General features: G+C 73.7%; 90 protein-coding genes, 1 tRNA gene and 1 pseudogene (2 of these 92 only partly in view). 58 read left to right on the top strand and 34 right to left on the bottom strand.

Going from position 1 to position 115,343, the window contains the following annotated elements:
- The 4 genes from O7609_RS04275 to O7609_RS04290 all read left to right on the top strand — a co-directional run.
- On the top strand, nucleotides 1–342 hold the 3' end of the coding sequence (locus O7609_RS04275) for a phosphatidylinositol-specific phospholipase C domain-containing protein (protein WP_269733564.1). Its footprint begins 708 nt before the window's first position; only the last 342 of its 1,050 coding nucleotides appear in the window; the start codon falls outside the window, past its left edge; it ends in the stop codon at nucleotides 340–342.
- 70 nt (nucleotides 343–412) lie between these two features.
- Nucleotides 413–1,318, top strand: coding sequence for a LysR family transcriptional regulator (locus tag O7609_RS04280; protein ID WP_269733565.1), 906 nt, complete (start codon nucleotides 413–415; stop codon nucleotides 1,316–1,318).
- Nucleotides 1,319–1,402: 84 nt separating this feature from the next.
- On the top strand, nucleotides 1,403–1,978 hold the full coding sequence (locus tag O7609_RS04285) for a cysteine dioxygenase family protein (protein WP_269733566.1): 576 nt from the start codon (nucleotides 1,403–1,405) through the stop codon (nucleotides 1,976–1,978).
- Nucleotides 1,978–3,087: a YeiH family protein gene (locus O7609_RS04290; RefSeq protein WP_269733567.1), complete on the top strand. Its 1,110-nt coding sequence runs from the start codon at nucleotides 1,978–1,980 to the stop codon at nucleotides 3,085–3,087. Before O7609_RS04285 ends, O7609_RS04290 begins: the two co-directional genes overlap by 1 nt.
- On the opposite strand, the gene O7609_RS04295 is transcribed toward O7609_RS04290, so the two are convergent.
- Entirely contained in the window at nucleotides 3,077–3,460 is a 384-nt protein-coding gene (locus tag O7609_RS04295; protein ID WP_269733568.1) for an arsenate reductase family protein, read from the bottom strand. The two genes, O7609_RS04290 and O7609_RS04295, sit on opposite strands and share 11 nt — an antisense overlap.
- A 205-nt stretch (nucleotides 3,461–3,665) precedes the next feature.
- Between O7609_RS04295 and O7609_RS04300 the strand changes: the two genes are divergently transcribed.
- Entirely contained in the window at nucleotides 3,666–4,109 is a 444-nt protein-coding gene (locus O7609_RS04300; RefSeq protein WP_269733569.1) for an SPW repeat protein, read from the top strand.
- A 170-nt stretch (nucleotides 4,110–4,279) separates the two neighbouring features.
- Nucleotides 4,280–4,999 carry a CPBP family intramembrane glutamic endopeptidase gene (locus O7609_RS04305; RefSeq protein WP_269733570.1) on the top strand — a complete coding sequence of 240 codons (720 nt, stop codon included), beginning with the start codon at nucleotides 4,280–4,282 and terminating at the stop codon, nucleotides 4,997–4,999.
- Here O7609_RS04305 and O7609_RS04310 read toward each other — a convergent pair.
- Entirely contained in the window at nucleotides 4,996–5,913 is a 918-nt protein-coding gene (locus O7609_RS04310; protein ID WP_269733571.1) for a LysR family transcriptional regulator, read from the bottom strand. The two genes, O7609_RS04305 and O7609_RS04310, sit on opposite strands and share 4 nt — an antisense overlap.
- Nucleotides 5,914–6,007: 94 nt before the next feature.
- On the opposite strand from O7609_RS04310, the gene O7609_RS04315 reads away from it, so the two are divergent.
- From O7609_RS04315 to O7609_RS04325, 3 genes are read left to right on the top strand one after another with little or no spacing between them, the layout of a single operon-like run.
- Nucleotides 6,008–6,712, top strand: coding sequence for a succinate dehydrogenase cytochrome b subunit (locus tag O7609_RS04315; RefSeq protein WP_269733572.1), 705 nt, complete (start codon nucleotides 6,008–6,010; stop codon nucleotides 6,710–6,712).
- Between the two features lies 1 nt (nucleotide 6,713).
- Nucleotides 6,714–8,738 (top strand): fumarate reductase/succinate dehydrogenase flavoprotein subunit, encoded by a 2,025-nt coding sequence (locus O7609_RS04320; protein ID WP_269733573.1) that lies wholly within the window; start codon nucleotides 6,714–6,716, stop codon nucleotides 8,736–8,738.
- Nucleotides 8,735–9,475, top strand: a complete 741-nt coding sequence (locus O7609_RS04325; RefSeq protein ID WP_269733574.1) for a succinate dehydrogenase/fumarate reductase iron-sulfur subunit — start codon at nucleotides 8,735–8,737, stop codon at nucleotides 9,473–9,475. The genes O7609_RS04320 and O7609_RS04325 overlap by 4 nt, the downstream gene beginning before the upstream one ends.
- On the opposite strand, the gene O7609_RS04330 is transcribed toward O7609_RS04325, so the two are convergent.
- Entirely contained in the window at nucleotides 9,453–10,280 is an 828-nt protein-coding gene (locus tag O7609_RS04330; protein ID WP_269733575.1) for a serine aminopeptidase domain-containing protein, read from the bottom strand. The genes O7609_RS04325 and O7609_RS04330 overlap by 23 nt on opposite strands.
- A complete protein-coding gene (locus O7609_RS04335) occupies nucleotides 10,277–11,284 on the bottom strand; it encodes a sigma-70 family RNA polymerase sigma factor (protein ID WP_269733576.1) in 1,008 nt (335 codons plus the stop codon). Before O7609_RS04335 ends, O7609_RS04330 begins: the two co-directional genes overlap by 4 nt.
- A 274-nt stretch (nucleotides 11,285–11,558) precedes the next feature.
- On the opposite strand from O7609_RS04335, the gene O7609_RS04340 reads away from it, so the two are divergent.
- The 7 genes from O7609_RS04340 to O7609_RS04370 all read left to right on the top strand — a co-directional run bounded on the left by O7609_RS04340 (nucleotide 11,559) and on the right by O7609_RS04370 (nucleotide 22,764).
- Nucleotides 11,559–13,733 carry a molybdopterin oxidoreductase family protein gene (locus O7609_RS04340; RefSeq protein WP_269733577.1) on the top strand — a complete coding sequence of 725 codons (2,175 nt, stop codon included), beginning with the start codon at nucleotides 11,559–11,561 and terminating at the stop codon, nucleotides 13,731–13,733.
- Entirely contained in the window at nucleotides 13,730–15,211 is a 1,482-nt protein-coding gene (locus O7609_RS04345) for an FAD-dependent oxidoreductase (protein ID WP_269733578.1), read from the top strand. The genes O7609_RS04340 and O7609_RS04345 overlap by 4 nt, the downstream gene beginning before the upstream one ends.
- The gene (locus O7609_RS04350; RefSeq protein WP_269733579.1) at nucleotides 15,208–16,422 is read left to right on the top strand and encodes an NAD(P)/FAD-dependent oxidoreductase; all 1,215 of its coding nucleotides are present in this window, start codon (nucleotides 15,208–15,210) and stop codon (nucleotides 16,420–16,422) included. The genes O7609_RS04345 and O7609_RS04350 overlap by 4 nt, the downstream gene beginning before the upstream one ends.
- A gap of 181 nt (nucleotides 16,423–16,603) precedes the next feature.
- Nucleotides 16,604–18,985: a glycoside hydrolase family 3 N-terminal domain-containing protein gene (locus O7609_RS04355; RefSeq protein WP_269733580.1), complete on the top strand. Its 2,382-nt coding sequence runs from the start codon at nucleotides 16,604–16,606 to the stop codon at nucleotides 18,983–18,985.
- Between the two features lie 207 nt (nucleotides 18,986–19,192).
- Nucleotides 19,193–20,065, top strand: a complete 873-nt coding sequence (locus tag O7609_RS04360; RefSeq protein WP_269733581.1) for a HalD/BesD family halogenase — start codon at nucleotides 19,193–19,195, stop codon at nucleotides 20,063–20,065.
- Nucleotides 20,066–20,098: 33 nt separating this feature from the next.
- The gene (locus O7609_RS04365; RefSeq protein ID WP_269733582.1) at nucleotides 20,099–20,938 is read left to right on the top strand and encodes a class I SAM-dependent methyltransferase; all 840 of its coding nucleotides are present in this window, start codon (nucleotides 20,099–20,101) and stop codon (nucleotides 20,936–20,938) included.
- Nucleotides 20,935–22,764, top strand: coding sequence for a choline/carnitine O-acyltransferase (locus tag O7609_RS04370; protein WP_269733583.1), 1,830 nt, complete (start codon nucleotides 20,935–20,937; stop codon nucleotides 22,762–22,764). Before O7609_RS04365 ends, O7609_RS04370 begins: the two co-directional genes overlap by 4 nt.
- 114 nt (nucleotides 22,765–22,878) lie before the next feature.
- On the opposite strand, the gene O7609_RS04375 is transcribed toward O7609_RS04370, so the two are convergent.
- Nucleotides 22,879–24,333 carry a glyceraldehyde-3-phosphate dehydrogenase gene (locus O7609_RS04375; RefSeq protein WP_269733584.1) on the bottom strand — a complete coding sequence of 485 codons (1,455 nt, stop codon included), beginning with the start codon at nucleotides 24,331–24,333 and terminating at the stop codon, nucleotides 22,879–22,881.
- 279 nt (nucleotides 24,334–24,612) lie between these two features.
- Here O7609_RS04375 and O7609_RS04380 point away from each other — a divergent pair, with 279 nt between their 5' ends.
- From O7609_RS04380 to O7609_RS04390, 3 genes are all read left to right on the top strand, one after another.
- Nucleotides 24,613–25,047: a DUF7144 family membrane protein gene (locus tag O7609_RS04380; protein ID WP_269733585.1), complete on the top strand. Its 435-nt coding sequence runs from the start codon at nucleotides 24,613–24,615 to the stop codon at nucleotides 25,045–25,047.
- Nucleotides 25,048–25,132: 85 nt separating this feature from the next.
- The gene (locus O7609_RS04385) at nucleotides 25,133–25,255 is read left to right on the top strand and encodes a hypothetical protein (protein WP_269733586.1); all 123 of its coding nucleotides are present in this window, start codon (nucleotides 25,133–25,135) and stop codon (nucleotides 25,253–25,255) included.
- On the top strand, nucleotides 25,252–25,803 hold the full coding sequence (locus O7609_RS04390; protein WP_269733587.1) for a potassium channel family protein: 552 nt from the start codon (nucleotides 25,252–25,254) through the stop codon (nucleotides 25,801–25,803). The genes O7609_RS04385 and O7609_RS04390 overlap by 4 nt, the downstream gene beginning before the upstream one ends.
- 20 nt (nucleotides 25,804–25,823) lie before the next feature.
- On the opposite strand, the pseudogene O7609_RS04395 reads toward O7609_RS04390, so the two are convergent.
- A pseudogene (locus O7609_RS04395) lies at nucleotides 25,824–26,666 on the bottom strand (cation:proton antiporter); the annotation flags it as partial.
- Nucleotides 26,667–26,765: 99 nt separating this feature from the next.
- Here O7609_RS04395 and O7609_RS04400 point away from each other — a divergent pair.
- On the top strand, nucleotides 26,766–27,443 hold the full coding sequence (locus O7609_RS04400) for a hypothetical protein (protein ID WP_269733588.1): 678 nt from the start codon (nucleotides 26,766–26,768) through the stop codon (nucleotides 27,441–27,443).
- Nucleotides 27,444–27,600: 157 nt separating this feature from the next.
- Here the strand turns inward: O7609_RS04400 and O7609_RS04405 are convergent, their stop codons facing one another.
- Nucleotides 27,601–28,935, bottom strand: coding sequence for an SPFH domain-containing protein (locus tag O7609_RS04405; RefSeq protein WP_269743100.1), 1,335 nt, complete (start codon nucleotides 28,933–28,935; stop codon nucleotides 27,601–27,603).
- Entirely contained in the window at nucleotides 28,932–30,674 is a 1,743-nt protein-coding gene (locus tag O7609_RS04410) for an SPFH domain-containing protein (RefSeq protein WP_269743101.1), read from the bottom strand. The genes O7609_RS04405 and O7609_RS04410 overlap by 4 nt, the downstream gene beginning before the upstream one ends.
- Before the next feature lie 368 nt (nucleotides 30,675–31,042).
- Between O7609_RS04410 and O7609_RS04415 the strand changes: the two genes are divergently transcribed.
- The 6 genes from O7609_RS04415 to O7609_RS04440 all read left to right on the top strand — a co-directional run bounded on the left by O7609_RS04415 (nucleotide 31,043) and on the right by O7609_RS04440 (nucleotide 35,097).
- On the top strand, nucleotides 31,043–31,399 hold the full coding sequence (locus O7609_RS04415; protein WP_269733591.1) for a rhodanese-like domain-containing protein: 357 nt from the start codon (nucleotides 31,043–31,045) through the stop codon (nucleotides 31,397–31,399).
- On the top strand, nucleotides 31,396–32,814 hold the full coding sequence (locus tag O7609_RS04420) for an MBL fold metallo-hydrolase (RefSeq protein ID WP_269733592.1): 1,419 nt from the start codon (nucleotides 31,396–31,398) through the stop codon (nucleotides 32,812–32,814). The genes O7609_RS04415 and O7609_RS04420 overlap by 4 nt, the downstream gene beginning before the upstream one ends.
- Nucleotides 32,811–33,392: a rhodanese-like domain-containing protein gene (locus tag O7609_RS04425; RefSeq protein ID WP_269743102.1), complete on the top strand. Its 582-nt coding sequence runs from the start codon at nucleotides 32,811–32,813 to the stop codon at nucleotides 33,390–33,392. The genes O7609_RS04420 and O7609_RS04425 overlap by 4 nt, the downstream gene beginning before the upstream one ends.
- A gap of 5 nt (nucleotides 33,393–33,397) precedes the next feature.
- A complete protein-coding gene (locus O7609_RS04430) occupies nucleotides 33,398–34,258 on the top strand; it encodes a sulfite exporter TauE/SafE family protein (RefSeq protein ID WP_269743103.1) in 861 nt (286 codons plus the stop codon).
- Between the two features lie 160 nt (nucleotides 34,259–34,418).
- A complete protein-coding gene (gene trxA, locus O7609_RS04435) occupies nucleotides 34,419–34,787 on the top strand; it encodes a thioredoxin (RefSeq protein ID WP_269733595.1) in 369 nt (122 codons plus the stop codon).
- A 43-nt stretch (nucleotides 34,788–34,830) separates the two neighbouring features.
- Nucleotides 34,831–35,097: a metal-sensitive transcriptional regulator gene (locus O7609_RS04440; protein WP_269733596.1), complete on the top strand. Its 267-nt coding sequence runs from the start codon at nucleotides 34,831–34,833 to the stop codon at nucleotides 35,095–35,097.
- A gap of 17 nt (nucleotides 35,098–35,114) precedes the next feature.
- Here the strand turns inward: O7609_RS04440 and O7609_RS04445 are convergent, their stop codons facing one another.
- Nucleotides 35,115–35,510: a DUF302 domain-containing protein gene (locus tag O7609_RS04445; RefSeq protein ID WP_269733597.1), complete on the bottom strand. Its 396-nt coding sequence runs from the start codon at nucleotides 35,508–35,510 to the stop codon at nucleotides 35,115–35,117.
- Between the two features lie 590 nt (nucleotides 35,511–36,100).
- On the opposite strand from O7609_RS04445, the gene O7609_RS04450 reads away from it, so the two are divergent.
- The 5 genes from O7609_RS04450 (at nucleotide 36,101) to O7609_RS04470 (ending at nucleotide 49,135) form a co-directional block, all read left to right on the top strand.
- Nucleotides 36,101–37,498, top strand: a complete 1,398-nt coding sequence (locus tag O7609_RS04450; RefSeq protein ID WP_269743104.1) for an MFS transporter — start codon at nucleotides 36,101–36,103, stop codon at nucleotides 37,496–37,498.
- Nucleotides 37,495–40,932, top strand: a complete 3,438-nt coding sequence (locus tag O7609_RS04455) for a type I polyketide synthase (RefSeq protein ID WP_269733599.1) — start codon at nucleotides 37,495–37,497, stop codon at nucleotides 40,930–40,932. The genes O7609_RS04450 and O7609_RS04455 overlap by 4 nt, the downstream gene beginning before the upstream one ends.
- Nucleotides 40,929–46,937, top strand: a complete 6,009-nt coding sequence (locus O7609_RS04460) for a MupA/Atu3671 family FMN-dependent luciferase-like monooxygenase (RefSeq protein WP_269743105.1) — start codon at nucleotides 40,929–40,931, stop codon at nucleotides 46,935–46,937. The genes O7609_RS04455 and O7609_RS04460 overlap by 4 nt, the downstream gene beginning before the upstream one ends.
- Nucleotides 46,934–48,427, top strand: a complete 1,494-nt coding sequence (locus tag O7609_RS04465; protein ID WP_269733601.1) for a condensation domain-containing protein — start codon at nucleotides 46,934–46,936, stop codon at nucleotides 48,425–48,427. The genes O7609_RS04460 and O7609_RS04465 overlap by 4 nt, the downstream gene beginning before the upstream one ends.
- 144 nt (nucleotides 48,428–48,571) lie before the next feature.
- The gene (locus O7609_RS04470; protein WP_269733602.1) at nucleotides 48,572–49,135 is read left to right on the top strand and encodes a dihydrofolate reductase family protein; all 564 of its coding nucleotides are present in this window, start codon (nucleotides 48,572–48,574) and stop codon (nucleotides 49,133–49,135) included.
- Nucleotides 49,136–49,388: 253 nt separating this feature from the next.
- On the opposite strand, the gene glnA (O7609_RS04475) is transcribed toward O7609_RS04470, so the two are convergent.
- Nucleotides 49,389–50,804 carry a type I glutamate--ammonia ligase gene (glnA, locus tag O7609_RS04475; RefSeq protein ID WP_269733603.1) on the bottom strand — a complete coding sequence of 472 codons (1,416 nt, stop codon included), beginning with the start codon at nucleotides 50,802–50,804 and terminating at the stop codon, nucleotides 49,389–49,391.
- 257 nt (nucleotides 50,805–51,061) lie between these two features.
- Here glnA (O7609_RS04475) and O7609_RS04480 point away from each other — a divergent pair, with 257 nt between their 5' ends.
- Entirely contained in the window at nucleotides 51,062–51,532 is a 471-nt protein-coding gene (locus O7609_RS04480; RefSeq protein WP_269743106.1) for an RDD family protein, read from the top strand.
- Nucleotides 51,533–51,775: 243 nt separating this feature from the next.
- Here the strand turns inward: O7609_RS04480 and O7609_RS04485 are convergent, their stop codons facing one another.
- The 4 genes from O7609_RS04485 to lipB form a co-directional block, all read right to left on the bottom strand.
- Complete coding sequence (locus tag O7609_RS04485) at nucleotides 51,776–52,468, bottom strand: DUF4191 domain-containing protein (RefSeq protein ID WP_269733605.1); 693 nt, start codon at nucleotides 52,466–52,468, stop codon at nucleotides 51,776–51,778.
- Nucleotides 52,469–52,478: 10 nt separating this feature from the next.
- Nucleotides 52,479–52,703, bottom strand: a complete 225-nt coding sequence (locus O7609_RS04490; protein WP_269733606.1) for a hypothetical protein — start codon at nucleotides 52,701–52,703, stop codon at nucleotides 52,479–52,481.
- 134 nt (nucleotides 52,704–52,837) lie between these two features.
- Nucleotides 52,838–53,785: a lipoyl synthase gene (lipA, locus tag O7609_RS04495; RefSeq protein WP_219089736.1), complete on the bottom strand. Its 948-nt coding sequence runs from the start codon at nucleotides 53,783–53,785 to the stop codon at nucleotides 52,838–52,840.
- A gap of 127 nt (nucleotides 53,786–53,912) precedes the next feature.
- Nucleotides 53,913–54,755, bottom strand: coding sequence for a lipoyl(octanoyl) transferase LipB (gene lipB / locus O7609_RS04500; protein WP_269743107.1), 843 nt, complete (start codon nucleotides 54,753–54,755; stop codon nucleotides 53,913–53,915).
- Between the two features lie 222 nt (nucleotides 54,756–54,977).
- Here lipB and O7609_RS04505 point away from each other — a divergent pair, with 222 nt between their 5' ends.
- Nucleotides 54,978–56,531, top strand: a complete 1,554-nt coding sequence (locus tag O7609_RS04505) for a regulator (protein WP_269733608.1) — start codon at nucleotides 54,978–54,980, stop codon at nucleotides 56,529–56,531.
- Nucleotides 56,532–56,577: 46 nt separating this feature from the next.
- On the opposite strand, the gene O7609_RS04510 is transcribed toward O7609_RS04505, so the two are convergent.
- Together O7609_RS04510 and O7609_RS04515 are read right to left on the bottom strand one after the other, a co-directional pair.
- A complete protein-coding gene (locus O7609_RS04510; RefSeq protein ID WP_269733609.1) occupies nucleotides 56,578–57,477 on the bottom strand; it encodes a Gfo/Idh/MocA family protein in 900 nt (299 codons plus the stop codon).
- On the bottom strand, nucleotides 57,474–57,860 hold the full coding sequence (locus O7609_RS04515) for a 5-carboxymethyl-2-hydroxymuconate Delta-isomerase (protein ID WP_269733610.1): 387 nt from the start codon (nucleotides 57,858–57,860) through the stop codon (nucleotides 57,474–57,476). Before O7609_RS04515 ends, O7609_RS04510 begins: the two co-directional genes overlap by 4 nt.
- Nucleotides 57,861–58,087: 227 nt before the next feature.
- Here O7609_RS04515 and glnII point away from each other — a divergent pair, with 227 nt between their 5' ends.
- The 3 genes from glnII (at nucleotide 58,088) to O7609_RS04530 (ending at nucleotide 62,148) form a co-directional block, all read left to right on the top strand.
- The gene (glnII, locus tag O7609_RS04520; RefSeq protein WP_269737012.1) at nucleotides 58,088–59,107 is read left to right on the top strand and encodes a glutamine synthetase; all 1,020 of its coding nucleotides are present in this window, start codon (nucleotides 58,088–58,090) and stop codon (nucleotides 59,105–59,107) included.
- 175 nt (nucleotides 59,108–59,282) lie between these two features.
- Nucleotides 59,283–61,283 carry a hypothetical protein gene (locus O7609_RS04525; RefSeq protein WP_269733611.1) on the top strand — a complete coding sequence of 667 codons (2,001 nt, stop codon included), beginning with the start codon at nucleotides 59,283–59,285 and terminating at the stop codon, nucleotides 61,281–61,283.
- A 148-nt stretch (nucleotides 61,284–61,431) separates the two neighbouring features.
- Nucleotides 61,432–62,148 (top strand): TetR/AcrR family transcriptional regulator, encoded by a 717-nt coding sequence (locus O7609_RS04530; RefSeq protein WP_269733612.1) that lies wholly within the window; start codon nucleotides 61,432–61,434, stop codon nucleotides 62,146–62,148.
- Between the two features lie 93 nt (nucleotides 62,149–62,241).
- On the opposite strand, the gene O7609_RS04535 is transcribed toward O7609_RS04530, so the two are convergent.
- The 3 genes from O7609_RS04535 to O7609_RS04545 all read right to left on the bottom strand — a co-directional run bounded on the left by O7609_RS04535 (nucleotide 62,242) and on the right by O7609_RS04545 (nucleotide 70,289).
- Nucleotides 62,242–62,748, bottom strand: coding sequence for an ArsI/CadI family heavy metal resistance metalloenzyme (locus O7609_RS04535; RefSeq protein ID WP_269733613.1), 507 nt, complete (start codon nucleotides 62,746–62,748; stop codon nucleotides 62,242–62,244).
- A gap of 220 nt (nucleotides 62,749–62,968) precedes the next feature.
- Nucleotides 62,969–68,362: a pullulanase-type alpha-1,6-glucosidase gene (pulA, locus tag O7609_RS04540; protein WP_269733614.1), complete on the bottom strand. Its 5,394-nt coding sequence runs from the start codon at nucleotides 68,360–68,362 to the stop codon at nucleotides 62,969–62,971.
- A gap of 226 nt (nucleotides 68,363–68,588) precedes the next feature.
- Nucleotides 68,589–70,289 carry a carbohydrate-binding module family 20 domain-containing protein gene (locus O7609_RS04545; protein WP_269733615.1) on the bottom strand — a complete coding sequence of 567 codons (1,701 nt, stop codon included), beginning with the start codon at nucleotides 70,287–70,289 and terminating at the stop codon, nucleotides 68,589–68,591.
- Between the two features lie 616 nt (nucleotides 70,290–70,905).
- Here O7609_RS04545 and O7609_RS04550 point away from each other — a divergent pair.
- From O7609_RS04550 to O7609_RS04610, 13 genes are all read left to right on the top strand, one after another.
- Nucleotides 70,906–72,207 carry a choice-of-anchor B family protein gene (locus O7609_RS04550; protein ID WP_269733616.1) on the top strand — a complete coding sequence of 434 codons (1,302 nt, stop codon included), beginning with the start codon at nucleotides 70,906–70,908 and terminating at the stop codon, nucleotides 72,205–72,207.
- 546 nt (nucleotides 72,208–72,753) lie between these two features.
- Nucleotides 72,754–72,839, top strand: a tRNA-Lys gene (locus O7609_RS04555).
- Nucleotides 72,840–72,904: 65 nt separating this feature from the next.
- Nucleotides 72,905–73,585, top strand: a complete 681-nt coding sequence (locus O7609_RS04560; protein ID WP_269743108.1) for an iron-containing redox enzyme family protein — start codon at nucleotides 72,905–72,907, stop codon at nucleotides 73,583–73,585.
- 30 nt (nucleotides 73,586–73,615) lie between these two features.
- The gene (locus O7609_RS04565) at nucleotides 73,616–74,944 is read left to right on the top strand and encodes a hypothetical protein (protein WP_269733618.1); all 1,329 of its coding nucleotides are present in this window, start codon (nucleotides 73,616–73,618) and stop codon (nucleotides 74,942–74,944) included.
- The gene (locus O7609_RS04570) at nucleotides 74,941–75,339 is read left to right on the top strand and encodes a Rieske (2Fe-2S) protein (RefSeq protein WP_269733619.1); all 399 of its coding nucleotides are present in this window, start codon (nucleotides 74,941–74,943) and stop codon (nucleotides 75,337–75,339) included. The genes O7609_RS04565 and O7609_RS04570 overlap by 4 nt, the downstream gene beginning before the upstream one ends.
- Nucleotides 75,336–75,602: a 4Fe-4S dicluster domain-containing protein gene (locus tag O7609_RS04575; protein WP_269733620.1), complete on the top strand. Its 267-nt coding sequence runs from the start codon at nucleotides 75,336–75,338 to the stop codon at nucleotides 75,600–75,602. Before O7609_RS04570 ends, O7609_RS04575 begins: the two co-directional genes overlap by 4 nt.
- A complete protein-coding gene (locus tag O7609_RS04580) occupies nucleotides 75,592–78,150 on the top strand; it encodes a C25 family cysteine peptidase (protein WP_269743109.1) in 2,559 nt (852 codons plus the stop codon). Before O7609_RS04575 ends, O7609_RS04580 begins: the two co-directional genes overlap by 11 nt.
- 29 nt (nucleotides 78,151–78,179) lie before the next feature.
- Nucleotides 78,180–80,669 carry a class I tRNA ligase family protein gene (locus O7609_RS04585; protein ID WP_269743110.1) on the top strand — a complete coding sequence of 830 codons (2,490 nt, stop codon included), beginning with the start codon at nucleotides 78,180–78,182 and terminating at the stop codon, nucleotides 80,667–80,669.
- A 74-nt stretch (nucleotides 80,670–80,743) separates the two neighbouring features.
- Nucleotides 80,744–81,343 carry a nitroreductase family protein gene (locus tag O7609_RS04590; RefSeq protein WP_269733623.1) on the top strand — a complete coding sequence of 200 codons (600 nt, stop codon included), beginning with the start codon at nucleotides 80,744–80,746 and terminating at the stop codon, nucleotides 81,341–81,343.
- A complete protein-coding gene (locus O7609_RS04595; RefSeq protein ID WP_269733624.1) occupies nucleotides 81,330–81,869 on the top strand; it encodes a pyridoxamine 5'-phosphate oxidase family protein in 540 nt (179 codons plus the stop codon). The genes O7609_RS04590 and O7609_RS04595 overlap by 14 nt, the downstream gene beginning before the upstream one ends.
- The gene (locus O7609_RS04600; protein WP_269733625.1) at nucleotides 81,866–83,182 is read left to right on the top strand and encodes an MFS transporter; all 1,317 of its coding nucleotides are present in this window, start codon (nucleotides 81,866–81,868) and stop codon (nucleotides 83,180–83,182) included. Before O7609_RS04595 ends, O7609_RS04600 begins: the two co-directional genes overlap by 4 nt.
- A gap of 186 nt (nucleotides 83,183–83,368) precedes the next feature.
- Nucleotides 83,369–84,031, top strand: coding sequence for a response regulator transcription factor (locus tag O7609_RS04605; protein ID WP_269733626.1), 663 nt, complete (start codon nucleotides 83,369–83,371; stop codon nucleotides 84,029–84,031).
- 141 nt (nucleotides 84,032–84,172) lie between these two features.
- A complete protein-coding gene (locus O7609_RS04610; RefSeq protein ID WP_269733627.1) occupies nucleotides 84,173–87,340 on the top strand; it encodes an NACHT domain-containing protein in 3,168 nt (1,055 codons plus the stop codon).
- Nucleotides 87,341–87,600: 260 nt separating this feature from the next.
- Here the strand turns inward: O7609_RS04610 and O7609_RS04615 are convergent, their stop codons facing one another.
- Nucleotides 87,601–88,938, bottom strand: a complete 1,338-nt coding sequence (locus O7609_RS04615; protein ID WP_269733628.1) for an ATP-grasp domain-containing protein — start codon at nucleotides 88,936–88,938, stop codon at nucleotides 87,601–87,603.
- Between the two features lie 242 nt (nucleotides 88,939–89,180).
- Between O7609_RS04615 and O7609_RS04620 the strand changes: the two genes are divergently transcribed.
- Nucleotides 89,181–89,636: a GNAT family N-acetyltransferase gene (locus O7609_RS04620; RefSeq protein WP_269733629.1), complete on the top strand. Its 456-nt coding sequence runs from the start codon at nucleotides 89,181–89,183 to the stop codon at nucleotides 89,634–89,636.
- 25 nt (nucleotides 89,637–89,661) lie between these two features.
- Here O7609_RS04620 and O7609_RS24555 read toward each other — a convergent pair whose 3' ends face one another.
- The 6 genes from O7609_RS24555 to O7609_RS04650 form a co-directional block, all read right to left on the bottom strand.
- Nucleotides 89,662–89,829, bottom strand: coding sequence for a DUF397 domain-containing protein (locus tag O7609_RS24555; protein ID WP_332330035.1), 168 nt, complete (start codon nucleotides 89,827–89,829; stop codon nucleotides 89,662–89,664).
- A gap of 274 nt (nucleotides 89,830–90,103) precedes the next feature.
- Nucleotides 90,104–91,144, bottom strand: a complete 1,041-nt coding sequence (locus tag O7609_RS04630) for a LacI family DNA-binding transcriptional regulator (protein WP_269733630.1) — start codon at nucleotides 91,142–91,144, stop codon at nucleotides 90,104–90,106.
- Nucleotides 91,141–92,781, bottom strand: a complete 1,641-nt coding sequence (locus O7609_RS04635; RefSeq protein WP_269743111.1) for a glycoside hydrolase family 13 protein — start codon at nucleotides 92,779–92,781, stop codon at nucleotides 91,141–91,143. The genes O7609_RS04630 and O7609_RS04635 overlap by 4 nt, the downstream gene beginning before the upstream one ends.
- 63 nt (nucleotides 92,782–92,844) lie before the next feature.
- Nucleotides 92,845–93,789 (bottom strand): sugar ABC transporter permease, encoded by a 945-nt coding sequence (locus tag O7609_RS04640; protein WP_269733632.1) that lies wholly within the window; start codon nucleotides 93,787–93,789, stop codon nucleotides 92,845–92,847.
- A 5-nt stretch (nucleotides 93,790–93,794) separates the two neighbouring features.
- Nucleotides 93,795–94,808 carry a carbohydrate ABC transporter permease gene (locus tag O7609_RS04645; RefSeq protein ID WP_269733633.1) on the bottom strand — a complete coding sequence of 338 codons (1,014 nt, stop codon included), beginning with the start codon at nucleotides 94,806–94,808 and terminating at the stop codon, nucleotides 93,795–93,797.
- 41 nt (nucleotides 94,809–94,849) lie between these two features.
- Nucleotides 94,850–96,130, bottom strand: coding sequence for an extracellular solute-binding protein (locus O7609_RS04650; protein ID WP_269733634.1), 1,281 nt, complete (start codon nucleotides 96,128–96,130; stop codon nucleotides 94,850–94,852).
- 228 nt (nucleotides 96,131–96,358) lie between these two features.
- On the opposite strand from O7609_RS04650, the gene O7609_RS04655 reads away from it, so the two are divergent.
- The 3 genes from O7609_RS04655 to O7609_RS04665 all read left to right on the top strand — a co-directional run bounded on the left by O7609_RS04655 (nucleotide 96,359) and on the right by O7609_RS04665 (nucleotide 100,041).
- Nucleotides 96,359–97,657 carry an extracellular solute-binding protein gene (locus O7609_RS04655; protein WP_269733635.1) on the top strand — a complete coding sequence of 433 codons (1,299 nt, stop codon included), beginning with the start codon at nucleotides 96,359–96,361 and terminating at the stop codon, nucleotides 97,655–97,657.
- Between the two features lie 107 nt (nucleotides 97,658–97,764).
- The gene (locus tag O7609_RS04660) at nucleotides 97,765–98,802 is read left to right on the top strand and encodes a LacI family DNA-binding transcriptional regulator (RefSeq protein WP_269733636.1); all 1,038 of its coding nucleotides are present in this window, start codon (nucleotides 97,765–97,767) and stop codon (nucleotides 98,800–98,802) included.
- 159 nt (nucleotides 98,803–98,961) lie between these two features.
- Nucleotides 98,962–100,041, top strand: coding sequence for a phosphatase PAP2 family protein (locus O7609_RS04665; protein ID WP_269733637.1), 1,080 nt, complete (start codon nucleotides 98,962–98,964; stop codon nucleotides 100,039–100,041).
- Here O7609_RS04665 and O7609_RS04670 read toward each other — a convergent pair.
- Together O7609_RS04670 and glnA (O7609_RS04675) are read right to left on the bottom strand one after the other, a co-directional pair.
- Nucleotides 100,008–103,046: a bifunctional [glutamine synthetase] adenylyltransferase/[glutamine synthetase]-adenylyl-L-tyrosine phosphorylase gene (locus O7609_RS04670; RefSeq protein ID WP_269733638.1), complete on the bottom strand. Its 3,039-nt coding sequence runs from the start codon at nucleotides 103,044–103,046 to the stop codon at nucleotides 100,008–100,010. The genes O7609_RS04665 and O7609_RS04670 overlap by 34 nt on opposite strands.
- The gene (gene glnA / locus O7609_RS04675; protein ID WP_269733639.1) at nucleotides 103,043–104,404 is read right to left on the bottom strand and encodes a type I glutamate--ammonia ligase; all 1,362 of its coding nucleotides are present in this window, start codon (nucleotides 104,402–104,404) and stop codon (nucleotides 103,043–103,045) included. The genes O7609_RS04670 and glnA (O7609_RS04675) overlap by 4 nt, the downstream gene beginning before the upstream one ends.
- Before the next feature lie 275 nt (nucleotides 104,405–104,679).
- On the opposite strand from glnA (O7609_RS04675), the gene O7609_RS04680 reads away from it, so the two are divergent.
- On the top strand, nucleotides 104,680–106,125 hold the full coding sequence (locus tag O7609_RS04680; RefSeq protein ID WP_269733640.1) for an FAD-binding oxidoreductase: 1,446 nt from the start codon (nucleotides 104,680–104,682) through the stop codon (nucleotides 106,123–106,125).
- Here O7609_RS04680 and O7609_RS04685 read toward each other — a convergent pair.
- On the bottom strand, nucleotides 106,098–106,532 hold the full coding sequence (locus O7609_RS04685; protein ID WP_269733641.1) for a PRC-barrel domain-containing protein: 435 nt from the start codon (nucleotides 106,530–106,532) through the stop codon (nucleotides 106,098–106,100). The two genes, O7609_RS04680 and O7609_RS04685, sit on opposite strands and share 28 nt — an antisense overlap.
- The gene (locus tag O7609_RS04690) at nucleotides 106,532–107,200 is read right to left on the bottom strand and encodes a PRC-barrel domain-containing protein (RefSeq protein WP_269733642.1); all 669 of its coding nucleotides are present in this window, start codon (nucleotides 107,198–107,200) and stop codon (nucleotides 106,532–106,534) included. The genes O7609_RS04685 and O7609_RS04690 overlap by 1 nt, the downstream gene beginning before the upstream one ends.
- A 315-nt stretch (nucleotides 107,201–107,515) precedes the next feature.
- Between O7609_RS04690 and O7609_RS04695 the strand changes: the two genes are divergently transcribed.
- Nucleotides 107,516–109,309: an NAD+ synthase gene (locus tag O7609_RS04695; protein WP_269733644.1), complete on the top strand. Its 1,794-nt coding sequence runs from the start codon at nucleotides 107,516–107,518 to the stop codon at nucleotides 109,307–109,309.
- 91 nt (nucleotides 109,310–109,400) lie between these two features.
- On the opposite strand, the gene O7609_RS04700 is transcribed toward O7609_RS04695, so the two are convergent.
- Nucleotides 109,401–110,462, bottom strand: a complete 1,062-nt coding sequence (locus O7609_RS04700; protein ID WP_269733645.1) for an endonuclease/exonuclease/phosphatase family protein — start codon at nucleotides 110,460–110,462, stop codon at nucleotides 109,401–109,403.
- A gap of 340 nt (nucleotides 110,463–110,802) precedes the next feature.
- On the opposite strand from O7609_RS04700, the gene panB reads away from it, so the two are divergent.
- Nucleotides 110,803–111,666, top strand: a complete 864-nt coding sequence (gene panB / locus O7609_RS04705; protein ID WP_269733646.1) for a 3-methyl-2-oxobutanoate hydroxymethyltransferase — start codon at nucleotides 110,803–110,805, stop codon at nucleotides 111,664–111,666.
- A 153-nt stretch (nucleotides 111,667–111,819) separates the two neighbouring features.
- Here the strand turns inward: panB and O7609_RS04710 are convergent, their stop codons facing one another.
- Together O7609_RS04710 and npdG are read right to left on the bottom strand one after the other, a co-directional pair.
- Nucleotides 111,820–112,008 (bottom strand): hypothetical protein, encoded by a 189-nt coding sequence (locus O7609_RS04710; protein WP_332328030.1) that lies wholly within the window; start codon nucleotides 112,006–112,008, stop codon nucleotides 111,820–111,822.
- A gap of 72 nt (nucleotides 112,009–112,080) precedes the next feature.
- Complete coding sequence (gene npdG / locus O7609_RS04715; RefSeq protein WP_269733648.1) at nucleotides 112,081–112,806, bottom strand: NADPH-dependent F420 reductase; 726 nt, start codon at nucleotides 112,804–112,806, stop codon at nucleotides 112,081–112,083.
- A gap of 117 nt (nucleotides 112,807–112,923) precedes the next feature.
- Between npdG and O7609_RS04720 the strand changes: the two genes are divergently transcribed.
- Nucleotides 112,924–114,234 carry an MFS transporter gene (locus tag O7609_RS04720; RefSeq protein ID WP_269733649.1) on the top strand — a complete coding sequence of 437 codons (1,311 nt, stop codon included), beginning with the start codon at nucleotides 112,924–112,926 and terminating at the stop codon, nucleotides 114,232–114,234.
- 54 nt (nucleotides 114,235–114,288) lie between these two features.
- Here the strand turns inward: O7609_RS04720 and O7609_RS04725 are convergent, their stop codons facing one another.
- Nucleotides 114,289–114,564 (bottom strand): hypothetical protein, encoded by a 276-nt coding sequence (locus O7609_RS04725; protein ID WP_269733650.1) that lies wholly within the window; start codon nucleotides 114,562–114,564, stop codon nucleotides 114,289–114,291.
- A 61-nt stretch (nucleotides 114,565–114,625) separates the two neighbouring features.
- On the opposite strand from O7609_RS04725, the gene map reads away from it, so the two are divergent.
- Nucleotides 114,626–115,343: the 5' portion of a type I methionyl aminopeptidase gene (gene map / locus O7609_RS04730; protein WP_269733651.1), read on the top strand. Its footprint extends 140 nt past the window's final position; only the first 718 of its 858 coding nucleotides appear in the window; it begins with the start codon at nucleotides 114,626–114,628; the stop codon falls past the right edge of the window.

Raw genomic sequence — 115,343 nt, forward strand, 5'->3', positions numbered from 1 at the left:
ATCGAGCGGGCCGTCGCGTTCCCGGCGGTCCACCACGCCGTGTCCGGCGACCCCAGAGACCGCTACGAGGACGCCGGGCTGCGGCCGTGGTTCGTCGTCTTCGACGGCGACGCCGCCACCTACGCCGCGGGCGCCGTCGACACCGGCTGGTACGCCCGCAACGGCTATCTCCTCGTCATGACGGACGCCCACGCCGTCCCGCCCGCCATCGACGCCGTGAACCCCACCGAGGCGGAAGCCCGGGCCCGGGCCGAGCGGCTCGCGGGGACGCACGCCAGCATCGTCAGCAGCGACTGGACGTCCTTGCCTCAAGTGCTCTCCACCGTCCTCCCGCGCGGTTGACGCCGTGGGGCGCTCCGGAGGGCACGCAGCCCCTTTGGGGCGCCCCCGGAATTCCGCTTATCGTTCGGCCATGTTCGAATCGCGGCACATCAGGACCTTCCACGAGGTGGTCCGCACCGGGTCCTACACGGCGGCGGCGCGGTCCCTCGGCTACACGCAGCCCGCGATCACCCAGCAGATCAAGGCGCTGGAACGGGAGGTCGGGGCGCCGCTGTTCCTGCGGGTGGGACGGCGGATGCGGCTCACCGAGGCCGGGGAGACCCTGGCCCGGCACGCGGGCGCGATCCTGGACAGCATGGCCGTCGCCCAGGAGCAGGTGCGGGCGCTCAGCCGGCTGCACACCGGCCGTGTGCGCATCTGCGCCTTTCCCAGCGCCTCCGCGACGCTCGTCCCGGAGGCGCTGGCGCGGCTGGGTGCCCGGCATCCGGGCGTGCGCGCCGAGCTGCAGGAGAGCGAGCCGCCGCAGTCGCTGCACCGGGTCGTGCGCGGCGAGTGCGACATCTCGCTGGCCTTCACCTACCCCGGGCTGGACGAGCAGGTGCCGCCGGAGCTGGTGGAGATACCGCTGCTGGAGGACCAGCTCACCGTCCTGCTCCCGGCCGGGCATCCGATGGCGCGCCGCCGGGCGGTGCGGCTCGTGGAGCTGTCCGAGGAGCGCTGGATCGCCGGCTGTCTGCGCTGCCGTTCCAACTTCCTCCACGAGTGCGCGGAGTTGGGCTTCGCCCCGGACGTCGTCTTCACCACGGACGACAACCTGGTGGTGCAGAGCCTGGTCGCCGAGGGGCTGGGCATCGCGATGATGCCGGGGCTCGTGCTGTCGTTCCTCGTCCACCGCAAGGTGGTCGGGCGGGCGCTGGACCCGGCTTCGCGGCGCCGTATCTCCGCTTATGTTTTGCGCGAGCACCTCGACATACCGGCGACGGCGCTCGTGGTCGACGAACTACGGGCCGTGGCCGAGAACCGGACGGGGTGCTGACCCCGCTCATCCATAAGCAATGCTTGAGGCTTCCCGAAGAAACCCTCGTTGGACCTGATGGCCGGGCGGCGGGAACCTGCGAGCATGCAGCCGTCAACCGAATCCCCCGCGACCGGCCCGCACACCACCGACCGGCTCAGCGCCCTCGTCAGCGAGATCCGCGACGTCGTCGGCCGGGGCCTGCCTCCTGACATCACCGCCTACCTGGTGGGCGAACGGCTGGCCCCGCACCTGGGCGCCGAGGACCTGCTGACGCCGCGGCAGCGCGAGGGCGACCCCGACCGCTACCGCCAGCACCTGCTGCACGCCGAGCCGGACGGCTCGTTCTCCGCGGTCGCGCTGGTGTGGCTGCCGGGCCAGGGCACGTCCGTGCACGACCACGTCTCCTGGTGCGTCACCGGGGTGCACGAGGGCGAGGAGCACGAGCGCCGCTACCGGCTGGTCCCGGCCACCGCGACGGGCGACCGGGCCCGGCTCGTGGCCACCGAGGAGGTCGTGAACCCGCGGGGTGCCGTGTGCGGGTTCGCCCCGCCCGGCGACATCCACCGCGTCTGGAACGGCTGCACCGGGACGGCCATATCCCTGCACGTCTACGGGGCCGACGTCTCCCGGCTGGGCAGCAGCGTCCGCCGCGTCTACGACGTGCCCGCCGACCGCTGATGGCGATATCCCTCACCCGCGCCGCCCGCGGGCCGAGCGCGGCGCCCGGGCCGCGGCGCACCGCAGCGCCGTGGCCCGGGCTGGCCCTGGTGGCCGGCGGCGTGACCGCCGCCTGGGGCGTCCACCGGCTCCTCCCCGCCGTCCCCCTGCTGACGGCGGCCATCGTGCTCGGGCTCCTCGTCGCCCACCTGCCGCACGCGGGAGGGTTCGCCCGGGGCCGGGGGCGGCCCGGACTCTCCCTCGCGGGCCGCCGGTTCATGCGGCTCGGCGTCGTCCTGCTCGGGCTGGAACTGAGCCTGACCGAGGTGCTGGACCTGGGATGGGCGACGGCCGCGATGGTGCTCGGCGTCGTCGTCGCCACGTTCTTCGGCACGATCTGGCTCGGGCGCCGGGTCGGACTGACGGGGGACCAGCCGCTCCTCGTGGCCACCGGCTACTCGATCTGCGGGGCGTCCGCGATCGGCGCGGTGAGCGAGGTCCGGCGCAGCGACGAGCGTGATGTGGCGGCCTCCGTGGCGCTGGTGACGCTGTGCGGGACGCTGGCGATCGCCGTCCTGCCGCTGCTGCACCAGCCGCTGGGCCTTGGCGACGCGGAGTTCGGCCGGTGGGTGGGCGCCGGGGTGCACGACGTGGGCCAGGTCGTGGCGACGGCGCAGACCGCCGGTCAGGAGGCGCTCGGCGAGGCCGTCCTCGTGAAGCTCATGCGGGTCGTGCTGCTGGCGCCGCTCGTCGCCGTCCTGGCCGCCGCCGTGGCCCGGCGCCGGCTCACCGCGGCCGCGCCTCCCGGCGGGGCGACCGACGGGGGAGCGGAGAGCGGGGACCCGGCGGGCGGGGGCCCGGCGACGAAACGGCCGCCGCTCGTCCCGCTCTTCGTCGCCGGGTTCCTCGCGTCCGCAGCCCTGCGCACGACCGGCGTCCTGCCCGACGGCCTGCTGGAGGGCGCCGCGACGCTGCGTGAGGCGCTCCTGGCCGCCGCCCTGTTCGGACTGGGCAGCGGGGTGTTCCTGCCCTCCCTGGCCCGGACCGGCTGGCGCATGGCGGCGGTCGGCTCCGGCTCCTGGGTGGTGATCGCCGGGCTGTCCTACGCCGGCGTGCTCCTCACGGCGTGACCGGGCCCGGGGCGCGGCGGCCGAGGGCATCCCGCACGGCCTCCGGGGAGCGGGCCACGACGGCGGTACCGTCGTCCGCCGTGATGATCGGGCGCTGGATCAGCTTCGGGTGGGCGGCCAGGGCGGCCGTCCACCGGGGCCTGGCCGCCTCGTCCCGGGGCCAGTCCTTCAGGCCCAGTTCCCGGGCCTGCGGCTCCTGGGTGCGGGCGATGTCCCAGGGCTCCAGCCCCAGCCGGGTCAGGAGCTCGCGCAGCTCCTCCTCGCCGGGCGGGTCCTCCAGGTAGCGCCGCACGGTGTAGCCCGCGCCCGCGGCGTCCAGCTCCGTGAGGGCGCTGCGGCACTTGGAGCAGGCGGGGTTGATCCAGATCTCCATGGCGCCCAATGTACGGGGGCGGGGTGGCGCCGCGCCGCCCCCGGGACGGGCCCGGACAGCATCTCGCATGGTTTCGCCCCTTGATGTCGATTACCTACCGGTACATCACGATCCGGTCGGAAAAGTATCGTTCCGCGGTTGTCAGGCGCACAATGAGAGTGCGGCCAAGGCTTGCGTATATGAGTCCTGAAGGGGGCGAGTCGCAATGGCCTCTGTCTCACATCAAAGGGGCGACCTGGCAGGTCACCCCGACGCCACCGAAATGCGGGAACGCTATGACCGCGTGCTCGGCGGCAAGGACGTGGCGCTCGTTGACGGACCGGTGTTCCTGGTCGGTCTGTACTGCGCCGTGTCCCCGTGGGTCGTGCACTTCTCGGGCAACCAGGCATCGCTGGCGACCCACAACCTGATCATCGGAATCGCTCTGGGGCTCATGGCACTCGGTTTCACCATGGCGCCCGCCCGGATGTACGGGCTGAGCTGGGCCATCTGCGCCGTCGGCGCATGGCTGGTCATCTCGCCCTGGGTCGTCGGTGACAGTCCGGACGCAGGCGTCATCCTGAACCAGGTCATCGTCGGCGGCGTCGCCTTCGTCCTGGGCCTCGCCTGCGCGGCGACGGCACTGCGCGTGACACGCGCGGAACGTTGACCCCCGTCAGAGGGTCAACCCGAGTCCGTGAAGTACCGGCACTGCAGTGAGGAGGCGTGACACCGGCAAGCGCCGCTCCTACCTCTCCAGCCCGTGAGGAGCGGCGCTTCCGGCTGCCCGGACCCCGCACTCCCGCCGCCTGACACCGTGCCGCCGTACCCTCTGCTGCTGTGACCTGTGTGCGGCTCGGCAGACCAACCGCCTGCGTGGCGGCCCTCGGCGTGCTCGGCGCCGCCCAGTTCCTCCGGGAGCGGCTCCCCCGCGCCGCCGCCGTCCCGGTGTCCGTCGCGGCGTCGGGGGCGCTCGTCGGGCTCGCCCGCCGGGCGGGGACGGGCTGGGACGAACTCGGGCTCGCCCGGGGCCGGCTCGGCCGCGGGGCGCGGTACGGGGCGCCGCCGGCGCTCGTCGTGGCCGCGGTGTACGCGGCCGGGGCGGCGCTGCCCGCGACCCGGCCCCTCTTCGCGGACGCCCGGGCCGCCCGGACGCTCCCCGGGGCACTGCGGCAGGCGCTCGTGGACGTGCCGCTGGGCACCGTTCTGCTGGAGGAGACCGGCTTCCGGGCCGTGTTGCCCGCCCTGCTGCGGGAACGGTACGGGGCCCGGGGCGCGGACGTCCTCACGGCGGCGCTCTTCGGGCTGTGGCACGTGCTGCCCTCCGGCGCTCTCCGCGCGGCCAACCCGGCACTGGCCAGGGCCTCCGCAGGCGGTTCCGAGCCGTCCCGGGCCGCGACGGCGGCCGGCAACGTCCTGGTCACCGCGGCGGGCGGGCTGCTGTTCGGGCTGCTGCGGCGGCGCGGCGACAGCGTGCTGGCCCCCGCCCTGGCGCACGGCGCGCTCAACTCCTTCGGGTATCTGGCCGCTTACACCGTGCGTCGGCCCGCTGAGGGCTAGGCGGGCGCCTCGTGCCCGGGGCCCGTCGTCGCCTGCCCGAGGTGTCCGACGAGGATGCGGCGCAGTTCGCGGGCCGCCCGGGGCGGGGAGACGTCGGAGCGGTGCGCCACCGAGACGGTGCGGTGCAGCCCCGGCGGGGCGAGGGGGGTGGTGCGCAGGCCGGAACGGTCGGCCACCATGCGCGGGACGACGGCGGGCCCCAGCCCGGCCCGGACGCAGCCGAGCACCGCGTCCATCTCGCCGCCCTCCACGCTGAACCGGGGCTCGAACCCGGCGGCCCGGCAGGCGGAGACGGTCAGCTCGCGCAGGTCGTAGCCGTGCCGGAACATCACCAGCGGACGGTCCCGCAGCTCGGCGATCCGCAGCCGTGCCGCCCGGGTCGGCGGGGGCTCCGCCGGGGCCGAGACGACGACCAGCTCCTCCCGCAGCAGCTCGGCCGTGACCAGCGCGGGGGCCTGGCCGGGCAGCGGCGTGATGACGAGGGCGAGGTCGAGTTCCCCGGCCGCCAGCACCCCCACCAGATCGCGTGAGCCGCCCTCGTGCACCGCCAGCTCCACGCCCGGATAGCGGTCGTGGAAGATCCGCAGCACGTCGGGGACCACGCTGGCGCACAGGCTCGGCGGCGCCCCGAGCCGCACCCGGCCACGGGCGAGCCGGGCCACCTCCTGGACCTCCCGCCGCGCGGTGTCGGTGTCGGCCAGGATGCGGCGGGCCAGCGGCAGCAGCGCCTCCCCCGCGTCGGTGAGGCCGACCGCGCCGCGCGCCCGGTGGAACAGCTCGGTGCCCAGTTCCTTCTCCAGCGCCCGGATCTGCTGGGACAGGGAGGGCTGCGCCACGTGTTCGCGCCGGGCGGCCCGGGTGAAGTGGCGGGTCTCGGCCACGGCGGCGAAGTAGCGGAGCTGCTGGAGCTGCATGGGCCCAGTCTACGGTCGTCGATAGACATGCTCTATCGTACTGACGCATTTCATGTCTTGGACGGATCGGTGGGCGGCTCCTAGCGTCGAGGGCATGGCACTGGCGACGAAGACGGAGAGACGACCGTCCACCGCGGCGGTGGTGTGGCGCTCGACGGTCGGCAAGAAGGCGGTCATGGCCGTCACCGGCGCGGTCATGCTGCTCTACCTGGTGGTGCACATGCTGGCCAACCTGAAGATCTTCTTCGGCCCGGAGGAGTTCAACGGCTACGCCCACTGGCTGCGCACGATCGGCGAACCCTTCCTGCGGTACGAGTGGTTCCTGTGGTTCGCGCGAGCGGGGCTGCTCGCCTCGGTCGTGCTCCACGGCGTGGCCGCCTACCAGCTCACCCGGCGCGACCGGGCCGCCCGGCCGGTCGCCTACGCCCACCGGCGCGCCCGCACCGACTACGCGACGCGCACGATGCGCTGGGGCGGGGTGATCCTCGCGCTGTTCATCGTCTGGCACGTGCTGGACCTGACGACGGGCACCGTGAACCCGAACGGCGAGGCCGGCCGCCCCTACGAGAACGTCGTCGCGACGTTCGGCACCTGGTACGGCAACGTCATCTACTGCGTGGCCATGCTCGCCGTCGGGCTGCACGTGCGGCACGGGCTGCTCAGCGCCGGACGCACGCTGGGCGCCGTCGGCGCGCGGAGCGCCCGGGCCGTTCGCGGCGCCTCCGAAGCCCTGGCGCTCGTCCTGACCGCCGGCTTCCTCTCCGTCCCCCTCGCCGTCATGACCGGAGTGGTGAACTGACATGAGCCCGACCCCCGCGCAGGCCCCCGAGACCCCCGAACCGCGCCCCCGGCCGCCGGCGCCCGCGAACGGCGGCGGCTACGCCGACTACCGCGTGGGCGCGCCCCTGCGGGACACGGCGGCGCCGGACGGCCCCCTCGCCGAGCGCTGGGACCGCCGCCGGCTGGAGGCCCGGCTCGTGAACCCGGCGGGCCGGCGCAGGCTCCGCGTCATCGTCGTCGGCACCGGGCTGGCCGGGGCGGCGGCGGGCGCCACGCTGGCCGAACAGGGTTATCACGTCGAGCAGTTCTGCTACCAGGACTCGCCGCGCCGGGCCCACTCCATCGCCGCGCAGGGCGGCATCAACGCGGCCAAGAACTACCGCAACGACGGCGACTCCGTCCGCCGGCTGTTCCACGACACCGTCAAGGGCGGCGACTTCCGGGCGCGCGAGTCCAACGTGTACCGGCTGGCCCAGGTGTCGGTCGAGATCATCGACCAGTGCGTCGCCCAGGGGGTGCCGTTCGCCCGCGAGTACGGCGGGCTGCTGGACACCCGGTCCTTCGGCGGCGTGCAGGTCTCGCGCACCTTCTACGCCCGTGGCCAGACCGGCCAGCAGCTGCTGCTCGGCGCCTACCAGGCCCTGTCCCGGCAGATCGCCGCGGGCACGGTGAGCATGCACCCGCGCACCGAGATGCTGGACCTCGTCGTCATCGACGGCCGGGCCCGCGGCATCGTCACCCGCGACCTCGTCACGGGGCGGATCGACACCCACCTCGCGGACGCCGTCGTGCTGGCCACCGGCGGCTACGGCAACGTCTTCTACCTCTCGACCAACGCCAAGAACTCCAACGCCACCGCGATCTGGCGGGCCCACCGGCGCGGCGCCCACTTCGCCAACCCCTGCTTCACCCAGATCCATCCCACCTGCATCCCCCGCTCGGGCGAGCACCAGGGGAAGCTCACGCTGATGAGCGAGTCCCTGCGCAACGACGGCCGCATCTGGGTGCCCGCGAACGCCGGCGACCGGCGGCCCCCGCACGAGATCCCCGAGGCGGAGCGCGACTACTACCTGGAGCGGCTCTACCCCGCCTTCGGCAACCTCGTCCCCCGCGACATCGCCTCGCGGGCCGCGAAGAACGTCTGCGACGAGGGCCGCGGCGTCGGCCCCGGCGGCCAGGGCGTCTACCTGGACTTCGCCGAGGCCGTCGGCCGCCTCGGCCGCGGCGCCGTGGCCGAGCGCTACGGGAACCTCTTCGAGATGTACGAGCGCATCACCGCCGAGGACCCGTACCAGGTGCCGATGCGCATCTATCCGGCCGTCCACTACACGATGGGCGGGCTGTGGGTGGACTACGACCTCCAGACCACCGTCCCGGGACTGTTCGCCATCGGGGAGGCCAACTTCTCCGACCACGGCGCCAACCGGCTCGGGGCCTCCGCCCTCATGCAGGGCCTGGCCGACGGCTACTTCGTCCTGCCGCCCGCCCTCGGCGACTATCTCGCCCGGCTGCCGCGCGGCGCTTCCTGGGAGGTGGACGCCGACCACCCGGCTATCCACGAGGCCGTCTTCGACGTCACCGACCGGCAGTACGCGCTGCTGTCCAACAACGGGGACTGCACGGCCGACTCCTTCCACCGCGAGCTGGGCGCGCTGCTGTGGGACAAGTGCGGCATGGCCCGGGACGCGGAGGGGCTGCGCCGCGCGCTCGACCGCATCCCGGCCCTGCGCGAGGAGTTCTGGCGGCGGGTGCGGGTGCCCGGCGACGGCCGGGACGTCAACCAGGCGCTGGAGCGCGCCGGACGCATCGCCGACCACCTGGAGCTGGCCGAGCTGATGTGCCTGGACGCGCTGCACCGCGCCGAGTCCTGCGGCGGCCACTTCCGACTGGAGAGCCAGACCGCGGGCGGCGAGGCGGCTCGCCGGGACGAGGAGTTCTCCTACGTCGCGGCCTGGGAGTTCACCGGGCCCGGCCGGCCACCCGTGCTGCACCGCGAGCAGCTCGCCTTCGAACACGTCCACCCCACCCAGCGGAGCTACGCATGAGGCTCACCCTGCGCGTCTGGCGGCAGTCCGGCCCCGACGCACCCGGCCGGATGACCGCCTACGAGGTCGCCGACGTCTCCCCCGACATGTCGTTCCTGGAGGTCCTCGACGCGCTCAACGAGGATCTCGTCCTGCGGGGCGAGGAGCCCGTCGCCTTCGACCACGACTGCCGGGAGGGCATCTGCGGCGCCTGCGGCATGGTGATCGACGGGCAGGCGCACGGCCCCGAGCGCACCACCGCGTGCCAGCTGCACATGCGGCACTTCGCGGACGGCGACACCATCGACGTCGAGCCGTGGCGGGCGGCGGCCTTCCCCGTGGTCAAGGACCTGATGGTGGACCGCTCGGCCCTCGACCGGATCATCGGCTCCGGCGGCTACATCACCGCGCCCACCGGCAGCGCCCCGGAGGCCCACGCCGTGCCGGTGCCCAAGGACGACGCGGAGCGGTCCTTCGAGAACGCGGCGTGCATCGGCTGCGGAGCCTGCGTGGCGGCCTGCCCCAACGGCTCGGCCATGCTCTTCACCGCGGCCAAGGTCGCCCATCTGAACGCCCTCCCGCAGGGCGAGCCGGAGAGCGACCGGCGGGTGCTGTCCATGGTCGGGACGATGGACGCGGAGGGCTTCGGCGGCTGCACCAACACCGGGGCGTGCGCGACGGCCTGCCCCAAGGGCGTCCCGCTGCCGTCCATCGCCGCGATGAACCGCGGCTTCCTCAGGGCGGCCCGTCGCCGTTGACCCGCTCGACGGCACGGCGCGCCCGGCCGCGCTCGACGGCACGGCGCGCCCGGCCCTCCCCCAGCACGTCGGCCGGGGTGAGCAGCCCGCCCGGCCCGTCGGCGCCCGGCGGGGGCGCCCCCGGGCCGGGCGCGGCCAGGGCGGCGGCCACCGGCTCGGGCAGGGCTTCGGGCCGCAGCACGCCCTGGGTGAGGACGCCGGCCAGGGCGTGCCAGACACCGGCCCGGCGCAGCATGGCGTGGTCGCTGCCGGACAGGACGACGCCGCAGGCCCTGGCCCCGGCGGCCCGGGCCCGGGCGGCCAGGCTCCAGGTGGCCTCGGCGCGGGTCGTGGCGTCCGCCGCGTCGTGCACGAGGGCCAGGGTGCGGCCGCTCAGATGCGCGACGGGCTCCTCCTTTGGGCACCAGGGGGCGAGCCCCACGACGCCGCGCACCTGGGGGTGCCCGGCGACGTGCAGGGCGGCCCGGCCGCCCATGGAGTGCCCGACGAGGACGACGGGCAGCTCGCCGAGCACCGCCAGCAGGGCCGTCAGCGCGCTCTCGGCGTCCCGTGCGGCGTCGGCCCGCGGGCCGTTCCAGCCGCGGTGCCGGTAGCGCACCTGCGCCACGACGGGCCGCTCGGCGGCGCAGGAGCGGGCGACGGCCCGGGCGAACGGGCGCATGCGCAGGCCCGGCAGGTTCCACCGCGTCGGGGGCTCCAGCGCGTCCGCCCGGCCCCCGTGCAGGAGCAGGATCAGCGCGCCCGGCTCGGCCGGGCGCTGGAGGACCGTGACGCGGGGGTGCTCCACCGGCGGGCCCGCGCTCACTGCCCGGTCTCGGCGGGGAGGAACTCCGGCAGACCGAAGGTGGGGAACAGCCCGGTGTCGAAGAAGGCGGCCACGTGGGCGACCTCGGCCCCCTTGAGCGTGAGTACCTGGAGGTGGAAGGGCTGGTAGGTGCCGTCCCCGGCGCGCATGTACAGACCGAAGGCGGGCTGCCCGTTGGCCGGCGCGGGGACGAGCCTCATGTCGCCGGGGCCGCTGGGGCACCGGGTCTCGATCAGCTCGCCGATCACGGCGGGGCCCTGGTACCAACCGGTGAACGGCGGCATCTCCCAGACGGCGTCCTGCGTGAACAGCTTGACGATCTCGCTCATGTCCTTGACCTCGAAAGCCGCGACGTAGCGGTTCAGCAGCTCCTGCTTCTCCTGCTCGTCGGGCTCGGCCACCGTGGCCTCCTCGGGCGCCGCCTTCCTGAGCTGGGCGCGGGCCCGCTGGAGGGCGCTGTTCACCGAGGCCGTGGACGTCTCCAGCAGCTCGGCGACCTCGGCCGCGCGCCACTTCAGCACGTCCCGCAGGAGCAGGACGGCGCGCTGCCGGGCGGGCAGGTGCTGGAGGGCGGCCACGAAGGCCAGCCGGATGCTCTCGCGTGAGGTGACGACGGCCGCCGGGTCCGCCCCGTCGGCCCCGACCAGGGCGTCGGGCACGGGCTCCAGCCACGGCACCTCGCCCTGCTCGACCAGCTCGTCGGCCGGGTCGGCACTGGGGGCGCCCAGGCCGGTGGGCAGGGGCCGCCTGCCGCGGCTCTCCAGGGCGTCGAGACAGGTGTTCGTGGCGATCCGGTGCAGCCAGGTGCGCATGGACGAGCGCCCCTCGAACTTCTCGTACGCGCGCCAGGCCCGCAGATACGTCTCCTGGACGAGGTCCTCGGCGTCGTGCACGGAGCCCAGCATCCGGTAACAGTGGGCCAGCAGCTCCCGCCGGAACGGGTCCGCCAGCCTCGGGAACTCGTCCGCCGGGTCCTTCACGTTGCTGACCTGCTCGTTTGCCATGGCGCATCCCTCTCATCGCCCGTACGCCTGCCGTCGTACCGCGTGCTTCGCCATCCTCGCAGAAGCCTCTGACAGCGACCTCCTGGACGACGGAGGAATCGGAACGGGCAGACCTGGGGAACGTATAGTCGATCACGGTTCACGGGTTCGGGTGAAAGACCAGTGACCACAGACGGCCGCGGGTGAGGGTGCCGGGTCCGGGTGCGTGCGCCCGACCACCGGTTTCCGCGCTCACCCGCCGGACGGGCTGCGGCATCCCGGGGGGAGAGGCGGCATGGCAGGAGACGGACGGAGAAGCGACGTGAGCGGGCCGCGGGAGGTGGCCACCCACTGCCCCTACTGCGCGCTCCAGTGCGGCACACGGCTCAGCCACGATCCCGGCCACGCCCCGGGCGCGGCCCGGGGCGCCGACCAGGGCGCCGACTCCGGTCCCGGGGCCGGGCGCGTGCGGGTGCGGCCCTCGGACTTCCCCGTCAACCGGGGCGGGCTGTGCCAGAAGGGCTGGTCCGCCGCCGCCGTTCTCGACACTCCCGACCGGCTGCGCACCCCGCTGCTGCGCGGAGCCGACGGAGAGCTGGCCCCCGTGGACTGGGAGACGGCGCTCGACGCCGTCGCGGCCGGGCTGCGCCGGGCGGCGGACGAGCACGGGGCCGACGCCGTGGGCGTCTACGGCAGCGGCGCGCTGACCAACGAGAAGGCGTACCTCCTGGGCAAGTTCGCCCGCGTCGCCCTCGGCACCGGCCAGATCGACTACAACGGCCGGTTCTGCATGTCCTCGGCCGCCGCCGCGGGCAACGCCGCGTTCGGGCTCGACCGGGGCCTGCCCTTCCCCGTCACCGACCTGGGCCGGGCCGACGCCGTGCTGCTCGCCGGGGCCAACCCGGCCGAGACCATGCCCCCGCTGCTGCGGCACCTGGACCAGGCGGCCCTCGTCGTCATCGACCCGCGGCCCACCCGTACCGCGCGGGCCGCGAAGCTGCACCTCCAGCCCACGCCCGGCACCGATCTGGCCCTCGCCCTCGGCCTGCTCCACATCGCCCGGGCCGAGGGCCACTGGGACGCCGCGTACGTGGCCGAGCGCACCACGGGCTTCGAGGCGGCGTGGCGGCACGCGGCCGGCTGGTGGCCGGAGCGGGTGGAACAGTTCACCGGCGTACCGGCCGGGCTGCAGCGCGAGGCCGTGCGCCTGCTGGCCGAGGCGCGCTCCGCCTACGTCCTGACCGGCCGGGGCGTGGAGCAGCACAGCAAGGGCGCCGACACGGCGGCCGCCTTCGTCAACCTCGCCCTCGCCCTCGGGCTCCCGGGCCGGGAGGGCAGCGGCTACGGCTGTCTGACCGGCCAGGGCAACGGCCAGGGCGGCCGGGAGCACGGGCAGAAGACGGACCAGCTCCCCGGCTACCGCTCGCTGACGGACCCACTGGCCCGCGAGCGGATCGCCGAGGTGTGGGGCGTCGAACCGGACGAGCTGCCGGGGCCCGGGCGCAGCGCCTACCGCCTGCTGGACGCGCTCGGCCGCCCGGACGGCCCGCGGGCGCTGCTGGTCTTCGGGGCCAACCCGGCGGTCTCCGCGCCGCACGCGGGCCACGTCACCGAGCGGCTGGCCGCGCTGGACCTCCTCGTCGTGGCGGACTTCGTGCCCTCCGAGACGGCCGAACTGGCCGACGTCGTGCTGCCGGTCGCGCAGTGGGCCGAGGAGGAGGGCACGATGACGAGCCTGGAGGGCCGGGTCCTGCGCCGCCGCAGGCTGCTGCCTCCGCCGCCCGGGGTGCGCACGGACCTGGAGGTGCTGCGGGAGCTCGCGGTGCGGCTCGGCCGCCGCGCGGAGGCGTTCCCGGCCGAGCCCCGCGCCGTCTTCGACGAGCTGCGCCGGGCCTCGTCCGGGGGCCGGGCCGACTACGCGGGCATCGACTACGAGCGGCTCGACGCCGGTGAGGCGCTGCACTGGCCCTGCCCCGCCGCCCCGCCGGGCGGGCCCCCGCACCCGGGCACGCCGCGCCTGTTCCTGGACGGCTTCGCCCACCCGGACGGCCGGGCCCGCTTCGCCGCCGTCGAGCACCGCCCGGCGGGCGAGGACGTCAGCCGGGAGTACCCGCTGTTCGCGACGACGGGCCGGGCCCTGGCCCACTACCAGTCCGGGGCCCAGACGCGCCGCACCCCCGAACTCCTCGACGCCGTACCGGAGGTGTACGTCGAAATGCATCCGGACACCGCCGAGCGGGCCGGGCTCGCCGAGGGCGCGCTGGCCCGGGTCAGCTCCGCCCGGGGCAGCATGACGGCCCGGGTGCGGGTGGTCCCCGGCCTGCGCGCCGACACCGTCTTCGTGCCGTTCCACTTCGCCGGGCGGGGCCGCGCCAACCTGCTGACCAACCCGGAGCTGGACCCGCGCAGCGAGATGCCCGAGTTCAAGGTGTGCGCCGTCCGTGTGGGCCCGTGCCCGGAGCCGGCGTGAGCGGCGGGGCGGCGCACGGCGGCACGGACGGCGCGGTCGTCGTCGTCGGGAACGGACCGGCCGGGCACCGGCTGGCCGAGCGGCTGGCCCGGCTCGGGCACCGCGGCCCGGTCACCGTGCTGGGCGCCGAGCCGCGCCCGGCCTACCACCGGCCGCTGCTGTCACTCGTCCTCGCCGGGCGGCTCCCGGCCGAGGCGCTGGAGCCGCCGCCCGCGCCCGGGCGGGAGGACGGGGGCGCGACCGTCCGGACCGGCGTGCGGGCCGTCTCCCTGGACCGCCGGCGCCGGACCGTGCGCACCGAGGACGGCGAGGGGTTCCGCTACGACACGCTGGTGCTGGCCACGGGGGCGCGGCCGCGGCTGCCGGAGCTGCCCGGGCTGCGCGGCCCGGACGGCATGCCGGCGCCCGGGGTCGCCGTCCTGCGCACTCCGCGGGACTGCGCGGAGATCGCGGCCGGTGCCGCGGCGGGGCCCGTCTGCCTCCTCGGCGGCGGGGTGCTCGGCGTGGAGGCCGCCGTCGCGCTGCGCGGGCGGGGGCACGACGTCACCCTCGTCCACCAGGGCCCGCATCCGCTGCACGAGCGCCTGGACGCCCGGGCGGGCGAGCTGCTCGTCGGGCACCTGGAGGGGCTCGGGGTGCGGCTGCTGACCTCCCGCCGGGCCGTGCGACGGCTGCCGGCCGGGCTGCTGCTGGCCGACGGCGAGGAGGTGCCGGCCGGGACGCTGGTGGTGTGCGCCGGGGTACTGCCGGAGACGGCGCTCGCCCGGCGGGCCGGGCTCGCGGTCCGCTCCGGGGTGCTCGTCGACGACCGGCTGTGCACCACCGACCCGCGCGTCCGCGCCATCGGGGACTGCGCGGAGCACGGCGTCGGCGTCCCCGGCTCCGTGCACACCGCCTGGGCCCAGGCCGACGCCCTCGCCGCGCTCCTCACCGGCCGTGCCGAGCGCTACCGGGGCGACCGTCCGGCGCTGCGGCCACGCGTGGGCGGTCTGGAGCTGGCCGTGTTCGGCCCGCCCGAGGACGCCCGCGGCGAACGCGACGTGGAGCGGGTGACGTTCTCGGACCCGGCACGCGGCGGCTACGCGCGCCTGGAGCTGGCCTCGGGCCGCGTGCGGCGGGCCGTCCTCGTCGGCCTGCCGGCCGCCGCCGCCGGCGTCGGCCAGCTCTACGAGCGCGGCCTTCCCCTCCCCTCCGACCGGCTGGCGCTGCTGCGCGGCACCCCGCCGCGCGGGGGCGAGGTGCCGCGGCCCGACGGCGAGAGCGTGGTCTGCCACTGCAACAACGTCACCCGCTCGACGGTGTCGCGGGCCTGGCGCTCCGGCGTCCGCGACGTGCCGGGCCTGTCCGACTCGACCAGGGCGGGCACCGGTTGCGGCTCGTGCGTGGCGGAGCTGCGCTCGCTGTGCGCGGCGCTGGCCGCGTCCGACGGCACGCGTCCGGCCGTGGCGCAGGCGGCGGGCGGACGGGGGGCGCGGTGAGCGGCACCCTCGTCGTCGTCGGGCACGGCATGGTCGCGCACCGGCTGGTGGCCGAACTGCGCCGACGGGACCCGGGGCGGCGCTGGCGGATCGTGGTGCTCGGCGAGGAGAACCGGCCCGCCTACGACCGCGTGGCCCTGTCCTCGTACCTGAACGGCCGCCGCGAGGAGGAGCTGCGGCTGCGGGACGTCCCGGGCGAGGACGGCCCCGCCCTCGCGGTGCGTCAGGGCGTGCGCGTGGTCGGCCTGGACCGCGGGCGGCGGACGGTGGCCTGCTCGGACGGCACCGAGGTCCGCTACGACGCGCTCGTCCTGGCCACCGGCTCCCGCTCGTTCGTGCCGCCCGTCCCGGGGCACGACCTGCCCGGGTGCTTCGTGCACCGCACCCTCGACGACCTGGACGCGATCCGGGCCGCGGCCCGTACCGGACGCCCCGGGGTCGTGGTCGGCGGCGGTCTGCTCGGGCTGGAGGCGGCGGGCAGCCTGCGGGGGCTCGGGCTGAGCCCCCACGTCGTGGAGTTCGCGCCCTGGCCGATGCCCGCCCAGCTCGACGCGGACGGCGGTGCGCTCCTCGCCGCGCGGCTGCGCTCGCTGGGTCTCGCGCCGCACTGCGAGGTGACCGTCCGCGAGGTGACGGCGGGTCCGGACGGCCGGGCCCGGGCGGTCGTGCTGTCGGACGGGCGCGTCCTCGAGACGTCCGTCGTGGTGTTCGCCGCCGGCATCCGCCCGCGTGACGAACTGGCCGAGGCCGCGGGCCTGGAGCGCGGACCGCGCGGCGGCTTCCGGGTGGACGGCCACTGCCGCACAGCCGATCCACGGGTGTGGGCCGTCGGCGAGTGCGCGGCACTGCGAGGCCGCTGCCACGGACTGGTCGGCCCGGGCTACCGGATGGCCGAGTCCGTCGCCGCCCAGCTCACGGACGAGGTCCCCGACCCGCTGCCCGAACCGGATCTCGCCACCCGGCTCAAGCTGCTGGAGCTGGAGGTGGCCAGCTTCGGGGACGCCCACGGGACGACGGAGGGCTCGCTGGCCTTCAGCGTCGGGAACCCGGGCGCCGGAACCTACGCCCGGCTCACCCTCGGCCCGGACGGCGACACGCTGCTGGGCGGCGTCCTGGTGGGCGACACCCGCGCCTACGCGCTGCTGCACTCCCTGCGCGGCCACCCGCTCCCCACCGCTCCGGACACCCTCCTGCGACCCGCGCCGTCCTGAACGGGCCCGGTGTACCGGTGCGTCGACGCGCCGGTACACCGATGAGCCGACGATCCCACCGATCCGCCGATCGGGTCGGCCCGCGCCGCCCTCCCGCGTGACGCGTTGACCCCGTGCCGCGGCGCGCAGTTGACTCCACGCCGTCGGATCACCTGAAGCCCTCAGCCTTGGGGAGTGGGTCATGCACAAGACCGGCAGACGGGGCGCCGGGGGCGCCCTGCTCGCCTCCGCCACCACCCTCGCCGCCCTGCTCCCGGCCGGCGCGGCGGATTCCGTCGCGCGGGCCGCGGAGCCGGACGCGCGTTCCCGGGTCGTCGTCGATACCGTCGTCCAGCCCGTCCGGGAGGGCGAGACCGCCCGGGTGCGGCTGCGCGTCGTCACGCCCGGGTCCGCGCCGCTGGCCGGGCCGGTGACCGTCCGGTACTCCCCGGCGAAGGGCAGCGCGACGCCGGGCGAGGACCTCCAAGCGCCACGGGGCACGCTGTCCTTCCCGGCCGGGGCCCGCTCGGGCACCACGCGCTCCATCGCCGTCCGCACGGACGACGACGGCCGGGCCGAGACCGCCGAGACGCTGCCGCTGAAGCTGGAGGTCACGGGCGCGCGGGCACCGCGGCAGCGGCCGACGGTGGTGATCGACGCGCACGGCCTGCCCTACCTCGACGCCCGGCGCCCGGTGCACGAGCGCGTCGCCGACCTGCTCGCGCGCATGACCCCGGCCGAGAAGGCGGGGCAGATGACGCAGATCGAGCACAACGCGCTGAAGGCCCCGGGCGACCTCGCGGCCCGGCACATCGGCTCGCTGATCTACGGCGGCAGCCACCCGCCCCGGCCCAACACCCCGGCGGCCTGGGCCGCGCTGACGGACTGGTACCAGCTCCGGGCGCGGACGGACCGGCTCCAGATCCCGGTCCTGCACGCCATCGACGCGGTGCACGGCCACAACACCGTCGTCGGCGCGACGATCATGCCGCACAACATCGGGCTCGGGGCGTCCCGCGACCCCTCCCTCGTCGCCCGGGCCGCCGCGGTGACGGCCGTCGAGACGCGGGCCACCGGCATCCCCTGGACCTTCGCGCCCTGCCTGTGCGTCTCGCGGGACGAGCGCTGGGGGCGCGCCTACGAGTCCTTCGGCGAGGACCCGGAGCTGGTGAAGGCCATGACCACGGCCGTCCAGGGCCTCCAGGGCGCCCCCGACGGGAGTGAACTCCACCGCCGCGACCGGGTCATGGCCACGGCCAAGCACTTCGTGGCCGACGGGGCCACCGCGTTCGGCTCCTCCACCCACGGGGACGGCTACACGGTCGACCAGGGCATCGCCCGGATCACCCGCGAGGAGCTGGAGAGCGTCCACCTCCCGCCCTTCGCCGAGGCGGTGCGGCGCGGCGTCGGCACCGTCATGCCGTCCTTCTCCTCCCTCGACCTCGCCGGGGACGGGCAGGGTCCGGTGCGCATGCACGCGTACGGCGAGTTGATCAACGGCGTGCTGAAGGACGGGATGGGCTTCGACGGGTTCGTCGTCAGCGACTGGAAGGCCATCGACCAGATCCCCGGCGACTACGCCACCGACGTGCGCACCGCCGTCAACGCCGGGGTGGACATGAACATGGTCCCGCACGCCTACCGGGAGTTCCAGGACACGCTGCTCGCTCAGGTGCGGGCGGGCCGGGTGCCGCAGTCCCGGATCGACGACGCCGTCGCCCGCATTCTGACCCGCAAGTTCCAGCTCGGGCTGTTCGAGCGGCCCTTCGCCGACACCACCCACCTCGACCGGGTCGGCTCGGCCGAGCACCGGGCGGTGGCCCGCGAGGCCGTCGCCAAGTCCCAGGTCCTGCTGAAGAACGACGGCGTCCTGCCGCTCTCCCCCGGCCAGAAGGTGTACCTCGCCGGGTCCAACGCGGACGACCTGGGCCACCAGACGGGGGGCTGGACCATCACCTGGCAGGGCTCCTCGGGGGACATCACCGAAGGCACGACGATCCGGGAGGCGCTGCGCGCGGCGGCGCCCGGGGCCCGGATGACGTACTCCGAGGACGCCTCGGCCCCCACGGACGGTCATGACGTCGGTGTGGTCGTCGTGGGCGAGACGCCCTACGCCGAGGGCAGGGGCGACGTCGGCAACGGCGGCCACGACCTGCTGCTCCCGGCCGCCGACCGCAAGGCCGTGGACGCCGTATGCGGCGCGATGCGGTGCGTCGTCCTCGTCGTCTCCGGGCGGCCGCAGATCGTCACCGGGCAGCTCGACGCCATGGACGCCCTCGTCGCCTCCTGGCTGCCCGGCACGGAGGGTGCGGGCGTCGCCGACGTGCTGTACGGCAAGCGGCCGTTCACCGGCCGCCTCCCGGTGAGCTGGCCGCGCTCGGCCGAGCAGGTCCCGGTCAACGTCGGGGACACCGACTACGACCCGCTGTTCCCCTACGGCTGGGGTCTGACGACGGACGTCCCGGCGGCCGGGGCCGGCTGGCTCGCGGTCTCCGGCCCCGCCGCGGCCGGAGACCGCTTCCGCGCCGGCGAGCCGACGCGGGCCGTCCGCGCGTTCTCCCGGGCGGCCCGCCCCGCCCGCTGAGCCCCGCGCGCCCGGCGCCGCCGTCCCCCTCGGGGGCGGCGGCGCCTTCGCGTGTTTCCGGCCGGTGTGCGCGCGGCGTGTGACGTGTCACAGACAACAAGGCGACACTGTGGGAACTTCAACTGCATTACTCGCCAGTAGAGTTATGCCCCGGCAGCGACGGCCCGCGACGGCCCCGCATCCCGCCGGAAGGTCGGAGAGGAACGCATGAGCACCGTGAACGGCATGACGCTCGACCACGCCGTCGACACGGCCCGGTACCCCCTGGCCGAGCTCGACGGCCCGACGGGAGCGGCCGTCGTCGCCCGCGCCCGCCGGGACCTCGACACCCTCGGCTGCACCGTGCTGCCCGACTTCGTGCGCCCCGGACTGCTCGACGCGCTGCGGCGCGAGTGCGCCGACATCGCCCCGCAGGCCCACTACGACGTCGAGACCGTCAACGTCTACAACATCCCCGTCGACTCCGAGCTGCCCGAGGGCCACCCCGGCCGGCGGACCTTCCAGCGGGGCAACGCCTTCGTGCCCCGGGACCGCGTCCCGCACGGCTCGCTCATCGACCTGCTCTACCGCGACCCCGCCTTCCAGCGCTTCCTCGCCCGCTGCTTCGGGCTGCCCCGGCTCCACGAGCTCGCCGACCCGCTCTCGGGCCTCGTGCTCAACGTCGTGGGGCCCGGCATGGAGCACCCCTGGCACTTCGACACCAACGAGTTCACCGTCAGCATGCTCACCCAGGAACCCGAGGCCGGCGGGGTCTTCGAGTACTGCCCGGGCATCAGGACCGCCGACGACGAACGGTTCGACGACGTGCGCGCCGTGCTCGCCGGGGAAGGTGAACACCTGGTACGCCGTCTTCCGCTTCACCCCGGTGATCTGCAACTGTTCAAGGGCCGCTTCTCGCTGCACCGTGTCAGCCCCGTGCGGGGCACGATCGCACGCCACTCCGCGATCTTCGCGTACAGCGAGCGCCCCGGGGTCGTCGGCAGCGTGGCCCGCACCCGGCAGCTCTTCGGCCGCGTCCTGCCGGAACACCTGGCGGCGGCCCGGGGCCAGGCCGTCCGGGGCGACCGGCTGCTCGACTGACGAACCGACGGTTACCGACGGAGGCCCGTACCTGTGCGTCTCGACGCGAACGGCAAAGTCTCGCTCGACCACGTCTACAACCAGCCCGACCCACGCCCGTACTTCCGGGCCTTCCACCCCCTGGGCTACGCCATCCCGCAGCACGCCAAGCCCTACTTCGCCAAACTCGTGCGCGAGTACCGCGACGCCCGGGGCGTGGCGGTACCGCAGGTCCTCGACATCGGCTGCTCGTACGGCATCAACGCCGCACTGCTGAAGTACGACATGACGCTGGACGAGCTGTACACGCGTTACTGCCCACGGAACCCGGACACCCGCACCCGCGAGGCGCTCCTCGCCCAGGACCGCGAACTGGCCGCCCGCCCGGCGGGCCCCGCCGTGCGGGTCGTCGGGCTCGACGCCTCCGCCGAGGCCCTCGCCTACGCCCACGAGGCCGGGTTCCTCGACGACGCCGTCCGCGCCGACCTGGAGCGCGACGAGCTCACGCTCCCGCAGCGCGACGCCCTCGCCGGCACGGACCTGATCGTCTCCACCGGTGCGCTCGGCTACGTCTCCGAGCGCACCCTCGTCCGCGTCCTGCGGGCCCAGGGCGAGCGGCGCCCGTGGATGGCCCACTTCATGCTGCGCATGTTCCCCTTCGACCCCATCGACGCCGCTCTCGCCGACCTCGGCTACGAGACCACCCGCGTCGACGGATTCTTCCGGCAGCGCCGGTTCGCCTCGCCCGAGGAGCAGGCCCGTCTGCTGGAGGGCATGGCGGCCGCGGGTGTGGACCCGAGCGGCCTGGAGGCGGAAGGCTGGATGTACGCGCACCTCTACCTGTCCCGCCCCACCGCGTCCCGTTCCGACCACGTGAATCGAGAGCCCCGTTGAACAGCACCTTCGGACATGAAGCCGAGCTGCCGCGCGTTCCCCTGCCCACACTGGAGGGCAGCTGCGAGCGCTTCCTCACCTGGTGCGCGCCGCTGCTGACGGCCGAGGAGCTGGCGGCCACCGAGGCCGAGGTCGCCGCCTTCCTCGCCCCCGACGGCCCCGGCCGCGCCCTGCACGCCGCGCTGGCCGAGTACGACACCGCCGAAGGCGTGCACAGCTGGCTCGACACCTTCTGGCCGTACCGCTACCTGGGCCGCCGCGACCGGATCGCCCTCAACGCGAACTTCTTCTTCCTCTTCGCGGACCCCGCGGACCCCGCGGACGGCGAGGACGGCGAGGACCGCGCGGACGCCGGCGGGGCCCAGATCCCCCGGGCGGCCGGGCTCGTCGCGGGCGCGCTGGACTACAAGCGCGCGATCGACCGCGGGCAGCTGCCGCCCGTGACGCAGCGCGGGGTGCCGCAGTCCATGGTGCAGAACCGGTACCTGTTCTCCACGACCCGCATCCCCGGCGCCGAGCAGGACACCGTCCGCGCCCCCTACACCGAGGCGTGGCCCGGGCCCTCGGAGGCCCGGCACATCGTCGTCTTCCACCGCGGCACCATGTACCGCATGGACGTGCTCGGCCCCGACGGCGTCCCGTACTCCCTGGAGGACCTCGAAGCCGGGCTGTGCCACGTCACGAAGGCGGCCACCGAGCGGGAACCCGCGCCCGTCGGCCACCTCACCACGATGGCCAGGGCCGAGTGGGCCGCCGCCCGCTCCTCGCTCCTGGCCCTCGACCCGCGCAACGCCGAGGCCCTGGAGGACGTCGAGACCGCGCTCTTCTGCCTCTCCCTGGAGGACTTCGCGCCTGCGGACGAGCAGGCCGCCTGCGACGAGCTCCTCCACGGCGACCGCGGGAACCGCTGGTTCGACAAGGCCGTGACCCTCGTCGTCTTCGCCGACGGCCGGGCGGGCGTCAACGTCGAGCACTGCGAGCTGGACGGCACGACGATCCTCGGCTTCGTCGACCATCTGCTCGGCGCCTCCGCCCAGGAGCACGCCGAGCGCTCGGGGGCCACCGCCCAGGGCCTTCCCGCCCTGGAGCCGGTCAGCTTCGTCCTGGACGAGGAGCTGCGCGCCCTGGTGCGCTCGGCCGCCGAGTCCTTCGCCGCCTACGGCGAGGCCACGGCCACCGCCACGGTGGCGTTCCCGGACTTCGGCAGCGGCACGGCCAAGGCCCTCGGCGTCTCTCCCGACGCCTTCGTCCAGTGCGCCTACCAGCTCGCCCACCAGCGGGCCAAGGGACGGCTGGGCGCGACCTACGAGTCCATCGCCACCCGCCAGTACCGGCACGGCCGTACCGAGGCCATGCGGGTCGTCACCCCGCAAGTGCAGGGCTTCGTGGCCGCGATGGAGAACGACACGGCCTCCCCCGAGACCCGTCGCGCCGCTTTTCGGGCCGCCGCGACGGCCCACGTCGAGCGGGCCAGGGAGTGCCAGACGGGCCGGGCCCCCGAACAGCACCTGTGGGAGCTGGAGCTGATCGAGCGCCGCCGCGGCGGACCGCAGCCGGCCCTCTACCGCTCCCCGGGCTGGCGGATCATGCGCGACGACTTCCTGAGCACCAGCTCCGCCCCGTCCACGCACATCCGGTACTTCGGCTTCGGCTCCACCAGCACGCAGTGCATCGGAGTCGCCTACGTCCTGCTCCCCGACCGCTTCCACGTCTACCTGAGCACCCCGGCTCCGGTCGCGGCGCAGATGCACAGCTTCGCCGCGGAGCTGCGCACCGCCGTGGCCGAGCTGCGGGAGCTCCTCGAGAGCGAGCGGCCCGCCGGCTGATCCCGGCCGCCGCCCGGCACGCGACGCGCGACGCCCCTCGGACGGACCGAGGGGCGTCGCGCGTGGTGCCCGGCGACCGCCCTGGGCCGGGCGGCCGGGTGCCGGCCTTTCTCGTCAGGCCACGGGGGCCGGATACGTCGGGTACTCGGCGCCGGAGACGTACTGGACGACGCGGACGACCTGGCAGGAGTAGCCGAACTCGTTGTCGTACCAGAGGTAGAGGATCGCGTTGTCGCCGTCGACCTTGGTGGCGCCGGCGTCGACGATCGAGGCGTGGCGCGAACCGATGAAGTCGTTGGAGACGGCGTCGGGGGCGCTGATGAAGTCGATCTGACGCTTCAGCGGCGAGGTGAGCGAGACGTTGCGGAGGTAGTCGAGCACCTCGTCGCGGTCGGTCTCGCGCGCGAGCTGGAGGTTGAGGATCGCAATCGAGACGTCCGGGACCGGCACGCGGATCGAGCTGCCGGTGATCTTGGCCTGGAGGTCGGGCAGGGCCTTCGCCACGGCGGAGGCGGCACCCGTCTCGGTGATGACCATGTTCAGCGGCGCCGAACGGCCACGGCGGTCCGACTTGTGGTAATTGTCCAGCAGGTTCTGGTCGTTCGTGAACGAGTGGACGGTCTCCACGTGGCCCCGCAGGACGCCGTACTCGTCCGCCATCGCCTTGAGCGGCGGCACGATCGCGTTCGTGGTGCAGGACGCGCAGGAGATGATCTGCTCGTCCTGCTTGATCGTGTCGTGGTTGACGCCGTGCACGATGTTGGGCACGTCGCCCTTGCCGGGCGCGGTCAGGATGACCTTGTCGATGCCGGGGCGCAGGTGCTTCGAGAGCCCCTCGCGGTCGCGCCACCTGCCGGTGTTGTCGATGAGGACGGCGTCCCTGATGCCGTAGGCCGTGTAGTCCACCGACGTCGGGTCGTCGGAGTAGATCACCTTGATCTCGTTGCCGTTGGCGATGATCTTGCTGCTCGCCTCGTCGACGGTGATCGTGCCCTGGAACTGGCCGTGGATCGAGTCGCGGCGCAGCAGGGAGGCGCGCTTGACGAGGTCCGCGCCGTCCGTCGCCCCGCTCCTGCGCACGACGATGGCACGCAGCCGCAGGCCGTTGCCGGAGCCCGCCTTCTCGATGAGCAGCCGGGCGACCAGCCGGCCGATGCGGCCGAACCCGTAGAGGACGACGTCGCGCGACTCGCGGCGGTCGATCTTGTTGGCACCCGTGGCTCCGGCGACGGCCTCGGCGGTGAACTCCTCCACCGACAGGCCGCGGTCGTCGGCCCGGTAGGTCGCCGCGAGCATGCCGATGTCGATCTGGGACGGGCCGAGATCGAGCGTGGTCAGGGCGTTCAGGAACGGCAGCGTCTCGGTGACCGACAGTTCCTCACCGGCGATCTGCCGGGCGAAACGGTGGGTCTTCAGGATGCTGACGACCGATTTGTTCACCAGGGAGCGGCTGTGCAGCAGGACCGTGACGTCCCGCTCGCGGTGCAGCTTGCCGATGATCGGAATCATCGACTCCGCGATCTCCTCGCGGTGCTTCCAGTTGGTGAACGTGTCCTCGTTGACAGTCACTGTTCATCTTTCGAGCTAGGCGGCGCTCAGATGATGCTACCGGGCGCCGTCCCGGCCGTGAAACGGGACCACCGCGAACGCGGCCACCACCGCTCTCACCAGCGGAAACCCGCTTCCGGGCAGGCGTCGGCGCCGCCACCGCCGCTGACCCCTCTCCCTCTCCCCCTCACCCGGACGGGTCAGCACGGCTCGCCGCGGCCCGGCCGGTCACCCAGGATCGGGTCCTGCCGCCGAGTGCGGCGGCGACGGCTCGGGGGCCGAAGGACGGAGAGGACGATCATGGCCGACACCCCTCACAACACGGCAGGCTCCACCCGGCACGCGAGCCCGGACGCCTCCGGCCTCTCCGGCGGGGTGATCTTCGCCGGTGTGCTGATGCTCGTGGTCGGCACCATGAGCATCCTCGTCGGGATCGGGGGCATCGCCGAGGACGACGTGTACGCCCGCGTCGGCGACTACGTCTACGAGTTCGACCTGACCACCTGGGGCTGGATCCACCTGGTCCTCGGCGCGCTCGTGGCCCTCACCGGCCTGGGTGTGCTCGCGGGTGCGCCCGTGGCGCGCGGCGTCGGCGTGGCGCTGGCGGTCCTCGTCGCCATCGCGCAGTTCATGTGGCTGCCCTACCAGCCGATCTGGTCCGTGGTGGTCATCGCAATCGCCGTGTTCATCATCTGGGCCCTGACCACCGACACCGGACGGAAGAAGGCCTTCTGATCCGCCGCCCGCCCCGCCCGCGCGACCCCGGCCCGGCACCCCCGCCGGCGCCGGGTCACGCGAGCCCGGGGGAGCGACGGCCCCGATGACCACCGCCGACGCGGCCCCGGACCCCGCCGGGCCCCTGCTCGTCGTCGCGGCCGTCGTCGCCGTCCTCGTCACGCAGTGGCCCCGGCGCCGGGAGGCCCGGACGGGCGGTGCGCCATGAGGTGGGCCCGGCCCGACCGCGCCACGGCCCGGACCCGACTCGCGCCATGGCGCTGGCCCCTGCTGGCCGTGGGCACCGCCGTGCTGGTCGCGGCGTACTTCGAGCTACCCCTCGGCCACCTCGGGCCCGACCGCCCGGCCCTGAGCTGGACCGTCTTCTCGGTCGCGCTGGTCCTGATCGCGGCCCTGCTGCTGCGGCAGATCCGCAACGTCCTCACCGAGCGCGGCGACACCCGCTCCGGGCTGGCCATCGCGGGGCTGATGTCTGTGACCGTCCTCGTGTTCGCCACCGCCTACTCCGCGCTCGCCCGGCAACCCGGCGAGTTCGACGGGCTGGAGACCCGGGTCGACGCGCTGTACTTCACCGTGGTCACGCTGGCCACCGTCGGCTACGGCGACATCAGCCCCAGCGGGCAGAGCGCACGCGTCGTCGCCATGGTGCAGATCGTCTACACCTTCGCCTTCCTCACCTCGGCCGCGACCGCCCTGTCGCGCCACGTGCGCAGCCGGCTCGAACACTCCCGGCAGGACGGCGAGCCCGAGGACTGAGCCCGCGCCCGCACGTCGGCTCACCAGGACTCCGAGGCCTCCCGCACGGCCGGCGCCCGCTCCGGACGGGCGGCCGTCCGGCGGACCCGCAGGGCGAGCAGCGGGAAGAGCAGCACCGAGGCCATCGCCGCACCAACGAGCGCCGCGGCCTCGTCGGCGTCGAGCACGTCGCCGTCGAGCCCGATGGCGGTGATGGCGACGACCAGCGGCAGACAGGTGGAGGAGTACAGAGCCAGCGCACCGCGGTCCGCGCGGCCCAGCCCCGGCGGCGCCAGGGCGAAGGCGGGCAGCCCCCGGACGACGAGGAAGAGCAGCAGGAAGACGGGCAGGAGCGCCAGCGCCCGCCCGCCGGACAGGAGCGAGTCGAGGTCGAACTCGATGCCGGTGACGACGAAGAACAGCGGGACGAGAAAACCGAAGCCCATGGCCTCGATCCGGCTCAGGACCGCCGCACCGCTCTCGGGCGCCGCGCCGGTGAGGACGAGACGCGTGAGCATGCCCGCGGCGAAGGCACCGAGCAGGACGTCGAGGCCGAACGCGGCCGACAGGCCGAACATGCAGACCAGCAGCAGCATGACGAATCGCATGGCGAACTGTCCGCTGCTGTGCAGCGTCCGGGTGACGATGTCCGCGAACCACGGCGGCCGGGGACGCAGCGCCCACACCACGGCGGCCGCCGTGAGCAGCGCGAAGGCGGCGAGGACCGCCGCGGACTCCCGTGGCCGCCGCCCGCCGAGCAGCAGTGCCATGGCGATGATCGGCCCGAACTCGCCCACCGCGCCGAACGCGAGGACGACGGTCCCGAACGGCCCGTCGAGGTCCCCCGCGTCCCGGAGGATCGGCAGCACGGTGGAACACGGGGTTCACCGCACCGTCGGGGGTGATCCGCCGGACCGGTCCGCCTCCCCTGAGAGGCCGTACAAAACTCGCGCCGCGCGGCGGGCCGGGCCCACGATCCAAAGGTGGCGGAGAGAGAGACCCTGGACGGGTGGCACGAGCTGATCCTGACGGCCGTCATCGCGCTGGCGGCCGTGGGCACGGCCTGGGCCGGCTTCCAGAGCGCCAAGTGGGGCGGCGTCCAGGCGAACTCCTACGCGCAGGCCTCGGCGTCCCGCACGGAGTCGACGCGTCAGTCCACCACGGCCGGACAGTTCGTCACCATCGACGTGATCACCTTCACGGACTGGCTCGCGGCCCTGCAGGAAGAACGGGACGCGGAGGGCAGGGAGTCCTCCCTCGACGGCTACGAGCCCGATCCCGACACACTCTCGGGCGAGTTGTTCAACCGGTTCCGCACCGAGTTCAAGCCCGCGGTACGAGCCTGGCTGGACACCAGACCGCTGAGCGACCCGGACGCACCGTCGACGCCGTTCGCCATGCCCGAGTACCGCCCAGCCACCCTGGACGAGGCCGAGACGCTGCTGAAGGAGGCCGAGAGCCTCTCCGCCAAGGCGAGGCAGGCGAACCAGCGCTCCGACAACTACGTCCTCACGGCCGTCCTCTTCGCGCTGGTCCTGTTCTTCGCCACCCTGACCCAACGGGCTTCGCGGGGCCGCAGCAGGGTCCTCCTGCTCTCCCTCACGATCGTCACCCTGCTCTCGGCGGTGACCCTCCTGGTCACGTTCCCGATCCAGATCTGAGGCCGCGGGCGGAACGGAGACGGTGCACCGCGAACCGCCCTCTTCCCCCCTCTCCCGACCGGCGCACGGGGCGGCGCGCGCGACCGACGGAGGGCGTGTCACCCGCGCGGCGCACGGGTGACACGCCCTCGGCCGGACGGTCAGGCCGGTACCGGCGTCACCGGGTGCCGTCCTCCGGCGCCTCGTCCCAGGCGGCGTCGTCGCCGGCGGGCAGGGACCCACCGGACGGCAGGGCCGTCATCCTCGGCAGCAGCTGCGCGGCGAGCAGCGTCGACAGAGCGGAGCTGTCCCCGCCGCCGTCGGTGCGGACGACCACCGGGCGCGGCGCCTTCGCCGCCAGCTCGGCGCCCACCTCCAGCCGCCGGCGGGCCAGCTCGTACTGGAGCACCGCGCGGTTGTCGCGGTACGCCTTGGCGAGGGCACGCTGCGCGCGGGCCTCGTTCTCGGCGGCGATGAGGCCGCTGCGGCCCCGCGTCTCGATCTCGAACCGCACCCGCTGCGCGTTGGTCTCCTGCTCCTCCAGCAGCTGGGCGACCTCCTCGCGGGCCCGGTTGAGCGCGGCCCGCACCTCGACGATGCGCGCGTCGCGCACCTTCTTGGCCCGCTCGATGTCCATGCCCAGGCTGTCGATCCGGCGCTTGCGGGTGAGGCCCCACTCCTGGTCGTAGGCCGTGCGCTCCTTGGCGACCCGCTCCCGGGTGGCCAGGTGCTGCTGGTACTGGGCCGGCAGCTGGACGTCCGGGATGTTGGAGCCGGTGATGCGCACGCCGTAGCGGGAGAGCAGGTGGTTGAGGAGCTCCTGCATGTCCGCAACGTCCGAGCCGCGCAGGTCGTAGGCGCGCTCGGTCTGCACCTGCCGGGCCCGCTGCCGGATGGCGTCCTGGACGGCGCTGGACAGCACCAGGTCGAAGTTGCCCGCGCCGATCGTCCGGACGAAGAGCACCGCGTCGGTGATGCGGAACTTCAGGAAGAACTCGATCGACCTCAGCGGCACGTTCTCCCGCGTGGGGCAGGCCATCACGGGGGCCGAGTACGGGATCTCGGTGGCCGTGTCGACCACGAAGTCGACCCGCGACCAGGGGTGCCACAGGTAGTGGCGGCCCGCGTCCAGCGTGCGGGTGACGGCGCCGTACCGGGTCAGGACGCCGTGGGTGCCCTGCTCGATCTCGACGATCGAGGAGCGCCACCACCACAGCAGGCCGAGCACGAGCAGCAGCACGCCGACCGTGTAGGAGAACCCGGCGAGGGCGCCGTAGGCGGTGTCGGACACCCCGTCGGACCCCGACTCACGCACCGTCAGCATGACGCTGGCCAGCAGTGCGAACAGGCCGAGCCACAGCGGCAGCATCCACCACAGCCGACGCCGGTGGCGCGGGATGATGACCGGGATCAGCGTCCCCGCCTCGCCGCCGCGCAGCAGTTGGGCGACCTCGCTCCAGGGCGCCACGGCCTCGGAGATGACCGACCTTCGGTTCACATGGGTGCTGCTCACTTGTCGGCCTCCTCGGAGAAGTCGGTGACGTCGGTGAGGTCAGGGACGCCGGGGTCGTCGGTGGCGGCCGGGGAGGCCGGGGAAGCCCCGACGGGGTCGGCGGGGCCTCCGCTCTCGGGGTCGGCGGGCGTCGCGGCGGCCTTTGCCGGCACCGTCGGCCGGTCGGCGGCCAGCAGTGCCTGCACCTCGCTCTCCCGCGCGGCGATCCGCTCGCCCACCTCGGCGAGCCGCTCGCGCACGGCCGCCATGTCGCCCTCGGAGAACAGCTCGTCCCCGTGCTCGCCCACCAGCTCGCGGGCCAGCCGCAGGAAGTCGACCCCGGCGGCGTCGCCGTCCCCGGTACCGCCGATGCGGACCAGGCGTGGCAGGTGCTCGGCGACCCGCTCCAGGGCGTCCAGGACCTGCTGCTGGTAGCGGTACTCCAGGATCTCCGGGGCCTCGGCCGCCGTCACCGCCCGGATGTCGAGGGCCTGGGCCTCCAGCAGCGCCGCGTTGGCCTTCGCCTCGGACTCCGCCTGCACGTACCGCTGACGGGCCAGCGCCTCGGCCCGGTTGGTCTCGCGCTCCACGGCGGTGTCCATCTGCGCCTGGTACTGCGCGATCTCCGCCTTGATCGCGGAGAGCGTCTCGTGGCTGGCCGCCAGCTCCTTGGTCAGGTCGCCCTCGTCCTGCTCCTTGCGCAGCATCAGCGCGTACTCGTGCGTGTAGGCCTCCTTGGCCATCCGGACCATCTCCGGAGCGGCCAGGTCCATGCGGTAGCCGCGGTCGGCCGGCTCGGCGTGCGTGATGTTCGCGTTCGTCAGCTCGACCGCCGGCCGGAACTGCTGGTTGAGCTGCTCCAGCAGCCGCCCGGTGTCCTCGCCGACCATGTCGTAGATTCCGGCCGCCTCCTGCTCGTAGATGAGGCTGCGGATCGTCTCGCTGACGGCGTTGCCGAGCTTCTCCTCGAAGCCGCGCACCGCGCCGAGCGTGTAGACGAACTCGGTCGGGTCGCTGATGCGGAACTGGATGAAGAGGTCGATCGACGCCTTGACCCCGCCCTTGGTGGGCGCCTCGCGCACCGGCGCGTTGAACGGGTACTCACGGGTGGTGTTGACGATGTACGACACCCGTTTCCACGGGCTGATCAGAACGACCCGTCCGGGCCCGACGACCTTCTCCAGCTTCCCGAACCGGGTGATCAGGGCCTGGCACCCGTCCGGGACCATCACCATGCCCTGCCGCCACCAGACGAAGGCGACCGCGGCCACGGCGACGAACCAGTAGTGGAGCCCGAACAACGGGTTCGTCAGCGGGGAGTCGTCCACGGTCGCCACCACGGCGGTCCCGATCGCCCCCAGGACCAGCAGGCACAGCACCGGGAGCATGCTCAGGAACGAGCGCCCCTTCGGCAGCACCATCGGGCAGATCACATGTGTCTGCTCGCCGCGCGTGCCCTCCTGCCCGCTCTGGTTGAGCGCCTCCCCCGCCTCGTCGAGCGGCACGGTCCGCTGCGCCATCACGGTCGCGATCGAGCCGCCCTGCTCCCGGGCCGCCGGGAAGTCCGCCGGGTCCATCCCCTCGGACCGCGGCTCCCGTGCCTCCTCACCGGCTCCGCCCTGCTCCTGCGGGCTCCGCTGCCCGCCGTGTGAGCCCCCGGCGCGCCGTCGGAGCTCCTCCTCGGCCACCTGTCGCGGATCGGCGCCGGAAGCCACCGCCGAGGCGACCCTTCGAAGGTTCTGCGCCCGTGATTGCGCCACGGTTCCCCCTCTGTCGTGTCGTACGTCCCCGCCATCTCACACCACGGACGCCACATCGCGAACCACCGGGCCCCGACTGTTACCGCACGGCAAGACCCTGTTGCCTCCGGGCACGGGCGGGGACTCCGTATCCGGCCGACGGGCGGCAGAGGGGTTGCCGGAACGGACGGCGCCCCCACCGCCAGCGCACGGGGAGAGCCGAAACCGGTGAAAGCGGTGGGGCGGTTACCGGATCCGACGGGACCCCCGACGTGTGAGGCACATCACTCTCAGATACCCCCCGGGGCATAAACGAAGTCTTGTTACGGTTGAGCCGTGCATACCCCCCCCCGGGTATCAATCACGACAAGCAGGCAGGAGTTCCCCGCATGGTTCCCGAGATCGACCAGCAGAGGTTCGCCGAGGCGCACGCCGCAGGTGCCCTCGTCGTCGACGTCCGCAACAGCGGCGAGTACCGCGCCGGCCACGTCCCCGGCGCCCGGTCGGCGCCGCTGGCCGTCCTCACCCTGGACCTCGCCGCACTGCCCAAGGACCGGCCGGTCCACGTGATCTGCCAGAGCGGCGGCCGCAGCGCGCAGGCGACCTCCCTGCTCCGCGACCTGGGCTACGACGCCCACAGCGTCAGCGGCGGCACCGCCGCCTGGATCGACGAGGGCCGCCCCGTGGTGACGGGTGACGAGCCCGGCACGCCCGCCGCCCCCGCCGGCTCCGAGGAGACGCGATGATCACCGTTCTGCCTGTCGAGACCCCCGGCCTGGGCGACCGCACCTACCTCGCCCACGACGGCTCCGTGGCACTGGTGGTCGATCCTCAGCGTGACTACGACCGCGTGACCGCGCTGGCCGACGCCGCCGGAGTGCGGATCACGCACGTGTTCGAGACGCACATCCACAACGACTACGTCACCGGCGGCCTGGCCCTGGCCCGCGAGGTCGGCGCGCAGTACCTGGTCAACGCCGACGACGAGGTGTCCTACGAGCGGACCGCGGTGTGCGACGGCCAGCTGATCGAGGTCGGCGACGGCATGCGGGTGCGGGTGATCCACACCCCGGGCCACACTCACACGCACCTCTCCTACGCCCTGGAGGCCGACGGGGAGCAGGTCGCGGTGTTCACCGGCGGCTCCCTGCTGTACGGCTCCACCGGACGCCCCGACCTGCTGGGCCCTGACCACACCGACACCCTGGTACGCGCCCAGTGGCGCTCGGCGCGACGGCTGGCGGACGAACTGCCCGACGAGACGGCCGTCTACCCCACCCACGGGTTCGGCTCCTTCTGCTCCGCGACCCAGGCCACCGGCCTGGCCAGCACCATCGGGCAGGAGAAGCGGACCAACACCGCGCTGACCGCCGACGAGGAGGCCTACGTCGCCCAGCTTCTGGCCGGCCTGGACGCCTACCCCGCCTATTACGCCCACATGGGCCCGGCCAACTCCGCAGGCCCCGGCGCGCCGGACCTGTCCCCGCCGTCCGTGGCGGATCCGGCCGAGCTGCGCCGCAGGATCGAGGCCGGCGAGTGGGTGGTGGACCTGCGCGACCGTACGGCCTTCGCCGCCGGACATCTGGCCGGCAGTCTCAACTTCGGCCTGGACGGCCCGTTCGTCACCTATCTGGGCTGGCTGATTCCGTGGGGCACCCCGCTCACCCTGCTCGGGCAGAGCGCCGGGGACGTGGCCGAGGCCCAGCGCGAGCTGGTCCGCATCGGCATCGACCGCCCGGCCGCGATGGCCACCGGCGGCCCCGAGGACTGGGCCGGCGGCGAGCCCCCGGCCGCCTACGAGCGCGCCACCTTCGGCGCTCTGAAGGCCGCCCTGACCGGCGATGACGTCGTCGTCCTGGACGTACGCCGGGACCAGGAGCGCTCAGAGGCGCACATCCCCGGCACGGTGCACATCCCCGTCCACGAGGTGCCGGACCGTCTCGGGGAGATCCCCGCGGGCCGCGTCTGGGTGCACTGCGCCGGAGGCTACCGCGCCGGAGTGGTCGCCGCACTGCTCCACGCCCGCGGCCGCGACGTCGTCGCCGTCGACGACAGCTTCGACCACGCCCTCGACCTGGGGCTGTGCGCCCTCCCCTCCGAGACGCCCGCGACCTCCGCGACCTCCGCAACCTCCGACAACCGACAGGAGACCAACGCGTGACCACCCCCACCACACCCCGCGGCCTGACCGCCGACGCACTGCGCGCCAAGCTCGACTCGCCCCACCCGCCGCGCCTGCTCGACGTCCGCTCCCCGGCCGAGTTCGAGGGAGCGCACATTCCCGGCGCCTACAACGTCCCTCTGGACACCCTCCGTGAGCACCGTGAGGAGCTGACCAGGCACCTGGACACCGACGTGGTGCTGGTGTGCCGCTCCGGCCAGCGCGCCGACCAGGCCGAACGCGCGCTCGCCGAGGCGGGACTGCCCGGTCTGGCGGTCCTGTCGGGCGGCATGACCGCGTGGGAGAAGTCCGGGGCACCGACCAACTACGGCCAGGAGCGCTGGGACATGGAGCGCCAGGTCCGCCTGGCCGCCGGGGCCCTGGTGCTGCTCGGTGCCGTCGGCAGCTTCTTCCTCCCCGGCCTCCAGGCGCTGTCCGCGTTCGTCGGCGGCGGACTGGCCTTCGCCGCGATCAGCAACACCTGCGCCATGGGCGTGCTGCTGTCGAGGATGCCGTGGAACCGCACACCGTCCTTCGACCCGCGCAAGGCCGTAGCCCAGCTCGCCCACGGCAGGTGAACGTCATGACGCTGACGCTCGTCCTGGCCCTCGCCCTGCTGGTCGGCGTATCCCTCGGCCTGCTCGGGGGAGGCGGGTCGATCCTCACCGTGCCGCTGCTGGTCTACGTCGCGGGCATGGACGCCAAGGAGGCCATCGCCACCTCCCTGTTCGTCGTCGGCGTCACCTCCGCCGTGGGCCTGGTCAACCACGCCCGCGGCGGACGGGTCCGCTGGCGCACCGGCGTCCTGTTCGGAGCGGCCGGCATGGCCGGCGCCTACACCGGCGGACTCATCGGCGGCCACATCCCCGACGCGGTCCTCCTGATCGCCTTCGCGGTCATGATGATCGTCACGGCCGCCGCCATGCTCCGCGGCCGCCGCGATGTCGACCCGCACCGAGCCCACCGGCAGCTCCCGGTAGGACGGGTCCTGCTGGACGGCGCGGCGGTCGGCCTGGCCACCGGCCTGGTCGGCGCGGGCGGCGGCTTCCTCGTCGTCCCCGCCCTGGCCCTGCTCGGCGGCCTGCCCATCCCGGTGGCCATCGGCACGTCGCTGCTGGTCATCGCGATGAAGTCCGCCGCGGGCTTCGCCGGCTACCTGTCAAGCGTCCCGATCGACTGGACCCTGGCCCTGGCCGTCACCGCCTTCGCGGTCGCCGGCAGCCTCGCCGGGGCCCGGCTGGCCGGACGCGTGCCCGCCCACGTCCTCTCCCGGCTCTTCGCCTGGTTCGTGCTGGCCATGGGCATCTTCGTCCTGGCCCAGCAGGTCCCCGCGCACATAGCGGTCCCGGTCCTGGCGGCCATCGCCGCGCTGGGCGCCGGAGCGGGGGTCTGCTACGGCTTCGTCGCCCGCTGCCCGCTGCGCCGGGCCGTCCACCCAACCTGACCCCCGTCCCGGCACTACACCGCTGCCCCGGCGTACCACCCTCGGCGCGCCGGGGCAGCGGTATGCCGTGCCGTCTGGGGAATGAACGGCCACGTTCCGGTGTTCTTTACCCCAAGGGGTATTAATGCCACCGCTCTCACACAACGGAAGGAACGATCCCGTGAGCACCGTCGCCCTCACCGCCGCGGACTTCGAGAAGACCGTCACCGGCAACGACATCGTCCTGGTCGACTTCTGGGCCACCTGGTGCGGACCGTGCCGGATGTTCGCCCCCGTCTACGAGAAGGCCTCCGAGGCCCACTCCGACATCCTCTTCGGCAAGGTCGACACCGAGGCGGAACGGGCGCTCGCCGCCGCCGCGGACATCACCTCGATCCCCACTCTGATGGCCTTCCGCGAAGGCATCCTGGTCTTCTCCCAGCCCGGCGCCCTGCCGCCGCAGGCCCTGGACCAGCTGATCACCGCCGTCCGCGGACTCGACATGAACGAGGTCCGCGCCTCCCTCGCCACTCAGAGCCCCGGCCGGTGACGGCGGCCGGGGCCCGGACCGGCCCGGTGAAAGGAAGAAACCCATGGTCCAGCTCCCCGCCGACGAGGCGCGATCGGCCGCCAACCGCCTCAAGCGTGCCCAGGGCCAGCTCGTCGGCGTCGTACGCATGCTGGAGGAAGGGCGCGACTGCGAGGAGGTCATCACCCAACTCGCCGCGGCCAACCGCGCGCTGGACCGGGCCGGCTTCGCCATCGTCGCCAGCGGCCTCAAGGAGTGCCTGAGCCGGGAGGGCGGCGCCGACAGCCTCGACACCCGGAAGATGGAGAAGCTCTTCCTCTCCCTCTCCTGATCCTCTCACCCGGGCGGTCAGCCGGGGGACAGGGCGTGCAGGGCGGCGTCCAGGCGGGCGGTGGCCTCCTCGGCGACAGGTCCGAGGGCGTCGAGACCCGTGAGGGTGACCATGGTGCCCGGGTCGAGGGCCTGGACGAGCACGTGGTCGCCGTCCCGCCGGACGACGACGTTGCACGGCAGGAGCAAGCCGATGGAACGGTCGGCTTCCAGGGCGCGGTGGGCCAGGGGCGGGTTGCAGGCACCCAGGATCAGGTAGTCCTCCATGTCATGGTCGAGCTTGGTCTTCAGGGTGGCCGTCACGTCGATTTCGGTGAGCACACCGAATCCCTGGTCGGCCAGGGCCTGCCGGACGGCGGCGACGGCGGCGTCGAAGTCGGTGGTGGCCAGGCGGACGGTGCGGTGGTAGGACACGGTGCGCGGCTCCTTCGGTCGGAAGACCTGGTTCCCTGACAGCCCGACGGGTACCCGTCGGGGCGGACGCGATACCGGGCGATATCCGGGTCAGGCCACGAAATGCCTCCTGACTCTACGGAGAGGCCAGACCGCGGGCGTCGTCGGGCGGGAAATGCGCGTCGCCGCCGCAGCCTCCGTTCCGATTCTTCTCCGGATTCGCATCGGCTCCGGGGAATCCGGCGCGCTGACGCGCACCCCGGTGGCGGAGAACGCCACGGCACGGACGACACGATCCGGGATACACGGAAGGTCCGGTTCCCGACTTTCCACACGGTACGTCCCAGTGTGCGACCCGCCGGTGCCCCGCTGAGCGAACGCGATGTCCGGCACTCCGGATGACCACGCTGCGGGACCGCCACCCCGCGCAGGCCCGTCCGCACCTCAGACGTTCACGGACCGTCACGGAACTCCGTTGCGACAGCGGCTACTTGGGGTCCTGAGCACCATTGACGCGCGTAGCCTGCTCCGGGCATATTCTCCCTCGAGCTCTCCCATGGGGAAATCGTCCGGATTCAGTGACCGCTTTTTCAGCGCAGGGAATTCACATAGTGCGATACTTCCGTTTCCTCGTGGCCGGACACGCGGTGTCCGCGTACGGCGTCTTCCTCAATCTCATCGCACTGAACCTGTTCGCCTACGAGACGACCGGCAGCGCCCTGCAGACCGGGTTACTCATGGCGCTCCGGCTGTTCGCCGGGGTGGCCGGCGGCGCGCTCATGGGCTCCCTGTCCCATCGATTCGATCTGAAGCGGGTCCTGGTCCTGGCCGAATTCGCCCAGGGAACAGCGCTGCTCAGCCTGGCCGTGTTCCAGGACACCACCGGAAACGCGCTCCTGTACGGGGTGGTGTGCGTGGCGGGGCTGTGTTCGACGTCCTCCACCGTCGCCCTGCGGACCGCGATCCCGGCCATGGTCGGCGCCGACCAGCGCGTCTGGGCCAACGGGCTGCTGGCGAGCTGCCGTTCGGTGGCGATGGTGGCCGGGTTCGCCTCGGCCGGCGTCGTCGTCTCGCTGCTCGGCTACACCGCGGCCTTCGTCCTGGTCGCCGGAACCTTCCTGCTGGCCGCGCTCAACCTCGCCTGGCTGCCGTTGCGCACCCGCACGGGCGACGAGGAGGACGAGGGTGAGGGCGGGGAGGCGGCCCCGGGCCGGGCCGCGGCGCGGGGCGCGGGACGGGTCTCCGGATGGCTCGGCCGCTGGGCGCTCCTCGGCTTCCTGCGGCTCTACCCGCTGGTGCTGATGCTGCTCATGGTCCGGGCCGTGGACGGCTTCGGCTCGTCCGCGCACAACGTGGGCCTGCCGATCCAGTCCCGCGCGCTGGACCCGGCGCACCCGGCCGTGTTCATCAGCCAGTTCTGGGCCATCTGGGCGGTGGGCAACATCCTCGCCCAGCGGCTGGTCACCCGGTACGCCAAGCGGCACGGGGCACCCTCGGAGCGCGCCTTCGCGGTGGGCGTCATGGTGATGTCGGCCGCCTTCATCCTGGCCTTCACCGGCCTGCCGCTGTGGCTGGCCGTCCCGGTGACGCTGCTCGCGGGCATGGCCGACGGCTTCACCGAGAACACCTACATCTCGCGGCTCCAGGCCCTTCCGGAGAAGCGGCGGGGCGCGGTGTTCGGGCTGTGCGTGACGGTGGAGAACACCAGCTTCGGCGTGGGCATGCTCGTCAGCGCCGCGCTGATGGAGCGGTACACGCCGCTGACGGTGGTCGGCGTCATGCACGGCGCGGCCCTGGTCTGCGGTCTCGCCCTGCTCCTGGCACACCGGCGGCTGGCGGCCGCCACCGGCCACGCCGACGGCGCCGAGGGTGATGACGGTGCCGAGGGTGATCGGACCGCCGCCGCGCGGGGGCCCGCCCCGAAGCCCGGCGCCGCGGTGCCGGGCGCCCGGACGACGCCGTCCGGGCGCCCCGAAGCAGCCCGCGCCGACGACGGAGCCACACCGTGAGCGCCGGCGCCACGCGGCGGCGGATCGCCCTGGTCGGCATGGCTCTGCGGCTGCCGGGCGCCGACTCCCCCGAGGCGTTCTGGCACACCATCCGCTCCGGCACCAGCCACATCCGGCGGTACACCCCCGAGGAGCTCGTCAGGGCCGGGGTGCCCCGCGAGACGGCCGAGGCGGAGGGCTTCGTCGGGGCGACCGCCACCATCCCCGGCATCGACCGCTTCGACGCGCCGTTCTTCTCCATGAGCGGCACCGAGGCGGAACTGACGGACCCCCAGCAACGGCTGTTCCTGGAGTGCGCCCACCACGCGCTCGAACACGCCGGGTACGCGGGCGGCCAGCGCGGCCTGCGCACCGCCGTGTACGCCAGCACCGGATACCACCTCTACGGGCTGCGCTCCTACCTGCACCAGCAGTCGCTGGCCGGGCCCGACGACGGTGGCTGGATGTACGGGTTGCACCGAACGGTCGGCGGCTACGCGGACTTCACCGCGAGCCGGACGGCCTTCCGGCTCGGGCTGACCGGCCCGGCGGTGGGCGTGCAGACCGCGTGCTCCAGCTCGCTGGCCGCCGTCCACCTCGCCCGGCAGGCCCTGCTGACCGGAGACGCCGACCTGGCGCTGGTGGGCGCCGCCGCGCTGCACGTGCCCCAGGTGCTGGGCTACCCGCACGTCAAGGGAAGCATCCTCTCCCGCACCGGCCGCTGCCTGCCGTTCAGCGCCGAGGCCGACGGCACGGTGGGCGGCAACGGGGTGGCCGCGGTGGTGCTCAAACGCCTCGACCGCGCCCTGGCCGACGGCGACACCGTGCACGCGGTGCTGCGCGGTACCGCCCTGAACAACGACGGCGGGGCGAAACGACACTTCACCGAGCCCTCCGCACGAGGTCAACGCGCCGTCATCCGGGCCGCGCTGGCCGCCGCCGAGACCACGGCGGACCGGCTCGGCTACGTCGAGACCCACGGCACCGGCACCTACAAGGGCGACCCGATCGAGTACGCGGCGCTGGCCCGGGTGCACCGGGAGCAGAGCGCGCGGACCGGCTACTGCGCCCTGGGCTCGGTGAAGGCCAACATCGGCCATCTGGACGTGTGCTCGGGCCTGGCCGGGCTGATCAAGGCCGCGCTGGTCGTCCGGTACGGCACCATCCCGCCGCTGGCCGGACTCACCGCGCCCAACCCGCTGCTGACGCTGGAGGGCGGCCCCTTCCGTCTGCCCGCCCGCGCCCACCGCTGGCCGGAGGGCGACGGCCCGCGGCTGGCCGGGCTGACCTCACTCGGGGTGGGCGGCACCAACGCGCACGCGATCGTCGAGCAGCCCCCGAGCCGCGCCGCGGCCCCGGGCACGGCGCTGCCGACCGGCACGGCACGGCCCACCGCCCGCACGCCCGCCCCACCGGCCCCCGCGGCCCCGGCTCCTCCCGCTGCCCCCGCGGTTTCGGCCACCCGCGCCGTGCCGGCCGTTCCCGCTGTCCCGGCGCCCGGCGTCGTGCCGCTCTCGGGGCGGGATCACGCGGCGCTGGTCGCGGGGGCACGGCGGCTGCGGCGGCATCTCGCCCTGCACCCCGACGTCCGGCAGGCGGACCTGGCGACCACGCTGGGGCTCGGCCGCCGCGCACTGCGGCACCGGCTGGCCCTGACCGGCGAGGACCCGGCCGGTGTCGCCCGGTCGCTGGACGCCTTCCTCGCCGCCGGGGCGCGGGACGAAGATCCGGCCTCACCGGCCCCCGCGAGCGGCGACGGCTGGTCCAGCGGGGTGACGCCGCGGGCGGAGCAGGCCCCGCTGGCCTGGGTGTTCAGCGGTCAGGGCGGGGCACGGCGCGGTATGGCGAGGGAGCTGTACGCCCGTTTCGCCCCCGTGCGCGAGGTGCTGGACGCCTGCGAGGAGCAGTACCGGGACGCGTACGACGCGTCCCTGCTGGCCGAACTGCTGGGTACGGAGGGCGACCGGCCGCCGGGCACCGGCACCGGTCAGCCGGCGCTCTACGCCCTGCAGGCGGCCCAGGTACGGCTCTGGCGCGAGCTCGGCCCCGCGCCGGACCTGGTCGCCGGGCACAGCGTGGGCGACTTCGCCGCCCTGCACGCCGCCGGGGTGCTGTCCCTGACGGACGGGCTGCGGCTGACCGCCGAGCGGGGACGGCTGATGGAACGGGAGTGCGCCCCCGGCGGCATGCTCGCGGTCTTCACCGACCGGGCCGCCGTCGACGCGCTGCTCGCCCGGCATCCGCGGCTGTGCCTGGCCGTCGTGAACGGCGAGCGGCACCACGTGGTCGCCGGTCCTGGGGCGGTCGTCGACGAGGCCGCGCGGGACCTGGCCGGGCGGAACACGCGGTCCCGGCGGCTGGCGGTGGACCGGGCCTTCCACAGTCGGCTGGTCGACCCGGTGCTGCCGGCGCTGCGCACCCTGGCCGACACCGTGGGCTGGGCGCCCGCCCGCGTGCCCCACGCCGTCGGCCCGGACGGTGGCCTCGCCCCGGCCGGGAGCACGCCGGACGGGGACTGGCTCGCCCGGCACGCCCGGGAGAGCGTGCGCTTCGACCGCGTGCTGACCGAACTCACGGCGGCGGGCTGCGGACTCGTCCAGGAGCTCGGTCCGGACGCGGTGTTGAGCGGGCTGGCCGCGCGGGAGTCCCCGCGGCTCACGGCACTGCCCACCCAGCGCCCGCGGGCGGGGACCCGCCCGCTGTGGCACGCGCTCGGCGCCCACTACTGCCGGGGCTACCCGGTGCACTGGGCCGAGCTGCTCGAAGGCTGCGGCGGCGGGCGGATCCCGCTGCCCGGATACGCCTTCCAGCGCCGGAGGTACTGGACGGGGCCGGCACTCGCCGAGCCCACCGTGGCGGCGACGCCCGGAACCGACGAAGGAGACGGGGAGACGATGCGGGAACTCGAGCCGATTCTGGCGGACGTGCGAGCCCGGACGGCCACACATCTGGGTGTCGACGTCGCCGACTGCGACCCGGAGGTGCCCTTCTTCGACCTGGGCGCCGACTCCCTGCAGATGATCAACATGCTGCAGGAGCTGGAGCACGGCTACGGCGTGAAGGTCGGGATGCGCGAGCTGTTCGAGGAGGCCGACACTCCGCTGCGGCTGGCACGGCTGATCGTCGAGCGCGGCGGCCGGGCCGCCGAAGCCCCGGCCACCGACGCCACGGCCGGTGCGACACCGGCCACCGAGGCCCCGGACGGTGCGGACGGCTCCGTCCGCCCGCCCCGGGCACCCGCGGCCGCCGTCCCGACGCCTCCGGCCGCGGCCCCGGCGGCCCGGGAGGCGGGCCCCGCGCCGGGCGAGGACGCGTACGCGACCCGGGCACAGCTGGCCGACCTCTCCGCCCGGATCGAGCAACTGGCCGAACACCAGGCCCAGCTGATGCGGCAGCTCACACTGCTGCTGGACGCCCAGCTCGCCGCCCGCCCGAACGGTCAGGTGGCCCGATGAGCGCCCTGGACGAGGTCGCCGAGCTCTCCGCCCGGATCGAGGCGCAGCTCGCCCGGCTCCACGGCACCGCACCCGCCGGGCCGTCCCCCGCCATACCCGCGACTCCGCCCCCGTCCCCCGCCACACCCGCGGCTCCGCCCCCGTCCTCCGCCGCCGAGGCCGAGGCCGGCTCGCCGCCGGTGGTGCACGGGCCGCGCGTGTCGGTCCCGCGGGACGCCTCGATGGCCGCCGACGGCGTCCCCGGCACCCGGGCCCACCTGGCCGACGTCATCCAGCGCTTCACCGCCCGCACCGCCCGTTCCAAGGAGCTGGCCCAGCGGCACCGCCGGGTCCTCGCCGACAGCCGGGCCACGGTCGGGTTCCGCAGCAGCACCAAGGAGATGCTCTACCCCCTGGCGGCCGCCGGGGCCCGCGGCCCGCGGCTCACCGACGTGGACGGCAACGACTACGTCGACATCACCATGGGCTTCGGCACCCTGCTCTTCGGCCACGAACCGGAGTTCCTCACCGAGGCGCTGCGCGAGCACCTCGCCTGCGGGCTCCGGCTCGGCCCGCGCGGACCGGAGGCAGGGGAGGCCGCCGAACTCCTGGCCTCCCTCACCGGGATGGAACGGGTCGCCTTCGCGACCTCCGGCACGGAGGCCAACGCCTCCGCGATCCGGCTGGCCCGCGCCGCCACCGGACGGGACAAGATCGTCGTCTTCCACGGCGCGTACCACGGCCACGCCGACGCCACCCTGGGCCGCGGCGTCGTCCAGGGCGGCGAGCGCACGACCGTAGCGCTGTCCCCGGGCATCGCCCCCGGTGCGATGAGCGACCTGATCGTGCTCGACTACGGCGACGATGTCGCCCTGGAGGTCATCGCCGAGCACGCCGAGGACATCGCCGCCGTCCTGGTGGAACCGGTGCAGAGCCGCCGGCCGTCGCTGCGGCCCGTGGACTTCGTGCGACGGCTGCGCGAGCTGACGGCGCGCCGGGGCATCGTCCTGCTCTTCGACGAGATGCTCACCGGGCTGCGCCCCCACCCGCGCGGAGCCCAGGAGCTCTACGGCGTCGTCCCGGACCTGGCCACCTACGGGAAACTGCTCGGCGGCGGCTACCCGGTGGGCGCCATCGCCGGGCGGGCGGACCTGCTGGACGGGGTGGACGGCGGCGCCTGGAGCTTCGGCGACGACAGCTACCCGGCCCGCGAGACCACCTTCTTCGGCGGCACCTACCTCCAGCACCCCCTGGTCATGACGGCCGCCCGCGCGGTGCTCGGCCACCTCACCGAGCAGGGACCCGCGCTCCAGGAGCGGCTCAACGCCCGTACCCGGGAGTTCGCGGACTCGCTCAACCGCCTCTTCGCCGAGGAGGAGTTCCCGCTGCGCGTGGCGCACTTCGGCTCGATGTTCCGCTTCGAGCACCGCGCCAACATGGAACTCCTCTACCACCACCTGATCCTCAAGGGCGTCTACGTCTGGGAGTGGCGGAACTTCTTCTTCTCCACCGCGCACGACGAGGGCGACATCGCGCGGGTGCACGACGCGGTGGTGGACTCCCTGCGCGAGCTGCGCGCGGCGGGCTTCTTCCCCCGCCGCACCCCGCCCGCCGCGGCCCCCGTGGCTCCCGGGACCGCCCGCGCCGCCTCCGCCCCCGCCACGGCGGCCGGCCGGGACGCTCCGGAGCGTCCGGCCCCGGAACTCAGTCTGTACTTCTTCGGCGACTACCCGCAGGACGACGGGGAGGCCGAGGGAGCCACCGCCGCCGCGTCCTACGAGACCATCACCGAGGCCGCCCGCTTCGCCGACCGGGCCGGCTTCCACGCGCTCTGGCTGCCCGAACGGCACTTCCACTCCTTCGGCGGACTCTTCCCGAACCCGTCCGTCCTGGCGGCTGCCCTGGCCCGCGAGACCGAACGGATACGGCTCAACGCCGGTTCCGTGGTGCTGCCGCTGCACGACCCGGTCCGGGTGGCCGAGGAGTGGTCGGTCGTGGACAACCTCTCCGGCGGCCGGGTGGGCATCGGCTGCGCGCAGGGCTGGAACGCCCGCGACTTCGTCTTCTTCCCCGAACGCTTCGGCGCGCACCGGGAGCTGATGTACGAGCAGGCCGAGCAGGTGCGGGAGCTGTGGCGCGGTGGAACGCTGCGCAGGCGCACCGGGGACGGCGAGGCGGACATCACCCTGTACCCGCGTCCCGTGCAGCACGAGGTGCCGCTGTTCACCGCGATCGTGGGCAACCCGGAATCCTACGAGCGGGCGGCCCGGCACGACCTGGGCGTGGTCACCAACCTCATGGGCCAGTCCCCCGAGCAGCTCGCCGAGAACGTCGGGCGCTACCGGCGCGCCCGAGCGGCCGCAGGGCTGGACCCCGACGCCGGACACGTGGCGGTGCTGCTGCACACGTATCTCGACGACGACCAGGAGCGGGCCAGGACCTCCGCCTACCGGCCCCTGCTGCGCTACATGCGCTCCTCGCTCTCCCTCTTCGGCCAGATGACCAGCAGCCTGGGCGGCAGGATCGACCTCGGCGCGCTGAGCGAGAGCGACCTGGAGGCGGTCTTCAGCCGCGCCTACGAGCGCTACTGCGACCAGCGGGCACTCATCGGCACGCCGGAGAGCTGCCGCCCGGTGATAGAGCGGCTGCGCGCGGCGGGCGTGGACGAGGTCGCCGCCCTGGTGGACTTCGGCGTCTCCCCGCGGGCGCTGCTGGACGGCCTGCCGAGGCTGGACGCCCTGCGCCGGGCGGTCCACGACGCCTCCCACGACGACTTCCAGGGCGACGACCACCGCGAGGCCGGACGGCGGCCCGAGGAGCGGGAGTCCGTCCGGGCCACCGGAACCCCCGCGCCCGTCGCCTCTCCGCCGGTTCCCCCGGAGCCCCGGGAGGGGCCGCTGTCACCGGGGCAGCAGCGCGTCTGGATCAGTCAGCGCACGCACCCCGGCGGCACGGGCTACAACGAGGCGGGCGTCGTCCGGCTGGACGGCGAGCTCGACGTGCCCGCACTGCGCCAGGCGTTCGCGCGTCTGGTGGACCGGCACGGCGCCCTGCGCACGGTCTTCGCCACCGTCGACGGCGAACCGCGCCAGCGGGTCCGGCCGCCGGGCGCGGCCGGTGCCCCCGCGCTCCCCGAGCTCATCGTCGAGGACGCCGCCGGGCGAGCCGAGGCCGACGTGGCGCGCGAGGCGCTGGCGGCCGAGGGCGCCCACCGCTTCGACCTGGAACGCGGGCCGCTGTGGCGCGTCCGGCTGCTGCGGCTGGCCGAACGCCGCCATCTGCTCGTGCTGGGCTTCCACCACATCGTCGTGGACGCCGCCTCGCTGGAGGTGTTCAGCCGCGACCTGTCCGCGCTCTACCGCGCGGCCCTCACCGGCGGCCCCGCCGAGCTCCCCGCCCCGGGCACCGACTACGTGACGCACGCCGCCCGGCTGCGCGCGGAGCTCGGCTCGGCCCGGCAGCAGACGGACCTCGCGTACTGGCGGGACGCCCTGCGGGGCGCTCCGCCGGTGCTGTCCCTGCCCACGGACCGGCCACGCCCCGAGGTGCCGAGTTCCCGCGGCTCCTGGGTGCGCCGCGAGCTGGACCCCGAACTCGCCGACGCCGTCCGGGCGCTGGCCCGCGGCTCCCGCGTCACCCCGTTCATGACCCTGCTGGCCGGGTGCGCCGCGCTGCTGGGCGAGGTGAGCGGGCAGCGGGACCTGGTCGTCGGCACCCCGGTCAGCGAACGGCCGGAGGACTGCCGGGACACCATCGGCTTCTTCCTCAACACCCTCGCCCTCCGGCTCGATCTGACCGGGGACCCCTCCTTCCGGGACCTGCTCACCCGGGTCCGCCGCACCACGCTGGACGCCTACGACCACGCGGCCGCGCCCTTCGACGCCGTCGTCCGGGCCACCGCCGCGCGGCGCGACGTCAGCCGCTCACCGGTGTTCCAGGTGCTCGTGGAGTACGAGACCGGCGAGCCCTTCGCCCTGGACCTGCCGGGGGTGAGCGCGGAAGCGGTGGCGATCGGCGCCGACAAAGCGCTGGTGGACCTGGCCTTCTACCTCACCGCGAGCGCCCAGGGCATCGGCTGCCGACTGGAGTACCAGACCGACCTGTTCGACGAGGAGACCGCGTCCGGCCTCCTGGCCCGGCTCGACGACGTGCTGCGGCGCGCCGTCGCCGCGCCCGACGCGCCGCTGAGCGCCCTGCGCGGTGTCCTGCACGGCCCGCGCCGGGCGCTGCCCGCGACCACGGTCGACCGCCTCGTCGCGGAGCAGGCCGCCGCCCACCCGGACCGCCCGGCCGTGCTGGACGCCGACGGCACCCTCGGATACGGGCGGCTCCTCCAGCGCGCCGAGCGGCTGCGCCGTCGGCTGCCCGACCCGGAGCCGGACTCCGACGCCCCGGTGGCGCTCTGGCTGCCCCGCTCGGCCGCCCTGGTGACCGCCCAGCTCGCGGTCCTGCGCTCCGGGCGCGCCTTCCTGCCGCTCGACCCGGGCCTGGGCGCGCAGCGCGTCTCTGCCGTCCTGCGGGACAGCGGCGCCCGGCTCCTGCTCACTCACCCCGACGCTCCCCCGGTGCCGGACGTGCCGGAGCCGGTCGCGGTGCTCTCTCTCGCCGACGAGACGGGTGCCGCGGGCCTGCCGGACCGTCCGCCCGCCGACCCGGACCCCGACCGGGCCGCCTGCGTCATCTACACCTCCGGCTCCGAGGGCACGCCCAAGGGCGTCGTCGTCACCCACCGCGGACTGCTCAACATGGTGCGCTGGCAGCACCGCCGGTTCGGCACCGACGCGAACGCCCGGGCGGCGATGGTGTGCAGCCAGAGCTTCGACGCCGCGCTGCTGGAGGTCTGGCCCGCGCTGACCGCCGGGGCCTCGCTGGCCGTCGCCGGGGACGACGTCCGCCTCGACCCGCGGGCGCTGGCGCGCTGGTACGGCGCGCGGGAGGTCACCTTCGCCGTCCTGCCCACCGCGCTGGCCGAACAGCTGCTCTCGCTGCCCGACGACCGGCAGCCGCGCCTGCGCCACCTGGCCACCGGCGGGGACGCGTTGCGGGTCCGGCCGCCCGCCGCCGCCCCGTACGAGACGGTCAACATCTACGGGCCGACCGAGGGGACCGTCCTGGTGACCGCGCACACCGTCGCCCCCCGGGGCACCGCCGAGGGACCCGTCCCCATCGGCCGTCCGATCGACAACACGCGGCTGCACGTCCTGGACGCCGACGGGCGCCCCGTGGCCCCGGGCGAGCGGGGCGAGCTGCACCTCACCGGCGCCGGAGTCGCCGCCGGCTACCACCGGGACCCCGCACGCACCGCCCGACGCTTCCGCACCCGCCCGGACCTGGACCCGGACGTCCTCTACGCCACCGGCGACCTCGTGAGCACCGACGAACAGGGGCGGCTGCTCTACCACGGGCGCCTGGACGACCAGGTGAAGATCCGCGGCTTCCGGGTGGAGCCCGCCGAGGCGTCCCACGCGCTGCGGAGCCTGCCCTCCGTCGCCGACGGCGCCGTGCTGGGCCGCAAGGACGGCAGGGGCGAGTCGGTCCTGGCCGGATACGTGGTCCCGCCGGGCCCGCGCCCCGCCGACCCGGCGGCGTTCCTGGCCGGAGTGGAGCGCGAGCTGTCCGCGCTGCTGCCCGACTACCTGGTGCCCCGCAGCTGGGCGCTCCTGGAGACGCTGCCGCTGAACGCCAACGGCAAGCTCGACCGCGCCGCGCTCCCGGAGGCGCGCGTCCCCCGGCCGGACGGCACGGCGGGGCGGACCGCCCCGGAGCCGGTCGACGCCACCGCCCGGCTGCGGAAGCTGTGGGCCGCCGAACTCGACTGCGCCGAGCAGGAACTGGAGGAGGACGCGTCCTTCTTCACCCTCGGCGGCGACTCGCTCGGGGCGATCCGGCTCGCCGGACGGGTCAGCGAGGAGTTCGGCACCGACTACCCGGTGGTGGAGTTCCTGCGCCGCCCGACGCTGCGCGCCATGCGGGCGCGGGTCACCGACGACGCGCCCGGTGCCGGACGGGTCCGGGGGGCGGTGTGAGCACGCTGGAGAGGCTGGACCTGGAAGCGCTGCTGGAGCACCTGACCGCCCGGGACATCCGGCTCACCCCGGACGGCGGCCTGCTGCGCTACGACGCCCCCGCCGACGCCGCCGGGCCCGCCCTGGAGGCGGCGCTGCGGCGCCACAAGGAGCCACTGCTCGCCTGGGCCGCCGGGAGACCGGTGGTCCTCGCCCGCGAGCGCGCCGCCGACGGGGCCGCCGACCTGGCCCTGCGGCACTCCGCCGAGACCCGCCCGGAGACGTGGAACGTCGCGATCGCCATGGATCTGCGCGGACCGCTGGCCCCCGAGGCACTCGGCAGCGCCCTCACCGCCCTGACCGCCCGCCACGAGGCGCTGCGCAGCCGCTTCGTCCCGGCGGCGGACGGGGTGTGGCAGGAGGTCCTGCGCGCCGCCCCGGCCTCTCTGCCCACCGAGGACCTCCGCCCCCTCGCCCCCGCCGCCCGCGAGGCCCGGATCGCCGAGGCCTGCGCCGAACTCGCCGGCCGCCCCTTCGACCTGACGGAGGGCACCCACCCCAGGACGCGGCTGCTGCGGCTCGCGGACGAGGAGTGGCGGCTCGTGCTCGTCCTGCACCACGTCACGGTCGACGGGCGGGCCTTCAGCGTCCTGCTGCACGAACTCGGCGTCCTCTACCGGCAGGCGGCCGGCGACACGGGCGTCCCCGCACTCCCGCCCGCCCCCTCCTGCGTCGCCCACGCCCGCGCCGAGGCCGCCCGGGCCCCGGACGAGTACGAGGAACGACGCCGTCTCGCCTTCTGGGCCCGCGAGCTGGCCGCCGCCTCGGCCGCGTGCGACCTTCCCCCGGACCGGCCCCGGCCCCCGCGGCTCTCCGGCCGCGGGGCCACCGACCGCGTCGCGGTCGAACCCCGGGTCCGGGAGGCCCTGGAGTCCTTCGCCCGCGGACACGGCACCACCCCCTTCGCCGTCACCCTGGCCGCGGCGGTACGGATGGTGACCACCCTGAGCGGCCGCTCGGAGGTCGTCCTCAACACCTCCTACGCCAACCGCCCCGACCCGGCCTCCCAGTCCCTCGTGAGCTGCACCGCCACGGCCCTGCCCCTGCGCGTCCGCTGCGAGCGGGACGACACCTTCGCGGCGCTCTGCGCACGCGTGCACGCCCAACTCGTCGAGGGCATCGCCCACCTGCTGCCGTACGGCCGCATCCGGGAGGGCCTGGCCCGCCACCACGACCTGGACGTGCCCGCCCCGCTGCCGTTCAGCATGACGTACCAGAACACCCTGGACACCGCCCTCGACCTGCCCGGCCTGACCGTGGAGCTGGTCGACCTCCACCCGCCCGGCGCCCGCCGCGACTGCACCCTCGGCTTCACTCCGCTCCCCGACGGCTCGGGCGAACTCACCGCCGAGTACTCCACCGACCTCTACGACCCGGGGACGGTCAGAGGCTGGCTGGACGCCTGGGTCACCCTCCTGGCCGGCCTGGAAGCGGCGGAGCCCGTGACGTAGTCGCACCGCCGGTGCGGCACGACACACCCCGTCGTGGGCCACCCCGCAGACCCAGACCGGGTAGGACGGACGCAGGCAGCAGGTCGGCGCCGCGCTGGCGCCCCGGACCGACCGTGCCCCGGACCGGCGGAGGACGTGAACACGATGAGCGATGCGCGCACCGAACACGGCAAGGTGGTCGTCAACAGGTCGATGTCGCTGGACGGCTTCATCGCCGGTCCCGGCGACGCGATGAGCTGGATCTTCGACTTCATGGAACCGGACGCGTTCCCGGAGATCGCGGCGGCCACCGGCGCCATGCTCGTCGGCCGGCGGACCTACGAGGTGGGCGCCGCGATGGCGGCGGAACAGCCCGGCGGCGCCGGCTACCCCTTCTCCGGCCCCGTGTTCGTCCTCACCCACAGGCCGCCTCAGACGTCCGACGCGGAGGTCACCTTCCTCACCGGTGACATCGCGGAAGCGGTCGCCACGGCACGCGCGGCGGCGGGCGGCAAGAACCTGGAGATCCTGGGCGCCGACGTCGCCGCCCAGTGCCTGCGCCGGGGGCTCGTCGACGAGATCCTGGTGTACGTCCTGCCGCTGCTGCTCGGCGACGGCGTCCGCTTCTCGCCCCCGGGCCTCGGCAGGGTCGGCCTGGAACCGGTGAGCAGCACCCGTGCGGGCGCCGTCACCGTCCTCCGCTTCCGCGTCCCCGGCGCCGCGGCGTAGTGGCCGAGCGCCGCGCCCGCCCCGGGAACACCGCCCCGCCGAGCGCTGCCACGACACCGCCGAAGTCTGGCGAGCGTCACGCCGAAGGAGAGGGCCGGCTTCCCGGCCGACGGCTCGATCACGCCACGGAGCCATGCCCCGCCCGGGTCGTGAGGAATCGCCGAAGGCCGCTACCCGGAATACGGATAGCGGCCTTCGGCGCGCTGCCTGGTGCCCACGTTCGGCCCGGTTCCCACCTGGCCGGCTTCGGCTCTCAGATGTCGAAGTACAGCTCGAACTCGTGCGGGTGGGGGCGGAGCTGCATCGGGGCGATCTCGTTGGTGCGCTTGTAGTCGATCCAGGTCTCGATGAGGTCGCTGGTGAAGACCCCGCCGGCCTGCAGGTACTCGTTGTCCTCCTCCAGGGCGTCGAGGACGGCCGGGAGGGAGGTCGGGACCTGCGGGACGCCGGCGTGCTCCTCGGGGGCCAGCTCGTAGAGGTCCTTGTCGATCGGCTCGGCCGGCTCGATCTTGTTCTTCACACCGTCCAGGCCGGCCATCAGGAGGGCGGCGAAGGCCAGGTACGGGTTGGAGGACGGGTCGGGGGCGCGGAACTCGACGCGCTTGGCCTTCGGGTTCGACCCGGTGATCGGGATGCGCATCGCGGCGGAGCGGTTGCGCTGCGAGTACACCAGGTTGACCGGGGCCTCGAAGCCCGGGACGAGGCGGTGGTAGGAGTTCACCGTCGGGTTGGTGAAGGCCAGCAGCGACGGGGCGTGCTTGAGGATGCCGCCGATGTAGTAGCGGGCGATGTCCGACAGGCCCGCATAGCCCTGCTCGTCGTAGAAGAGGGGGGCGCCGGCGCTCCACAGGGACTGGTGCACGTGCATGCCGGAGCCGTTGTCGCCGAAGATCGGCTTGGGCATGAAGGTGGCGGTCTTGCCGTTGCGCCAGGCGACGTTCTTCACGATGTACTTGAAGAGCATCAGGTCGTCGGCGGCGGCGAGGAGGGTGTTGAACTTGTAGTTGATCTCCGCCTGGCCCGCGGTGCCGACCTCGTGGTGCTGGCGCTCGACCTGCAGGCCGGCCTTGGCGAGCTCGAGGGAGATCTCGGCGCGCAGGTCGGCGAAGTGGTCGACCGGCGGGGCCGGGAAGTAGCCGCCCTTGTAGCGGACCTTGTAGCCGCGGTTGCCGCCGTCCTCGATGGCGCCGGTGTTCCAGGCGCCGGCCTCGGAGTCGATGTGGTAGTAGCCGGCGTTGGCCTTGGTCTCGAAGCGGACGTCGTCGAAGACGTAGAACTCCGCCTCGGGGCCGAAGAAGGCGGTGTCGGCGATACCGGAGGAGGCGAGGTAGGCCTCGGCCTTCTTGGCCACGTTCCGGGGGTCACGGCTGTACTGCTCGCCGGTGATCGGGTCGTGGATGAAGAAGTTGATGTTGAGCGTGGCGTCCTTGCGGAACGGGTCCAGACGGGCGGTGGACAGGTCGGCGACGAGGGCCATGTCCGACTCGTGGATGGCCTGGAAGCCGCGGATGGAGGAGCCGTCGAACATCAGGTTCTCGGCCGGGTCGAAGATGTCGGCCGGAACCGTGAAGTGCTGCATGATGCCGGGAAGGTCGCAGAAGCGGACGTCGACGAATTTCACGTCGTTGTCCGAGATGAACTTCTTCGCGTCGTCGGCGTTCTGGAACATCCAAGTCCTCCTAGTCCCGTCGTGACGGGACGGAATTGCAGCTTCAGGTCGCAGCCCGGTGCGGTGGTCCGCTGGGCTCGACCCTAGGCATGCGGGATTTCTCCAGCATGACCCGATTGTTTCGCCGATGTTAACCAGGTCGCGACGATCACCGGTGTCACCGGGTGCGCGGGTCGCGGCGGCATACGTTTCCGTATACCTCAAGGGTGCACCCGGCCGCCGTCGGGCGCGCGGGTCGGCCGGGTTACCGTTGTCGGGTGGACAAAAGGCAGGCAATCGGATCATGGCTCTCCGGCCCGCAGGCTGCCGCCGAGGAGCTGATGGGTGCGGACTTCGGGTACCGCGGTGAGCGGCTGGGGCTGCCGAAGGAGGGGCCCGGGTCGATCGCGCCGGTCGGGCGCCGGATCGTGGCGGTCCTCGTCGACTGGATGCTGTGCCTGCTCATCGCGTACGGCCTGTTGTCCGGTGGCGGGCCGACGAGCGCGGGCAACTGGGCGCTCGTCGTCTTCGGCACGATGTCGCTGCTGCTGGTCGGGACGCTCGGGATCACCCCGGGCAAGCGGCTGCTGGGGCTGCGCGTCGTCTCGGTGCACGGCGGCCGGCTGACGTTCCCGCGCGCGGCCCTGCGCACGCTGCTGCTGGTGCTCTTCATCCCGGCCGTGGTGTGGGACCGCGACTCCCGCGGCCTGCACGACCGGTTCGCACAGGCGGTCCAGGTCCGGATGTGACGCGGCGGCGGCCCGCCCGGCGACGCCGCCGCGCGGAGAGCGTGCCCTGCGGGGTGCGCCGTGGTGCGGTGCGCCGCGTCGCCGTGCTCCCCGTCGCCGTGCGTCGCGCCCCGTCGGTGGGCTGTGGCCGTTCGCGCGGTTCCCCGCAGCCGGCCCCGGGCGCGAGCCTCCCGGTACGCGAACGAGGGGGCCGGACGTGGGGTCCGGCCCCCTCGGGGGACGATATGCGCGCGGCGGTGCGGGTCAGCGGCGGTTGCTGGGGCCCTTGGGCATGCGCATGCCCTTCGGCATGGGGCCCTTGGGGACGGGCATGTTGCTCATCAGGTCGCCCACCGCCCGCAGACGGTCGTTGATCTCGGTGACCTGGGAGCCGGCCAGCACCCGCGGCTTCTTGACGATCGTGGTGCGCAGCTTCTTCAACGGCACCTCGCCCTCGTCGTTGCCGACGATGATCTGATGCACCGGGACGTCGCCGAGCAGGCGCGCCATCTTCTTCTTCTCCGAGGCCAGGAGGCCGCGGACGCGGTTGCGGTTGCCCTCGGCCACCAGCACGACGCCGGGCCGGCCGACGGCACGGTGCACGACGTCCTGGCTGCGGTTGATCGCGACGGCCGGGGAGACGTTCCAGCCCCGTCCGATGTTGTCCAGCACCGCCGCCGCCGCTCCCGGCTGGCCTTCCATCTGCCCGAAGGCCGCCCGTTCCGCGCGCCGTCCGAAGACGATCGCCACGGCGAGGAAGGCCAGCAGGAATCCGAGGATGCCCAGGTAGACCGGGTGTCCGATCAGGAAGCCGATCCCGAGGACGGCGCCGAAGGTGACCAGGCCCACACCCAGCAGGATGAACCCGATCCAGCGATCAGCCCGCCGGGTCATCTTGTAGGTCAGGCCGATCTGCTTGAGTCGCCCGGGATTCTCGGGTTGTTCCTTCCTCGCCATACGGAAGAGTTTACGTGGCCGGAGAAGTGCCTTCCGCTGTGGCCTCCAGCACGTGCTCGGCCTCGCGGCGGGCCCGGGCCCTGCGCCGGTCCTCCTGGACGGAGATCCAGGCGTTGCGGCGGGCGACGACGTGGCTGCCGCGCAGGAGGACGGCCTCCAGTGTCTGCAGGACGCCGGGCAGCCCCGGCCAGGCGGCGGTCACGGTGAGGTCGTCGCGGGCGGGAGCGTCCGGCATGGCGCAGCCTCCTGGGGTGACGGACGGGTGCGTGCTGTGGGTGACACCAGCATCACCCACCGGTGTTACCACCGTATGACCCGACCGTCACCACGGACCGGACATCCCTGGCCACCCGCGGCCCGCGGGAAGCGCTACGCCGCGGACTCGGCGTTCGCCGCGCGACGGTCGATCGCCTGCTGGTAGAGGCGTCCGGCACGGTAGGAGGAGCGGACCAGGGGCCCGGACATGACGCCCGCGTAGCCCATCTCCTCCGCCTCCTGCTGGAGCTCGACGAACTCCTCCGGCTTCACCCAGCGCTCGACGGGGTGGTGGCGCGGGGAGGGGCGCAGGTACTGGGTGATGGTGATCAGCTCGCAGCCGGCCTCGTGCAGGTCGCGCAGGGCCTGGCTGACCTCCTCGCGGGTCTCTCCCATGCCCAGGATCAGGTTCGACTTGGTGACGAGGCCGTCCTCGCGGGCGCGGGTGATGACCTCGAGGGAACGCTCGTAGCGGAAGGCCGGGCGGATGCGCTTGAAGATCCGCGGCACGGTCTCGACGTTGTGCGCGAGCACCTCGGGGCGGGAGGAGAAGACCTCGGCGAGCTGCTCGGGGACGGCGTTGAAGTCGGGGATCAGCAGTTCCACGCCGGTGTCCGGCATGAGGCCGTGGATCTGGCGGACCGTTTCGGCGTAGAGCCAGGCGCCGCCGTCCTCCAGGTCGTCGCGGGCGACGCCGGTGATCGTGGCGTACCGCAGCTCCATCTGCTGGACGGACTCGGCGACGCGGCGCGGTTCGTCGCGGTCGAGCTCGGCGGGCTTGCCGGTGTCGATCTGGCAGAAGTCGCAGCGCCGGGTGCACTGCTCGCCGCCGATGAGGAACGTCGCCTCGCGGTCCTCCCAGCACTCGAAGATGTTGGGACACCCGGCCTCCTGGCAGACCGTGTGCAGACCCTCCCGCTTCACGAGGGACTGGAGAGCGTTGTACTCCGGCCCCATCTTCGCCCGGGTCTTGATCCACTCGGGCTTGCGCTCGATGGGGGTCTGGCTGTTCCGGACCTCCAGGCGGAGCATCTTGCGACCGTCGGGTGCGACAGCGGACACGTCCGGCTCCTCAGCTTTCGATTCCTCGGCGCGTACCAGCGTACGCCCCGTGCTCGGTGTCCCCCGCACCCCGGTCGGCCGGGGGAAACAAGGTGGGCGGCTACCGATCGGTAGAACGCCCGTGCGATCAGACGGGCCGCGGCTCCGGCGCCGACTCCTCCAGAACGGCCCGCAGGTGCTTCTCGACCACGGGCAGCACCTCGGTGACGGGGACGGGACGGCCGAGCTCCCCGGAGAGCGAGGCGACCCCGGCGTCCCGGATGCCGCAGGGCACGATGCGGTCGAACGAGGTGTTGTCGGAGTCGCAGTTGAGCGCGAAGCCGTGCATGGTGACGCCCTTGGCGACCCGGATGCCGATGGCGGCGAGCTTGCGGTCCTCACCGCGCTGCCCCGCGTTGGACGGCGCGTACTCCGGGCCGGCCAGCCGCGGGTCGTACTCTCCCTCCTCGCCCGCCGTCGGCGAGGAGGGGCCCACCTCCTCACCCGTCGTCGGCGCCGAGGAGCCCAGCAGCCGCTGGTCGAAGTCGAGCGAGAGCCCGCCCAGCGCCGGCTTCTCGGGCAGCGGGTCGCCGAGGATCCAGACGCCGCTGCGGCCCTCCAGGCGGCTGGTCTCGACGCCGAACTCCGCGCACGCGCGGATCAGCGCCTCCTCCAGCCGCCGCACGTGGGCGACGACATCCACCGGGCGGGGCAGCTTGAGGATCGGATACCCGACGAGCTGCCCGGGCCCGTGCCAGGTGATCTTCCCGCCCCGGTCGACGTCCACGACGGGCGTACCGTCCAGCGGGCGCTCGCTGTCCAGCGTGCGGCGCCCGGCGGTGTAGACGGGTTGGTGCTCCAGCAGCAGGCAGGTGTCGGGGATCTCGTCCGCGAAGCGGGCCGCGTGCACCTCGCGCTGCCGCTGCCAGGCCTCGCGGTACTCGACCGCGTCCTCTCCGAAGCCCAGATGGACGTAGCGCAGCTCACTCACGGCGGCTCTCCCTCTCGACGTTCACGCGCGTCGCCGGTGACGCACCTGTCCCTCACTGTACGGCGACCCGCGGGCACACCGTCGGGCGTCCCCGTCTCACACGTATGGATGAATACCCGCCCGTGGCCACCGGAGCCCCTGCTCAGACGGCTACATTCACGCCCGTTCCGCAGGGCGCCCAGGCGTCCCCACCAGACCGACGGGCAGGAGACCGCACAGCCGATGCCGACGGAACGACCTGGGGCCCGCCCCTCCGCCCAGCGCACCCACAACCGGCAACTTGCCGCACTCATCGCGGAGGCGGGGTTCTCCAACGCGGGCCTGGCCCGGCGGGTGGACCAGCTCGGGCTGGAGCACGGGCTCGACCTGCGATACGACAAGACGTCCGTCACCCGCTGGCTGCGCGGTCAGCAGCCACGCGGAACCACCCCGGCGCTGATCGCCGAGGTCTTCACCCGCCGGCTGGGCCGCCGCCTGTCGGCGCAGGACCTGGGCCTCGACCCGTGCGCGCCCGTGTACGCGGGGCTGGAGTTCGCCGCGACGTGCACGGAGGCGGTGGACATCGTCAGCGGGCTGTGGCGCAAGGACGCCGGCAGCCACCGCGAGCTGCGCAAGATCGCGTTCACCCCGGCCGGGCTGGTGGTGCCGAGCCGGGACTGGCTCATCGGCCGCCCCGACGAGCACGTCGGCCGCGGTGAGCCGCCCGCTCCGCCTCCCCCCGTGCCGGTGAGGACGGGGCCGACGACAGCCGGGCCGCCGGCCCCGTCCTCACCCGCCCGCATCCCCGCCCAGTCCCGGCCCGCCGCGGCGGCGCATCGCGGGGCGAGGGGGGAGCGCCCCGAGCTGGTGGAGCGCAACCCCGGTCAGCCGGTCGGGGAGGGGGACGTGGCGGCGCTGCGTTCCGTGGCGGAGCTGTTCCGCTCGCTGGACGCGGCCCATGGCGGCGGCCACGCCCGCCAGGCGCTGGTGCGTTACCTGGAGCACGAGACGGAGCCCCTGCTGCGCGGGGCGTACGGCCACGCGCTGGGCCGCAGGCTCTTCGCGGCGGCGGCCGAGCTCACCCGGCTCGCGGGCTGGACGGCGTACGACGTCGCCGCCCACGGGCTGGCGCAGCGGTACTTCGTGCAGGCCCTGCGTCTGTCCCAGGCGGCGGGCGACCGCGCCTACGGCGGCCGGGTGCTGGCGACGATGAGCGAGCAGGCCGTCTACCTCGGGCACGGCCGGGAGGCGGTGCAGCTCGCCCGGGTGGCGCAGCAGGGCGTGGGGCCGGACGGCCCGGGCCCCGTCCAGGCGCTGCTGCACGCGGCGGAGGCGCGGGGACACGCGCTGCTGGGCGACGGGCGGTCCGCGGCGGCGGCCCTGTCGCGGGCGGAACGGTCGCTGGAGACGGCCGGACCGGACGGACAGGAGGAGGAGGGACGGCGGTGGGCGCGGGTGTTCGGGCCGGCGCGGTTCGCGGACGCCGCGGGGCACTGCCACCGCGACCTGCGGCAGTACCGCGCGGCGGCGCTGCACGCGGAGCGGGCGCTGCGGCTGAGGGAGCCGGGGCAGGAACGGGGCGCGGTGCTGACCCGGCTCGTGCTGGCCGGAGCGCGGCTGGGCCTGGGCGAGGTGGAGGAGGCGTGCCAGCTGGCGGCCGAGGCGGCGCGGGGGGCGTCGGAGCTGCGGTCGATGCGGGCGCACGAGTACGTGCGGGACTTCGAACGCAGGCTGGAGCCGCACCGGGACGCCCCGCCGGTGCGCGGCTACCGGGAACGCGTCGCGGCCCTGGGCTGACGCCCCCGGGCGGCCGGGGCCCGCCGACCCGCCGGGGACGTGGCGCTCAGGGCAGCCGGGCCTCCGCCGCCGCGAGGATCTCGGTGACGCGGAGCCCGTACGCGGCGTCGCAGGGGTGCGGCTCGTCGGCGAGGAGGGCGTCGATGGCGCGGCCGAAGGCGGCGGAGGCGGGGGCGTCGCGCTCCGGGAGCGTGGCCACGCCCGCAGCGCCGCGCAGCTCGGCGGTGACCCCGGAGGCGGCGGGCGGCACCGAGTGGCTGACGGTCGCGGTGCTGGAGGCGCCGGAGGCGTGCCGCAGCAGCAGGTGGACGGTGTCGCCGGGGCCGCGGGCGGCGGTCACGGCGGCCGGGTCCTCGGGGTCGACGTCGCCGAGCAGGCCGGTGAGCAGGGAGAGGGCGTGCGGGCCGACATCCCACAGGGCGCCCTTCTCCCGCCGCCAGGGTGAGGCGGCGTAGGGGCTGCCGCCCGGCTCGCCCTGGGGGTGGCCCGGGGCGAAGACGGGCGAGAACCAGTCGGCGCGGCCGGTGGTCCAGCCGCCGGTGAGGCGCTGCTCGGCGATCCAGCGGGCGGAGGTCTCGGCGAAGCGGAGGGTGAAGAAGACCACCGAGCGGACGCCGGTGCGCCGGACGGCGTCGACGACCTGCCGGGCCCCGGGAACGGTGGTGGCGAGGGGCTTGTCGAGCAGGAGGTGCCGGCCGTGCGCGGCGGCCCGGACGGCCAGGGCGGCCTGGACGTCGGGCGGGAGGGCGAGGGCGACGGCGTCACAGTCCGCGAGCAGGGCGTCCACATCGTGGTAGGCGCGGGCGCCGTGCTGCCCGGCGAGGGCCTCGGCGGCTTCGGGACGGCGGCCCCAGACGCCGGCCAACTCGACGCCGGGGTGGGCGGCGAGCGCGACGGCGTGGGTGCGCGCGGCCCACGTCCCGGTTCCCAGCAGGCCGAACCTCATGCGGACACGGCCTGGTCGCGGGCGTCCTCCTGGTGGGCGACGTAGGCCTGGCGGTCCAGGTCGGCGATGTGGACGGACAGGTCGAGGCGGCGTCCGGGCAGCGGGGCGACCCACTTACGGGCCAGGTCCAGCACGGCGCGGGCCAGCTCCGTCTTGGCCTCCTGGGTGCGTCCCGAGAGGACGGCGACCTCGATGTGGACCATGTCGACGTCGGTGTCGCCGCCGGCGATCACGCACTCCTCGACGGGCCGGAAGCGGGTCTTGCAGGCGGCGACCGAGGCACCGACGGTCTCCTCGGTGACGCTGTGCAGCTCCCGGCCGAAGGAGGGGCGGTCGAAGGTGGCGGCGAGCGGCGCCGCGTAGTCGACGGTGATCTGCGGCACGGTGGAAACCTCCTGTTGGTGCGTGGTTCGTGGGCCAGACTATGGCCTGCCTCACGGCACGGCGCGCCGCGGGGCGCCGCGAGGCCGGGACCTCCGCGCTCCGCGCCCTCGCGCGCGAGGGCGAGTTCACAGCCGTTTAACAGTGGAGCAACTGGCGGGAAATCGCTCCCGATGACGGTGGCATGCAGCGCGACACCCGCACCGAGCTGCCGAAGGACACCCCTCACGTGAGCTACAAGGCCGAGTACATCTGGATCGACGGTACCGAGCCGACCGCCAAGCTGCGGTCGAAGACGAAGATCCTGTCCGACGGCGCCGAGCCGCCCGTGTGGGGCTTCGACGGCTCCAGCACCAACCAGGCCGAGGGGCACGCCTCCGACTGCGTACTGAAGCCCGTCGCCTCCTATCCGGACCCGATCCGCGGTGGCGACGACAGGCTGGTGCTGTGCGAGGTCTTCAACATCGACGACACTCCGCACCCGTCGAACACCCGGGCGCTGCTGCGCCCGCTGGCGGAGAAGTACGCCGCCCAGGAGCCGATCTTCGGCATCGAGCAGGAGTACACCTTCTTCGACGGCGCCCGCCCGCTCGGCTTCCCCGAGGGCGGCTTCCCGGCCCCGCAGGGCGGTTACTACTGCGGCGTGGGCGCGGACGAGATCTTCGGCCGCGAGATCGTCGAGAAGCACCTGGACAACTGCCTGACCGCCGGCCTGGGGATCAGCGGCATCAACGCCGAGGTCATGCCGGGCCAGTGGGAGTTCCAGGTCGGCCCGCTCTCCCCGCTGGAGGTCTCGGACCAGCTCTGGATCGCCCGCTGGCTGCTGTACCGCACGGCCGAGGACTTCGGCGTCTCCGCCACCCTCGACCCCAAGCCCGCCAAGGGTGACTGGAACGGGGCCGGTGCGCACACCAACTTCTCCACCAAGGCCATGCGCGAGGGTTACGACGCGATCCTGGCCGCGTGCGAGTCGCTGGGCAAGGGCGACAAGCCCGCCGAGCACATCCGCGAGTACGGCGCGGGCGTGGAGTCCCGCCTGACGGGTGCGCACGAGACCGCCCCGTGGAACGAGTACAGCTACGGCGTCTCCAACCGCGGTGCCTCGGTGCGCATCCCGTGGCAGGTCGAGGTGGACAAGAAGGGCTACATCGAGGACCGGCGTCCCAACGCCAACGTCGACCCGTACGTGGTGACGCGGCTGCTGGTGGACACCGTCTGCACCGAGCTGGAGTCGCTCGACCTGGTCTGACACGAGCTGTCGGACACGGACTGTCGCAGAGCGACTGTCCGACACGGACTGTCGGGCGCGCGCCGGGGTGGCCGCCGTCCGACGCACCGGGGGCCTGTGGGGCCTTCCTCCGCACCGGAGGGAGGCCCCACAGGCGTCTCCGGCACGTGACCAACTCCGGGGTTGGCTCGTTCAGATGAACGTGGCCCTGAAGGATGCGACTACTCCCCCGTCCCCGTCCGCCGGTCCCGTGGATGTCGAGCGGGCCGAGGCGGCCCTCGTCGAGCACTACCCGCGGCTCGTGCGCCTCGGCTACCTGATCCTGCCGCCCTCGCTGGGCCGGCACCGCAGGTCCCTGACCGCGCACGCGCTGGCGCAGCGCGCGCTGCCGCGCGGGAAGGCGGCCAAGGAGGAGCCGCCGCTACCGGCGCAGCGGTCCGGTGAGCGGGCCGGCGCCGGTGCCGGATACGCGTATCTGCGGCTGCGGGTGGTGCGGGGCGCGCTGGCGGCACCGCGTCCGCCGCGGCTGGGCCGCTGGGAGCTGGGCTGGCTGCCGAAGCCGCGTCCACTGCTGCCGCAGGTGGCGGGGCTGCGGCTGTTCCCGGGGGCCGGGGGCGCGGACGAGGTCTCGCTCGAGCAGGCGCTCGCCGCCGTCAGCGGCCCGGGCCGGGCGGCGTTCGTGCTGCGCGGGCTGGAGGGGCTGGCGGACGCGGACGTCGTCCGGCTGCTGGACGTGGCGGGGGTCGCCGCGCCGGAGGAGGCGCTGGCCGAGGCGGACGAGGTCAGGGTTCCGGCGGGCAGCCGGGACCGTCCGCTGCTGGAGTCCCCGGAGTTCGACGCGTGTTCGCTGCGGGCCCGGCCCACCGATCTGATGCGGCGCCGCCAGCACGTCCGGGCCGCGGTGGTGGCGGCGGTCGCGCTCGGGGCGTGCGGGGTGCTGCTGGGTCTGCCGGGGGACGGCTGGGGGCCGCGGGGCGCTGCGGCGCCGGTGTACGCGCAGAACCCCTCGGCCGAGCGCGCGCTGGACCCGGGGAAGCTCCAGCGGATCGCGCCCGCCGCGTGGCGGGACTCCTCGCGGACCGACTTCTCGGTGTGGCCGACGCGCGGCGAACTGGCGCAGGACGAGGCGCTGCTGCGCCGGGCGCTGGCGGTGTGGGCCCGGCCCGGGGAGCAGGTGGCCGTGACCGCGACGCCGGGTACGGCCTCGGGCCCGGCCGCCGGTCCCGCGCACCTGCTGTACGCCGGCGAGGTGGACGGAGCCGCGGTGGTGCTCCTGTACGACGGGCTGCGGGTGGTGCGGTACGCGGAGCCCGTGGACGGTACGCAGGGGACGGTCGCGCTGGACTTCGCCCGGGCCGACGCCGCCCTCGCCGAGTCGGCCGGCGCCGTCCTGCTGACCCGCAGCGACGGGAACGCCCGCTACCTGGTGGCGCCCTGGGTGACGGGGCTGGCCCTGACGGACCTGCTGAACCCGCAGGACACGACGACGCCGGTCAAGCGGCGCGCCGACGGCGTCACCGAGCCGGTCACCAGCCCGCCGCTCGGGCAGCGGACGTGCACGGCCTGGTCGGCGCTGCGGGTGTCGACGGCGGAGCGGCGGCATCCGTACCTGCTGACGGACCTGGGCGAGATCATGCCCGCCCGGCTGACCTTCGGCGAGCCGGGGGCCGGGCAGCCGGACGCTCCGCTGGACGCGGGGGCGAAGACGGTGCTCGCCCGTGGCGCATGCGGGCTGAACGCGCTGGCCGGGGGCGGGGTGCGCACCGTGAACACGTGGTCGTTCGCCGCGCAGGAGCTGCCGGAGTCGAACGGCACGGCGCGCTGGGTGTGCACCCGGGCGGAGACGTGGCGCGGGCCCGGGTCGAAGACCTCGGTGCAGTTCCAGGCCCCGTCCGACGATCCGACGGTGCCCGGGGCGGTGCTCGTGCGGACGACGGACGAGCCGGCCTGCGGCCCCCGGGAGCCCCGGGTGCTGAGCGGGGTGCTGTGGAAGGCCTCGGGCGGCTCCTGGTATCTGCTGGCGGCGGGGAGTTCCGAGGTCTCGTCCATCACGGCCTCCGGCGGCGTGGAGGCCGCCGAGAGCGGCCGGCTGCTGGCCGTGCGGGCGTCGCAGGGCGCCGACGCCGAGCTGACGGCCTCGCTGGAGGGCGGGGGCGAGCTGAAGCCGCTGGAGGCCACCGAGGCCCAGGCCCCGTAGCCGCGCCCCCGGGCCCGTGCCGGGCCCCACGAACCGGACGCCCGTCGTTCCTCCTCCCCGCGACGGGCGTTCCGCACGTGCGGGGCCCGGTGGCCGGACGTCGCGGCGTGGTCTGCCCGCTCCCGGCGGCTCTCGTTAGGGTGATCTCATGACTACCGGGGTGCGGCGCAGAATGGGTGTCCAGGAGCGGCGGCAGCAGCTCATCGCGGTGGCGCTCGAACTGTTCAGCGAGCGCTCCCCGGACGAGGTGTCGATCGACGACATCGCGTCGGCGGCGGGCATCTCCCGCCCGCTCGTGTACCACTACTTCCCCGGCAAGCACAGCCTCTACGAGGCGGCGGTGCGGGTGGCGGCCGAGGAGCTGGCGGGGCGGCTCTCCGAGCCGTGCGAGGGGCCGCTGGGCTCCCGGCTGTTGCGCGTGATCGGCCGGTACTTCGACTTCGTCGCCAAGAACGGCCCCGGCTTCGCGGCGCTGCTGCGCGGTGGCATGGCCATCGGCCCGGCCCAGGCCAACGCCATGATCGACCGGGTGCGTCAGCGGGCCTACGAGGAGATTCTCCGGCATCTCGCGGTCACCTCCCCCGGCCCGCGGCTGGCGCTGGTGATCCGCTCCTGGGTGGGGCTGGCCGAGACGACGGCGCTGACCTGGCTGGACGGGCGGACGATCCCCCGCACCGAGCTGGAACGCCAGCTGGTGCAGGACTTCCTGGCGCTGGCGGGGGTGGCGGCTGCCACGGACGAGGAGACGGCTGACGTCGTGCGGCACATCGTGGCGATGGAGCCCGCCGACAGCCCGTTCACCGAGCTCGTCGACCGCCTGCTGGCCCTCGTGCCGGACGGCCGGAGCAAAGACTCCGGTTCCTAGGCCGGGCCCGGCTCACGCCGGGGTCGGCTGGCCCTCTGCCGGGCGGTGTCGCGGCCGATGCCGCAGCCGGGAGAGGGCTCAGCTGGCGCCCGTTCAGCCGCCGCAGGCGCACCCTGCGGCGGCCTTCGCGTCCGCGGGACTCTGCGCGGGGTCGAGAGCCTGCTCCTCGGGCGTGCAGCACGCGGTGGTGCCGCAGCACGCGTCCGGGGACGCCTCAGTCCTCTCCATGGTGTCGGCGTCGCCCTTGACCACGTACACCTCCCACGGCTCCTGCCCCGGGCCTGTCACCCACACCTTGTCCTGCAGGGCGTAACAGCAGGACGTGTCGTTCTCCTCGAACGTGGCCAGACCCGCTTCCTTCAGCCGGGTCGTGGCGGCGTTGACGTCCTCGGTGCTGGCGACCTCGACGCCGAGGTGGTCGAGACGGGTGTCCTCGCCGCTCTCGCCCTCGATGAGGACCAGCTTCAGCGGGGGCTCGGTCAGGGCGAAGTTGGCGTAACCCTCCCGGCGCTTGGCCGGCTCGGCGCCGAGGAGCTTGGAGTAGAAGGCGATCGAGCCTTCCAGGTCGGCGACGCGCAGGGCGAGCTGGACGCGGGACATGACGGTCTCCTCCGGAGTGGACGCTGCATCGACGAATGCCTATACAGATGAGACTGTCATCTATATAGATAGGTGTCAACATAGAGGAACGTCAAAGCAACCCGGTGCGCCGGCGCCCGGCCCGGAGGCGGCGCGCACGACGGCGGCCCGCCCCCGCGGTGGCGGGGGCGGGCCGTGGCGACGGGCCGGGGCGGGCCGAGGCCCGGGGGCCCGGGGCCGGTCAGGCGGCCGTGAAGACGGCCACGGTCCGGGCGGGGACGGTGAAGGTTCCGGTCTCCCGGTCGTGGGTGGCGGACTTGACGGCCGCGTCGGAGCCGGTGGCCTGCCGCTCGTGCAGGGCGTAGTGGGTTCCGGCGGTGGCAGCCAGACGCTGGTCCTGGCTGTCCGGCGTGGCGTTGAAGACGACGACGAGGTCGTCGAGACGCATGGTGATCACGCCTGGGGTCTCCCCTCGCCCGGACAGCGGGAAGCTCAGCCGCCGCTGGACGTCGGCCGTGCTGCCCAGGGAGAAGGCGTCCTCACCGGCCCGGATGGCGAGCAGGTCGCGGTAGGCGGCGGAGGCACCGTCGATCTCGGCGCAACCGGGGACGGCGTCGGGGTTGGTGAGGAGCGGCTCGGCGTAGGGCCACTTGTCCCGGTTGTCCCAGGCCGGGGGCAGCCCGCGGCCGAAGCCGTTGCCGCGTTCGCAGTTCCAGTTGAGGACGTTGAACCAGTCGCCGGAGTTGTAGCTGTTGCGGTCGAGCGACTTGCTGCGCAGCAGGTCGGAGCCGGCCTGGCTGAGGGCCGGGCCCTGGGAGAGGGCGGCGGTGGCCATGGCGAGGACCTGCATACGGGCGCGGTCGACGGCCGGGGTGTCGGCGGGCAGCTTGAAGGTGAGGGCGTCGTAGAGGGTTTCGTTGTCGTGGGCGTCGGCGTAGGCGAGGGCGTCGCCGGGTGCCTGGGCGTACCCGGCGGGCGAGCCGTTGTAGTCGACCTCGGCGCCGGTCAGGGTGCGGCCGGAGCTGTCGGTGAACCGGTAGTCGGCGAGGTTGCCGGTGAGGCCGACCTTGATGAGGTCCTGGTAGTGCAGGAGCCGGGCCTTCTGCTCGGCCTCGGTGCCGTTCGCGTCGGAGCCGTTGGGGTCGGTGTACAGGCCGGAGGCGAAGCCCTGGATGCCGGGGTCGGCGTCGAAGGGGCCACCGCCGCGGACGGCGTCGCGGGCCCGGTCGGAGAAGGTGGCGACGCCGGTTCCGGCCATGTTCCGCTGGGTGGCCTGCTCGAAGCGGGCGTCGTCGGCGACCTCACCGAAGTTCCAGCCCTCGCCGTACAGGATGATGTTCTTCCCGTCGACGCCGTCCTTCTCCAGAGTCAGTGCGTCGAGCGCGGCGCGGACGGCGAGGATGTTCTCCTTCGGGTGATGGCCCATGAGGTCGAAGCGGAAGCCGTCGACCTTGTACTCCTTGGCCCAGGTGACCACGGAGTCCACGGTGAGCTTGCCCATCATGGTGTGCTCGGGCGCGGTACCCGGGCAGCAGGTGGAGGTCGCCACGCCGCCGTCGGCCGTCAGCCGGTGGTAATAGCCGGGCACGATGCGGTCGAGGACGGACTTCTCGTCCTGCCCGGCGGCGTAGGTGTGGTTGTAGACGACGTCGAGGACGACGCGCAGGCCGGCGTCGTTGAGCCCCTGCACCATCCGCCGGTACTCCAGGGTGCGGCCCGGCCCCTCCGGGTCGGTCGCGTAGGAGCCCTCGGGCACGGTGTAGTGCAACGGGTCGTAGCCCCAGTTGTAGGCGTCCCGGTCGCGGATCTCGCCGACGCACTCCTGCTGCTCGGCCGAGTCGGCGGGGTGCGAGGCCAGGTCGCAGTCGGGGCGGGCCTGGTCCTCGGGGCGCTCGGGGGTGGTGGCGATGTCGTAGGTGGGGAGCAGGTGGACGTGGGTGGCGCCGGCGTCCGCGAGGCCGCGCAGGTGCGTCATGCCGTCGCTGTCCGGCTCGGTGAAGGCCAGGTAGCGGCCGCGGTGTTCGGCGGTGGGGTCGGCGGCGGAGAAGTCGCGGACGTGCAGTTCCTGGATCTGGGCGTCGCGCAGGGCGACGGCGCCCGGCTTGTCGAGCTCGTCCCAGCCCTCCGGGGCCAGCTCGGCGTCGTCGAGGTCGACGACGAGGCTGCGCCGGGAGTCGGTGGTGAGTGCCGTCGAGTAGGGGTCGGTCACGTCGTTGGTGACGACCTTCTGGACGGTGGGCGCCCACACCTTCACCCGGTAGCGGTAGGGCTTGTCTGCCCAGCTGCGGTTGCCCCGGACGCTCCACACGCCGGTGGCGTCGTCGCGGCGCATGGCGACGGTCCGCCCGCCGAGTTCGAGGGAGACGGACTGCGCGGTCGGCGCCCACACGGACAGCGTGGGGCGTCCCCGCTCGTCGAAGACGGGCCCGAGCTCGGCCTGTGCGGCCTTGCTGCCGTACAGGTCGTCCAGGACGCCGGGGAGCTGCACGCCGGTGGCGGCCAGCAGGGCGCCGTTGGGGGCGCGCCGGGTGGCGAGGACCTGGCCGCGCAGGGCCTCGCGCACCCGGTCGCGGTCACGCGGGTCGACGCGGAAGGCGGCGTACTCGGTCAGGTGCGGGTACTGCTCGCGCTGTTCCTCGGTGAGGCCGCCGGGCACGGGGGTGAGGCGCAGCCAGCGGCCCTCGTGGGTGAGGGTGCCGTCGTCGGCGAGGGCGATGCGGCCCTCGCGGTCGTAGAGGAGCTGTGTGGTGGCCGCGGCCGCGCCGTCGGAGGTGCTCCAGGCGAGGGTGTCGCGGTCGATCCACTGGGCCTCGGCCTTGCCGAGGTCGAGGTCCGGTGCACCGCCGGTGGTGGGCAGCAGGTAGCCGGGGGTGCCGGCGAGCTTCCACACCTCGCGGCCGTGGGTGGCGAAGTCGAGGGACTGGTCGGCGGCTTCGTCCTTCTCGTCACCGCGGTGGATGATGTAGCTGAGCGTGGTGGCGCCCTCGGCGAGCGGCACCTCGAAGGTGACCCCGTAGGCGTCGCTTCGGGCGGGGGCGAGCGGCTTAGTCCACTCGGTGGGCTCGGCGGCGCCGGTCCAGGTGTGCAGGCCCCAGCCGTCGTAGTCGCCGTCGGGGCGGTGGTAGTGGAGGACGGCGGTGGTCTCGTCCTGCGGCGGGTAGACGCCCTCGGGGCGGGTGTGCGCCGCGCCGTCACCGCCCTGTTCGGCCCAGACCTCACCGGAGCGGGCCAGGTCGATGGTGCGGGTGGCGCCGTCGGCGGTGCCGTCCTTCTCGATGGTGAAGGCGAGTTCGCCGCCGCGTTCGGCGTCGGTGGGCTTCACCCAGGCGAAGGCGCCGTAGGCGTCGCGGCCGGTGAAGGCGGCGGTGCGCTCGCCGGCGACGAGCCGCCAGTCCGCGTAGTCGCCCTCGGGCCGCTGGTAGTGGACGACGGCCCAGTCGCGCTCGACGGCGGAGGGTGCCTCGGGGGCGGGCGGCGTGCCGGAGACGCTCTCGGCCCGGGCGGACGCGGTACGGCCCGCGCGGTCCACGACGACGGCCTTGTACCGCAGGGGCGTGCCGGGGGCGAGCTCGGTGTCGAGGTGCTGGGTGACGGTGTAGGGGGCGTGGTCGGCGGTGCCGAGGGTCTGCCAGCGGCCGTCGCCGACCTGGGCGGAGAACACGACACGGCTGAGGGCGCCGCCGTCGACGTCGGCCGTGAGCTCGACGGTGCCGGTGGCGCCGCCGGCGGGCGCGGTGAGGGTGACGCCGGGCTCCTCGTCGGGGGCGGGCAGCGGCCGGTCGGCTCGGTGCACGGTGGCGGACAGGGGCGGGACGGTGATCTCGACGGCCCCGTCCCGGGCGGTGACGGTCTCCGTGTCCGTGCCGCCGTACAGGCGGGTGAACGCGGCGCCGTCGGTGGCGACGGGCAGCGTCACCGTGCGCGGCTCCTCCGCGTTGTTCAGGGCGACGAGGTACTCGACGGGCTGCTCGTCGGCGCCGAAGCGGGACGTGGCGTGGACGCCGGTGCCGTCGTCGGCGTACCGCTCGATCCGGGTGCCGTCGCGCAGGGCGGGGTGTCCGGCGGTGAGCCGGGACAGCTCGGCGATGGACCGGTACAGCGGGTGCCCGGTGTCGTAGGCGTCCTGGGCGTGGGTGCGCTCCGGGCTGCCGATCTGCCGGTTCCTCCCTGCGTCGAGGTAGTCGGGGATGCGGGAGGCGAAGAGGGTCTGGCGGGCGTCCTTGTCCCCGCCCGCGCCGGTGAAGCCCTGCTCGTCGCCGTAGTAGACCACCGGGTTGCCACGGCTGAGGAACATCAGCTCGTGGGCGAGGGTGGTGCGGCGCAGCAGCTCGGCGTCGTCGGCTCCGGGGTTGTCCTGGGCGACGAACGTGCCGATGCGGCCCATGTCGTGGTTGCCGAGGAAGGTGACCTGCTCGTAGGCGTTGGACCTGGCGGTGGTGTAGCGGTAGTCCTGCGCGAGGACGTCGGAGAGCGCGCCCGGGTCGCCGCTCCGGGACGCGAAGGTGCGGGCAGCGCTCTGGAAGGGGAAGTCGAGGGTGGAGTCGAGCCTGCCCTGGGTCACGTAGGGCGCGGTGACGGCCGGGTCGGCGGAGTAGACCTCGCCGAACATGAAGAAGTCCTCGTTGCCGCGCTTGGCGGCGTAGGCGTCGAGGGCCGTGGCCCACTGTGTCCAGAACTCCATGTTGACGTGCTTGACCGTGTCGACGCGGAAGCCGTCGATGCCGAAGTCCCGGACCCAGCGCTGGTAGATCCGCTCCATGCCCTCGACGACCTCGGGGCGTTCGGTCCACAGGTCGTCGAGCCCGGCGAAGTCGCCGTGGCCGGAGGACTCGCCCGCGAACGTCGAGTCGCCGCGGTTGTGGTACATCGTCGGGTCGTTGAGCCAGGCGGGGACCTTGAGGTCCTTCTCGTCCTCGGGCACGACCGGGGTGCGGGGGAAGGAGTCCTCGTCCACCTCGGGGAAGGACGTCCCGCCCGCGTGGTCGGCGTCGTCGAAGGGTTCGCCGTCCTTCGTCAGGTAGGGGAAGGCGCCCTGGGAGAGGTAGTGGGTGGAGTCGCCCTCGTAGCCCACCACGTCGGCGGTGTGGTTGGTGATGACGTCGAAGAAGACCTTCATACCCTTGTCGTGGGCGGCGTCGACGAGTTCGCGCAGCTCGTCGTTGGTGCCGAAGTGCGGGTCGACGCGGGTGAAGTCGGTGATCCAGTAGCCGTGGTAGCCGGCGGAGGCGTGCTCGCCCTCGCCCTGGACGGGCTTGTTCTCGAAGATGGGCGCCATCCAGATGGCGGTGGTGCCCAGGCCCTCGATGTAGTCGAGCCGGTCGATGAGGCCCCGCAGGTCGCCGCCCTGGTAGTAGCCCTTGTCGGTGGGGTCGAAGCCGGTCGTGGCGCGCCCGCCGGTCAGCCCGCCCCGGTCGTTGCCGGTGTCGCCGTTGGCGAAGCGGTCGGGCAGCACGAAGTAGAACTGCTCGCGGGTGAGCTCGTGCCGGGTCGCGGTGGCCGCGAGTTTGTCGTCGGACGGCGGCGGGGGCGCCGTCTTCGGGGGCTCGGCGGGGCCGCAGGCCGACAGGAGCGTCGCGAGGAGGCCGGCCACGAGGGCGGCGGCCGTGCCTCTGCGGCGCGCGGTGGGACGGTTCACGGCGGTGGTCTCCTTGAGGGAGGGATGGGCGGGTGGTGCGGGAGGGTTCCGGGAGGCACCGGGGGCGGTGCTGCGAGGTGCCGGGTGACGAGCAGCGGTTGCTGCGGGGTGGTGGGGGCCGCGAGGGGCCGGGGTGGGTGCTGCGGGTGGTGGGTGCTGCGGGGTGCGGGCCGCCCGGCCCCGTCGGCGGGGGCGGTGGACGAGGCCGGGCGGCCGGTCCGCCGGGTCAGGTGCGCCAGGTGTCGTCGAGCGTGACGCGGCCCTCCGAAGGCACCGTGAACGAGCGGTTTGCGCCGCTCTCCCAGGTCACGCCGCCGCTTCCGTCCTTGCGGATGTACTTGTAGGCGCAGGTGGTGCCGCCGGGCAGGTCGAGGTCGAGCTTCCAGACCGGGTAGGCGGCGGGGTCGAGCGCGGGGGCCGCGCCGGTGTCCCAGCCGCCGAGGGCGGAGCAGTCCCCGGCGACGTGGATGTTCTCGCCCCACTGGGTCGTCGCCTCGACGTTGAGGGAGACACCGGTGTCGGTGCCGGTGCCGCCGTCCGAGCAGTCCCGGGCGCCGGTGTGCAGGGCGAGCGCCGTGCCGGGGGCGAGCGTCGCGGTGAACCGGCCCGCGCCGTCCACGGTGACGGCGTTGCCGCTCTGCACGTCGCAGTACGTGCCCCCGGGCAGCGAGGTCTGGAACGTGTGGGTCAGCGAGGAGCCCTCGCGGTTGAGGGCGACGTAGGCGGCGTCACCGCGGCCGAAGGCGATGGCGTCGTTGCCGTTGTCCCACCAGTTCGTGACCGGCTGGCCGTGGGCGGTGTTGCGCAGGCCCACCATGGAGGAGATCTCCGGCCAGGCGTGCTGGCACGTCCAGCCGTCCTGGTAGCAGACGTTCACGGTGCCGCCGTTCGGCGGGCCGGCGTCCTTGTGGCCGAAGGCGTAGCCGGAGTGCACGTCGGGGGCACCGTAGGGCCAGGCGAGCATGAAGACGTGGGCGAGGGTGTAGTCCGCGCCGTTGGTGTAGTTGAGCGTGTCGCCGTGGCGCTCGGTGTCGTGGTTGGCGACGAACACCGCCGCCTGGTCGGAGTTCAGGTAGCCCCAGCTCTCGCCGAAGTTGCCGAGGTAGGCGAGCTTCTCGTTCTGGAAGACGCGCTTGAGGTCGCGGGCGTAGCGGAACTCCTGCACGTCGCCGGTGCCGAGGTACTCGTCGGGCTGGACGGCCTCGCCGGCGCCGTGGATGGCCTCCTGCTTCCAGTAGACGCCGGGGTCGGTGAGCTTGGCCTTGACGGCGGAGAGGTCCTCGGCCGGGATGTGCTTGACGGCGTCGACGCGGAAGCCGTCGACCCCGAGGGAGAGCAGGTCGTTCAGGTAGTCGGCGATGCGCTGGCGCACGTACTCCTTGCCGGTCCGCAGGTCCGAGAGGCCGACGAGTTCGCAGTTCTGGACCTGGTAGCGGTTGCCGTAGTCGATCGAGTCGTCGCGGCAGTCGTTGAAGTCCCCGTCACTGTAGGGCGCCGCGGGGTAGTCGTACTTCGTGTACGGCGAGCCGCCGGTGCCGGTGCCGCTGCCCGCGGACATGTGGTTGACGACGGCGTCGGCGACGACCTTGACGCCCGCGCCGTGGCAGGTGTCGACCATGGCGCGGAACTGGTCGCGGTCGCCGAGGCGGCCGGCGATCTTGTAGCTGACGGGCTGGTAGGCCGTCCACCACGCCTCGCCCTGGATGTGCTCCTGGGGCGGCGAGACCTGGACGTAGCCGTATCCGGCGGGACCGAGCGTGTCCGTGCACGCGCGGGCGACGGAGTCGAACGTCCAGGAGAACATCACCGCGGTGACGTCCTTGGTGCCCGGGGGCGCCGCCTGTGCCGGGGCGGGTGACTGGGCTATGAGCGCGCCTGCCGCGCTCGCCGCGAGGGCGAGGGCGGCGGCCGTGGTTCTGCGGACCACGATTCCTCCTGCCTGAGGGGAGCCTGCTGCGGATGCCTTCGCAGGCCACGCGCCGCGCCCGTAAGGCTGGTGAGGGGGAACGGCCCCGTGGGGTCAGAGGCCGTTGAAAATCCCTGAAAGAATCTGGAAGTCCTTCCGACGAGAGACCGTAGAAGACCCCGTCACCTCGGTCAAGACTCTGGACAAAGCCTGGAAACAGCACGGTTACCTGCCCGCAACCGCTATTGCAAGCGCTTGCAGACTGCTACCTTCCCCTCAACCCCGGCCCGGTGGGGACGGGGGTCCGCCAGGACCCCACGCGCCCGCCCCCGCCGGGCCGGGGCCAGGCCCGCGGCTCACCCGGCCGACGGCGCGTCGCCCGCGTCGCGCACGTGGTCGCCCGCGTCGCGCACGTGGGCCGCCCGGACCAGCACCCCGGAGGCCGAGTTCCGCGCGGGCGTCGAGGCACTCCCCACCGGGCTGTCACCTCACTGGCCCCCGGGGGGAGGCAAGCCCCTCCCCCAAAGATTTCGAATGTCTCAACTCTTGACGCATGCACGCCAATTGACGAGGGTGCGGAGCTATCGCCCGCGTCGCCCACCCCGTGACGCGACAGCCGTCGAGACGAAGGACGTCGATGAAGAGGCTCCCCGTCGTACTGATGGCCGTGCTGGCCGCGCTCCTCCTGGGAACGCTGCCCGCCACGGCGCACCCCGGACATCCCGGCGAAGGCAAGGACGCACCGGCCGAGGAGACCGACCCGGACTTCCCCACCAGCTCCGACAACCCGGCGACCTCGCGCCAGCCCTGCGTGGACGGCCAGGCCGGGTACTTCCCCTGCGACAACGTCAACCTCATGGCCTACCTGCCGATGGACGAGATCGGCGGCGGCCGGGGCTCCGACGTGTGGGGATGGACCGACCCCGTCACCGAGCGCCGCTACGTGCTCGCCGGGCGGGACAGCGGTACCGCGTTCGTCGACGTCACCAACGCGACCAAGCCCGTCTTCCTCGCCGACCTGCCGAACTCCGGTGAGCGGGACGTGATCTGGCGCGACATCAAGGTCCACGACGACCACGCCTTCATCGTCTCCGAGGCCCGTCAGCACGGCATGCAGGTACTCGACCTGACCCGGCTGCGGGACATCGACCCGGCCGACGCCCCCGTCACCCTCACCGAGACCGCCCTCTACCGGGGCATCGGATCGGCGCACAACATCGCGATCAACGAGGACTCCGGCTACGCGTACCTCGTCGGCGCGCGCGACGACGTCGAGGAGTGCGCGGGCGGTCTGCACATGGTCGACATCCGGCAGCCGGCCTCCCCGGCGTTCGCCGGGTGCGCCGCCGAGGACGGTTACACGCACGACACCCAGTGCGTCACCTACGACGGTCCGGACGCCCGTTTCACCGGCCGCGAGATCTGCCTCAGCTCCAACGAGGACACCTTCACCATCATGGACGTCACCGACAAGTCCGACCCGGTGATGCTCTCCCGCATCGGCTACGACGGCGCCGCCTACACCCACCAGGGCTGGCTCACCGAGGACTCCCGGCACTTCCTCATGGGCGACGAGCTGGACGAGTACTTCGACGGTGACAACACCCGGACGCTGATCTGGGACGTCTCCGACCTCACCGCGCCGAAGCTGCTGGGCAAGCACACCCACCGCACGGCCGCGATCGACCACAACATGTACGTCCGCGACGGGCTGGTCTTCCAGTCCAACTACCGCGCCGGGCTGAGCATCCTCAGCACCGAGGGCGCGGGCTCGGGCGAGCTCACCGAGATCGCGTACTTCGACACCTGGCCGATGGACGACAGGACCGCCTTCGGCCACGGCACCTGGAGCAACTACCCGTTCTTCGACAACGGCGTCGTGGCCGTCCACGGCTTCGACGGCCTGTTCCTGCTGAGGCCCACGGTCGGCCTCGGCTGACGTCCACCGCGACACCCCACGGCGCGGGCACCCCCTCCGGTGCCCGCGCCGCCGCCGTCCCCCTCCCGGGCTCACCGGCCGGAGGCGAGGACGGCCCAGACCTGCTTGCCGTGCCGCGTGCCGTCGACCGGCCAGGCCTCGCGCCGCACACCCCCCGGCAGCATCCCCAGCGGCGGGCCACGGCCGCACCGCGCTCCCCCACCGCCGGGCGGGTGCCGACGGCGAGGACACCTCCGCCCCACCGAGCGGCGATGAGGACGAGCGTGGGCGCGAGGCTCACCAGGACGCTCGTCGTCCAGCACGCCCGAGGGGCACACGCGGCACCGACCGGCGTCCCCCCGTGGACCCCGCGCCCACTCCTGCCGTCCTCTTCCCCCCGGACCCGCGGCCGTAGGCCTCGGCGCCCGGGCTCCCCCGGCTCACGCCGTGGGCGGTCCCCACGTCACGGACGGACTCCCCTGTGACGGCAGGCCCTAGCCGATCGGCTACACCTCCCGGCCACTTCTGCGGGCATGAGCCAGCGGGATAATCTTCAGCACACAGCCGGCCGAGGTGGCGGAAAGGAATACGCGCCCGTGTTTCACGGGTGGACCCGTTCGTGGTCTTTGGGGGTTCGAGTCCCTCACTCGGCACCGTATTCGCGGAGACCGGCGAATACCTTCAGGCACCTAAACAATCCTTCACACGAGGGGGATTCATGAGCGCCACCACATTCACCAGCGAATCGATCGTCACCGAGCTGTCCGACACCGTCGGCAGCGAACTTGAGAACAGTGCGTTCTGGAGTGCCTTCACCGCCGGTGAGCTCCCGCTGGAACACGTCAGCAAGGTGTTCCAGCAGTACTACCTCTGGCGCAACACCTTTCATCGCTGGTTCGGGGTGTGCATCGCCAAGAGCCCGGCCTTCGGCAGTTCTTACGACACCGACTACATCCTCCGCGAGCTGAGCGAGCACATCGAGGAGGAGGTCACGGGCGACCACCACGGGCTGGCCCTGCAGTTCCTCAAGGTGATCGGTGTGGACAACCCCCAGGCGATCGAGCCGCTGCCCGTCACCACCGCGTACGAGAACCACTTCGCCGAGCTGTACCTGGCCCCCGAGCGCACTGGACAGGAGTCCCTCGCGGCCCTGGCCGGAAGGGAGTTGGTGGCACCCCTGCGCAACCGGCTCACGCTGGACGCCTTCCAGGACCGCTACGGCATCACCGAGTCGCTGGAGTTCTTCCATTTGCACGAGGAGCTGGAGGTCGAGCACTTCCGCGGGCTGTGGGGCGCGGTGGCGACGCGGTCCGAGAAGGACCGGAAGCTGGTCGAGGCCGCCAAGGACCAGATCGTCCGGCACGTGCGCTTCTGGGACGACGTACACGCCGCAGTCTGACGTCCACGCGAGCGTAGGAGGAGATGGACCGTGTCCGCCCCCACTGTTGGACATTCCGCCCCACCGGCCACCGACATCGCCCGGCGCCGCTGGCAGGAACTGAGCGAGACCGAGCGCGACGAACTCCTGGGAAAACTCCAGGAGCAGGTGGTCGTTCCCCGGCCGCTGCAGTTCTTCGTCGGTGAACTGTCCGTCGACAACGACGGAGCGGTAGAACTGATCGCGGACTGCCGGCGTGCACCGGTGGCCGAATGGACCGACGAGTCGTTGATTCTCGTGTCCACGCTGTGGCTCTGGCAGATCAGCAAAGTCGCGGTGAGCGAACTCAACCAGGCGGACCTGAGTTTCAGTCTGCTGCAGGAGTTCTTCCTCACCAAGCGCCGCGGCTACCGCCGGATCCTCGCCGAGCCGGACCCCGGCCTGGCACCCGGCGAGACGCTGTTCGACCTGGCCGCCTCGCTGGTGGCGCTGCGCAAGCGGATCGAGCGCGACCGCATCCGCTGCATGCGCATCAACGGGGCGACGTGGGAGCGGCGCGAGTGGTTCCTGCCGAAGGCGGACATCCGGGCGGACGAGCTGCCCGAGGGCCTCCAGCGGCACCTGGAGGCCCGCACGGGCCACCGGCTCCCGCCGGGGGACGGTCACGTGGAGCGCTTCACCGCCTTCACCGAGCAGGTCATGGACAGCGGGACGAACCCGGCCGAGATCCTGGTGGCGCTCGCCGAGTACGCCCTGACGCTGCCGGAGCTGGGCGCCGACTACTCCATCATCACCTGCGCCCGCGGCAACAAGCTGGAGACGCCGCACGACATCGCGATGAGCGACGTCATGTCGTACACGGCGGTGCGGCAGGACTTCGATCCGGCAGCCCGGGGCGTGCGGCTCAAGCACGACCAGATCATGAACGCCATCAGCCAGCGCATGCGCTACAACGTGGTCTGCCGGGTGCGGAACTACAGCCCCGACCCGGCCCAGCGTATCCAGGCCCAGGCGTTCCAGCACCCGGACATCGCGGTGATGGAGGACGCCCACCACAACGGCCACCGGGCCAACGGGGTGCGGTTCGTGACCCGGGCACCGCTCGTGTTCGACGTCGACCTGCCGGGCGGCACGCGGCGGCTGAAGGGGCTGGCCGACTTCCGCATCAACCGCGCCACGCACGACGACGACGGCCAGTTCACCCCCAAGGAGCTGGCGGTCGTCATCCGGATCAGCTGGTGGATGAAGGCCGTGACCGAGGCGACCTGGCGCCGCGGTCTGTGGTTCGACGAGAAGTACTGCGTGAAGCTCGACAGCTACGAGGACAAGGACGGCGGCAAGCTCGCGCGCCGCAAGGCGATCCTGGGAGAGGGCCGATGAGCCAACGCACCGAGACGAGGACGGCGGAGGCACGGGGCGCGGCCCCGGCCGAGGCGTCCGCCGACGCGCTCACCCTGCCGCTCGCCGACATCCCGGAGTTCACCCCGCACCCGGTGACGATCGGCCGCCGCGCGCTGCTCCTCTTCCGCTACGGCGAGCGGGTCTACGCGACCGCGGCGCGCTGCACCCACCAGGGCGTGGAGCTGCTCGGCGGCGAGCTGGAGGGCGCCCTGATGCGCTGCCCGTGGCACGGGGTGCGGTTCGACGTGCGCACCGGCGCCCGGGTCAACGAGCCCGCCTGCCGCGACCTGCGCACGTTCCGCACCGAGGTGCGCGACGGCGAGGTCACCGTGTTCAACGAGGCGATCAGCAGGCCGACGGGAGGTGCGGCATGACGTACGTCATCACCCAGCCGTGTGAGGGCGTCAAGGACGGGGCCTGCATCGACGTGTGCCCGGTCGACTGCATCGAGGGCACGCCCGACACCCCGATGCTCTACATCGACCCCGAGGTGTGCGTCGACTGTGCCGCCTGCACGTCGGTGTGTCCGGTGGACGCCATCTACCCGGACGACGAGGTGCCCGAGGAGTTCGAGCGGTACACGCAGATCAACGCCGACTACTTCGGCCGGGGGGAGGCCGCCGACGATGACGACTAGCCCGAAACCGCCGCACGCCGGCACGCCGTCCGCCGACGCGACCGGGGCGCCGCAGCTCCGCACGGACTCGCTGGACGACTACGGCCCCATGGTGGCGCTGGCGATCCGGCGGCCCGACGTCGTCCCGCTGCCCTACCTGCGGGCCCACCACTCGCCGCTGCCCGACCCGCCGGGCGCGGTCACGATGCACGACTTCCTGGCCCGGGCGGACGACGAGACCCTCGGCCTGTGGCGGCACTTCCAGCGGCTGTGGCACCGCTGGGCGGCGCCGCTGGACTCCTTCCACCCCGTCCGCTGGTATCTCACCGCCTGTGCGACGGGCCCGCACCGGTCGGTGCACACCACGGTCGACGGCTGGCTCCAGCGGCTCGCCACGCAGACGGACGGGCAGGTGGAGGCGACGGCCGTACTCCTGGGCCTGGAACCGGAGGACGGCGACCTCGGCGCGGTGCTCGGCTGGGGCGCGCCGGAGTGGTCGCTGCCCGCGATGCTGCTCGCCGCGCGCACCGGGCGGCCGTTCCGCTGGGTACCCGACGCCGCGCAGGCGCGGCGGGAGGCGGAGCGGTGGCCGGGCACCCTGACGCTGGCCTTCCCCCACGACGAGATCGGCGTCGAGGACCTGCCCGCGCTCACCCTGTCCCGCTCGTACCACGCGGCCGGCCGGCTGGCCGACGGCCTGGAGCTGGCGTCCCGTCCCGTGGGATTCCTCACCGCCACCTCGCTCCAGGTGCTCAGTTCCGTCACCAGCCGCCGGCTGGCCCTGCCGGGCCCGCTGCCGCCGACCAGCGCCGCCGTCTTCACCGGCCTGGACGCCGACCCGGACGTGGGTCCGGACAGCTTCCTGCTCAACCGGGAGCGTTCGGCGGCCGGGTATCTGGAGGCCGTGGGCGAGGTGAGTGCGCTGTTCCTGTCCGGGCACAGCCGCGAGGACCTCTTCCACCTGGGGCCGGACGCGCTGTGCGGCCGTTCCCTCCAGCCCGCCCCGTCCGGTCCGGAGACCCGGCTGCCCGCGTGCGTGCTGGACGGCGACTGCGTCAAGGGCGGCGAGGTCCTGCCCGCGCACACGCTGTCCGCCCCGGTCGCCTTCTTCAACAGCTGCAACGTGATGCGGCTGGGCGGGGACGGCGCGTTCGACGAGCACTTCACGCTGCCCTTCACGTACCAGGAGGGCGAGGGCGTCGCGCTCGTGGGCAGCCGTCGTACCCGGTTCGGCGACGACAACGTGGAGCTCGTCCTCGCCGAGCGGCTCGTGCGCACCGGACGGCCCATGGGCGAGATCGTGCGCACGCTCAACAACGCCATTCCGCTGTGGGGCCGCGAGGCACCGGACTACCTGCTCCTGGGCGACCCGGAGTTCCGGCCCTTCCCGCCCGGCCCGGACGCGGCCGAGGTGGCCGTGCGTCCCGGCGCCGAGGGCGGGGGCGTCGAGGTGGAGTTCTCCGGCGTCGACGCGGAGCTGCTGGAGGTGCTCCTGCCCGACCCGGGCCCGGCGCCCTCCGTCCGGGTCACCGGGATCACCGCGGCTGACGGCGAGAGCGACGAGGTGGACCTGCGCACGGCGCTCGTGCGGGAGGAGGACGGGGGCGTGCGCCTCTTCGTCTTCTCCTGGAAGGCGCTGCGGCTCCGGCGGCTGGCGCTGCGCGTGGACCCCGGCCGCCCCCACCAGGAACTGAGCGACGACGTCGCGCGGACGCTGGGCAACGCCTCCGCCTACCGGCGGCTGCTGCGCGGCTACCTCGGCGGCTTCGACAACGCCGAGCAGGAGCTGCGGTCGAAGGCCACGGCCCTGTCGCGTCGGCGGGCCGAGGCCCGGACGGCGCCGCTGGCCCTGCGGGAGGCGGACACGGCGGCCGGGGAGCTGCGCTCGGGTCTCTCGCGGCTCGACGAGGCGCTGTGCACGCATCTGCTGGACCGCATCGCGGCCGGGGCGTTCGTGTGGCTGGAGCAGTGCGAGTCGGCGGACGGGAACTTCCACGTCGCCCGGCACCTGCCGCCCACCACCTGCCCCTACTGCGCGGCACGGGTGGTGCTGCGCGAGTACCGCAACGACCACCACCCGCAGGCCAGCCGGGAGTTCGCGCTGTGTGCCAGCTGCGGCAACATCTGGGACGTGCCCGGTGCGGTGCCGCCCCCGGTGGTGCTGGGCGCGGACACCGCCCGCCGCGGCGGCGAGCACCGGCAGGGCGTCCGGGTGACCAACGACGCGGACCGCCCGCTGTACGGGGCCGTGGGCATGCGGCTCTACCAGGCCGACCAGCACGGGGTGACCGTCACTCCGGGCGTGCGGGAGGTCGCCGTACCGCCGCGCTCCAGCCGCGAGTTCTGGTTCACGCTGAAGCTCCCCGAGGGCGTTCCGGCCCACATGGAGTTCCTGCGGGGCTTCCTCGTCTCCAACCTGGACGTGGCCATGTTCCAGCGCAACCTGTGGACCCGGCCGGCGGAGGAGGACGCCACGGCGCCGGAGGCGGAAGCCGACTCCGCCGTGCCGCCGGTGTGGCCGCCCTCCGGGACGGTGGTCAGCAGCGTCGTCCGCGGGCGCGGGCGGTGACGGCCCGCGGACGGCGGCGGGTCGTCCCGATGCCCCCGCCGAACGTCACCGGGACCCTGCACGTGGGTCACGCGCTGACGATGGCGGTGCAGGACGCCCTCGTGCGCTCGCTCCGGCTGGACGGCACCGAGGTGCTGTACGTGCCGGGGACGGACCACGCGGGCCTGGGCACCTACGCCGCCGTCCGCAGGGCCACCGGCTTCCGTCCCGAACTCCCCCCGGACGAACGGGTCCGGGCCTGGGCAGAGCAGCACCGGGGCCTCATCTCCGGGCAGTTGCGCGAGCTGGGCCTCGGCTGCGACTGGGACGCCGAACTCCACACCCTCGACCCGGACTACCGCACGCTGGTGGACGGCACCTTCCGGCGGCTCGCCGAGGCCGGGCTGCTCTACCGGCAGGCGCGGATCTCGCCCTGGTGCCCGAGCTGCCGCAGCACGGTGCCGGACGTCGAGCAGTCGGCCGCCGAGGCCCGGGTGCCGGTGGCGCTGCTGGCCCTGAAGCTGGCGCGGCGTCCGCACGTGCTGGAGCTGCCGGCCGTCGAGGAGCTGTGGGGCGCGGTGGCCGTGGCGGTGCCCCCCGGGCACCCGGCCGCCGGCGGCACGGCAGCCCTGCCCACCCTCCGGTGGGAACTCCCGACGCTGGCGGCCCCCGTCGAGGCGCCGCGGCTCGTGGTGCCCGCGCTGCGGGAGGCCGACCGGGAGCTGGCGGAGGCCCACGGCCTGCCCTGCCCCGAGCTGCTCGACGAGGCGGGCCGCTCCCTCGTCGGCGCACCTCCCGAGCCGGCCGGGCTCACCGGGCTGGCCGGACTGTCCCGGGAGGAGCTGCGCGAGGCCACCGTGGCACGGTTCCGGCTGCGGCGGACCACCCGTCCGGTACGCGTCGTCGGCTGCGGCCTGTGCGGTACCGAGCTGACCGCCCGCAGGGGCTACCAGTGGTACCTGCGGCTGCCCGAACTGCTCGGGCCGGTGCGGGAGGCTCTGGACGACGGCGTGCTGCGCATCGGTCCCGCGGCCGTGGAGCGGGAGGCCCGGCACTGGCTGGACACCGCCCGCGACTGGTGCGTGAGCCGCCAGATCGCCTGGGGGCAGAGGATTCCGGCGCTCGTGTGCGACGCCTGCCCCCGCTGGGCCCCTTCCCCGCCCGAGGGCGTGACACGGGAGCCCGCCGACCACCCGGACGGCCCGGACCGCGGGGACTGCCCGGGCTGCGGGGCGCCGCTGCGCCCGGAGACCGACGTCTTCGACACCTGGTTCAACTCGGCGCACTGGCCCCTGGCCGTCACCGCCCGGGAGGGCGAGGACGCGGACGTCCGTCCCGTCCCCGCCTCCCTCATGACCTCCGGGCGCGACATCCTGTTCTTCTGGTTCGTGCGGCTGCTGGCCATCGGCACGTTCGTGCGGGGACGGCCGCCGGTGGAGGAGATCTGGCTGCACGGGCTCGTCCTGGACGAGCACGGCCGGAAGATGAGCAAATCCCGGGGCAACGTGCTGACCCTGGCCGACGGGCTCGCCGGGCACGGGCGGGACGTGCTGCGCGCCGCGCTGCTGTCGGCCTGCCGCGAGGCCGAGGACGTGCGGCTGCGGCCCGAGCTCTTCACCGCGCAGGCAGCCGTGCGCTCCGCCGCCGTCGAGCTGGCCGCGCTCGTCGCCGACGGGGCGGGTACGCCGGGGCCGGGCCCCGGCCAGGGCCGCGAGCCCGACGCGATGGAGCACCACGGCCGGCGTGCGGCCCGGCACGCCCGCGCCGAGGTCCGCCGCCACCTGGCCGCGTGCCGCTTCGACCGGGCGACGGAGGCCGTCACCCACTTCGCCGTCCACGTTCTGCGCCGCTATCTGCGGCTGCGCTCGGCGACGGGCACCGAGGCCGTCACACGGGCGCTCCTGCTCGACGTCGCCACCGTCTACGAGCCGTTCATGCCCGACGCCGCCGACCGGCTGCGACGGGCGGCCGAGTCCCGGCCCGGGGCGGTCTGGGAGGTGGACGCGGAGCTCGCGGACGCCGTGGCCGCCGTCGTCGGGGCGGCGCGCGAGGCCGAGCGTCTCCACGGCGTGACCGGCCGTCCCCGGGACGAGCCCGTCGCCGTCGACGCCACCGATCCGGCCGTCCGCCCCCTGCTGGGCACGGCGTGGTTCCCGCATCTCGGCGGCGTGCCGCTGAGCCCTGCCGCGTCCCGGCCCGAGCGGGGCTTCGCCGTCCACGTGCCCGGGTTCCGGGACGTGCGGCTGTGGCTGCCCGACGGCGCGGCCCGCGCCGTGCGGCGCGACGGCCGCCGGCGGCTGCGCCGCCTGATGCAGACGCGCCGCCGTCTGGCCCACCGGCTCGTCCAGCTCGCCGCCCCGGCGGGCGGGGACGAGGCCGGTGCCGGTGCCGCCGCCGCTCGCCAGGAGCTGCGGGCGCGACTCGCCTGGGCCGAGCAGGACACGCACGAACTGCGGCTGTTCATGAAGGCGGCCGGGGAGGCGCAGGGCCGCACGCCCCCACCGACGGCGTGGCGGCCGGACGCGGCCGGGCGAACCTGACCACCGGGACCGGTCCCGTTCCCGCCCCTCCACACCCTTTCCACCCCCGTTTCAGGAGAGCAAGGGCTACCCCCATGGACGTGATGACGGCCGTGCTGACGCGGCGCAGCGAACACGTACTCGGCCAACCGGCGCCCACCCAAGAGGAGTTCGGCTATCTGCTGAGCGCCGCCTCGCGCGCCCCCGACCACGGCGAACTGCGGCCGTGGCGCTGGGTGCTCGTCGGCGGAGAGGACCGGGCCGAGGTCGGCCGGGCGCTGGCCGAGAGCAGCGGCAAGGGCGCGGAGTCGATGCGCGCCAAGGTCGAGCGGGCGCCGCTGCTCGCGGGCCTCGTCTTCTGCCCGCAGCCGCACGCCCGCATCCCGGAGTGGGAACAGCTGGCCGCCGCCACCGCCATGACGACCTCGCTGATGCTGCTGCTGCACGCCCGCGGCTTCGGCAGCATCTGGCGCACCGGGGCCCACGCCGACGCCGCGGCGATGCGCCGGCTCCTGGACGCCGAGGGCAGCGAACGGGCCCTGGGCTGGCTGTATATTGGCACCCCCGATCCCCGCCGGAAGGCGATGCCCCGCCGTCAACCCGTCAGTCTGGACGGCCGGTTGCGGGTGTTCCGGCGCGAACCGGCCTCGCACACGATCCCGTCACGAAGGCTCGCGACCCATGACACTGAATGAGGACATGCGACGGCTCGTCTCGGCCCAGGGGCTGGGCTTCGTCGCCACGGTGCGCCCGGACGGGACGCCGAACCTCTCCCCCAAGGGGACGACGGAGGTCTGGGACAGCGAGCACCTCGTCTTCCTCGACCTCCACTCCCCCGGCACCGTCGCCAACCTCGCGGTGAACCCGGCGGTAGAGATCAACGTCGTCGATCCGGTCCGCCGCAAGGGCTACCGGTTCCGGGGCGAGGGCCGGGTTCACACCGGGGGCGAGACGTACGACCGCGTCGTGCGCCGCTTCCGGGAACAGCGCGGCACCGACCCGGCGAAGGTGCGGTCCGTCGTGCTCGTGCGGGTCGAGGAGGCCGGGGAGCTGATCTCGCCCGCCTACGAGGACGGCACCAGCGAGGCCGAGATCGCCGCCCGCTGGCGCGCCCGCCTCACCGCGGAGCCCACCCCTGCACCCGCCGCGGAGCCGAGCGCCGGGCCGGGCGCCGGGCCCGCCGCGGGCCCGGCCCCGTCAGCGGCACCCGGAGCGCCGTGACCGAGAAGACCGCGGACGAGGGCCCCATAGCCCCGGCCCCCTCGTCTGCCCCCGCCTCCGGCTCTGCCCCCGCGCGGACGGCGCGGGAGGCCGAACGGGCGGTGCGCCCGCTCCTCCTCCAGTACGTCATCGCCTTCACCAGCCGGTTCGCCCTGGCCCCGGTGCTGCCCGTCCTGCTCAAGGACGGCCTGCAACAGCCCGGACTGGTCGTCGGGCTGGCCCTGTTCGCGTTCGCCTGCTCCTCGCGCGCGGGCTCCATCGTGCTCAGCCCCTGGCTCGCCGGGCGGTCCGGCGTCCGGCTGCTGCTGCTCGCCAATCTGCTGTCCGGCGGGGCGTTCGCGCTGCTCGCGCTGACCTCCTCCGCCGTGCCGCTCATCGTGCTGCTCGCCGCCGGCGGCACCGGGGTGAGCCTGAACGGGCTGATCGTGCGGTCCGTCGTCGCCGAGTGGACCTCCGGGACCGGCTCCCAGGTGACCGCCTTCGCCAAGCTCAACGTGATGCTGAACCTCGCGGCCTCCGTCGGACCGCTCATCGGCACCGCGCTGCTGGACACCTCGGCCCCGCGCCGCCTCCTGCTCGTCCTCGCCGCCGGGTACCTGGCGGCGGCGCTCGTCATGCTCGTCGTCGCCCGCCGGGGGGACGAGGGCTACCAGCCGGACGGCCGCCGCCGGTTCTCCTTCCGGGAGCACTGGGGCCTCCTGCGCACCTCGCCGTTCCTGCGCCGCCTCATGGTGACCTCCACCATCGGCTGGTTCCTCTACGCGCAGCTCTACTCGGCCCTGCCCATCTACCTGTTCTCCACCTCCGACTCGAAGCTCCAGGTCGCCAGCTACTTCACGATGAGCGCGGTCCTCATCGTGCTGGTCCAGGTACCGGTCTCCAAGGGCGTCGCCCGGCTGCTCGACCGGGGCCTGGACCTGATGACGGTGCTGTTCACCGGGCTCGCCCTGTTCGCCGCGGCCTTCGTCGTCCTCGCTCTCTCCGGCGGCGACCCCGTCGTCCTGTACGCGGCCGTCGCCGTCTTCACCCTGGGTGAGATCCTCTTCGCCCCGACCGTGGACAGCGCGTTCGCGGCGGCGGGCGAAGCCTCCTCCAGCAGCTTCGTCGCGACCTTCACCGGCAAGCAGATCACCCTCGCCACCGGCGAGAGCATCGGCGCCCTGATCGGCGGCAGCGTGTTCCTCGCCGTCCGCGACAGCCTCTCCCCCGCGCTCTACTGGTGGCTGTGCGCCGCCGTCACGGCCGTCGCCGTGGCGGCCCTGGTCACAGGACGGGTCCGCACCCCCGTCCGGAAGAACTCCCCGGTGTCGTAAAGCGGACGCGCGCGTTTACCACACTCCCTCTCAAGGGATGATTGCGGTTGGCGCGAAACATGAGCATGACGCAAAACGTTCGCTTACATTTCCGGCCTGGACCCGCACGGGGGAGAGATCGTGACCCACGATCCGTACTCAGCACGGCCCGACACGGCAGCGGTGGACCGCCCCAGAGTCTTCATCGTGATCCGGAACCTCCTGGAGCGGTACCGGCTGGAGCACCTGTTGAACGGGATGCTGCGGCACGGCCCCGTCCACAGTTCCGCCGCCATCACGGTCACCGCCAGGGAGGCGACCCGGGAGGCGGTACGCGACGAGGTCCCGACCGTCCTCATCGTCACGCTGCACGAGATCGACGACGCCGCCCGCTCCGAACTCGCCCTGGCCTCGGCGAAGGGCGTCAAGGTACTCGTCCTCGTGGACCAGGAACGGCAGGCCGAGTGGGGCCGGCTGGCCGGCATACCCGTGGGCGGCTGCCTCTCCACCGGCGAGCTGTCCGAGATCACTCTGCGCACCGCCATCGCCCGCATGCTGCGCGGAGAGGTGCCCATCTCCGCCAACCTCGTCCACGCCCTCCTCAACCGGGCCCAGCACACGCACGCCCCCACGCCGGACAAGCCCGCGGCCGTGCGCATGACGCCACGCGAACGCGAGGCGCTGGAGCTGCTCGTCGACGGGCTCAGCAACCAGCAGATCGCCAGCCGCCTGCACATCTCCCTGCACGGCGCCAAGCGCCTGGTGTCCAACATCCTCGCCAAGCTGGACTGCAGCAACCGCACCTCCGCGGTCACCCGAGCCGTCCGCGACGGCCTCTGCGACACCCGAACCCCCTCCACCTGCGGGTAGGTCCGGCCCCGCCGTTCTCGTGACGCCCTGACGAGGGGGCGGACGCCCGGGGCAGTGTCACGCCCCGCGCACTCGGACGAGCACGTCCGGTCGCCGGTCAAACTCGCCCGGCAGTGGACGCGTTGACCTAGGGTCGGCGTTGTGGACCTGGGAACCTCGGGGCTGCGGATCGCCTCTTCGGCACTGCTGCCACTGATCAGGAAGCTGCTGCGCAAGGACGAGCCGGTCGTCGTGGACCAGCCGGTGCGGCTGGGCATGCTGCTCGCCTTCCGGGGCCCGGGCGCCGCGGTGCGGGACTCCGAACTCCGGGTCCTCGCGGACGAGCTGGTGCGGCGCGCCGCCCGCGCCGCCGGGCCGCACGACGTCCTACCCGCCGACGAGCTGACGGCGGTCGCCCGCTCGCTGACCGGGACGCTGGGCACCCTGGGCGAGCTGGAGATGGACGACCTCCAGGCCGTGCGGCTGGGCCACCGGGAGCTGGCCCGGAAGCTGCTGCGCTCCGCCGGACGGCCCACCGCGCTCTCCCGGGACGCGGAACTCCTGCACGACCGGCTGCTGGAGACCGCCTGCCTGCACCTGCTGAACCACTTCACCCAGCGCTCCCCCTTCATCGCCCGCACGCTCGTGGAGCAGACCCGGCAGTTGGACCACCTGATCCGCCGCGTCGACCTGCTGGTCCACCGCGTCGCGGACCGTTCCGCCGAGGACGCCGCGTTCGAGGAGCGCTACGCCCGGCACATCGCCGAGCAGCACGGTCGGCTCACCATCTTCGGCCTCGACCTGGAGGAGGAGTGGCCGCTGGACGACGCCTACCTCAGCCTCCGGTCCACCGAGACCACCCCGGCGAGCCCGGCGCACGGTGTTGACGACGGGAGGATCGCAGCTCCGGGACCGCCGCAGCGCGCCGAACTGGCCCTCCGCGACCGGGAGCGCGTGCTGATCCGCGGGGCCGCCGGTTCCGGCAAGACCACGCTGGTGCAGTGGCTCGCCGTGACCACCGCGCAGGGCAGCCCTCCGGACGGCCTGGGCTCCCTCCTCGGCCGCGTGCCGTTCGTACTGCCGATGCGCAGCCTCACCCGCGGCGGCCGGGAGCTGCCCACCCCCGGCGAACTCCTGAGCGCGGTGCGCTGCCCGCACACGCCGCCCGAGGGCTGGGCGGAACGCGTGCTGCTCGCCGGGCGCGGACTGCTGCTGCTCGACGGCATCGACGAGGTACCGGAGGCCGAGCGCGAGACGGCCCGCCGCTGGCTGCTGTCGCTGGTGCGCTCCTTCCCGTCCAACCTGTGGCTGGTGACCTCCCGGCCCTCGGCCGTTCCGGCGGGCTGGCTGTCCCGGCACGCCTTCTCGGACCTGTCGCTGGCCCCGATGGGCCGTGCCGACATCGCCACCTTCGTCGAGCGCTGGCATCACGCGGCCGGAACGGACCCGGCCGACGCCGACGACCTTCTGGAGACCGTCCGCACCCGCGGCGACCTGGCGCGGCTGGCCACCAGCCCGCTGATGTGCGGGCTGCTGTGCGCGCTGCACCGAGCCCGCCACGCCTACCTGCCGCGCGGTCGGCAGGCGGTGTACGACGCGGCGCTGCGCATGCTGCTGGAGCAGCGGGACCAGGAGCGCCGGGTACGGGCCGGTCTCGTCCTGGACACCGAGTCCCAGACGGTGCTGCTGCAGAAGCTGGCCTACTGGCTGATCCGCAACGGCCGGTCCGAGATGGAGCAGGTGGACGCCGTGGAGCTGACCGGCCAGCTCCTGCCGTCGATGCCGCAGGTCGCCGAACAGGGCGACGCGCGGACGGTGTTCCGCCACCTGCTGGTCCGCTCGGGGCTGCTGCGGGAACCGGCCGAGGGCGTGGTGGACTTCGTCCACCGGACCTTCCAGGACTACCTCGGCGCACGGGAGGCGGTGGACGGCCTCGACCTTCCCTTCCTGATCGGTCACGCGCACCTGGACCTGTACGAGGACGTGATCCGGATGGCCGTCGCCCACGGCCGGCCCCGGGAGCGCGAGCGCCTGCTGACGGGCCTGGTCGAGCGGGGCGACAAGGAGAAGCCGCACCGCGTCCGACTGCACCTGCTGGCCATGGCCTGCCTGGAACACGCGACCCAGCTCGACCCGGAGGTCCGCCGGGAGGTGTTGGAGCGGGCGTCCGGGTACCTCCCGCCCCGCAGCGTGGGGGAAGCCGAGTCGCTGGCGGCCGTGGGCCCGGTGGTGCTGGGGCTGCTGCCCGGACCGGACGGGCTCGGCGAGGACGAACAGATCGCGGTGGTGCGCACTCTGGCCGCCCTCGGCGGAGACGCGCCCGTCCCGCTGCTGCGCCGCTATGCGCGAAGCGGCACCCCGGCCGCCCGGTGGCACGTCGCCCAGGCGTGGCCGGACGTGGACGTCCCGCTCTTCGCGGAACGGGTCCTGCCGGACCTCCCGCAGGAAGCGCTCACCCGGTTGTCCGTCCCCGCGCAGATTCCGTTGGCGCGGGGACGCGAGCACCTCTACGTGCTGAAGCCGCTCGCGGACCGCGTGGCCGAGATCTGCGGTCCCGGCACGCGCACGCTCAACCTGATCGGCCCGACGGACCTGTCCGCCGTCGCCCGGCTGTCGAATCTCCGCTCCCTGTCGGTTCAGCGATCCGGCGTCTCGGACCTCTCACCTCTCCGCGACCTCCCCCTGAACGAACTGCGTCTGTTCAGGAGCCCCCGGATCAGCCAGCTGGAGCACCTGCACCGACTTCCGCTCGGCCGCCTGCACGTCGACCAGGAGGGGCAGATCCCTCCGGAGGCCTTCCTCGCGTTCGCGGAGGTACCGGACCTGGAGATCGGCCTACGCCAAGCCTGGGAACCCATGGCGCTGCTGCCCCCGGACTGCCCCGCGACCGCACTGGTCCTCGCCCCCCACTGCCGGGAGCTGCGTGGCATCGAGAACTTCCCGCGACTGCGACGGCTTCACCTGGAGGACGCCGGCCACGAACCGGCGACCGGAGTGGACGACTGGCGCCATGTCGCCGCTGTCCCCGGCCTGGAGCATCTGTCGCTGTCCGGCGCAGCGGTCAGCCTGCTGGCCGAGGCCGGCCTCTGCTTCCCCGGTGTGCGCAGCGCCGCGATCACGCAGGGCGGCGAGGTGACACTGGCCGCGATCACGCGGGTGTTCCCCCGGGTGGAGTGGCTGTGGGTAGACGCGGCGGACAGGCTGGACCTGGATGATCTCAAGGAACCGCACGGCCTCCGCCGACTCCGCCTGAGCAACGTGGCACACCTTCACGGCGCCGAGCCCTCGGGCCGTGTCGAGGTATCCGTCAGGCCGCTGCCCCGCTACTGACCGTCGGCCTCGCTACTCACCCAGGTCGGCCCGGACGACCACGCGGACAGCCGCACCAGCGGCCCCGAGGTCGCGGGCCCGGGCCCGGGCCGCGGCCATGTGCACGAGGCGGCCGGTGACCAGGTGCGCCTCCTACGCCCCAGGCCGCCCCGCGGCCACCCCAAGCACCCGGAACCGCGTCATTCGGCCGGGATCGGCTGGGTGAGGGTCAGGGCCGTGGCCTTCCAAGATCTCCTCGGCGCCGGGCCCGACGAGAGGGCCTAACCAGGCGTCGGGGTGGGGCGGAGTGATATGCGCACGGCGCGGACGAGGCGGTCGGCGTTGGCCACGGCCTCGGCCGCCGTGTCGCCCCTGGCGCAGACGAAGGACGTGCGGTCGAAGGAGGACTTGAGCGGCGGCACCTCGCTGCCCGGCTCCAGCGTGAGCTTGCCGCTCAGGAACTCCGGCGCCGAGGCGGCCTCCGCCCACCCCTCGACGTCGGCGACCGTGCCCGGGGGCGGGGTGAGGAAGCGGATCGCCGCGGCGTGCCGGGGGCGCCAGGAACCGGCGTCGACCGGGTTGCCGAGCAGCTGGTCGAAGACCACCCCATGCATGCCCACACCGGTGATGCGCTGGGCCATGACGTAGATGGAGTCACCGCCGGGCCGGACGTGGAACTCGCCGAGCACGATCCGCCCGTCCACGGTGAGCCAGAACTCGATGTGGAACACGCCCCAGCTCAGGCCGAGTGCCTTGGCCGCGGCGGCGAGGGTCTCCTGCGCGTGCTCGGCGATACCGGGGGCGACGGGCGCGGGCATCGAGTGGCCCAGCTCGACGAAGTGCGGGCCGCCCGTGGTGACCTTGGCGGTGAGCGCGAGCACCCGGGGGACGCCGTCCACGAAGACGCCCTCGGCGCTGAACTCCTCCCCCTCCTGGAACCCCTCGACCAGCACCCCCGCCTCGAACGCGTCCGGCGACTCGACGGCCACGCCCTGTCGGTGCAGGTCCGCCGTCAGCTCGCGGTGGGCGGCGATCAGGTGGTCGAGGGCCGCGTCCAGCTCCGTCGCGTCCCGGACCAGGGACACGCCCGCGCTGCCGCGCCCGGCGGCCGGCTTGACGATCCACGGCCCCTTCGGGTGCTCGGCCAGGAAGCTCCGCAGGGCCTGTGCCGAGTGGCACCGGGCCGAGGGCGGCTGCGGAAAGCCCGCCGTCGCGAGGGCGGCCCGGCACGCGTACTTGTCCTGGATGCGCCGGACGGCCTGCTGCCCGTTGCCCGGAAGGCCCAGCACCTCGGCGGCCACGGCCACGGACTCGGCCGCCGTCTCCCGCGTCCCGTACACCCCGAGATACCGCTCGCCCTCGGCCGCGGCGGCCGTGGCCCACGCCCGGACCTCCTCCGGGTCGGAGTAGGTCAGCTCCACCGTGTACAGGGCGCGCTCGACCACCTCGGGCGCCCTGCGCAGGTTGTCGGCCGTGTCCGCGACGACCACGTCGACGCCCCGCTCGGCGGCCTGGTCCATGCAGTCCAGCCCGGTCGGCTTGAGGGCTCCGCCCAAGAGCAGCAGCGGGGGATGGGGTGCCATCGGTTCGCCTGCCTCCCGGTCGGGGTCCCCGACCATGTCGTCACCTGTCCTCCGCCATCATTCCCGACCCGGCCGAGGTGTCAACGGCCATGATCGGCAAGGCAGATGGGGGTCCGAAGCTCAGCAGACGGCTGCGCGTCGGACCGGAAGGCCGTGACCGGCGGGGGCCGCGCCCGTGGTTCCATGGCGCCGTGCAGAGCGAACAAGCGCCCCCCAGAGGTCCGGCGACCCCGCACGTCCGGGACCGGGGCCGTCACGACGTCCCGGGCTGTGTCCGGGTGCTGGCACAGGTCCATGCGGCGGACGGCTACCCGGTGAACTGGCCTCACGAGCCGGGTTCCTGGCTGACGCAGCCCTCGCTCATCCGTGCCTGGGTGGCGGAGGCGAACGGCGAGATCGTCGGGCACGTCGGCCTGTCCCGCAGCACGGAGGGCGACGCGGCGCCCGCCCTGTGGAGCGCGCGCACGGGCCGGGCCGTGGCTACGACCGCCGTGGTCAACCGGCTGTTCGTGGCCCCGTCGGCGCGTGGCCGCGGAATCGGCGCGGCGTTGATGGCACGCGCCGTCGGGGAGGCCGGGGATCGCGGCCTGCATCCGGTGCTGGACGTAGTGGCCTCCGACACCTTGGCGGCATCGCTGTACGAGCGTCTCGGCTGGCACCTGCTGGACACGGTGGAACAGCGGTGGGGCCAGGACCAGAGGGTCACCGTCCGGTGCTACGCCGCACCTGACTGACCGCGATGCGTCGGCGACACCGTCGTCACCTGGCACCGCAAAGGCGTTGCATGACCGGACGGTGCCCTGCCGTCTCGGACTGTTCGTGCCGGAGGGTCGGGAGGGTGCCTGCGGTCAGTCCGGCCACGAAGGCGGACCAGCCAGCCGCACCGAACGCCGGCGCGGGGCCGTGCGGCCGCTTGTTGTCCCGCACCGGGACAACCCCAGGCCCCGGACCCCGGCGGCGTCATCCGGGCGTGGCTGGCCGAAGACGAACACCAGGCGGCGCAGCGGGCCTCGTGGCGCGCGGGGAGCCACCTCAGCGTCGTCGCCCCGCGACGCGGAGTTGCTCTCCGCTCTGTCCGCCCATCCCATCCCGGCGGATCTCCCCCCGCCGGGGAACGCGACAGCTCCGCGCACACGGGCCCCGGGCACGGTCTCCGGCGCCATGGCCGAAAGCCGTGCCCGCGGCAGCGGGCGGACCCCGCTCAGGCGGTGGGCGGGGCCTGGGAGGTGGAGGAGCGGACGACGAGTTCGGGTTGGAAGACGAACTCGGTGCGGGGGACGGGGCTGCCGCCGATCTCCTCCAGCAGGGACTGGACGGCGGCGTGGGCCATGGCGCGGACGGGCTGGCGGACGGTGGTCAGCGGCGGGTCGGTGAAGGCTATGAGCTCGGAGTCGTCGTAGCCGATGACGGAGACGTCGCGGGGGACGTCGAGGCCGCGGCCACGGGCGGCGCGGACGGCGCCGAGGGCCATGGGATCGGAGCCGCAGACGATGCCGGTGCAGCCGGCGTCGAGCAGGGCGCCGGCGGCGGCCTGGCCGCCCTCGACGGTGAAGAGGGTGTGCTCGACGCGGCCCTCGACTGCGGGGCCGGCCTCGGCGACGGCGGCGGTGAAGCCCTCCGTCTTGCGCAGGGACGGGACGAAGCGGGTCGGGCCGACGGCGAGGCCGATGCGGCGGTGGCCGAGGTCGGTGAGGTGGCGGACGGCCATGCGGGCGGCGGCGTCGTCGTCCGGGGAGACGAAGGGCGCGCTGACGCGTTCGTTGTAGCCGTTGATGAGGACGAAGGGGACGCCGCGCCCGGCGAGACGGGTGTAGCGGCCGGGGTCGGCGGAGAGGTCGGCGTGCAGGCCGGACATGAAGATGATGCCGGTGACGCCGCGTTCGACGAGCTGGTCGACGAGTTCGTCCTCGGTGACGCCGCCGGGCATCTGGGTGCCCAGGACGGGGGTGTAGCCGTAGCCGGCGAGGGCCTGCTCGATGACCTGGGCGAAGGCCGGGAAGATCGGGTTGGTCAGCTCGGGGATGACGAGGCCGACGAGGCCCGCGCTGCGCTGGCGCAGGCGGACGGGGCGCTCGTAGCCGAGGACGTCGAGCGCGGCCAGGACCTTCTGCCGGGTGGCGGTGGCGACGCCGGCCTTGCCGTTGAGGACGCGGCTGACGGTGGCCTCGCTGACCCGGGCCTGGGCGGCGATGTCGGCGAGCCGGGCGGGCGCGACGACCGCGCCCGGCTCGGTGACGCTCACACGGACCACCAGATGGTGGTGTCGGCGGGCAGCACGCCGTCGATGGCACGGGAGCCCCCGGCGCAGGGGCCGCTGGCGAGGAGGAGGGTGCCCGGGGTCTGGGGCAGGGTGACGGGCGCGGCGGTGGTGTTGGCGGTGCAGACGAAGCCGCCGCGCCGGAAGGCGAGGACGCCCTCGGGGGCGTCCAGCCAGGTGACGGCGTCCCCGGCGCCGAGGTCGGGGTGCTCTCGGCGGATGCGCAGGGCGGTGCGGTAGAGCTCCAGGGTGGAGCCGGGGTCGCCGGTCTGTTCCTCGACGCTGAGTCCGGCCCACTCGGCGGGCTGGGGCAGCCAGCTCTCTCCGGTGCCGAAGCCGTAGGAGGTGCCGGTGGCCGTCCACGGGATCGGGACGCGGCAGCCGTCGCGCAGGCCGTCCTGGCCGTCGGACTTGAAGAACGACGGGTCCTGGCGCACCTCGTCGGGGAGGTCGGTGACCTCGGGGAGGCCGAGCTCTTCGCCCTGGTAGACATAGGCGGAGCCGGGCAGCGCGAGCATGAGGAGGCTGGCGGCGCGGGCGCGCGGCAGGCCGCCGTCGAGCCGGGTGCGGTGCCGGACGACGTCGTGGTTGGAGAGCACCCAGGTGGTGGCGGCGCCGACGGGCCGCAGGGAGTCAAGGGACTCGTCGATGACGGCGCGCAGCTCGGCGGCGTCCCAGGGGGCGCCGAGGTAGTGGAAGTTGAACGCCTGGTGGAGCTCGTCGGGGCGCAGGTAGAGGGCGGTGCGGTCGGCGCTGGGCGTCCAGGCCTCGGCGACGCCGATGCGGTCGCCGCCGTACTCCTCCAGGATGCGGCGCCAGGAGCGGTAGATCTCGTGGACGCCGTCCTGGTCGAAGAAGGGCAGGACCTGGTTGCCGAGGAGCTTGAGCTGTTCGCCGTGGCCCATGTCGGGCAGACCGGGGGCCTTGACCATGCCGTGGGCGACGTCGATGCGGAAGCCGTCGACGCCCATGTCGAGCCAGAAGCGCAGCACCGAGCGGAACTCGTCGTGGACGGCGGGGTGGTCCCAGTTGAAGTCGGGCTGTTCGGGGGCGAAGAGGTGGAGGTACCACTCGCCGGGGGTGCCGTCGGGGTTCTCGGTGCGGGTCCAGGCGGGGCCGCCGAAGATGGACTCCCAGTCGTTGGGGGGCTCTTCGCCGTTCTCTCCCTTGCCGGGGCGGAAGTGGTAGCGCTCGCGCAGCGGGGAGCCGGGGCCCTCCCGCAGGGCTTGGCGGAACCAGTCGTGCTGGTCGGAGGAGTGGTTGGGGACGAGGTCCACGATGACGCGCAGACCGAGGGTGTGGGCGTCGCGGATGAGGGCGTCGGCGTCGTGGAGATCGCCGAACATGGGGTCGATGGCCCGGTAGTCGGCGACGTCGTAGCCGGCGTCGGCCTGGGGGGAGGCGTAGAAGGGGCTGAGCCAGACGGCGTCCACGCCCAGCTCGGCGAGGTAGGGGAGCCGGCGGCGGATGCCGGGCAGGTCGCCCATGCCGTCCCCGTTGCCGTCGGCGAAGGAGCGCGGATAGACCTGGTAGATGACGGCGTCGCGCCACCAGCCGGGCCGGTCGGTCGAGTCGGCCGGGACGGCCGTCCCGGGCGCGGGTGCGGCGAGGTGCTGGGTCATGTCATCCCTGGGTGTCGTGTGGCGGGTTGAGCGAAGCGTCGGACGACGGCTCCGGGCCGGGCGTCAGGACTTGACGGCCCCGGCGGTCATTCCGGAGATCAGGTAGCGCTGGGCGAACCCGAAGACGAGGGCGGCGGGGACGGCGATGAGCACGGCGGCGGCCGTCATGGAGCCCCAGTCCTGGGTGTACTGGTTGACGAAGGTCTGCAGGCCGCGGGCGAGGGTGAGTTCGTCCTCGCCGGTCATGAAGGCGGAGGCGTAGGCGACCTCGGCCCAGGCGGTGACGAAGCTGTAGAAGCCGGTGACGGCGATGCCGGGCTTGGCGAGCGGCAGCACGAGCCGCCAGAAGGTGCCGAAGGGGCTGAGGCCGTCGACGCGGCCCGATTCGTCGATGGAGACGGGGATGGTGTCGAAGAAGCCCTTCATCATCCAGGCACAGAAGGGCACCGCGATGGTGAGGTACGTGATGACCAGGCCGATGGGCTGGTTGAGGAGCTGGAACTTGGCCATCAGGTTGTACAGCGGCACGATCAGCACGGCGACCGGGAACATCTGCGTGATGAGCAGGGTCCACAGCAGCGGGCGCATGCCGGGGAACCTGAAGCGGCTGAGGGCGTAACCGGTGGTGGCGGCGATGAACACGCCGAGGATGACGGTCAGGGTCACCACGACGACGGAGTTGCCGAACCAGGTGAGGAAGGCCGTCTCGCCGAGGACGTGGGTGTAGTTCTCGGTGGTGAAGTCCTTGACGAGGTCCAGGCTGAAGGCCTCGTTGCGCGGCTTGAACGAGGTCACGAGCAGCCAGAACGGCGGGAAGACGGCCACCAGGACGGCGGCCAGCAGCCCCAGGTGGAGGGCGGCGGAGGCGGCCGGGCCGCGCTCGCCGCGCCGGCGGACGCGGCCGCGCGGTGCCACGGGACCGGCCGGCGTACCCGGGGCGTCGGGGGTCCCGTGGGCCTCCGGTGCCTTCTCGGCGTCCGGGGTCTTCTCGGGTGCGGGGTTCGTCATGTCCGTCACCACTCCTCTCCCTGCTTGCGGAGGGCGCGGCGGTAGAACACCGCGAAGATCATGAGGATGAGCAGGATGAGCACGCCCCAGGTGGCCGAGCCGGCGAAGTCGCGCGGGCTGCGGACGAAGGCGAGGTTGAAGGCCTCCGTCACCAGGATCTCGGACGAGCCGTAGGGGCCTCCCTGGGTGAGCAGGAAGATCACCGGGAACATGTTGAACGTCCAGATGGTGCTCAGCAGGATGACCGTGGAGCTGACCGAGCGGATGCTGGGCAGCGTGATGTTGGTGAAGCGCTGCCAGGGACCGGCGCCGTCCATCTCGGCGGCCTCGTACAGCTCGCCGGGGATGGACTGGAGGGCGCCGAGGGTGGCGACGAGCATGAAGGGCACGCCGAGCCAGACGTTGACCGCGATGACGGCGACCTTGGCCCAGGTGGGGTCCTCCAGCCAGGTGACGCCCTCGATGCCGCCGCCGGACAGGACGTTGTTGAAGACGCCGTCGCCGTTGAACAGCAGCCGCCAGGCGAAGACGGAGACGAACGCGGGCACGCCCCAGGGCAGGATGAGCAGCACGCGGTACAGGGCGCGGCCGCGCAGCCTGCGGTTGAGCATGTTGGCCAGGGTCAGGCCGAGGGTGAAGGTGATGCTGACGCAGGCGACCGTCCACACGACCGTCCAGCCCAGCCGGCTCCAGAAGACGTCGCCGGTGAGGACCTCGATGTAGTTGTCGAGGCCGACGAACTCGTAGCTGGCCTCCAGGGTGCGGGCGCCGATGGTCCGCTCGACGTTGCGCTCGTCGGCGTCCGTCATGGACAGGTAGACGCCGCGTGCCAGCGGGTACCCGATGATCACGCCGATGACGATCACCACCGGGGCGACCATCGTCCACGCGTACCAGTGCTTGGCGAGGGCGCGCCGGACGCGTGCCGGTGTGCTCGCGTCAGCCCCGCGGCGAGGGCCGCGAACGGTGGTGCCACCGTCCGCGGCCTTCGTCACCGGCTGACCGGTCTCGACAGCCATGATCCTCCGTCAGCCTTCTCTTCCCGTCCGGGCCCTGTCCGTTACTTCCAGTCCTCGAGGAGCTTGCGGTACTCCTTGGCGGTGGACTCGGCGGCGCTCTTCGGGGAGGCGGCGTCCTTGATCACCTTGGCCAGTTCCTTGTTGAGCGGGTCGAACAGGGAGGCGGCCTGCGGGATCCAGGCGCGCTGCACGGCCTTGTCGACGGCGGGCTTGAAGAACTGGACCATCTGGTTGCCCTTGACCGAGTCCACCTCGTAGACGGAGGTACGGGTGGGCAGGAGGCTCAGCTCCTCGGTGGTGCGCTGCTGCACCTCGGGCGAGGACATGTAGGCGGCGAAGGCCTTGGCCGCGTCCATGTTCTCGGGCGCGGTGCCGGCGTAGACGGAGAGGTTCCAGCCGCCCTGCGGGGCGCCCTGGCCCTTGCTGCCCGCGAAGACCGGGGCGACGCCCAGGTTGTCGGGGTTGTCCTTGAACTCCTCGCCCGCGAGGGTGCCGGCGATGGCCCAGGGGCCGTTGACCATCATGGCGACGTCGCCGTTGTTGAAGGCCCGCTCCTGGTTGGCGTAGCCGTCGGTGAGGTCCGTCTCGGCGACGCCGGAGTCCAGCAGGTCCTTGACGGTCTCGAAGGCCGCGACGCCGGCGGGGTCGCCGATCGTCACCTTCTGGGCGTCGGCGTCCACCAGGTCGCCGCCCTCGCCGTAGAGGTAGGGGAGGAACCAGTAGGAGTCGTCACCGCGCAGGTAGAGCGGGGTGACCCCGGCCTTGTCCTCGATGGCGTCGGCGGAGTTCTTCAGCTCCTCGATCGAGGTGGGCACCTCGACGCCCGCCTTCTTCAGCAGCTCCTTGTTGTAGAAGAGCGCCAGGGTGTCGGTGACCTGGGGCAGCGCGTAGGTCTCGCCCTCGTACTGGGTGGAACCCCAGGCCTGCGGCAGGTAGTCGTCCTCGTCCTCGACGACGTCGCCCAGCGGCTCGATGAGCTGGAGGCTGGCGAAGTCCGAGACCCAGGCGACCTCGGTGCGCATGACCTCGGGCGCCTCGCCGGCGTTGGCGGCGTTCTTGAACTTGTTCTGGGCGTCGTCGAAGCCGATGTTGACGTACTTCACGTCGACCTTGGGGTGCTTCTTCTCGAAGTCCTCGGCGAGCGTCTCGAAGACGCCCTTCTCCGCCTCGTTCGAGGTGTCCCAGAAGGTGACGGTGCCGGACAGCTCGCCGGAGGCGTCCTTGCCCGAGCCGTCGCCGCCGTCGCCGTCATCGCTTCCGCAAGCCGTTGCCGCAAGAGCGATGGCCGCCACGAGGGCGGTGGTGCCTATGCCACGCCGCATGATGAAAGTCCTCCAAGAGTGGTGAGCCCGATCGGAAGCCAGGACCGCTTCCTTTCGGCCGCGCCCCGGGCGGCTGCGGGCCGAGCAGGAACGTAACAGGGCTGCAAGCTTTACGAAAGACCTTGCGGCAACTTTCCGAAACTCTGGTTTCAGCCACTTACGCAAGAGCTTGCAGCCCTGCTAGGTTCCTCCGAGCCCAGCGGGCGAACGGGCAAAGGGGAGATATCGATGAGGCGACGAAGAGGTCACAGAGGCGCGGGCAGGGCCGCCGCGGCGGCCCTCACGGCACTGGCGCTGGCGGCCGGGGCGGCGGGGTGCGGTACGGGCGGTGACCCGGACCCGGCGGACGTGACGGGCAGTATCACCTGGTGGGACACCTCGGGGCCGACCGAGGCGCCCGCCGTCCACCGGCTCGTCGCACAGTTCGAGAAGGAGCACCCGGGGATCGACGTCAGCTACGTGAACGTCGACTTCTTCGAGGCCCAGCAGAAGTACCGGGACGCGGTGCGCGACGGCGGCGAGATCCCGGACGTGCTGCGGGCCGACGTCGGCTGGATGGCCGGTTTCGTCCAGGACGGACTGCTGGCCGACCTCACCGGCACCCCGGCCGTCCCGGAGCCCGAGGGCTTCCTGGAGACGACCACGGCCTCGGTCGTATACGACGGCCGCACCTACGGCGCGCCGCAGGTCACCGACCCCCTCGCCCTCCTCTACAACAAGGAGCTGTTCACCGAGGCCGGCCTCACCCGTCCCCCGGACACCTGGGCGGCCCTGCGGGACGCGGCCCTCAGGATCAAGAAGGTGACGGGCGTCGACGGCGTCGCCCTCAACACCGACCCCTACTACGCCCTGCCCTTCCTCTACGGCGAGGGGAGCGACCTCCTCGACCCGGACCGGTCGCGCATCACCATCGCCGACGAGGCGTCCGTACGGGCCGCGACCACCGCCGCCGAGCTCGTCACCTCCGGCGCGGCGCGCAGGCCCCCGGCCGAGGACGCGTACGGGGCCATGCAGTCCGCGTTCCGGAACGGCGAGGTCGCGATGATCTTCGACGGGCCGTGGGCGACGACGGGCATCTTCGAGGGCAAGGCCTTCACCGACCGCGCGAACCTCGGCATAGCGCCCATCCCGGCCGGCTCGACGGGCGAGCGCGGCTCCCCCACCGGCGGCCACAATCTCGTCGTCTCCGCCGGTACCGCGTACCCGGAGGCCGCGCAGCTCTTCGTCGGGTTCATGACGGCCGCCGAGCAGCAGGAGCAGCTGGCGCTGAAGCTGGGGCTGCTGCCGACGCGCAAGGCCGCCTACACGCGCCAGGTGCTCTCCGACCCGGTGCGCAACTCCTTCTACTTCGCCAGCACCAAGTGCGTGCCTCGGCTGTCCGTACCGGAGGGCGCGGAGCTGTTCGCGAGCCTCGGGCCCCGCTGGGAGGCGGTCCTGCGCGGGGACGCACCGCCGGCGAAGGCCCTCTCCGAGACCGCGTACGACTGGCAGAGCTCGCTCCTGCCCGGCTGGTCGGTCGCCCGCTGACGCACCCGGCGCCGCTGACGAAGACTCACACCCCGCACCACCCCCGACCGTCCCCGCGGGACGGGGGCGGTGCGGGGTGCCGGGCATGCCCGGTACAGTCCATGAGCGTGACCGCACGGCTAGCCGACATCGCAGCCCAGGCGGGGGTCAGCGAAGCGACGGTGAGCCGGGTACTCAACGGCAAGCCGGGCGTCGCCGCGGCCACCCGCGAATCCGTCCTCGCCGCACTCGACCTGCTCGGGTACGAACGCCCCGCCCGGCTGCGGCAGCGCAGCGCCGGGCTCGTGGGCCTCATCACCCCGGAGCTGGAGAACCCGATATTCCCCGCCTTCGCGCAGGTCATCGCGCAGGCGCTGACCCGGCAGGGCTACACCCCCGTCCTGGCCACCCAGACCCCCGGCGGCTCCACCGAGGACGAGCTGACCGAGATGCTCGTCGAGCGGGGCGTGGCCGGCATCATCTTCGTCTCCGGCCTGCACGCGGACACCACGGCCGACGTCCGGCGCTACGAGAGGCTGCGCGGGCAGGGCGTCCCGTACGTCCTGGTCAACGGCTTCTCCCCCAAACTGCGGGCCGCCTTCGTCTCTCCGGACGACCGGGCGGCCATGCGGCTGGCGGTGACGCACCTGGTGTCCCTCGGCCACGAACGGATCGGTCTCGCGCTCGGCCCGGCCCGGTTCGTTCCGGTGCAGCGCAAGATCGAGGGCTTCCGCCAGTCCGTCGAGGAGCAGCTCGGGCTCGCCGGGGCGGAGGCGGACGTCCTCGTGGAACACTCCCTCTACACCCTGGAGGGCGGACAGGCGGCCGGTGCCGCACTGCTGGAGCGCGGCTGCACCGGCGTCGTCTGCGCGAGCGACATGATGGCCCTGGGCGTGATCCGGGCCGCCCGGCAGCGCGGGCTCGCGGTGCCCTCCGACGTCTCCGTCATCGGCTTCGACGACTCGCCGCTCATCGCCTTCACCGATCCCCCGCTGACGACGATCCGGCAGCCGGTGACCGCCATGGGGCAGGCGGCGGTGCGGGCACTGCTGGAGGAGATCGGCGGCACCCCGGCCCCGCACGGCGAGTTCGTGTTCCTCCCCGAGCTGGTGGTTCGCGGTTCAACCGCCGCGGCGCCCGCGGCTGCGCGCGGCGCGGCGGGCTGAGAAACTGGAAGACGTGGACCCGCACGGCGCGGGCCCCGCGGGGTGTGACACCCCGACGGCTGCGGGGCGGGCGGCTCAGCCCGGGGGATAACCGTCGGTTGCCAGAACGCGACCGGCGGAGGATCCGGGCCCGTGACCCGTCTGGCAGACTGACCTGTCATGGGGGTACCGACAACGCGACACGAGGGTGACGACGGGGTGGCGACGGCGACAGCGCTCCAGCCAGGCGGCTCGCCGGAAGGGTCCCGCTGGGCCCGGGGGCGGCGCACTCCGCGGCGGCCGGTCATCTGGTTCGAGCTGGGGCTGATCGCCGTCAGCTACCTCGTGTACTCCATGGTCCGCAACGCGGTGCCCGAGCACGAGACCGTCGCCATGGAGCACGCCCACTGGATCTGGGACGTCGAGCGCAGCATGGGGCTGGCGTTCGAGGAGAGCTGGAACCACGCGATCAACGGCGTCACCTGGCTGATCGTCTCGATGAACTACTACTACGCGACGCTGCACTTCGTCGTGACGATCGGTGTGCTCGTGTGGCTCTACCGCCGTCATCCGGGCCGGTACGCCGCCGCACGGAGCGTGCTGTTCGCGACGACGGCCGTCGCCCTGCTCGGCTACTACCTGTACCCCCTGGCCCCGCCGCGCCTGATGACCGGCGAGAACTTCATCGACACCGTGATCGTCCACGGCACCTGGGGCTCGATGGCCTCGGGCGACATGGCCGACGTCTCCAACCAGTACGCGGCGATGCCGTCGATGCACATCGGCTGGTCGGCCTGGTGCGGCGTGCTGATCGTGCTGCTGACCCGGAACCTGTGGATACGGGCCCTGGGCGCGCTGTACCCGGTGGCGACACTCGTGGTGATCGTCGCGACCGCCAACCACTTCTGGCTGGACGCGGTGGGCGGGCTCCTCTGCCTCGCCTTCGGCTTCGCCGTGGCCTACCTCTGGTACGGGCGGCTCCCGCACCGGATGCCGCGGCTCGCGGGCCCGCCCTCACCGGCGGTCCCCGACGCCTCCGCTCCCGAGGCCTCCGCTCCCCACGCCCCCGCCGGAGCCCGGCGGACGGCGGCCGCCCCGCTGCCCGTGCCGGCACCGGCCCAGACACCGGCACCACCCCAGACACCGGCGCCACCCCGGGCACCGGCTCCGGCCCAGAGACCGGCGCCCGTCCGGGCCTCCCAGGCAGGTCAGGCGCGGCCGGGGGCTCAGGCCTCGGCGCCGTCCTCGCCGTCCTCGTAGAACAGCCGGTCCACGACGCCCCTGGCGCGGCGGGTCGTGCGCCGGTAGTCCTCCAGGAGCTCGCCCACGTGCCCCGGCTCGTACCCGAGGTAACGGCCGACGGCGGCGAGCTCGCGCGGCTCCGAGGGGAACGTGTCGCCCGGGCGCCCGCGCACGAGCATCACCGCGTTGCGCACCCGGGTGGCCAGCAGCCACGCCTCGTCCAGGACGGCGGCGTCGTCGGCGGAGATCAGCCCGGCCTCCAGGGCCGCGGCCAGGGCCTCCCGGGTCCGCGTCGTGCGCAGCCCCGGCACCGCGTGGGCATGCCGGAGCTGGATGAGCTGCACCGTCCACTCGACGTCGGACAGGCCGCCGCGGCCGAGCTTGGCGTGCGTCGTCGGATCGGCGCCGCGCGGGAGCCGTTCGGACTCCATGCGGGCCTTGAGCCGGCGGATCTCCCGCACGGCCTCGGCGGACAGCCCGTCGGCCGGGTAGCGCAGCGGGGCGATGAGCGCGAGGAAGCGGCGGCCCAGCTCCTCGTCGCCGGCTACGGGCTCGGCCCGCAGCAGCGCCTGGCTCTCCCACACCCGTGACCAGCGCCGGTAGTACGCCTCGTAGGAGGCCAGGCTGCGCACCAGCGGGCCGGACTTGCCCTCGGGGCGCAGGTCGGCGTCCACGAGCAGCGGCGGGTCGGTCGTGGGGAGCTGGAGCAGCCGCCGCATCTCGTTGGCGACGGCGAACGCCGCCTCGGAGGCCTCGCGCTCGCTCACGCCCTCGCGCGGTTCGTGGACGAACATGACGTCCGCGTCCGAGCCGTACCCCTGCTCGAACCCGCCGAAGCGGCCCATGCCGATCACGGCGAAGCGGGTGGGCAGCGTGTGACCCCAGCGCGCCCGGGTCGCGGCCCGCAGGGCGCCGGCGAGCGTGGCGGCGTTGAGGTCCGAGACGGCGCGGCCCACCCGGTCCACGCCCGGCGCCGGATCGGTGTGCGCCGGTGAGCCCTCGGTGCCGTAGGCGCCGATGATGTCGGCGGCGGCGGTGCGGAACAGCTCACGGCGCCGCACGCCCCTGGCGGCGGCGACGGCCTGCTCGGCGGTGTCGGCCCGGCCGACCGCCGCCAGCACCTCCTGCGTCAGGGCCGCCCGGCTGCGCGGCGCCAGATGGTCGGCGCTGCCGAGCAGGGCGACGGCCTCGGGCGCACGCAGCAGCAGGTCGGGGGCCAGCCGGCCCGCCGACAGGACGCGGGCCAGGTTCTCCGCGGCGGCCCCCTCGTCCCGCAGGAGCCGCAGGTACCACGGCGTCTTGCCCAGGGCGTCCGAGACCTGCCGGAAGCCGAGCAGCCCGGCGTCCGGGTCGGCCGAGTCGGCGAACCAGCCGAGCAGCACCGGCAGGAGCGTGCGCTGGATCGCCGACTTGCGGCTCACCCCCGAGGCCAGCGCCTCCAGGTGCCGCAGCGCGCCGGCGGGATCGGCGTAGCCGAGGGCCTCCAGCCGCTCCCGGGCGGCCACGGCGCTCAGCCGGATCTCCCCCGGCGCGAGCTGGGCGACGGCGTCCAGCAGCGGGCGGTAGAACAGCTTCTCGTGAAGCCGCCGCACCGCCGCCGCGTGCCGCTTCCACGCCTGGTTCAGCTCGACGACGGGCTCCGCCCGGAAGCCGAGCACCCGGCCGAGGCGGCGCAGGTCGCGCTCGTCCTCGGGCATGAGGTGCGTGCGGCGCATCCGCTGGAGCTGGATGTGGTGCTCGACGGTGCGCAGGAAGCGGTAGGCGGCCTCCAGGTCGGCGGCGTCCCGGCGGCCCACGTAGCCGCCCGCGGCCAGCGCCTCCAGCGCGTCCAGCGTCGTCGGACTGCGCAGGCTGGTGTCGCTGCGCCCGTGCACGAGCTGGAGGAGCTGGACGGCGAACTCCACGTCCCGCAGCCCGCCGGGGCCGAGCTTCAGCTCGCGCTCGACGTGAGCGGCCGGGATGCCCGCGACGACACGGCGCCGCATCTGCTGGACGTCGGTGACGAAGTTCTCCCGCTCGGCGGCCTCCCACACCAGCGGGGAGACGGCGGCGCGGTAGGCCTCGCCCAGCTCCGCGTCCCCGGCGACCGGCCGGGCCTTCAGCAGCGCCTGGAACTCCCAGGTCTTGGCCCAGCGCTGGTAGTAGGCGAGATGGCTGGCGAGGGTACGCACGAGCGGACCGTTGCGGCCCTCGGGGCGCAGGTTGGCGTCGACGGGCCAGATCGTGCCCTCGGCGGTGGTGTCCGAGCAGATCCGCGTCAGGTGGGCCGCGAGCCGTGTCGCCGCCTGCATCGCCTCGGCCTCGTCGGCGCTCTCGGGAGCGCCGTGCGGGGGCTCGGCGACGAAGATGACGTCCACGTCGGAGACGTAGTTCAGCTCCCGACCGCCGCACTTGCCCATGCCGATCACGGCCAGCCGGCAGGCGGCGGCGTCCTCGGGGGCCGCCGCCTCGGCGATGGCGAGCGCCGCGCGCAGGGTGGCGGTGGCCAGGTCGGCCAGCTGGGCGGCGGTCGCGGCGACGTCGCTGGTCCCGCACACGTCGCGGGCCGCGATCGTCAACAGGGCCCGGCGGTAGGCGACGCGCAGGGCGTCGGGGGTGTCGGCCCCCTCCAGGGCGGCCTCGAACTCCTCGACGCCGGGGTTGAGGTCGGCCGTCTCGTAGGTCACCAGGGACTGCCAGTCCCCGGGGTGGGTGGCCAGGTGGTCGCCCAGCGCCTCCGAGGCGCCCAGGACGCCGAGCAGCCGGTCCCGCAGCGGTTTGGCGGCCAGCAGCGTGTCCAGGAGCCGCTGGGCGCCGTCCTCCTCCTGGGCCTCCAGCAGCCGCAGCAGGCCGCGGAGCGCCTGGTCCGGTCCGGCCGTGCCGCCGAGGGCGTCGAGCAGCACCGGATCGTCGCGCCACGCGGCCAGCTCGGGCGCGGAGAGCAGCTCCGCCGCCTCCACGGGGTCGCTGAACCCGTACCTCAGCAACCGCCCGAAGGCGCTCCGGCGCCGCCCGCCGCCCGCGCCCCGCCCGTCGTCCCTCACAGGACGGGCAGGGACTTGCGCAGCTCGAACGCGGTGACCTCGGAGCGGTACTCCTCCCACTCCTGGCGCTTGTTGCGCAGGAAGAAGTCGAAGACGTGCTCCCCGAGGGTCTCGGCGACGAGTTCGCTGCGCTCCATCAGGTCGATGGCCTCGCCCAGGTTCTGCGGGAGGGGCTTGATGCCCATGGCGCGGCGCTCGGCGTCGGAGAGCGCCCACACGTCGTCCTCGGCGCCGGCCGGGAGCTCGTAACCCTCCTCGACGCCCCTGAGCCCGGCGGCCAGCAGGACCGCGTAGGCGAGGTAGGGGTTGGCGCCGGAGTCGAGCGAGCGGACCTCGATGCGGGTGGAGCCCGTCTTGCCCGGCTTGTACATCGGCACCCGGATGAGCGCGGAGCGGTTGTTGTGGCCCCAGCAGATGTAGGACGGTGCCTCGCCGCCCGCGCCCGCGGTGCGCTGGGTCCCGCCCCAGATGCGCTTGTAGGAGTTGACCCACTGGTTGGTGACGGCGGAGATCTCCCCGGCGTGCCGCAGCAGTCCGGCGATGAAGGAGCGGCCGACCTTGGACAGCTGGTACTCGGCGCCCGACTCGTGGAAGGCGTTGCGGTCGCCCTCGAAGAGGGAGAGGTGGGTGTGCATGCCGGAGCCGGGGTGCTCGGAGAACGGCTTGGGCATGAACGTCGCCTGCACGCCCTGTTCGAGCGCCACCTGCTTCATGACCAGACGGAACGTCATGATGTTGTCCGCGGTGGTCAGCGCGTCGGCGTAGCGCAGGTCGATCTCCTGCTGGCCGGGGGCGCCCTCGTGGTGGGAGAACTCCACGGAGATGCCCATGGACTCCAGCATGGTGATGGCCTGGCGCCGGAAGTCCATGCCGACGTTCTGCGGGGTGTGGTCGAAGTACCCGGAGGAGTCGGCCGGGGTGGGCCTGCTGCCGTCCACGGGCTTGTTCTTGAGCAGGAAGAACTCGATCTCGGGGTGGGTGTAGAAGGTGAAGCCGAGGTCGGAGGTGCGCGAGAGGATGCGCTTGAGGACGTAGCGCGGATCGGCGTAGGAGGGCGAGCCGTCGGGCATCAGGATGTCGCAGAACATCCGGGCGGTGCCGGGGGCTTCGGCCCGCCAGGGCAGGATCTGGAAGGTGCTGGGGGCGGGCTTGGCGATCATGTCCGACTCGTAGACCCGGGCGAACCCCTCGATGGCCGAGCCGTCGAAGCCGATGCCCTCGTCGAACGCCTGCTCCAGCTCGGCGGGCGCGACGGCAACGGACTTCAGAAAGCCCAGCACATCCGTGAACCAGAGGCGCACGAACCGGATGTCGCGCTCTTCCAACGTACGGAGAACGAACTCCTGCTGCTTGTCCATATCCACCCATCCTCGCTGGTCAGGCCGCCCCACTGGCGGATTCGAGGGCCGGATCCGGCGCCGTCGAGCATGCCATTGCGCGGTTTCGGCCGCGTTACCGCCAGGGGCCATGAGGGCCCACGTCTCATTGTGCGCCACACCCTCGATCTTGGTCGATCTGCCCCGTCCGGCGGGCGCTGCTGGGGCACCGTCGTGTCCGACTGGCCCCGCGCGCCACGGGCCCTAGGCTGGAAGTGCGGGCTGGGCGGGGCTCTCTTGTCAGGAGTGGTGACGCCATGACAGTCGATGGGGTGACGGGCACGGCGCTGGACGGCCTGCGCGCCCGAGTCGCGGGGGACGTGTTGCTTCCGGGCGGCGAAGGCTACGACGCGGCCCGGACGCTGTTCAACAGCATGTACGACCGCCGGCCCGCGGTGATCGTGCAGTGCGCGCAGCCGTCCGACGTGGTGGCCGCGCTGCGCTTCGGCCGCGAGCTGGGGCTGCCGGTCGCGGTGCGCGGCGGCGGGCACGGCGTCGCCGGCAAGGCGCTGGTGGACGGCGGACTCGTGCTCGACCTGCGGCGGATGCACGCCGTCGAGATCGACCCCGGAGCCCGCACGGCGCGGGTGGGGGGCGGGGCGACGATGAGTCACCTGGACCGGGCGGCCGAGCCGTACGGCCTGGTGACGACGGGCGGACGGGTCTCGACGACGGGCGTGGGCGGCTTCCTGCTGGGCGGCGGCACCGGCTGGCTGGACCGGAAGTTCGGGCTGGCCTGCGACAACCTGCTGTCCGTCGACCTCGTGACGGCGGACGGGACGCGCGTGACGGCCAGCGAGGCCGAGCATCCCGAGCTGTTCTGGGCGCTGCACGGAGGCGGCGGCAACTTCGGGGTGGCCACGTCGTTCACGCTGCGGCTGCACCCGCTGCCGGTGCTGACGGTGATCCTCGGGCTGTGGCCGCCGGAGCGGGGCCCGGAGGTGGTGCGCACCTTCCGCGACCTCATGGCGGAGGCGAGCGACGACGTGTCCGGCGGCGTCATCTACCTCACCGCCCCGCCCGAGCCCTTCGTCCCGCCCGAGCTCGTTGACCGGCTGGCCTGCGCGGTGCTGGTGGTCTACACGGGCCGCGAGGAGGCGGCCCGGCGGGCGGCGGCCCCGCTGCTGGGGCTGGGGCCCGCGGGCTCGATGATCGCGGAGATGCCCAACGCGGAACTCGAGTCCATGATCGACGACCCGCCGGGCTACCGGAACTACTGGTCGGTCGAGCACCTGGACTCGCTGCCCGACGAGGCCGTGCGGCGCTTCTGCGCCCGGGCCGACGACATGCTCGTGCCCTCGCCCACGCAGCACGCGCTGTTCCCGCAGGGCGGGGCGGCCGGGCGGAGCACCGCCGACTACCCGCTGCCGTGGCGGCACGCCCGGTGGGCCGTCCACCCCTTCTGCCTGTGGGAGGACCCGGCCGACGACGAGCGGTCCCGGCGCTGGGCGCGCGCCGTGCGCGAGGACGTCAGGCCGTGGGCGAGCGGCGCCGTCTACCTGAACTTCGTCGGGGACGAGGGCCGGGACCGGGTCGTCGCCGGGCTGGGCGAGCGCAACTACCGCAGGCTGGCCGCGGTGAAGGCGCGCTGGGACCCGGAGAACGTCTTCCGGCTCAACCACAACATCCCGCCCGCGGCCGCCGCCGACGGAACTCCCGGTTCCGGCCGCGGGCATCAGGGGACGCGGAGGACCGCGGCGTAGGAGCCGATGCCGACGAGCGCGGTGCCGGGGTACTGGCCGCTGTCGGTGCGCAGGGCGAGGACGACGCCGGAGTCGGCCGAGAAGTCGATGTCGGCGAGCTGCCCCTCGTCCGTCCCGGCGTCGGTGAGGAGGCGCTTGCCGACGAGGTCCTCGCTGGCCTCGGCGAGCGGTTTCAGCTCTCCGTCCGGGCGGCGGAGGGCGTCGCGGTCGGCGGCCATGACGGCGTCCTCCCCGACGGCCCGGATTCCGGACCAGGGCAGGAGGTTCGCCGAGCCGCCCGTCCTGCGCAGGCGCAGGGCGGCGACCCGGCCCCGGCCCGGGGCGAGCACGAGGCCGTCCACGACGCCGAGGGTGGTGGCCTCGGCGGCGCTCATGACGGTTCGGCCGGAGATCTCGGAGAGCAGCATCAGGCCCCCGTCGGTCGGTCGGGCGGGGAGGCGTCGTCCCGGCCCCGGTCCTGGTCGTCGTTCCGGACGGGCGCGTCGTCACTCCGGGCGTGCGCGTCGTCACTCCGGGCGGTCCCGCCGCCCATGCGCTCGCGGAAGCCGCGCACGAGGTCCTCGAAGCCCGGCAGGTCGTCGGCCACGTACTCGGCGGCCCTCGCGGGAACGACGAGGGCCTCGCCGGAGACGGCGACCGTCTCGGCGAGCGGCAGGTAGACGGTGCGCTCGGGGTGGCCGAGCGCCTCGGTGGCGGCGATCTGGTAGCCGACGACGACGGCGGTCGTGCGGGTCGTCTGGAGGACGACGTCGGTGACCCGGCCCAGCTCGACGCCGCCGTCGGACAGGACCCGCGCCCCGAGCACGTCGCCGCCCACCCCCGCACCGGCGCGCTCGGCGAGCTGCTTGCGGCTCTCGAAGACGTACTCGTCGGAGATCATCACCGCGTCCGGGCCGAGCCCGGTGACGCCGTCGATGGGCAGTGCCTGCTTCATGGGCCCCGCCAGCAGTCCACGCCCGCTGAGGGTGAACCCGGCCACCCGGCCGCCGCCCTCGAAGACGACGTCCTTGACCTGGCCGACGTCCTCCCCCGCCAGGGTGACCACCGGGCGTTTGGCCAGCTCGGTCGCGAGCATCAGCACGTCATCCGCCGCCCTTCCGTGAAGACCGCTTCGGGGACCGCCTCCGGGACGGCCGTTCCCCGACGACGACGGCGCCGCCTCCGCGCCGCCGCCGGGCCTGGACCCACAGGACGGCCAGGAAGAGGATCACGAGGACGGCCGCGACGAGGACGATCCAGAGCCACAAGTCCACCGCGCACCTCCGGGGAGTGGAATGTCCTGGTCTCAGCCTCCCCCCGGTTCCGGTGGCTGTCCAACGGTCCGGTCCGCCGGGTGGCCCGATGCCTCCGACAGGAGGAATCGCGTCAAAGTGACGGTTACTCTTGGCGTGTGCCTCAGATTCGACTCGCCCTGAACCAGATCGACTCCACCGTCGGGGACCTCGCCCGCAACGCCGAGGCGGTCGTGCACTGGACCCGCCACGCGGCGGATCAGGGCGCGCACCTCGTCGCCTTCCCCGAGATGATGCTGACCGGCTACCCCGTCGAGGACCTGGCCCTGCGCCCGTCGTTCGTGGAGGCCAGCCGGAGCGCGCTGACCGCGCTCGCCGCCCGGCTGGCCGACGAGGGGCTGGGCGAGGTGCCCGTCGTCGTCGGCTACCTGGACCGCGCCGAGCACCACAGCACCCGCTACGGCCAGCCCGCCGGTGCCCCGCAGAACGCGGCGGCGGTGCTGTACCGGGGTGAGCCGGTGCTCGGATTCGCCAAGCACCACCTGCCCAACTACGGGGTCTTCGACGAGTTCCGGTACTTCGTGCCCGGCGACACCCTCCCCGTCGTCCGCGTGCACGGCGTGGACGTGGCCATGGCCATCTGCGAGGACCTCTGGCAGGACGGGGGCCGGGTGCCCGCGGCCCGCAGCGCGGGCGCCGGGCTGCTGCTGGCGGTCAACGCCTCCCCCTACGAGCGGGACAAGGACGACACCCGCCTCGACCTGGTGCGCAAGCGCGCCCAGGAGGCGGGCTGCACGACGGCGTACCTGGCCATGATCGGCGGTCAGGACGAGCTGGTCTTCGACGGCGACTCGATCGTCGTCGACGCGGGCGGGGAGGTGCTGGCGCGGGCCCCGCAGTTCGCGGAGGGGTGCGTCCTGCTCGACCTGGACCTGCCGGCCGCGGCCGCCGAGGCGCCCTCGGGCACGGTGGACGACGGGCTGCGCATCGAGCACCGCACGCTGACCGCGGAGCCACTGCCTGCCTACGAGCCGGAGGTCACCGGGGAGATCGCCGAGCGGCTCGGGGACGAGGAGGAGGTCTACACCGCCCTCGTCGTGGGGTTGCGGGCGTACGTCGCCAAGAACGGCTTCCGCTCGGTCCTCATCGGCCTGTCCGGCGGCATCGACTCGGCCCTGACGGCCGCCATCGCCTGCGACGCGGTCGGGGCCGAGCACGTGTACGGCGTCTCGATGCCCTCGCGGTACTCCTCGCAGCACTCCCGGGACGACGCCGCCGAGCTGGCCCGGCGCACCGGGCTGAACTTCCGCACCGTGCCGATCGGACCGATGTTCGACGCGTACAAGGCGTCCGCCGAGCTGACCGGGCTCGCGGAGGAGAACCTCCAGGCCCGGCTGCGCGGGACGCTGCTCATGGGCCTGTCCAACCAGGAGGGCCACATCGTCCTGGCGCCCGGCAACAAGTCCGAGCTGGCCTGCGGCTACTCGACGCTGTACGGCGACTCCGTGGGCGCCTACGGGCCCATCAAGGACGTCTACAAGTCGACCGTCTTCCGGCTGGCGCGGTGGCGCAACCAGGCGGCGGCGGAACGCGGCGAGACTCCGCCCATCCCGGAGAACTCCATCGCCAAGCCGCCCAGCGCCGAGCTGCGCCCCGGACAGGTGGACGCCGACTCCCTGCCGGACTACGAGGTGCTGGACGCCGTCCTGGAGCTGTACGTCGACGGCGACCAGGGCGCCGCGGAGATCGTCGCGCGCGGTCACGACCCGGAGCTGGTGACCCGGGTGCTGCGGATGACGGACACCGCCGAGTACAAGCGCCGCCAGTACCCGCCGGGCACGAAGATCTCCCCGAAGGGCTTCGGCAAGGACCGGCGGCTGCCCATCACCAACGCCTGGCGCGAGTCCGCGGCCGGCACCCCGTCGCCGTCCGGCGGACCGCGGGTGAGGTGACGCGGGGCTGCCGGGCCCGGCGCGGGGCGCGCCCCGCGCCGGGCCCGGGTGTGGTCAGGGGCCGTCCTCGGGGTCAGAGGCGTCCTCGGCGTCAGAGGCGCACCGAGGCGGCGACGGGCAGATGGTCGCTGCCGGTCGAGGGCAGTGACCAGGAGGCCACGGGCTCCAGGCCGCGCACCATGATCTGGTCGATCCGGGCCATCGGGAACGAGGCGGGCCACGAGAAGCCGAAGCCGTCCCCGGCGGCGCCCTGGGTCGAGCGCATCTGCGCCGTCACCGGGGCCAGCGCCCGGTCGTTCATCGTGCCGTTGAGGTCCCCGAGCAGCACCACGTGCTCCAGCGGCTCCCGGGCGATCGCCCGGCCCAGCTGCTCGGCCGCGTCGTCCCGCTGCCCGGCGGTGAAGCCGGCCCGCAGCTTCACCCGCACCGAGGGCAGGTGGGCCGCGAACACCGCGACCTTCCCCCCGGGGGCGTCCACCGTCGTCCGCAGGGCCCGCGTCCAGCCGATCTTGATGTCGACCGGGGCGGAGTCCGAGAGCGGATAGCGGCTCCACACCCCGATCGTGCCCTTCACCACGTGGTACGGATACGCCTCGGCGAGCGCCCGCTCGTAGACGCCGGTGGACTTGGCGGGCAGCTCCTCCAGCGCGAGGATGTCCACCTCGCTCGCCACCAGGGCCTCGGCGGTGCCCTGCGGGTCCGCGTTGCCCGCGTCCACGTTGTGGGTCAGGACGGTCAGGTCGCCGCGGCCGTCGCCGCTCGCGCTGGACTTGGCGGTCAGCAGCCCGCCGAACAGCCCGGTCCACACGACGGCGGGCAGCAGGAGCGCCGCCAGTGCCGTCATCGAGCGCCGCAGCAGGGCGCAGCCGAGCAGGACGGGCACGCCGAGACCGAACCAGGGCAGGAAGGTCTCCACGAGCGAACCGAGGTTGCCGACGGCGTTCGGCACCCGCGCGTGCAGGGCGAGCACGACGCCGAGCAGCACGGCCAGGACGGCCAGGACCAGGCCGCGGCGCCACGTTCCCGGGCCGCGCCAGTCCCGCCAGTCGCGCCAGCCTCCGCGGAAACGGCCTTCCCCGGCGCCGGGACGTTCGGCGGTCGGCTCACCCTCGTCCGCCGCGGCGTCCGTGTGCGCCGTGTCCGCCCGTGCCATGCGTCGTCCTCACTGCCGGTGGTCCAGATCCTCTTCCGTTCCCGCCGTCCGTCGGAGCTCGCACCCTAGGCGATCCTCGCTCCCCGGTGGGAACCGCCGTACGGCCGACTTTCGGTGACCGTACTGCCAGAAGGACGACCACGTACACAGGAGCAGTTCCGCAGGTCGGGAACCAGCCGGATTCCGTCGCGCCGCGACGCGCGTCCCGTCCCCCGGGCACCGGGCCGCTGTGACGCTCGCCCCGGTCCCCTTCCCCGTGCCGGTGACAGGTGCCACTATGGACAGCGATCCGGAGACGCCGTCAGGGCGCTTCGAGACGACACCTTCAGGAGCCCATGCCATGACGCATGCCCACACGGCTGCCGACAACGGTCAGGCCGTCAAAGCGCTGTACGGCGGCAGCCAGAACCGCCGCCTCACCGTTCGGGACCTCGCGACCGCCAAGGAGCGCGGCGAGAAGTGGCCCATGCTCACCGCCTACGACGCGGTCACGGCCTCCGTCTTCGACGAGGCGGGCATCCCCGTCCTGCTGGTCGGGGACTCGGCCGGGAACTGCCACCTCGGCTACGACACCACGGTCCCGGTCACGCTGGACCAGATGGCCCTGCTCTCCGCCGCCGTCGTCCGCGGCACGCGGCGCGCCCTCGTCGTCGGCGACCTGCCCTTCGGCTCCTACCAGGAGGGCCCCACGCAGGCGCTGCGCAGCGCGACCCGGCTGGTCAAGGAGGCCGGTGTCGGGGCGGTGAAGCTGGAGGGCGGCGAGCGCTCGCTGCCGCAGACGGAGCTGCTGGTCTCGTCCGGCATCCCGGTCATGTCCCACCTGGGCCTGACCCCGCAGTCCGTGAACACCATGGGCTACCGCGTCCAGGGGCGCGGGGACGAGGACGCCCACCGGCTCCTGCGGGACGCCAAGGCCGCGCAGGACGCCGGCGCCTTCGCCCTCGTTCTGGAGATGGTGCCCGCCGCGCTGGCGGCCGAGGTCACCCGCTCCCTGCAGATCCCGACCGTCGGCATCGGCGCGGGTCCCGAGTGCGACGCCCAGGTCCTGGTGTGGACGGACATGGCGGGCATGACGGGCGGCCGGGTGCCGCGGTTCGTCAAGCAGTACGCACAGCTGCGCGAGACCCTCGGCGGCGCCGCGAAGGCCTTCGCCGAGGACGTGGCGGGCGGCGCGTTCCCGCAGGAGGAGCACACCTTCCGCTGACGCGCGCGCCCGGAGGACCTTCGGCCCCTTCCGGCACACCGCCCGGCCCGTCGGCGGCGGCCCTTCCCCCAGGCCGCCCGCCGACGGGCCGGGCCTGTCAGCGGGCCAGTGTGGGGGCAGCGGGCCGGGACCCGGCCGGGCCCGGGCCGGCGCTCAGCGGGCCTCGGCCGCGGCCTCGCGATCCATGCGGGCCTTGCGCCAGTAGAAGTAGGCCATGTTCGAGGACGCGCCCGCCATCAGCAGCCACACGACGCCGAGGAAGCTGCCGTGGACGAACGACAGCACCGCGGCGGCCGTGGTGAGCACGAAGACGAGCACGGCGAACAGGGCGATGCGGGGCATGGGGCGGAACTCCAGGTTCGGGCGGTCGGGACGGCGGGCACGGCCCCCATTGTCCCCCATGCCCCCGCGCGCTCAGATGTCGGTGAGCCGGACGCCCGCGTGGGCCTTGTAGCGACGGTTGACCGAGATCAGGTTGGCCACCAGGGACTCGACCTGGTGGGCGTTGCGCAGCCGCCCCGCGAAGACGCCGCGCATCCCGGGGACGCGGGAGGCCAGGGCCTGGACGATCTCGCAGTCCGCCCGCACCTCGCCCAGCACCATCACGTCCGTCTCGATCCGCTCGACGGCCGGGTCCTGGAGCAGGACGGCCGACAGGTGGTGGAACGCCGCCGTCACCCGCGACTCGGGCAGCAGGGCCGCCGCCTGCTCCGCCGCGCTGCCCTCCTCGGGGACCAGCGCGTAGGCGCCCTTCTTGTCGAAGCCCAGCGGGTTCACGCAGTCCACGACGAGCTTTCCGGCCAGCTCGGCGCGCAGCGACCTCAGCGTGTCCGCGTGCCCCTCCCAGGGCACGGCGACGATCACCACGTCACTGCGGCGGGCGCACTCGGCGTTGTCGGCGCCGTCCACCCCGGACCCCAGCTCCGCGGCGGCGGAGGCGGCGCGCCCGGCCGAGCGGGAGCCGATGACGACCTTCAGCCCGGCCCGCGCGAACCGGTAGGCCAGGCCGCGTCCCTGGTCGCCCGTGCCGCCCAGCACACCGACGGTGAGCGCGCTGACGTCCGGGAGCTCCCAGGGGTCCTTCCTGGCGGCGGGCTGTACTGCGGGCGGGCCTGCGGGCCTGGCTGCGGGTTCAGTCATGCCCCGATCCTGCCAGGCGCCGCGCCGCACCGGTCTACCGACCGGTAGACCGGTGCGGCGCGGCCGGGCTCGAAATCGCTTGCCGAGGGCCAAAGGACCGGCGGAGCATGGCTGCTCGTGCCGTCGTTCCCGAAGTCCGCCCTGCCCGACCTCGCCCCCTGGCGCGACTCCCGCGACTTCCGCGTCCTGTGGTGGTCGGGGCTGAGCGCCGGGCTCGGGCACGGACTCACCGCCGTCGCCCTGCCGTTCCAGCTCGCGCAGCTCACCGGCTCACCGGCCGCCGTGGGGCTCATCGGCGTCGTCCAGCTCGTGCCGCTCGTCGTGTTCGGGCTCTACGGCGGGGCGCTCGCCGACGCGGCCGACCAGCGGCGGCTGATCCTCTGGGCCGAGGCCGGGCTCGCCGCCGTGGCGGGCCTCCTCGTGGTCAACGCCCTGCTCCCGACGCCGCCCGTCTGGCCGCTCTACGCGGCGGCGGCGCTCAACAGCGCGCTGGCCGGGCTGCAGCGGCCCGCCACCAGCGCCCTCGTCCCCCGGGTCGTGGCCCACCGGCACCTCCCGGCCGCCGCGGCGCTCACCTCGCTGCGCTGGCAGTGCGGCGCCATCGTCGGCCCCTCGATCGCCGGCCTCGTCGTCGCCTGGGCCGACGTGGGCGCCGCCTACGCGCTCAACGCCCTCGCCTGCGTGCTCGCGGTGCTGACCGCCCGCCGCCTCGCGCCCTCGCCCGCGCGGGGCGACGCCCAGCCGGTGTCGCTGCGCGGCATCGCGGAGGGCGCGGGCTACGCCTGGCGGCGCAAGGAACTCCTGGGCACCTACGCGGTGGACGTGCTGGCCACCTTCTTCGCGTTCCCGATCATCCTCTACCCGTTCCTGGCCGAGGACCTCGGAGCGACCTGGGCGCTCGGGCTGATGTACGCGGCCCTCCCGGTGGGTTCGGCCCTCGTGGGGCTCAGCAGCGGCTGGACGACCCGCGTCCACCGGCACGGCCGGGCCGTGGCCTGGGCCGCCGCCGCCACCGGCGCCGCCGTCGCGCTCGCCGGCTGGGCGGCGGGCACCGGCCAGCTCTGGCTGGTGCTCCTCTTCCTCACGCTGACGGGCTGCTGCGACATGGTCAGCGGCATCTTCCGCCGCACCATCTGGGACCAGTCCGTTCCCGACGCGCTGCGCGGCCGGCTCGCCGGGATCGAGCTGCTGTCGTACTCGGGCGGCCCGCAGCTCGGCCAGCTCCGGGCCGGGACGATGGCCGGGCTGACCTCGGTGCGCACCTCCGTCTGGGCGGGCGGGCTGCTGTGCGTCGCGGGCGTCGGCCTGCTCGTCCTGTGCCTCCCGAGGCTGCTGGCCTACGACGCCCGGACCAACGCCCACACCCGGGCCGTACGCGAGGAGCGGGCCGCGGCGGCGGGCCAGCAGGGGTCGGACACCGCGGCCTGAACCGGCGCGTGGCCGCGTGCCCGGGCCGCCCGGCGGACCGTGGGCGACGGAGGCTCAGGCGGAGCCGGGGCCGCCGTCCCGGCCGGGACCGCCCCCGGGGCCCTCGCCCCCGGCGTCCTCGTCCTCGTCCTCGTTCCAGCGCGGGTCGGTGCGCCACTCCTCGTTGCGTTCCCGGGCCGTCTCCATGGCGTGGGCCGCCGCCTCCCGGCTCGGGTAGGGCCCGAACCGGTCGAGCGCCCGGCACTGCGGGCCTTCCTCGACGGTGCGGTGCTTGAGGCAGTAGTACCACTCGCCGGGTTTGCCCGGCGTGCCGCGCTTGAAGAGAGCCATACCAGCATGCTGCCCCACCTGGGCCGGGGTCACCACGCCCGGCACGGCTAGACTCGTCCGCATGTCCAGCCAGTCGCTCCTCGTCCCCGGCACCCTCTCCCCCCGGCGTACCGTTCCGGCCTCGATTCCGCGCCCCGAGTACGTGGGCAAGGAGGCTCCGACTCCCTACTCCGGCCCCGAGGTCCAGGACGCCGAGACGGTCGAGCGGATGCGCGTCGCGGGGCGCATCGCGGCGGGCGCGCTGGTGGAGGCCGCCCGGCACATCGCCCCCGGCACCACCACCGACACGCTGGACGAAGTCGTGCACACCTACCTGTGCGACCACGGCGCCTACCCGTCCACGCTGGGCTACCGCGCCTTCCCCAAGTCGCTGTGCACCAGCGTCAACGAGGTCATCTGCCACGGCATCCCCGACTCGACGGTCCTGCGTGACGGGGACATCGTCAACCTCGACGTCACCGCGTACATCGGCGGCGTCCACGGCGACAACAACAAGACGTACCTCGTCGGAGACGTGGACGAGACCTCGCGGCTGCTCGTCGAGCGCACCGAGGAGGCGCTGAACCGCGCCATCAAGGCGGTGCGCCCCGGCCGGCAGATCAACATCATCGGCCGCGTCATCGAGTCCTACGCGCAGCGCTTCGGCTACGGCGTCGTTCGGGACTTCACCGGCCACGGCATCAACAGCTCGTTCCACTCCGGGCTGATCATCCCGCACTACGACGACCCGCGGGCCACCACCGTGATGCAGCCGGGCATGACGTTCACCATCGAGCCGA

The organism is Streptomyces sp. WMMC1477 (assembly GCF_027460245.1).
In the GTDB taxonomy this organism is placed as follows: Bacteria; Actinomycetota; Actinomycetes; order Streptomycetales; family Streptomycetaceae; genus Streptomyces.

Coding starts and splice junctions, on each gene's coding strand:
- O7609_RS04535 (WP_269733613.1), bottom strand. CDS start 62,748: ATGTCCCGCGTCCAGCTCGCCCTGCGCGTCGCCGACCTGGAAGGCTCG.
- O7609_RS04560 (WP_269743108.1), top strand. CDS start 72,905: ATGAGCGCCACCACATTCACCAGCGAATCGATCGTCACCGAGCTGTCC.
- O7609_RS04315 (WP_269733572.1), top strand. CDS start 6,008: ATGGCACTGGCGACGAAGACGGAGAGACGACCGTCCACCGCGGCGGTG.
- O7609_RS04430 (WP_269743103.1), top strand. CDS start 33,398: ATGACGCTGACGCTCGTCCTGGCCCTCGCCCTGCTGGTCGGCGTATCC.
- O7609_RS04580 (WP_269743109.1), top strand. CDS start 75,592: ATGACGACTAGCCCGAAACCGCCGCACGCCGGCACGCCGTCCGCCGAC.
- glnA (WP_269733603.1), bottom strand. CDS start 50,804: ATGTTCCAGAACGCCGACGACGCGAAGAAGTTCATCTCGGACAACGAC.
- O7609_RS04300 (WP_269733569.1), top strand. CDS start 3,666: ATGGCCTCTGTCTCACATCAAAGGGGCGACCTGGCAGGTCACCCCGAC.
- O7609_RS04320 (WP_269733573.1), top strand. CDS start 6,714: ATGAGCCCGACCCCCGCGCAGGCCCCCGAGACCCCCGAACCGCGCCCC.
- O7609_RS04635 (WP_269743111.1), bottom strand. CDS start 92,781: ATGACCCAGCACCTCGCCGCACCCGCGCCCGGGACGGCCGTCCCGGCC.
- O7609_RS04595 (WP_269733624.1), top strand. CDS start 81,330: ATGACACTGAATGAGGACATGCGACGGCTCGTCTCGGCCCAGGGGCTG.
- O7609_RS04510 (WP_269733609.1), bottom strand. CDS start 57,477: ATGAGGTTCGGCCTGCTGGGAACCGGGACGTGGGCCGCGCGCACCCAC.
- O7609_RS04280 (WP_269733565.1), top strand. CDS start 413: ATGTTCGAATCGCGGCACATCAGGACCTTCCACGAGGTGGTCCGCACC.
- O7609_RS04440 (WP_269733596.1), top strand. CDS start 34,831: ATGGTCCAGCTCCCCGCCGACGAGGCGCGATCGGCCGCCAACCGCCTC.
- O7609_RS04590 (WP_269733623.1), top strand. CDS start 80,744: ATGGACGTGATGACGGCCGTGCTGACGCGGCGCAGCGAACACGTACTC.
- O7609_RS04380 (WP_269733585.1), top strand. CDS start 24,613: ATGGCCGACACCCCTCACAACACGGCAGGCTCCACCCGGCACGCGAGC.
- panB (WP_269733646.1), top strand. CDS start 110,803: ATGACGCATGCCCACACGGCTGCCGACAACGGTCAGGCCGTCAAAGCG.
- O7609_RS04685 (WP_269733641.1), bottom strand. CDS start 106,532: ATGCTGCTCTCCGAGATCTCCGGCCGAACCGTCATGAGCGCCGCCGAG.
- O7609_RS04725 (WP_269733650.1), bottom strand. CDS start 114,564: ATGGCTCTCTTCAAGCGCGGCACGCCGGGCAAACCCGGCGAGTGGTAC.
- O7609_RS04645 (WP_269733633.1), bottom strand. CDS start 94,808: ATGGCTGTCGAGACCGGTCAGCCGGTGACGAAGGCCGCGGACGGTGGC.
- O7609_RS04575 (WP_269733620.1), top strand. CDS start 75,336: ATGACGTACGTCATCACCCAGCCGTGTGAGGGCGTCAAGGACGGGGCC.
- O7609_RS04340 (WP_269733577.1), top strand. CDS start 11,559: ATGGCAGGAGACGGACGGAGAAGCGACGTGAGCGGGCCGCGGGAGGTG.
- O7609_RS04615 (WP_269733628.1), bottom strand. CDS start 88,938: ATGGTCGGGGACCCCGACCGGGAGGCAGGCGAACCGATGGCACCCCAT.
- O7609_RS04700 (WP_269733645.1), bottom strand. CDS start 110,462: ATGGCACGGGCGGACACGGCGCACACGGACGCCGCGGCGGACGAGGGT.
- O7609_RS04525 (WP_269733611.1), top strand. CDS start 59,283: ATGAACGTGGCCCTGAAGGATGCGACTACTCCCCCGTCCCCGTCCGCC.
- O7609_RS04680 (WP_269733640.1), top strand. CDS start 104,680: ATGACAGTCGATGGGGTGACGGGCACGGCGCTGGACGGCCTGCGCGCC.
- O7609_RS04415 (WP_269733591.1), top strand. CDS start 31,043: ATGGTTCCCGAGATCGACCAGCAGAGGTTCGCCGAGGCGCACGCCGCA.
- O7609_RS04335 (WP_269733576.1), bottom strand. CDS start 11,284: ATGGCAAACGAGCAGGTCAGCAACGTGAAGGACCCGGCGGACGAGTTC.
- O7609_RS04470 (WP_269733602.1), top strand. CDS start 48,572: ATGAGCGATGCGCGCACCGAACACGGCAAGGTGGTCGTCAACAGGTCG.
- O7609_RS04355 (WP_269733580.1), top strand. CDS start 16,604: ATGCACAAGACCGGCAGACGGGGCGCCGGGGGCGCCCTGCTCGCCTCC.
- O7609_RS04390 (WP_269733587.1), top strand. CDS start 25,252: ATGAGGTGGGCCCGGCCCGACCGCGCCACGGCCCGGACCCGACTCGCG.
- O7609_RS04550 (WP_269733616.1), top strand. CDS start 70,906: ATGAAGAGGCTCCCCGTCGTACTGATGGCCGTGCTGGCCGCGCTCCTC.
- O7609_RS04385 (WP_269733586.1), top strand. CDS start 25,133: ATGACCACCGCCGACGCGGCCCCGGACCCCGCCGGGCCCCTGCTCGTC.
- O7609_RS04710 (WP_332328030.1), bottom strand. CDS start 112,008: ATGCCCCGCATCGCCCTGTTCGCCGTGCTCGTCTTCGTGCTCACCACG.
- O7609_RS04290 (WP_269733567.1), top strand. CDS start 1,978: ATGGCGATATCCCTCACCCGCGCCGCCCGCGGGCCGAGCGCGGCGCCC.
- O7609_RS04530 (WP_269733612.1), top strand. CDS start 61,432: ATGACTACCGGGGTGCGGCGCAGAATGGGTGTCCAGGAGCGGCGGCAG.
- O7609_RS04310 (WP_269733571.1), bottom strand. CDS start 5,913: ATGCAGCTCCAGCAGCTCCGCTACTTCGCCGCCGTGGCCGAGACCCGC.
- O7609_RS04295 (WP_269733568.1), bottom strand. CDS start 3,460: ATGGAGATCTGGATCAACCCCGCCTGCTCCAAGTGCCGCAGCGCCCTC.
- O7609_RS04690 (WP_269733642.1), bottom strand. CDS start 107,200: ATGCTCGCGACCGAGCTGGCCAAACGCCCGGTGGTCACCCTGGCGGGG.
- O7609_RS04485 (WP_269733605.1), bottom strand. CDS start 52,468: ATGGCGAGGAAGGAACAACCCGAGAATCCCGGGCGACTCAAGCAGATC.
- npdG (WP_269733648.1), bottom strand. CDS start 112,806: ATGACTGAACCCGCAGCCAGGCCCGCAGGCCCGCCCGCAGTACAGCCC.
- O7609_RS04285 (WP_269733566.1), top strand. CDS start 1,403: ATGCAGCCGTCAACCGAATCCCCCGCGACCGGCCCGCACACCACCGAC.
- O7609_RS04655 (WP_269733635.1), top strand. CDS start 96,359: ATGAGGCGACGAAGAGGTCACAGAGGCGCGGGCAGGGCCGCCGCGGCG.
- O7609_RS04665 (WP_269733637.1), top strand. CDS start 98,962: ATGGGGGTACCGACAACGCGACACGAGGGTGACGACGGGGTGGCGACG.
- O7609_RS04640 (WP_269733632.1), bottom strand. CDS start 93,789: ATGACGAACCCCGCACCCGAGAAGACCCCGGACGCCGAGAAGGCACCG.
- O7609_RS04650 (WP_269733634.1), bottom strand. CDS start 96,130: ATGCGGCGTGGCATAGGCACCACCGCCCTCGTGGCGGCCATCGCTCTT.
- O7609_RS04505 (WP_269733608.1), top strand. CDS start 54,978: ATGCCGACGGAACGACCTGGGGCCCGCCCCTCCGCCCAGCGCACCCAC.
- O7609_RS04490 (WP_269733606.1), bottom strand. CDS start 52,703: ATGCCGGACGCTCCCGCCCGCGACGACCTCACCGTGACCGCCGCCTGG.
- O7609_RS04570 (WP_269733619.1), top strand. CDS start 74,941: ATGAGCCAACGCACCGAGACGAGGACGGCGGAGGCACGGGGCGCGGCC.
- O7609_RS04325 (WP_269733574.1), top strand. CDS start 8,735: ATGAGGCTCACCCTGCGCGTCTGGCGGCAGTCCGGCCCCGACGCACCC.
- O7609_RS04585 (WP_269743110.1), top strand. CDS start 78,180: ATGCCCCCGCCGAACGTCACCGGGACCCTGCACGTGGGTCACGCGCTG.
- glnA (WP_269733639.1), bottom strand. CDS start 104,404: ATGGACAAGCAGCAGGAGTTCGTTCTCCGTACGTTGGAAGAGCGCGAC.
- O7609_RS04420 (WP_269733592.1), top strand. CDS start 31,396: ATGATCACCGTTCTGCCTGTCGAGACCCCCGGCCTGGGCGACCGCACC.
- O7609_RS04360 (WP_269733581.1), top strand. CDS start 19,193: ATGAGCACCGTGAACGGCATGACGCTCGACCACGCCGTCGACACGGCC.
- O7609_RS04460 (WP_269743105.1), top strand. CDS start 40,929: ATGAGCGCCCTGGACGAGGTCGCCGAGCTCTCCGCCCGGATCGAGGCG.